The sequence below is a fragment of the Polynucleobacter victoriensis genome, from assembly GCF_900187875.1.
GTDB classification, from domain to species: Bacteria; Pseudomonadota; Gammaproteobacteria; order Burkholderiales; family Burkholderiaceae; genus Polynucleobacter; species Polynucleobacter victoriensis.
In genome coordinates this window covers 282,144-393,653 of sequence record NZ_FYEX01000002.1, presented here as the reverse complement: position 1 = coordinate 393,653, position 111,510 = coordinate 282,144, and the positions used below count along the sequence as shown (strand labels likewise).

109 protein-coding genes, 3 tRNA genes and 1 pseudogene (1 of these 113 cut by a window edge) are annotated in these 111,510 nt (G+C 43.8%); 77 read left to right on the top strand and 36 right to left on the bottom strand.

What is annotated here, in order from left to right:
• Positions 1 to 68: 68 nt before the first annotated feature.
• On the bottom strand, positions 69 to 464 hold the full coding sequence (locus tag CFR83_RS08325; RefSeq protein ID WP_088813593.1) for an SsrA-binding protein: 396 nt from the start codon (positions 462 to 464) through the stop codon (positions 69 to 71).
• A 301-nt stretch (positions 465 to 765) separates the two neighbouring features.
• Here CFR83_RS08325 and CFR83_RS08320 point away from each other — a divergent pair, with 301 nt between their 5' ends.
• The 4 genes from CFR83_RS08320 to CFR83_RS08305 are packed head-to-tail and all read left to right on the top strand — an operon-like array spanning position 766 to position 3,635.
• Positions 766 to 1,518, top strand: a complete 753-nt coding sequence (locus CFR83_RS08320) for a transporter substrate-binding domain-containing protein (RefSeq protein ID WP_088813592.1) — start codon at positions 766 to 768, stop codon at positions 1,516 to 1,518.
• Between the two features lie 35 nt (positions 1,519 to 1,553).
• A complete protein-coding gene (locus CFR83_RS08315) occupies positions 1,554 to 2,207 on the top strand; it encodes an amino acid ABC transporter permease (RefSeq protein WP_088813591.1) in 654 nt (217 codons plus the stop codon).
• Between the two features lie 34 nt (positions 2,208 to 2,241).
• Positions 2,242 to 2,970, top strand: a complete 729-nt coding sequence (locus tag CFR83_RS08310; RefSeq protein ID WP_088813590.1) for an amino acid ABC transporter ATP-binding protein — start codon at positions 2,242 to 2,244, stop codon at positions 2,968 to 2,970.
• Positions 2,970 to 3,635, top strand: coding sequence for an amino acid ABC transporter permease (locus CFR83_RS08305; protein ID WP_088813589.1), 666 nt, complete (start codon positions 2,970 to 2,972; stop codon positions 3,633 to 3,635). Before CFR83_RS08310 ends, CFR83_RS08305 begins: the two co-directional genes overlap by 1 nt.
• Before the next feature lie 61 nt (positions 3,636 to 3,696).
• Here the strand turns inward: CFR83_RS08305 and CFR83_RS08300 are convergent, their stop codons facing one another.
• Positions 3,697 to 5,121 (bottom strand): high affinity choline transporter 1, encoded by a 1,425-nt coding sequence (locus CFR83_RS08300; RefSeq protein ID WP_088813588.1) that lies wholly within the window; start codon positions 5,119 to 5,121, stop codon positions 3,697 to 3,699.
• 143 nt (positions 5,122 to 5,264) lie between these two features.
• On the opposite strand from CFR83_RS08300, the gene CFR83_RS08295 reads away from it, so the two are divergent.
• Positions 5,265 to 5,855 (top strand): phasin family protein, encoded by a 591-nt coding sequence (locus CFR83_RS08295; protein ID WP_088813587.1) that lies wholly within the window; start codon positions 5,265 to 5,267, stop codon positions 5,853 to 5,855.
• Positions 5,856 to 5,935: 80 nt separating this feature from the next.
• Positions 5,936 to 6,244: a hypothetical protein gene (locus CFR83_RS08290; protein ID WP_088813586.1), complete on the top strand. Its 309-nt coding sequence runs from the start codon at positions 5,936 to 5,938 to the stop codon at positions 6,242 to 6,244.
• A gap of 33 nt (positions 6,245 to 6,277) precedes the next feature.
• Here CFR83_RS08290 and CFR83_RS08285 read toward each other — a convergent pair whose 3' ends face one another.
• The 3 genes from CFR83_RS08285 to CFR83_RS08275 are packed head-to-tail and all read right to left on the bottom strand — an operon-like array spanning position 6,278 to position 7,700.
• The gene (locus CFR83_RS08285) at positions 6,278 to 6,820 is read right to left on the bottom strand and encodes a lipocalin family protein (RefSeq protein WP_088813585.1); all 543 of its coding nucleotides are present in this window, start codon (positions 6,818 to 6,820) and stop codon (positions 6,278 to 6,280) included.
• A 1-nt stretch (position 6,821) separates the two neighbouring features.
• Positions 6,822 to 7,487: a site-2 protease family protein gene (locus tag CFR83_RS08280; RefSeq protein ID WP_088813584.1), complete on the bottom strand. Its 666-nt coding sequence runs from the start codon at positions 7,485 to 7,487 to the stop codon at positions 6,822 to 6,824.
• Positions 7,488 to 7,496: 9 nt separating this feature from the next.
• Positions 7,497 to 7,700: a heavy-metal-associated domain-containing protein gene (locus CFR83_RS08275; RefSeq protein ID WP_088813583.1), complete on the bottom strand. Its 204-nt coding sequence runs from the start codon at positions 7,698 to 7,700 to the stop codon at positions 7,497 to 7,499.
• An 81-nt stretch (positions 7,701 to 7,781) separates the two neighbouring features.
• On the opposite strand from CFR83_RS08275, the gene CFR83_RS08270 reads away from it, so the two are divergent.
• Complete coding sequence (locus tag CFR83_RS08270) at positions 7,782 to 10,016, top strand: heavy metal translocating P-type ATPase (protein WP_088813582.1); 2,235 nt, start codon at positions 7,782 to 7,784, stop codon at positions 10,014 to 10,016.
• A 56-nt stretch (positions 10,017 to 10,072) separates the two neighbouring features.
• On the opposite strand, the gene CFR83_RS08265 is transcribed toward CFR83_RS08270, so the two are convergent.
• Positions 10,073 to 10,726, bottom strand: a complete 654-nt coding sequence (locus tag CFR83_RS08265; RefSeq protein ID WP_088813581.1) for a glutathione S-transferase family protein — start codon at positions 10,724 to 10,726, stop codon at positions 10,073 to 10,075.
• Between the two features lie 53 nt (positions 10,727 to 10,779).
• Here CFR83_RS08265 and CFR83_RS08260 point away from each other — a divergent pair, with 53 nt between their 5' ends.
• Positions 10,780 to 11,634 carry an NAD(P)H-hydrate dehydratase gene (locus tag CFR83_RS08260; protein WP_088813580.1) on the top strand — a complete coding sequence of 285 codons (855 nt, stop codon included), beginning with the start codon at positions 10,780 to 10,782 and terminating at the stop codon, positions 11,632 to 11,634.
• A gap of 58 nt (positions 11,635 to 11,692) precedes the next feature.
• Positions 11,693 to 11,827, top strand: coding sequence for a hypothetical protein (locus CFR83_RS08470; protein ID WP_279304994.1), 135 nt, complete (start codon positions 11,693 to 11,695; stop codon positions 11,825 to 11,827).
• Between the two features lie 84 nt (positions 11,828 to 11,911).
• Here CFR83_RS08470 and CFR83_RS08255 read toward each other — a convergent pair whose 3' ends face one another.
• Positions 11,912 to 12,415 (bottom strand): chorismate--pyruvate lyase family protein, encoded by a 504-nt coding sequence (locus CFR83_RS08255; protein ID WP_088813579.1) that lies wholly within the window; start codon positions 12,413 to 12,415, stop codon positions 11,912 to 11,914.
• Positions 12,416 to 13,804, bottom strand: a complete 1,389-nt coding sequence (locus tag CFR83_RS08250; protein WP_423808383.1) for a DEAD/DEAH box helicase — start codon at positions 13,802 to 13,804, stop codon at positions 12,416 to 12,418.
• Positions 13,805 to 14,048: 244 nt separating this feature from the next.
• Between CFR83_RS08250 and ppa the strand changes: the two genes are divergently transcribed.
• Genes ppa through glnK form a run of 3 tightly spaced genes read left to right on the top strand, consistent with a single transcriptional unit; the run spans position 14,049 to position 16,637 of the window.
• Entirely contained in the window at positions 14,049 to 14,582 is a 534-nt protein-coding gene (ppa, locus tag CFR83_RS08245; protein ID WP_088813578.1) for an inorganic diphosphatase, read from the top strand.
• Between the two features lie 44 nt (positions 14,583 to 14,626).
• On the top strand, positions 14,627 to 16,243 hold the full coding sequence (locus tag CFR83_RS08240; protein ID WP_088813612.1) for an NAD+ synthase: 1,617 nt from the start codon (positions 14,627 to 14,629) through the stop codon (positions 16,241 to 16,243).
• A gap of 55 nt (positions 16,244 to 16,298) precedes the next feature.
• Positions 16,299 to 16,637: a P-II family nitrogen regulator gene (gene glnK / locus CFR83_RS08235; protein WP_088813577.1), complete on the top strand. Its 339-nt coding sequence runs from the start codon at positions 16,299 to 16,301 to the stop codon at positions 16,635 to 16,637.
• 67 nt (positions 16,638 to 16,704) lie between these two features.
• On the opposite strand, the gene trxB is transcribed toward glnK, so the two are convergent.
• Entirely contained in the window at positions 16,705 to 17,658 is a 954-nt protein-coding gene (gene trxB, locus CFR83_RS08230; RefSeq protein ID WP_088813576.1) for a thioredoxin-disulfide reductase, read from the bottom strand.
• A 51-nt stretch (positions 17,659 to 17,709) separates the two neighbouring features.
• Here trxB and CFR83_RS08225 point away from each other — a divergent pair, with 51 nt between their 5' ends.
• The 5 genes from CFR83_RS08225 (at position 17,710) to ygiD (ending at position 23,396) form a co-directional block, all read left to right on the top strand.
• Complete coding sequence (locus tag CFR83_RS08225; RefSeq protein WP_088813575.1) at positions 17,710 to 20,019, top strand: DNA translocase FtsK; 2,310 nt, start codon at positions 17,710 to 17,712, stop codon at positions 20,017 to 20,019.
• A 1-nt stretch (position 20,020) separates the two neighbouring features.
• A complete protein-coding gene (lolA, locus tag CFR83_RS08220; protein WP_088813574.1) occupies positions 20,021 to 20,701 on the top strand; it encodes an outer membrane lipoprotein periplasmic chaperone LolA in 681 nt (226 codons plus the stop codon).
• A 28-nt stretch (positions 20,702 to 20,729) separates the two neighbouring features.
• Positions 20,730 to 22,040 (top strand): serine--tRNA ligase, encoded by a 1,311-nt coding sequence (gene serS / locus CFR83_RS08215; protein ID WP_088813573.1) that lies wholly within the window; start codon positions 20,730 to 20,732, stop codon positions 22,038 to 22,040.
• 194 nt (positions 22,041 to 22,234) lie between these two features.
• The gene (locus tag CFR83_RS08210; protein WP_088813572.1) at positions 22,235 to 22,516 is read left to right on the top strand and encodes an HU family DNA-binding protein; all 282 of its coding nucleotides are present in this window, start codon (positions 22,235 to 22,237) and stop codon (positions 22,514 to 22,516) included.
• A gap of 94 nt (positions 22,517 to 22,610) precedes the next feature.
• A complete protein-coding gene (ygiD, locus tag CFR83_RS08205; protein ID WP_088813571.1) occupies positions 22,611 to 23,396 on the top strand; it encodes a 4,5-DOPA-extradiol-dioxygenase in 786 nt (261 codons plus the stop codon).
• A 24-nt stretch (positions 23,397 to 23,420) separates the two neighbouring features.
• Here ygiD and CFR83_RS08200 read toward each other — a convergent pair whose 3' ends face one another.
• Positions 23,421 to 24,242 (bottom strand): class I SAM-dependent methyltransferase, encoded by an 822-nt coding sequence (locus CFR83_RS08200; protein ID WP_088813611.1) that lies wholly within the window; start codon positions 24,240 to 24,242, stop codon positions 23,421 to 23,423.
• Between the two features lie 134 nt (positions 24,243 to 24,376).
• Here CFR83_RS08200 and CFR83_RS08195 point away from each other — a divergent pair, with 134 nt between their 5' ends.
• Both CFR83_RS08195 and nadB read left to right on the top strand, forming a co-directional pair.
• Positions 24,377 to 25,984: a peptide chain release factor 3 gene (locus tag CFR83_RS08195; protein ID WP_088813570.1), complete on the top strand. Its 1,608-nt coding sequence runs from the start codon at positions 24,377 to 24,379 to the stop codon at positions 25,982 to 25,984.
• 22 nt (positions 25,985 to 26,006) lie between these two features.
• Entirely contained in the window at positions 26,007 to 27,620 is a 1,614-nt protein-coding gene (nadB, locus tag CFR83_RS08190) for an L-aspartate oxidase (RefSeq protein WP_088813569.1), read from the top strand.
• A gap of 18 nt (positions 27,621 to 27,638) precedes the next feature.
• Here nadB and nadC read toward each other — a convergent pair whose 3' ends face one another.
• Both nadC and nadA read right to left on the bottom strand, forming a co-directional pair.
• Positions 27,639 to 28,496, bottom strand: a complete 858-nt coding sequence (gene nadC / locus CFR83_RS08185; protein ID WP_088813568.1) for a carboxylating nicotinate-nucleotide diphosphorylase — start codon at positions 28,494 to 28,496, stop codon at positions 27,639 to 27,641.
• Between the two features lie 31 nt (positions 28,497 to 28,527).
• Positions 28,528 to 29,640, bottom strand: a complete 1,113-nt coding sequence (nadA, locus tag CFR83_RS08180) for a quinolinate synthase NadA (RefSeq protein ID WP_088813567.1) — start codon at positions 29,638 to 29,640, stop codon at positions 28,528 to 28,530.
• Positions 29,641 to 29,754: 114 nt separating this feature from the next.
• Between nadA and CFR83_RS08175 the strand changes: the two genes are divergently transcribed.
• Positions 29,755 to 30,183: a bactofilin family protein gene (locus CFR83_RS08175; protein WP_088813566.1), complete on the top strand. Its 429-nt coding sequence runs from the start codon at positions 29,755 to 29,757 to the stop codon at positions 30,181 to 30,183.
• A gap of 88 nt (positions 30,184 to 30,271) precedes the next feature.
• Here CFR83_RS08175 and CFR83_RS08170 read toward each other — a convergent pair whose 3' ends face one another.
• Both CFR83_RS08170 and CFR83_RS08165 read right to left on the bottom strand, forming a co-directional pair.
• A complete protein-coding gene (locus CFR83_RS08170; protein WP_165765068.1) occupies positions 30,272 to 30,700 on the bottom strand; it encodes a bactofilin family protein in 429 nt (142 codons plus the stop codon).
• A gap of 20 nt (positions 30,701 to 30,720) precedes the next feature.
• Positions 30,721 to 31,068: a bactofilin family protein gene (locus CFR83_RS08165; RefSeq protein ID WP_088813564.1), complete on the bottom strand. Its 348-nt coding sequence runs from the start codon at positions 31,066 to 31,068 to the stop codon at positions 30,721 to 30,723.
• Positions 31,069 to 31,164: 96 nt separating this feature from the next.
• On the opposite strand from CFR83_RS08165, the gene panD reads away from it, so the two are divergent.
• Positions 31,165 to 31,533, top strand: coding sequence for an aspartate 1-decarboxylase (gene panD / locus CFR83_RS08160; RefSeq protein ID WP_088813563.1), 369 nt, complete (start codon positions 31,165 to 31,167; stop codon positions 31,531 to 31,533).
• 102 nt (positions 31,534 to 31,635) lie between these two features.
• Here the strand turns inward: panD and CFR83_RS08155 are convergent, their stop codons facing one another.
• Together CFR83_RS08155 and pgi are read right to left on the bottom strand one after the other, a co-directional pair.
• Positions 31,636 to 33,039: a phosphomannomutase/phosphoglucomutase gene (locus CFR83_RS08155; RefSeq protein ID WP_088813562.1), complete on the bottom strand. Its 1,404-nt coding sequence runs from the start codon at positions 33,037 to 33,039 to the stop codon at positions 31,636 to 31,638.
• Positions 33,040 to 33,052: 13 nt separating this feature from the next.
• A complete protein-coding gene (gene pgi / locus CFR83_RS08150; RefSeq protein ID WP_088813561.1) occupies positions 33,053 to 34,510 on the bottom strand; it encodes a glucose-6-phosphate isomerase in 1,458 nt (485 codons plus the stop codon).
• Between the two features lie 85 nt (positions 34,511 to 34,595).
• Here pgi and CFR83_RS08145 point away from each other — a divergent pair.
• Positions 34,596 to 34,685 (top strand) — tRNA-Ser (locus CFR83_RS08145).
• A 39-nt stretch (positions 34,686 to 34,724) separates the two neighbouring features.
• On the opposite strand, the gene hemW is transcribed toward CFR83_RS08145, so the two are convergent.
• Genes hemW through rph form a run of 3 tightly spaced genes read right to left on the bottom strand, consistent with a single transcriptional unit; the run spans position 34,725 to position 37,236 of the window.
• Complete coding sequence (gene hemW / locus CFR83_RS08140) at positions 34,725 to 35,888, bottom strand: radical SAM family heme chaperone HemW (protein WP_088813560.1); 1,164 nt, start codon at positions 35,886 to 35,888, stop codon at positions 34,725 to 34,727.
• The gene (gene rdgB, locus CFR83_RS08135) at positions 35,882 to 36,505 is read right to left on the bottom strand and encodes an RdgB/HAM1 family non-canonical purine NTP pyrophosphatase (protein ID WP_088813559.1); all 624 of its coding nucleotides are present in this window, start codon (positions 36,503 to 36,505) and stop codon (positions 35,882 to 35,884) included. The genes hemW and rdgB overlap by 7 nt, the downstream gene beginning before the upstream one ends.
• 2 nt (positions 36,506 to 36,507) lie before the next feature.
• Positions 36,508 to 37,236, bottom strand: a complete 729-nt coding sequence (gene rph, locus CFR83_RS08130) for a ribonuclease PH (RefSeq protein ID WP_088813558.1) — start codon at positions 37,234 to 37,236, stop codon at positions 36,508 to 36,510.
• Positions 37,237 to 37,258: 22 nt separating this feature from the next.
• Between rph and CFR83_RS08125 the strand changes: the two genes are divergently transcribed.
• The 4 genes from CFR83_RS08125 (at position 37,259) to CFR83_RS08110 (ending at position 41,415) form a co-directional block, all read left to right on the top strand.
• The gene (locus CFR83_RS08125; protein WP_088813557.1) at positions 37,259 to 38,179 is read left to right on the top strand and encodes a YicC/YloC family endoribonuclease; all 921 of its coding nucleotides are present in this window, start codon (positions 37,259 to 37,261) and stop codon (positions 38,177 to 38,179) included.
• Between the two features lie 41 nt (positions 38,180 to 38,220).
• Entirely contained in the window at positions 38,221 to 38,853 is a 633-nt protein-coding gene (gmk, locus tag CFR83_RS08120) for a guanylate kinase (protein WP_088813556.1), read from the top strand.
• 67 nt (positions 38,854 to 38,920) lie between these two features.
• The gene (gene rpoZ, locus CFR83_RS08115; protein ID WP_088813555.1) at positions 38,921 to 39,124 is read left to right on the top strand and encodes a DNA-directed RNA polymerase subunit omega; all 204 of its coding nucleotides are present in this window, start codon (positions 38,921 to 38,923) and stop codon (positions 39,122 to 39,124) included.
• The gene (locus tag CFR83_RS08110) at positions 39,121 to 41,415 is read left to right on the top strand and encodes a RelA/SpoT family protein (protein ID WP_088813554.1); all 2,295 of its coding nucleotides are present in this window, start codon (positions 39,121 to 39,123) and stop codon (positions 41,413 to 41,415) included. The genes rpoZ and CFR83_RS08110 overlap by 4 nt, the downstream gene beginning before the upstream one ends.
• Here CFR83_RS08110 and greB read toward each other — a convergent pair.
• Positions 41,393 to 41,869: pseudogene (greB, locus tag CFR83_RS08105) on the bottom strand (transcription elongation factor GreB); the annotation flags it as partial. The gene CFR83_RS08110 and the pseudogene greB overlap by 23 nt on opposite strands.
• Before the next feature lie 29 nt (positions 41,870 to 41,898).
• Between greB and CFR83_RS08100 the strand changes: the two are divergent.
• The 4 genes from CFR83_RS08100 to CFR83_RS08085 all read left to right on the top strand — a co-directional run bounded on the left by CFR83_RS08100 (position 41,899) and on the right by CFR83_RS08085 (position 46,118).
• Positions 41,899 to 41,975: transfer RNA gene (locus CFR83_RS08100), tRNA-Arg, on the top strand.
• A 149-nt stretch (positions 41,976 to 42,124) separates the two neighbouring features.
• The gene (locus CFR83_RS08095) at positions 42,125 to 43,072 is read left to right on the top strand and encodes a tripartite tricarboxylate transporter substrate binding protein BugE (protein ID WP_243383431.1); all 948 of its coding nucleotides are present in this window, start codon (positions 42,125 to 42,127) and stop codon (positions 43,070 to 43,072) included.
• Between the two features lie 115 nt (positions 43,073 to 43,187).
• Positions 43,188 to 45,686, top strand: coding sequence for an ABC transporter permease (locus tag CFR83_RS08090; protein WP_088813610.1), 2,499 nt, complete (start codon positions 43,188 to 43,190; stop codon positions 45,684 to 45,686).
• A gap of 42 nt (positions 45,687 to 45,728) precedes the next feature.
• Positions 45,729 to 46,118: a group II truncated hemoglobin gene (locus tag CFR83_RS08085; RefSeq protein ID WP_088813551.1), complete on the top strand. Its 390-nt coding sequence runs from the start codon at positions 45,729 to 45,731 to the stop codon at positions 46,116 to 46,118.
• Here the strand turns inward: CFR83_RS08085 and CFR83_RS08080 are convergent.
• Genes CFR83_RS08080 through CFR83_RS08065 form a run of 4 tightly spaced genes read right to left on the bottom strand, consistent with a single transcriptional unit; the run spans position 46,074 to position 48,216 of the window.
• Positions 46,074 to 46,661, bottom strand: a complete 588-nt coding sequence (locus CFR83_RS08080; RefSeq protein ID WP_243383419.1) for an RDD family protein — start codon at positions 46,659 to 46,661, stop codon at positions 46,074 to 46,076. The two genes, CFR83_RS08085 and CFR83_RS08080, sit on opposite strands and share 45 nt — an antisense overlap.
• A gap of 5 nt (positions 46,662 to 46,666) precedes the next feature.
• The gene (locus CFR83_RS08075) at positions 46,667 to 47,131 is read right to left on the bottom strand and encodes a DUF3106 domain-containing protein (RefSeq protein WP_088813550.1); all 465 of its coding nucleotides are present in this window, start codon (positions 47,129 to 47,131) and stop codon (positions 46,667 to 46,669) included.
• 33 nt (positions 47,132 to 47,164) lie between these two features.
• The gene (locus CFR83_RS08070; RefSeq protein WP_088813549.1) at positions 47,165 to 47,638 is read right to left on the bottom strand and encodes a DUF3619 family protein; all 474 of its coding nucleotides are present in this window, start codon (positions 47,636 to 47,638) and stop codon (positions 47,165 to 47,167) included.
• Positions 47,635 to 48,216, bottom strand: coding sequence for an RNA polymerase sigma factor (locus tag CFR83_RS08065; protein WP_088813548.1), 582 nt, complete (start codon positions 48,214 to 48,216; stop codon positions 47,635 to 47,637). Before CFR83_RS08065 ends, CFR83_RS08070 begins: the two co-directional genes overlap by 4 nt.
• 197 nt (positions 48,217 to 48,413) lie before the next feature.
• On the opposite strand from CFR83_RS08065, the gene CFR83_RS08060 reads away from it, so the two are divergent.
• The 28 genes from CFR83_RS08060 to CFR83_RS07925 all read left to right on the top strand — a co-directional run bounded on the left by CFR83_RS08060 (position 48,414) and on the right by CFR83_RS07925 (position 75,632).
• Positions 48,414 to 50,186: an acetolactate synthase 3 catalytic subunit gene (locus tag CFR83_RS08060; RefSeq protein WP_088813547.1), complete on the top strand. Its 1,773-nt coding sequence runs from the start codon at positions 48,414 to 48,416 to the stop codon at positions 50,184 to 50,186.
• Positions 50,186 to 50,677, top strand: a complete 492-nt coding sequence (gene ilvN, locus CFR83_RS08055) for an acetolactate synthase small subunit (RefSeq protein WP_088813546.1) — start codon at positions 50,186 to 50,188, stop codon at positions 50,675 to 50,677. Before CFR83_RS08060 ends, ilvN begins: the two co-directional genes overlap by 1 nt.
• A gap of 41 nt (positions 50,678 to 50,718) precedes the next feature.
• On the top strand, positions 50,719 to 51,735 hold the full coding sequence (gene ilvC, locus CFR83_RS08050; RefSeq protein WP_088813545.1) for a ketol-acid reductoisomerase: 1,017 nt from the start codon (positions 50,719 to 50,721) through the stop codon (positions 51,733 to 51,735).
• A 36-nt stretch (positions 51,736 to 51,771) separates the two neighbouring features.
• Positions 51,772 to 52,425: a phosphatidylserine decarboxylase gene (locus CFR83_RS08045; RefSeq protein ID WP_088813544.1), complete on the top strand. Its 654-nt coding sequence runs from the start codon at positions 51,772 to 51,774 to the stop codon at positions 52,423 to 52,425.
• A gap of 10 nt (positions 52,426 to 52,435) precedes the next feature.
• Positions 52,436 to 53,290 (top strand): CDP-diacylglycerol--serine O-phosphatidyltransferase, encoded by an 855-nt coding sequence (pssA, locus tag CFR83_RS08040; RefSeq protein ID WP_088813543.1) that lies wholly within the window; start codon positions 52,436 to 52,438, stop codon positions 53,288 to 53,290.
• Between the two features lie 180 nt (positions 53,291 to 53,470).
• Positions 53,471 to 55,015: a 2-isopropylmalate synthase gene (locus CFR83_RS08035; protein WP_088813542.1), complete on the top strand. Its 1,545-nt coding sequence runs from the start codon at positions 53,471 to 53,473 to the stop codon at positions 55,013 to 55,015.
• Between the two features lie 160 nt (positions 55,016 to 55,175).
• Positions 55,176 to 55,445, top strand: a complete 270-nt coding sequence (gene rpsO, locus CFR83_RS08030) for a 30S ribosomal protein S15 (protein WP_088813541.1) — start codon at positions 55,176 to 55,178, stop codon at positions 55,443 to 55,445.
• Positions 55,446 to 55,666: 221 nt separating this feature from the next.
• A complete protein-coding gene (pnp, locus tag CFR83_RS08025) occupies positions 55,667 to 57,841 on the top strand; it encodes a polyribonucleotide nucleotidyltransferase (protein WP_088813540.1) in 2,175 nt (724 codons plus the stop codon).
• A 20-nt stretch (positions 57,842 to 57,861) separates the two neighbouring features.
• Entirely contained in the window at positions 57,862 to 58,875 is a 1,014-nt protein-coding gene (locus CFR83_RS08020; RefSeq protein ID WP_088813539.1) for an NAD(P)H-quinone oxidoreductase, read from the top strand.
• Between the two features lie 11 nt (positions 58,876 to 58,886).
• Entirely contained in the window at positions 58,887 to 59,642 is a 756-nt protein-coding gene (gene tpiA, locus CFR83_RS08015) for a triose-phosphate isomerase (protein ID WP_088813538.1), read from the top strand.
• A gap of 20 nt (positions 59,643 to 59,662) precedes the next feature.
• Entirely contained in the window at positions 59,663 to 60,028 is a 366-nt protein-coding gene (gene secG, locus CFR83_RS08010) for a preprotein translocase subunit SecG (protein ID WP_088813537.1), read from the top strand.
• Positions 60,029 to 60,096: 68 nt separating this feature from the next.
• Positions 60,097 to 60,182: transfer RNA gene (locus tag CFR83_RS08005), tRNA-Leu, on the top strand.
• 87 nt (positions 60,183 to 60,269) lie between these two features.
• A complete protein-coding gene (locus CFR83_RS08000; RefSeq protein ID WP_088813536.1) occupies positions 60,270 to 60,629 on the top strand; it encodes an NADH-quinone oxidoreductase subunit A in 360 nt (119 codons plus the stop codon).
• A 9-nt stretch (positions 60,630 to 60,638) separates the two neighbouring features.
• Positions 60,639 to 61,121 carry a NuoB/complex I 20 kDa subunit family protein gene (locus CFR83_RS07995; protein ID WP_088813535.1) on the top strand — a complete coding sequence of 161 codons (483 nt, stop codon included), beginning with the start codon at positions 60,639 to 60,641 and terminating at the stop codon, positions 61,119 to 61,121.
• A gap of 1 nt (position 61,122) precedes the next feature.
• On the top strand, positions 61,123 to 61,716 hold the full coding sequence (locus tag CFR83_RS07990) for an NADH-quinone oxidoreductase subunit C (protein ID WP_088813534.1): 594 nt from the start codon (positions 61,123 to 61,125) through the stop codon (positions 61,714 to 61,716).
• A gap of 2 nt (positions 61,717 to 61,718) precedes the next feature.
• Positions 61,719 to 62,972 (top strand): NADH-quinone oxidoreductase subunit D, encoded by a 1,254-nt coding sequence (locus CFR83_RS07985; protein WP_088813533.1) that lies wholly within the window; start codon positions 61,719 to 61,721, stop codon positions 62,970 to 62,972.
• Between the two features lie 16 nt (positions 62,973 to 62,988).
• Positions 62,989 to 63,486, top strand: coding sequence for an NADH-quinone oxidoreductase subunit NuoE (gene nuoE, locus CFR83_RS07980; protein ID WP_088813532.1), 498 nt, complete (start codon positions 62,989 to 62,991; stop codon positions 63,484 to 63,486).
• Positions 63,483 to 64,778 carry an NADH-quinone oxidoreductase subunit NuoF gene (gene nuoF / locus CFR83_RS07975; protein ID WP_088813531.1) on the top strand — a complete coding sequence of 432 codons (1,296 nt, stop codon included), beginning with the start codon at positions 63,483 to 63,485 and terminating at the stop codon, positions 64,776 to 64,778. Before nuoE ends, nuoF begins: the two co-directional genes overlap by 4 nt.
• Before the next feature lie 29 nt (positions 64,779 to 64,807).
• A complete protein-coding gene (gene nuoG, locus CFR83_RS07970; RefSeq protein WP_088813530.1) occupies positions 64,808 to 67,114 on the top strand; it encodes an NADH-quinone oxidoreductase subunit NuoG in 2,307 nt (768 codons plus the stop codon).
• Positions 67,111 to 68,187 (top strand): NADH-quinone oxidoreductase subunit NuoH, encoded by a 1,077-nt coding sequence (gene nuoH, locus CFR83_RS07965; protein WP_088813529.1) that lies wholly within the window; start codon positions 67,111 to 67,113, stop codon positions 68,185 to 68,187. Before nuoG ends, nuoH begins: the two co-directional genes overlap by 4 nt.
• Positions 68,188 to 68,202: 15 nt before the next feature.
• Positions 68,203 to 68,694 (top strand): NADH-quinone oxidoreductase subunit NuoI, encoded by a 492-nt coding sequence (gene nuoI / locus CFR83_RS07960; RefSeq protein ID WP_088813528.1) that lies wholly within the window; start codon positions 68,203 to 68,205, stop codon positions 68,692 to 68,694.
• Positions 68,691 to 69,314, top strand: a complete 624-nt coding sequence (locus tag CFR83_RS07955) for an NADH-quinone oxidoreductase subunit J (protein WP_088813527.1) — start codon at positions 68,691 to 68,693, stop codon at positions 69,312 to 69,314. Before nuoI ends, CFR83_RS07955 begins: the two co-directional genes overlap by 4 nt.
• Positions 69,315 to 69,341: 27 nt before the next feature.
• Positions 69,342 to 69,650, top strand: a complete 309-nt coding sequence (gene nuoK / locus CFR83_RS07950) for an NADH-quinone oxidoreductase subunit NuoK (protein ID WP_088813526.1) — start codon at positions 69,342 to 69,344, stop codon at positions 69,648 to 69,650.
• Between the two features lie 11 nt (positions 69,651 to 69,661).
• On the top strand, positions 69,662 to 71,716 hold the full coding sequence (gene nuoL, locus CFR83_RS07945) for an NADH-quinone oxidoreductase subunit L (RefSeq protein ID WP_088813525.1): 2,055 nt from the start codon (positions 69,662 to 69,664) through the stop codon (positions 71,714 to 71,716).
• Between the two features lie 23 nt (positions 71,717 to 71,739).
• The gene (locus CFR83_RS07940) at positions 71,740 to 73,206 is read left to right on the top strand and encodes an NADH-quinone oxidoreductase subunit M (RefSeq protein ID WP_088813524.1); all 1,467 of its coding nucleotides are present in this window, start codon (positions 71,740 to 71,742) and stop codon (positions 73,204 to 73,206) included.
• Positions 73,207 to 73,230: 24 nt separating this feature from the next.
• Positions 73,231 to 74,712: an NADH-quinone oxidoreductase subunit NuoN gene (gene nuoN, locus CFR83_RS07935; protein WP_088813523.1), complete on the top strand. Its 1,482-nt coding sequence runs from the start codon at positions 73,231 to 73,233 to the stop codon at positions 74,710 to 74,712.
• Positions 74,713 to 74,714: 2 nt separating this feature from the next.
• Positions 74,715 to 75,035: a DUF2818 family protein gene (locus tag CFR83_RS07930; RefSeq protein WP_088813522.1), complete on the top strand. Its 321-nt coding sequence runs from the start codon at positions 74,715 to 74,717 to the stop codon at positions 75,033 to 75,035.
• Between the two features lie 12 nt (positions 75,036 to 75,047).
• The gene (locus CFR83_RS07925; RefSeq protein ID WP_088813521.1) at positions 75,048 to 75,632 is read left to right on the top strand and encodes an NUDIX domain-containing protein; all 585 of its coding nucleotides are present in this window, start codon (positions 75,048 to 75,050) and stop codon (positions 75,630 to 75,632) included.
• Between the two features lie 45 nt (positions 75,633 to 75,677).
• Here CFR83_RS07925 and CFR83_RS07920 read toward each other — a convergent pair whose 3' ends face one another.
• Genes CFR83_RS07920 through CFR83_RS07905 form a run of 4 tightly spaced genes read right to left on the bottom strand, consistent with a single transcriptional unit; the run spans position 75,678 to position 81,741 of the window.
• The gene (locus tag CFR83_RS07920; protein ID WP_088813520.1) at positions 75,678 to 75,998 is read right to left on the bottom strand and encodes a P-II family nitrogen regulator; all 321 of its coding nucleotides are present in this window, start codon (positions 75,996 to 75,998) and stop codon (positions 75,678 to 75,680) included.
• Positions 75,995 to 79,090 carry an efflux RND transporter permease subunit gene (locus tag CFR83_RS07915; protein ID WP_088813519.1) on the bottom strand — a complete coding sequence of 1,032 codons (3,096 nt, stop codon included), beginning with the start codon at positions 79,088 to 79,090 and terminating at the stop codon, positions 75,995 to 75,997. The genes CFR83_RS07920 and CFR83_RS07915 overlap by 4 nt, the downstream gene beginning before the upstream one ends.
• Position 79,091: 1 nt before the next feature.
• Positions 79,092 to 80,444 carry an efflux RND transporter periplasmic adaptor subunit gene (locus CFR83_RS07910; RefSeq protein WP_088813518.1) on the bottom strand — a complete coding sequence of 451 codons (1,353 nt, stop codon included), beginning with the start codon at positions 80,442 to 80,444 and terminating at the stop codon, positions 79,092 to 79,094.
• Position 80,445: 1 nt separating this feature from the next.
• Positions 80,446 to 81,741 (bottom strand): TolC family protein, encoded by a 1,296-nt coding sequence (locus CFR83_RS07905; protein WP_088813517.1) that lies wholly within the window; start codon positions 81,739 to 81,741, stop codon positions 80,446 to 80,448.
• Positions 81,742 to 81,900: 159 nt separating this feature from the next.
• Between CFR83_RS07905 and CFR83_RS07900 the strand changes: the two genes are divergently transcribed.
• Positions 81,901 to 82,389 carry a DUF1178 family protein gene (locus CFR83_RS07900; RefSeq protein WP_088813516.1) on the top strand — a complete coding sequence of 163 codons (489 nt, stop codon included), beginning with the start codon at positions 81,901 to 81,903 and terminating at the stop codon, positions 82,387 to 82,389.
• A gap of 27 nt (positions 82,390 to 82,416) precedes the next feature.
• Here the strand turns inward: CFR83_RS07900 and CFR83_RS07895 are convergent, their stop codons facing one another.
• A complete protein-coding gene (locus CFR83_RS07895; protein ID WP_088813515.1) occupies positions 82,417 to 82,632 on the bottom strand; it encodes a hypothetical protein in 216 nt (71 codons plus the stop codon).
• 130 nt (positions 82,633 to 82,762) lie between these two features.
• Here CFR83_RS07895 and CFR83_RS07890 point away from each other — a divergent pair, with 130 nt between their 5' ends.
• The 6 genes from CFR83_RS07890 (at position 82,763) to CFR83_RS07865 (ending at position 89,019) form a co-directional block, all read left to right on the top strand.
• Positions 82,763 to 84,256 carry a CoA-acylating methylmalonate-semialdehyde dehydrogenase gene (locus CFR83_RS07890; RefSeq protein ID WP_088813514.1) on the top strand — a complete coding sequence of 498 codons (1,494 nt, stop codon included), beginning with the start codon at positions 82,763 to 82,765 and terminating at the stop codon, positions 84,254 to 84,256.
• Positions 84,257 to 84,346: 90 nt separating this feature from the next.
• Positions 84,347 to 85,771, top strand: a complete 1,425-nt coding sequence (gene hemN / locus CFR83_RS07885) for an oxygen-independent coproporphyrinogen III oxidase (protein ID WP_088813513.1) — start codon at positions 84,347 to 84,349, stop codon at positions 85,769 to 85,771.
• Positions 85,772 to 85,831: 60 nt separating this feature from the next.
• Positions 85,832 to 87,445, top strand: coding sequence for a phosphoethanolamine transferase (locus CFR83_RS07880; protein ID WP_088813512.1), 1,614 nt, complete (start codon positions 85,832 to 85,834; stop codon positions 87,443 to 87,445).
• Positions 87,446 to 87,447: 2 nt separating this feature from the next.
• Entirely contained in the window at positions 87,448 to 88,140 is a 693-nt protein-coding gene (locus tag CFR83_RS07875) for a phosphatase PAP2 family protein (RefSeq protein WP_088813511.1), read from the top strand.
• A gap of 1 nt (position 88,141) precedes the next feature.
• Positions 88,142 to 88,504 carry a diacylglycerol kinase gene (locus CFR83_RS07870; protein WP_088813510.1) on the top strand — a complete coding sequence of 121 codons (363 nt, stop codon included), beginning with the start codon at positions 88,142 to 88,144 and terminating at the stop codon, positions 88,502 to 88,504.
• A gap of 92 nt (positions 88,505 to 88,596) precedes the next feature.
• Positions 88,597 to 89,019 (top strand): DUF4395 family protein, encoded by a 423-nt coding sequence (locus CFR83_RS07865; protein ID WP_088813509.1) that lies wholly within the window; start codon positions 88,597 to 88,599, stop codon positions 89,017 to 89,019.
• Positions 89,020 to 89,079: 60 nt separating this feature from the next.
• Here the strand turns inward: CFR83_RS07865 and dnaQ are convergent, their stop codons facing one another.
• The 5 genes from dnaQ to CFR83_RS07840 all read right to left on the bottom strand — a co-directional run bounded on the left by dnaQ (position 89,080) and on the right by CFR83_RS07840 (position 95,504).
• Positions 89,080 to 89,772 carry a DNA polymerase III subunit epsilon gene (gene dnaQ, locus CFR83_RS07860; protein WP_088813508.1) on the bottom strand — a complete coding sequence of 231 codons (693 nt, stop codon included), beginning with the start codon at positions 89,770 to 89,772 and terminating at the stop codon, positions 89,080 to 89,082.
• A 22-nt stretch (positions 89,773 to 89,794) separates the two neighbouring features.
• A complete protein-coding gene (locus CFR83_RS07855) occupies positions 89,795 to 92,896 on the bottom strand; it encodes an efflux RND transporter permease subunit (protein WP_088813507.1) in 3,102 nt (1,033 codons plus the stop codon).
• Positions 92,893 to 94,125 (bottom strand): efflux RND transporter periplasmic adaptor subunit, encoded by a 1,233-nt coding sequence (locus CFR83_RS07850; RefSeq protein WP_088813506.1) that lies wholly within the window; start codon positions 94,123 to 94,125, stop codon positions 92,893 to 92,895. The genes CFR83_RS07855 and CFR83_RS07850 overlap by 4 nt, the downstream gene beginning before the upstream one ends.
• A gap of 94 nt (positions 94,126 to 94,219) precedes the next feature.
• Entirely contained in the window at positions 94,220 to 94,684 is a 465-nt protein-coding gene (gene rnhA, locus CFR83_RS07845) for a ribonuclease HI (RefSeq protein ID WP_088813505.1), read from the bottom strand.
• Positions 94,677 to 95,504, bottom strand: coding sequence for a class I SAM-dependent methyltransferase (locus tag CFR83_RS07840; RefSeq protein ID WP_088813504.1), 828 nt, complete (start codon positions 95,502 to 95,504; stop codon positions 94,677 to 94,679). Before CFR83_RS07840 ends, rnhA begins: the two co-directional genes overlap by 8 nt.
• 16 nt (positions 95,505 to 95,520) lie before the next feature.
• Here CFR83_RS07840 and gloB point away from each other — a divergent pair, with 16 nt between their 5' ends.
• The 7 genes from gloB (at position 95,521) to CFR83_RS07805 (ending at position 105,436) form a co-directional block, all read left to right on the top strand.
• Entirely contained in the window at positions 95,521 to 96,333 is an 813-nt protein-coding gene (gene gloB / locus CFR83_RS07835) for a hydroxyacylglutathione hydrolase (protein ID WP_088813503.1), read from the top strand.
• Positions 96,333 to 97,700 carry a transglycosylase SLT domain-containing protein gene (locus CFR83_RS07830; RefSeq protein ID WP_088813502.1) on the top strand — a complete coding sequence of 456 codons (1,368 nt, stop codon included), beginning with the start codon at positions 96,333 to 96,335 and terminating at the stop codon, positions 97,698 to 97,700. The genes gloB and CFR83_RS07830 overlap by 1 nt, the downstream gene beginning before the upstream one ends.
• Before the next feature lie 129 nt (positions 97,701 to 97,829).
• The gene (locus CFR83_RS07825) at positions 97,830 to 99,704 is read left to right on the top strand and encodes a propionate--CoA ligase (RefSeq protein WP_088813501.1); all 1,875 of its coding nucleotides are present in this window, start codon (positions 97,830 to 97,832) and stop codon (positions 99,702 to 99,704) included.
• 226 nt (positions 99,705 to 99,930) lie between these two features.
• Entirely contained in the window at positions 99,931 to 101,121 is a 1,191-nt protein-coding gene (gene carA / locus CFR83_RS07820; protein WP_088813500.1) for a glutamine-hydrolyzing carbamoyl-phosphate synthase small subunit, read from the top strand.
• 9 nt (positions 101,122 to 101,130) lie between these two features.
• On the top strand, positions 101,131 to 104,379 hold the full coding sequence (carB, locus tag CFR83_RS07815; RefSeq protein WP_088813499.1) for a carbamoyl-phosphate synthase large subunit: 3,249 nt from the start codon (positions 101,131 to 101,133) through the stop codon (positions 104,377 to 104,379).
• Between the two features lie 44 nt (positions 104,380 to 104,423).
• The gene (gene greA / locus CFR83_RS07810) at positions 104,424 to 104,900 is read left to right on the top strand and encodes a transcription elongation factor GreA (RefSeq protein WP_088813498.1); all 477 of its coding nucleotides are present in this window, start codon (positions 104,424 to 104,426) and stop codon (positions 104,898 to 104,900) included.
• A 32-nt stretch (positions 104,901 to 104,932) separates the two neighbouring features.
• Positions 104,933 to 105,436 (top strand): DUF4149 domain-containing protein, encoded by a 504-nt coding sequence (locus CFR83_RS07805; RefSeq protein WP_088813497.1) that lies wholly within the window; start codon positions 104,933 to 104,935, stop codon positions 105,434 to 105,436.
• Positions 105,437 to 105,480: 44 nt separating this feature from the next.
• Here the strand turns inward: CFR83_RS07805 and CFR83_RS07800 are convergent, their stop codons facing one another.
• Positions 105,481 to 105,957: a YhbY family RNA-binding protein gene (locus CFR83_RS07800; protein WP_088813496.1), complete on the bottom strand. Its 477-nt coding sequence runs from the start codon at positions 105,955 to 105,957 to the stop codon at positions 105,481 to 105,483.
• Between the two features lie 117 nt (positions 105,958 to 106,074).
• On the opposite strand from CFR83_RS07800, the gene CFR83_RS07795 reads away from it, so the two are divergent.
• The 4 genes from CFR83_RS07795 to glmM all read left to right on the top strand — a co-directional run bounded on the left by CFR83_RS07795 (position 106,075) and on the right by glmM (position 110,960).
• A complete protein-coding gene (locus CFR83_RS07795; protein ID WP_088813495.1) occupies positions 106,075 to 106,746 on the top strand; it encodes an RlmE family RNA methyltransferase in 672 nt (223 codons plus the stop codon).
• Between the two features lie 120 nt (positions 106,747 to 106,866).
• Positions 106,867 to 108,750, top strand: a complete 1,884-nt coding sequence (gene ftsH, locus CFR83_RS07790) for an ATP-dependent zinc metalloprotease FtsH (RefSeq protein WP_088813494.1) — start codon at positions 106,867 to 106,869, stop codon at positions 108,748 to 108,750.
• On the top strand, positions 108,750 to 109,610 hold the full coding sequence (folP, locus tag CFR83_RS07785; protein ID WP_207758578.1) for a dihydropteroate synthase: 861 nt from the start codon (positions 108,750 to 108,752) through the stop codon (positions 109,608 to 109,610). The genes ftsH and folP overlap by 1 nt, the downstream gene beginning before the upstream one ends.
• A gap of 9 nt (positions 109,611 to 109,619) precedes the next feature.
• Positions 109,620 to 110,960 carry a phosphoglucosamine mutase gene (glmM, locus tag CFR83_RS07780; protein ID WP_088813493.1) on the top strand — a complete coding sequence of 447 codons (1,341 nt, stop codon included), beginning with the start codon at positions 109,620 to 109,622 and terminating at the stop codon, positions 110,958 to 110,960.
• A gap of 32 nt (positions 110,961 to 110,992) precedes the next feature.
• Here glmM and CFR83_RS07775 read toward each other — a convergent pair whose 3' ends face one another.
• Positions 110,993 to 111,193: a hypothetical protein gene (locus CFR83_RS07775; RefSeq protein ID WP_088813492.1), complete on the bottom strand. Its 201-nt coding sequence runs from the start codon at positions 111,191 to 111,193 to the stop codon at positions 110,993 to 110,995.
• Positions 111,194 to 111,337: 144 nt separating this feature from the next.
• Between CFR83_RS07775 and CFR83_RS07770 the strand changes: the two genes are divergently transcribed.
• Positions 111,338 to 111,510: the 5' portion of an ArsR/SmtB family transcription factor gene (locus CFR83_RS07770; protein ID WP_088813491.1), read on the top strand. It continues 148 nt past the right edge of the window; the window shows 173 of its 321 coding nt (coding positions 1-173); the start codon lies at positions 111,338 to 111,340; its stop codon lies off the right edge, out of view.

Sequence of the window (111,510 nt, the reverse complement as noted above, 5' to 3'; positions counted from 1 at the left end):
TAGCGTTGTGGATACTTGGACTTTATTGGCTAAGTAACAAAACAACAGCAATAAAAAAGCGGACTACGTTAGTCCGCTATCTTGGAGCCCGAACGTATAATTCGGGCTTTTTCTATTTGCCAGTCTCTGTCTTTCGAGGCTTCGCGTTTATCGTGTTGCTTCTTACCGCGACCTAGCCCCATCTTTTCTTTAAATCGAATTTCATCGTACATTTCACTGGCAGACCGCTTAGCATATTCAAGATTGTTATGCCTTGTGGAATAGCAGTGCCACTTTCGGTCAAATAGCTTGAAGCGCACTTGCCAAACAGAGCTATCAGGTCTTTTATATAAAACCACTTCACCATCTCTTAAGTAAATAAGATCTGATGTTGATTCTTTGGTTTGTATATTTGGGATCGGAACAAAGATGGGCTTACTAACTTGTGAATAATTGAGATAATTGGATTGGTGTATGATTTTCATATAGTTAAAAAGCTTAATTTCACAACAAATGAAAATTTAGCCATATAAAAACACTACACATAACACTACACACCGATATTTGAAGCTTGTAGAGACCCTGTTTATGGAGTTCAAGTCCGGTTTTCTGTTCTCATAATCCTTTGGTCCGCGGTTCAAGTCCGCGAGGGCCCACCAGTAGTTATAAACCCCCATCAGTAATGTTGGGGGTTTTGTTTTTTAAGTATTTATTGAGCTTTAATACCTTATACTTATTTCACATCCTTCTTGGGGTTCATTGGCTTAAATAAATCGGAGCACATACATGAAACGCTTTCTTTGGGTATTAATTTCAGCTGTTCTTGCACTTGGTGTTGTTGCCTGTTCAAAAGGTGATGATTCAAAACAAATCAAAGTAGCAGTTTCTCCTGCATCTCCCCCCATGTTGTTTGATGACAAAGGGCAAATCGTTGGAGTTGATATGGATTTATTCCAAGGCTACTGTCAAGCGCGTGGTTGCACGATTAAAGTAACCCCTTATGATTGGGCGGGTATGTTGGGTGCTGTTTCTAGTGGCCAAGCGGATGTGGCATTTTCTGGAATCTCAATTACTGATAAGCGCAAAGAAGTGATGGACTTTTCACAGCCATACTATGACAACGCATGGCATTTAGTGAGCTTAAAAAATAAAAATATCAAAATTACTGATCTTAAGCAGTTGAAAAAATACTCCGTTGGTTACCCACGTGGCATGGCTTACGATGATCTCATTAAAAATGAGTTAGAACCAAAGGGTTACTACACCTTGAGTAAGGTAAAGCTTTATCCATCTTATGCTGAGGTGATTACGGATCTTCAAAATGGCAATCTAGATTTGGCATTCATTGAAGAGCCAGTATTTTTAAATTACCAAAACAAATTGAATCTACCTGTACAAAGTAGTTATGTATTTACTGGCTTTGATCAGTTAGGTTTTGCTTTTGCTAAGGGTTCAAAACTACGTGATGATTTTGACAAATATCTAAAAGAAATTGGCCCTGAAAAAGTAAAAGCTACTTTAGATAAGTGGATGAAGTAAACGTTCATCCATGACACTTTAAGAAAGATCATCTCGTGACTTTCTATGACATCCTTGCGCAGCTTGCGCAAGGAGTCTCATACACAGTGTTAGTGACACTGGTTTGTTCTGTAACAGGCTTGGTCGTTGGGTTGGCTTTGGCTAGTCTGAGGCGTCTTGATTTCCCAGGGGTTAACTCATTTATTGATGGATACGCCTATGTCTTTCGTGGCGTACCGGTTTTAGTATTGCTATTCATTGTTTATTTTGGTTTGCCAGGTATTGGTTTTAAAGGCCCGCCACTATTAGCTATGGCCTTAAGTCTTGGCTTGGTAGCTTCCGCATATTTATCTGAAGTGTTTCGTGGGGCGTTTAATTCAGTTGACCCTGCTGAAATTTTGGCGGCTAAAGCCATGGGCATGACCAGGTGGCAGGTCTTACTTTATATTGAGTTACCTCAAATGCTCAGATTCTCAGTGCCAGGCATGGTTAATGAGTTCACAACAGTCTTAAAGTTTTCACCGTTTGCTTACACCGTGGGTATTCCAGAAATTACCAAGCAAGCTATGACTTTAACTGCCACGACTTTGCGTGGTATTGAGATCTATTTGGCAGTTGGGGTTTTGTATTTTGTTATTTACAGAATTTGTTTGATTGGTGTTCAAGTATTGAGTAAGCGGTATCAAATTCCTGGGATGGGCTCTGTATGAGTCAATCAAATTACTATTTAAGTGAGATATTAGAGTGGCGTTAATTCAGGTAAGAGATCTGGTTAAAGAGTTTGAGGGGCAAAAAGTTTTGTCAAACATCAATCTTGATCTCCATGAGGGTGAAGTTAAAGTATTGATGGGTGCCTCTGGCTCAGGCAAATCAACTCTATTGCGTTGCTTGAATCGCTTGGTAGAGCCAACATCGGGCTCGATTTTATTTCGTGGCAAAGAGGTCTTGGGACCTAACGTGGATGTTAGGGAGTTACGTCAACAGATCGGTTTCGTTTTTCAGCAATTTGCCTTGTATAGCCATTTATCTGTTTTAGATAATGTGACCCTAGGTCTTCGTAAATTAAAAGGTATGAGTGAAGCTAGCGCTAAAGAAAAGGCTCTGCATGAGCTATCTCATTTTGATATGGCGCCTCATCAAGATAAATATCCTGCACAATTATCGGGTGGTCAGAAGCAACGTGTGGCTATTTCGCGTGCTTTAGCTATGGATCCTGCAGTCTTGGTCATGGATGAGCCAACTTCAGCATTGGATCCTGTGATGTCTAGAGACGTTGCAGATTTGATCAATCGATTGCATGGTGAGGGCATCACCATGATTTGTGTAACTCACGATCTAAATTTGGCTAGCAATATTGCCGAAAAAGTTATGTTCTTGGATAAAGGCGTTATTAGAGCGGATGACCGTATTGATGTTCTGAGTCAACATGCTGATCCAGTTATCCAGAAATTCTTTGGCGAGGGCCAAGTGTAATGGGTTCATGGCCATCCTTTTGGCGTGATTTATCTGAGCAGATGCCTCTCATATTGGCGGGCCTGTTAAACACCATTGAATTGGCTGGACTAATCAGTATTTCTGGATTGTTATTGGGCATTGTGGTTTTTTATTTAACGCTTAGTAGCAACCGTTTCATTCGTTATGTCATCAATGCGTACATATCTTTCTTTATTGGTATGCCGCTGATTGTGTTACTTTTCTTGATGTATTACGGCTTGCCGCAATGGGGGGTACGTTTATCGCCCTATACAGTGGCATTTATTGGATTTACATTTAATGTGGCAGCGTACAACGCAGCTTATTTAAAAACTGCCTACAACGGCTTAGATAAAACTCAAATTGAGGCGGCTACTGCTCAGGGTTTTAATTCTTGGCAAATTTTCATTTTTATTACCTTGCCGCAAGTCATTCGTTTGTCGATTCCGGCGCTGACTAATCAAGTGATTGGTAATTTAAAAGATAGTTCTGTGGCGTTTTTGATTCAGTACACAGAATTCTTTGCGCGTGTTCAAGAGTTGGCGGCCACCAATTTCCAATTCTTTAAAGCGTATATGTTGGCAGCCTTAGTTTATTTGGCTCTGGTTTCAATTATTGTTTTAGTAGCTAGAGCTGTTGAGAGGCGTTACGTTATACCAGCCTAGAGTCAACCGATGATTTAATCAAAAAGAGCTAATCAAAAAGAGCTAATCAAAAAATAGCCAATCAAATTTTCTGATTGGCTGATTTCAACATAGATGCTGGCACACAACCGCCAACAATCATGCCTGTTAAGCTGGCGCACAGACCTGCTAACTGAGGTGGCATGGCCGCTTCAGGCCACAAAATTTCACAAGTGATCCAAGTAATCAAGCCACCAAGAACAGCTAATAGGCCGCCTAAGGTATTCGCTCTAGACCAGTAAACACCAAACGCTAATGGTACAAATGCAGCCACCAAAGTCACTTTGTAGGCGTTTTCTACCATCTTAAAAATCGATAGCTCAGAATTTAGTGCAAAGAGTGTCACGATACATGTGAAGCACAACACAGTGATGCGCATGATTTTTAATAAATGCTTGTCGCTTAAATGTTTGAACAAGCCTTTCACAATATTTTCAGCAAACGTGACGGATGGGGCTAACAAAGTTGCGCTGGCACAACTCTTAATCGCTGACAGTAAAGCGCCAAAGAACATAATCTGCGCAAAGAGTGGGGCGTGATTCAGGATCAAGTTCGGCAAAATTAATTGCGAGTCGCTGTGCAAGTAATTTTCAATTAATTGGGGGTTAATCAGCATCGCTGAATAAGCCAAGAAGATCGGTATAAACGCAAAGATAAAGTAAAGCACGCCACCCAATATCGAGGCTCTTACCGCAATTGTGACGTTTTTAGAGGATGTGATTCTTTGGAATACATCTTGTTGTGGAATGGATCCCAACATCATGGTCACCAAAGCAGCAATAAACCCCAAAATGGCTGGTAAGTTAAAGTCGGGCAAAATGCCTAGTTTGCCGGCTGCTGCGGCATGGTTAATCACCACATCAACACCGCCCGTCAGAGTGCTCACCTCAAAACCGATATACAGCATGCCAATCACGATGATGATCATCTGAATAAAGTCGGTAATAGCTACTGACCACATGCCACCAAATAATGTGTAAATTAAAACGCTGGCTGCACCAATTAACATACCCATTTGTTGGGTCATGCCATCGTTGGATACCACGTTAAAAACCAAACCAAGTGCTTTGATTTGCGCAGCTACCCAACCCAAATACGAAGTTACGATACATAAAGTAATAATGATCTCTACTGTGCGACCGTACTTTTCTCTAAAAAAGTCACCAATTGTTAAATACTTCTTGTTGTAGAGATGTTTGGCAAAAAACACACCAACCAATATCAGGCACATGGATGAGCCAAAAGGGTCGGAAATAATCCCGCCCATACCTTCTTTTAAGAAGGTGGCGGGTACGCCCAATACAGTTTCTGAGCCAAACCAGGTTGCAAATACCGTGGCTGTCACAATGTACATCGGCAAGCTATGACCCGCTGCGGCAAAGTCAGCGGTATTTTTGACCCGCATGGCTGCCCAAAGGCCAATGCCAATAGAGATCACCCAGTAAACAATCACAAACCAGAGAAGCATCTCAACCTCGTTGATAGGAATGGGCGAATTATAGGGCTAGGCATCAAATATGACAAAAATGCTAAAACCTGATTTATATCTGTTGGCAAGCCATTTTTTTAGGTATAGGATAGTTAAATCTACAACCTGTTGGGAGAGAGAAAATGGCAAATCAAAAAGAGTTCATGGAATGGCAAAAAGATCGTGCAAAAGAGCTTTTTGCACTGTCGCATAAACTGCTAGAGACTGCTAAGCAATTTAGCGAGCATCAAGCTACAGAGATTAAAGCTAGCATGGAGCATGCTAAGTCTTATGCCAAGCAAGCTGCTACTAATGATGTCAATAAACTCAAAGCCCTGCAGGAGCAATTTGCTGAGGAAGCTAGTGCCCGCATGGTTGCCTATCAAAAGAAAGTAAAAGCTCTTTTGAAAGCCATGGAGAACGAAGCAGCTGATGAAGCAGAAAAGCATCTGAATAAAGCACGTAATGCCATGGAAACTTGGTTAAAAGAAGCAAGCAAAAATTTGCCAGCTGGTGCTGATAAGTTCACGGACGTGGTGAGAGATATTGCTGCTGCAGGCGACAAGGTCATGAAAGAAGGTCGCAAAATGGCTAAGCAAGCTGCTGAAGCTGCTGAGCAAGGCATCGAAAATTTAGAAAAAATGGTGAAACAGCCTGGCGCTAAAAAAGCTGCGCCGGTAGCAAAAAAAGCGCCCGCCAAAAAGGCTGCTAGAAAAACATCGCGTCGCCGTTAATTGGTGTAAAAAGGATATGTCACAGACATATCCTTTTTTTATGCCCTATTAACCAATACCAATCAGTCATTAATCCATCCATGAACATTAAATATCTAGGAATATTGATTTCAACAGTTTTGGTGATTGGATGTTCTACGCCTTCAGAAAAAGTGGTCATACAGCAGGGCGACACACATTGGACGCTGGAGTTCACGCTTCTAAAAAATAACAAGCCATCAGAAATTAAGACCTACCAGTTTGAGTCTCGCATGGATTGCTTTAATACCATGTACAAGATGCAAGAGGATGCCAAAAAAGTCAAAAATCAAACGGGCGCAGGTCTTTGCTATAAATTATTTGCCGACGGACAAGAGCGCACTAGTAAAGACACATTGGCGCGCCAATAGCATTCAAGCTTATATTCAAACTAAATTTGAATTTCACAATTGGTTGCTTGGTTTAACCAAATCTTTTCTTAAGTAACCTAACTTTTCCGCTTTGACTAGCAAAGACTCTTCTAGCTCAGGAGATAACTTTTTATCTCTAGCTAATATCCAAAAGTACTTGCCAGCAGGCTCACCAATTAGCACCCAAGAATAATCACTGGCTAAATCTAAAATCCAATAGTCGCCATAAAAAGGCCTAAAAAATGAAACCCTGAGTTTTGAGTTATTGGATCCTTCAACAATTTTGGCGATTCCCTTGGCTTCCTCTTTTTTGGATGCTTTGTGGCAGGTATTTAAAACACTCACGCCACCATCGTCACGCAAACCATATTCAGCGGTGACAGTCACACAGTCATCATCTTCAAACCAATTGGGTAAGCGGTAGATTTCATACCACTTGCCTAAGTATTTATTTAAATCAACAGAGCTAACTGTTTGTAGGGGCGTGCTTGTTTGCCTGTAAACAGGTTGATTGAGACAACCGCTGATTAAAAGACTGCTTGTGGAAACAAGCAAAATTGTTAGAAGACGATTCATCTTAAAAAATTATCCGAAAAGGTATTAACACCGTATCTAAAAACCAATACGTTAGAGACATCATTGGGTCCATCCACAAACTATTGATGGTGTGAGTAAGGACTAATGCTAAGACGATATAAAAGCCCCATGGCTCGATTCTAGAAACCATCGCAGCTTGCTTCCAGGGTAGTAAACCCACCAAAATTCGACCGCCATCGAGTGGTGGCAATGGGAACAGATTAAAAATAAACATCACCACGTTGGCTAAAACACCCGCTTGGCACATGCCTAATAAAAATCGTTCACTGGTTCCCAATTTAATGAGTAATAAATAGGCAATCGCCCAAATTACAGCTTGAAACAAATTCGATCCTGGGCCTGCTAGAGCCACCCAGACCATATCTTTTTTGGGGTGTCTTAAATTGCCAAATCTAACAGGCACTGGTTTGGCGTAGCCAAATAGAAAACTGCCGGACGTTGCAAAGTACAAGAGTAGGGGTACAACAATCGTACCCATGGGGTCAATGTGCTTGATTGGATTAAGTGTGACTCTGCCAAGCGCATAAGCAGTATTGTCGCCAAATTGCTTGGCTGCATAACCATGCGCAGCCTCATGCAAGGTGATAGCAAATATAACGGGTATAGCGTAAATCGCTATGGTTTGAATGATTTGTGAGATATCCATGGCTGTCTACTAGACAATCGATAAAACGTCGTAGCCAGCATCTACAACGGCGGCGCTGATCTTTTCACGGTCTACTTCGGTAGACACTTTCACAGTTTTACTAGGTATATCAGTTTCTACCGTAGCCTTGGCGTCAATCGCCATAATCGCTTTGGTAATGGTCTGTGTGCAGTGACCACAGTTCATGCCATTAACAGTTAGAGTGATAGTCATTTATTACCTTTTATGAAGGATTTATATCTTGATTCGTAGGACAATTAAGATGATAGTGAATCTGCTTTAATTATCAATCGTATGAGCCAATTAGTCACTCTAAAAATCGACGGCATGACCTGCGCCTCTTGTGTGGCAAGAGTTGAAAAATCTCTATTAAAAGTAGATGGTGTGGATGTGGCTAGTGTTAATTTGGCAACAGAAAAAGCTCAAATTAGAACCCAGCAATCATCAGACGAGTTGGTGCCTCATTTAATTGCGGCAATTGAAAAAGCAGGATTTGAAGCAAGTCCTGTTAATCATCAGAACGTTCAACAAAAACAAAAAAGTATTTTTGATCTGCATGGCCCTTACGCAGTGGCTTTAGCGATTGGCTTGTCGTTTCCGTTGATGCTTCCCATGTTATTAATGCCGTTGGGCATTCATTGGGTGTTGCCAGCCTGGCTGCAGTTCTTACTAACCACACCCGTGCAATTTATTTTGGGTTCTCGTTTTTATGTTGCTGGATTTAAAGGTCTGCGCATGGGCTCGGGCAATATGGATTTATTGGTGGCCATTGGAACCAGCGCTGCTTACGGCTTAAGTATTTATCAGTGGTATCTATCCGATTTTGGACATACCCATCACGAACTTTATTTTGAGAGTTCATCGGTGGTGATTTCTTTGGTGATGTTGGGTAAGTGGTTGGAGGCACGTGCCAAGAAAGAGACCACAGAAGCCATTAGTGCTCTACAGGCTTTATGGCCTAATCAAGCCAAGCTATTGGCAACGAGAGACCTTAAAAATTTAGACTACAAAGAGTTGCCTATTGCGCAGATATTGCCTGGTGATTGGATAGTTGTTTTACCTGGTGAGCGCATACCGGTTGATGGGCTTGTATTGGATGGCGCCAGTGAGCTTGATGAATCGATGTTAACAGGTGAGACCCATCTAGTGGATAAGCAAGTTGGCTCCAAAGTAACCGGTGGTTCCATGAATGGATCTGGACGTTTGATTATTCAAGCAACAGATGTGGGCGAAGAAAGCACTTTGGCAAAGATGATTCGCATGGTTGAAGATGCGCAAGCTAAAAAGGCTCCCATTCAGCGACTAGTGGATCAAGTGAGTTCTTGGTTTGTGCCAGCGGTGATTGCAATAGCATTGATTAATTTTGGAACGCAATATTTGGTGTTTCACGAATTTGAAAATGCTTTGCTGTATTCAGTCGCGATCTTAGTGATTGCTTGTCCTTGTGCTTTGGGCTTGGCAACCCCAGCGGCCATCATGGCGGGTACAGGTGTGGCAGCTAAGCATGGCATCTTGATTAAGGATGCTCAAGCATTGGAGTTGGCGCACCAACTAAATGTGATTGCATTTGATAAAACCGGCACCTTAACTGTGGGTAAGCCCAAAGTCATGAGTTTTCATAATCTAACGAATGTGCCAGATGAAGACTTGTATGCGCTTGCACTGGGTTTGCAATTGGGCAGCGAGCATCCTTTGGCTAAAGCAGTTATTGATTTTGCAAAAGAAAAAAATATCAGACCTATCGATTTCACTGGCATTACTGCAAAAGTGGGGCAGGGCATTGAAGGACAGTGTCTCTCTGGCTCTTATCAAAATAAGACGATTGCATTGATCAGTCATCATGCTCTAAAAAATGCACTAGCGGGCAACGAGTTTGAAAAAGCAGACTTGCTTGCCATCAATGAGCTTAATCAAGGTCGCAGTGTTTCTTGTTTGATTGATCAGACTAATCAATCGGTTTTAGCAGTGATTGCATTTGGTGATGAGTTAAAGCCGGGCGTGGCGGAAGTCATGGCACGCCTACGAGCCATGGATATTAAAACAGTCATGATCTCTGGGGACAATCATTTGGTGGCTGATTTGATTGCTAAAAAAATTGGTATTGATCATGTTTACGCACAAGTGATGCCTGGAGAAAAAGCTGATTTGATTAAATCGCTAAAACTACAAACTAAGAATGGTTTGATTGCCATGGTGGGCGATGGAGTAAACGATGCTCCAGCATTGGCAGCCTCTGATGTGGGTATTGCTGTATCTACGGGAACAGATATTGCCATTCATGCTGCAGGAATTACTTTAATGCGGGGTGACCCAGGTTTAATACCTGATGCAATTGAGATCTCTAAAAAGACTTGGCAAAAAATTAAACAAAACCTATTTTGGGCTTTCTTTTACAACTTAATTGGTATTCCACTGGCTGCCATGGGTTATTTGACGCCGATGTTGGCTGGTGCAGCAATGGCTGCATCTAGTGTGAGTGTGATAACTAATGCCTTATTGCTGAAAAAATGGACTAGGCCTACTCATTAATAGTTCATGAATACTTTTCAGTAACTATTAATGAGTAGGTGTCTAAAGATTTGTAATTAACCAGCAAAAGTATTTAAGTTAATACCTTCTTTTTTCATGATGCGCTCTACAACCGGTAGTGCAGCAATACGAGATACATACGCTTGGTAATTAGGATAGTTAGCTGGATTAATGCCAGCCAAACCGCCCCAACGTATGAATGCAATGGCGTAAATATCGGCAGGAGTTAATTGATCGCCACAAATATATGTTTGACCTTGAGATACTAAGCCATCAATTTCTGCTAAGTAGCCTTTGAATGCCTCTAATGCCATGGCCTTAACGCCTGCTTTGCCAGCCTCATCACCAAAGCGTTCTGACCTAAACACTCTTGTAAAGGTTGGGTGAACGGTGTTATTCATCCAAGCCAAGATTGAAACAGCCTGAGCTTTTGCCATGGCGTCTGTAGGAAAAATTTGTGCTTTTGGAAAAGAGTCATGCAAAAAGCCCGTGATGGCCATCACCTGAGTGATTAACTTGCCATCCACAATCAATGCAGGAACTTGACCTCTGGGATTGATGGCTTTGTATTCTGGTTTTAAGTGTTCCCCATTTTTTAGATTAATCACAGTGCCGTCAAAATTTTGACCAGAGCTTTCTTTAACAAGCTCTAATGCAACGTGAGGAACAAACGAGCATGTACCAGGGCAGTAATACAGATGTAAATTCATTCAAGTCTCCTTTTTTGTTGTAACCTTGAGTATAGACTTTTTAGCCAATTTTCATGACTGCTCAAACACTCAATACGTTTCATCTAATTCCCCGTCTAGAAAGGCAGGCCCATGAACACAAAGGGCATGCAGGGAAGGTGTTAATGATTGGCGGTGCGCCAGGTATGGCAGGAGCCATATTGTTGGCTGGTAGGGCTGCTTTGCATGCTGGAGCTGGTTGGGTCATTCTTGATTTTGTGGATGAGCGTGCTATCTCAGTACTCTCAGATCAACCAGAGTTAATGCTCCGAGTTGCGCAAGTAGGAGATGTTGCGCAAATTCATCCTGATGTCATTGCGATTGGGCCAGGCTTGGGTCAAGGAAATTTAGTAAAGCAGCTGTTATCAGAGGCCTTGCAATCAAGTGCTTTGCTAGTGATCGATGCAGATGCTTTGAATCTCATTGCGACTAATCCACACCTACTCAGTCAATTAAAAGCTAGATCATCATTAAGTACTGTATTAACACCTCACCCTGGTGAAGCGGCCAATCTACTTAAAGAAACAACAGAACAAATTCAGAGTAACCGTGAGTTAGCGATTCAAAAACTAGTTGATCTAACAGGTTCAATAGTTGTTCTAAAGGGACAGCACACTCTCCTGCACGCGCCAGAGCAATCAATGCAGGTTTGCCTTAGGGGAAATCCAGGCATGGGGGTTGGTGGCATGGGTGATGTGCTAACAGGTGTTACTTCAGCGATTCTTGCCCAGGGTATTAGACATGGTCTGAACGCCTATGAGGCTGCTTGTCTTGCCGTTGAATTGCATTCAGTTGCCGCCGATAACCTTCTAAATCAAGGGGTTGGTCCAATTGGCCTGACACCCTCGGAGGTACTCCTTGAGGTACGAAATTTGATAAATATCAAATAATGCTCATTTTTCATGGATAATACGGGTCATAGCCTAATTTTTGATGAGGGAGCTTGTAATGAACGAATGGCATAGCGAAAGTAAAGAAGAAATTAACAAGAAAATCATCACTATGATCGTGATGTTGGCAGGCGCTACTTGCTTGGCGATTTTGTTCGCATTAGCTGCTGCACATATTGGTTACGTTTTGTAATTAATAACAAAAGTTTCAATAAAAAAGCTGCCTAGGCAGCTTTTTTATTATCTATAGCAGTCAATCAACTGACCATCTATTAAATCAAGATTTAATTTGAGCTAACAATTCTGGCAAAAAGAATTCACTGATCAGAATTGGGTGACCTCTTAATTGATAGAGACTTCTTCTTCCCCAGCCTAAGCCAGGCACTTCTGTAATTTGGCGCAACAAAATGGGCGCCTTACCTTTTTTAAATAGCACTTCGCCTAAGGGCTTGCTACCTAATTGCAATACGTCACGATTAATACCAGTAGAGCTACTGGTCGGCAAAATGCTGCGAGCAAAAACAACGGGGACGTCATTCACGCACAAATACACTTCGCGGATACGGCAATGATTGATGGGCTTATTAAATAACAAAGCCTCATCATTTAGAAGATTTTGATTGCGATCGCTTAAGACTTCTACGCTAACAGGTGATTGAGTTTTGTTGGCAATCAGTTGAGTTAGAGAGCCTGCATCACTTAACCAGTCTTGCCAGATCTGTGGCACTGCGTGCAGTGCCACGTGATCAAGATTCACCCAAGACTGGCGAAGTTTTTTCATTTACGCAAATGAGCGCTTATGACCTGATGATTTACCGCCACCAAACTTAGGGCCTGAAGAAGGTTTGCCTGAACCACCAAACTTAGGACCACTTGGTTTAGCAAAGTGATTTTGTTTGAAGGTTTTGCCTTCGCCTTGACGGTTAGATGCATTGCTTGCACCTTTACCACCATAAGAGCGACCAGGGCGACCTGAACCAGGACGGTGTGATGGTTTGCGTGATTTTTCTTGTGGCTCAAGACCAGGAATCACTTCAGCTTGTAGGGGCTGTTGCGTGTACTGTTCAATAGCACGGATCTTAGAGCGATCACGGTGTTCAGCCAAAGTAATCGCTACACCACTGCGACCTGCGCGACCTGTACGACCAATGCGGTGAACATAGTCTTCGGCTTTCATAGGTAAGCCAAAGTTAATCACGTGAGTAATCGTTGGCACGTCAATACCGCGAGCAGCCACATCAGTAGCTACCAAAATACGAGTTTGACCTTTGCGCAAAGACTGTAAACGACGGTTACGCACTGCTTGTGGCATAGCGCCATGAAGAGCTGTCGCTTCGTGGCCGTCGGCGCGCAATGAGTCGGCAATTGTTTCACTGTCTACTTGAGTGCTAGCAAACACAACGGCTTGTTCTAGCGTTGGATCTGATAACCAGTGGCTTAATAGCTTGTGCTTGTGTGCAACGCTATCAGCCCAGTGCAATGTTTGAGCAATGTTTTCATGTTTATCTTGAGCACTTGCTAATTCAATGCGACCAGGATTATTCATAAGGCTTGTAGCCAACTGCATGATGCGTGGTGCAAAAGTTGCAGAGAACATCAAAGTTTGATTGCGTTGTGAGCTTAGCTCATGAATCGCTTCGATATCGTCTTGGAAACCAAGATCTAACATACGATCTGCTTCGTCAACAATCAAGCATTTCACTTTGTCTAAGCGAATTGCGCGGCTGTTGCTTAAGTCAAGTAAACGACCAGGTGTAGCAACCACTAGGTTGGCACCCTTGATCTGAGAAATTTGTTTGCCATAAGGCATGCCACCCATGATGGTCGCAATGCGAATACCGCGAGAAAATTTAACTAAATTGATAGCGTCTGCACTAACTTGTTGTGCAAGCTCACGTGTTGGGCATAGCACCAACACTTGTGGTTCTGCACGACCTGGTACAGGTTTGCCATTTGGATTGGCAGCCATCAATTGATTTAATAAAGGTAACAAGAATGCAGCTGTTTTGCCGCTACCTGTTTGGCTGCTTACCATCCAGTCGCCACCAGATAGGGCAGCTGGAATTACTTTTTCTTGTACTGGAGTGGCGTGTGTATAGCCAAGCGCTTCAGTGGCTTGAAGTAGGGGTTGGGCTAAGCCCAGTTCTTTAAAACTAATAGTCATAGTCATGCACATCCCTTGAGAGGGATGTCCTTTCTGTGGTTTGGTCAATTAAGGCATCGACCAACAGACAAACAAAAAGGCATGCAGTTCTTAACTTCAGAACAATGGCTGGGGGCGATGTTTCATACTACAAGACGGATTATGCCATACTTTCACATTATTTGCTGCACTGCATAAATAAGCCGTCAGGGAACTGAGGGTTTGCTTTGCTAAGATTTGCCCCAATTCAAACGTATTGCATGGAGAGAAAATGAGCTTAAACAACGTTCAACCTGGTTCTAAGATCCCTGATCAGTTCAATGTGATCATTGAAATTCCTATGAATTCAGACCCTGTTAAGTATGAAGTAGACAAGGAATCTGGCGCAGTATTCGTGGACCGTTTTATGGGTACAGCAATGCACTACCCATGTAACTATGGTTACATCCCACAAACATTGTCAGAAGACGGAGATCCTGCTGACGTTTTAGTTTTGACTCCATTCCCAATTCCACCAGGCGTTGTGATTACTTGCCGTGCTTTAGGTGTATTACATATGGACGATGAGTCTGGTGGCGATGCGAAGTTATTGGCTGTACCAACAGAAAAAATCTTGCCAATGTATGCAAATATTCAAAAAATGGAAGATTTGAACCCATTGGTTACTCAACAAATTCAGCACTTCTTTGAGCACTACAAAGACCTAGAAAAAGGTAAGTGGGTGAAGGTTAAGGGTTGGGACGGTATTGATGCTGCCAAGAAAGAAATTTTGGACAGCGTAGAGCGTTACAACAAGACTAAGTAATTAGTCTGCTGACTCCAAACGGAGGCAATGGGATAATGATTCCTATGCCTCCGTTTTTTATTGCCTTATCTCAATCTAATCCGGTTCTTGGTGATTTACCCAAGAATGCTGATCTCGTTGCCAAAGCTGCCCAGCAGGCTAGTGCCAAGGGCGCCAAACTCTTGCTAACGCCTGAGTTATCGCTGACTGGGTACCCTCCTGAAGATCTACTCTTAAGGGATGCATTTATTCAGGCGGTAGACCAGCAATTAGCACTTTTGACAAAAACTTTAGCGGCATACCCTGATTTAAGGGTGATTGTTGGGCATCCTAAGCGTACGGATGCTGGCTTGCAAAACGTGGCAAGTGTTTTGTATCGCGGAGAAATCGTTGCCTCTTATGCCAAACAAAAACTACCTAACCATGAAGTATTTGATGAGGTTAGATACTTTGTTCCGGGTACTGAGCCTTGCATTTTTGAAATTGATGGCACTAAAGTTGGTTTGATTATTTGCGAAGACGCTTGGCATGCATCAGCTGCTGCTCAAGCCAAGCATCATGGCGCAGAATTATTGGTCATTCCTAATGCCTCTCCATACCATTTGGAAAAGCAGTATCTGCGTGAAGATGTTGCAAAAGCCAGAGTCCTTGAAACAGGCTTACCGCTGATTTACTCGAATGCCGTAGGTGGACAAGATGAGTTGGTGTTTGATGGCGCTTCCTTTGCATTGAGCAAAAATGGCGAACTCGCGCTAGCGATGCCACACTTTAAAGAAGACTTAGCTTTTATTGAATATAAAAACTCTGATCTTGTTAAAACTGACATAACTGCACCAAGTTCTATTGAAGCCCAGGTCTATGATGCTTTGGTTCTGGGTGTCAAAGATTATTTGGGTAAGAATGGTTTTCCAGGAGCCATTATTGGTTTGTCTGGCGGTGTTGATTCTGCGCTGGTGCTAGCGATTGCAGTGGATGCTTTGGGTGCCGATAAGGTTCGCGCAGTGATGATGCCATCACGCTATACCGCCGACATTTCATGGATTGATGCCAAGCAAATGGCTGATAACTTGGGTGTTCAGTATGACGAAATCACTATTGCACCGATGGTTGATGCGTTTGATGGTGCCCTGGCATCTGAATTCAAAGGTTTGCCTGTGGATGCGACTGAAGAGAATATTCAGGCGCGTGTGCGAGGCACCTTGTTAATGGCGATGTCAAACAAGTCGGGGCGTATTGTTTTAACTACCGGTAATAAGAGTGAGATGGCAGTAGGTTATTGCACTCTGTATGGTGACATGGCAGGTGGTTTTGCGGTGATCAAAGATATTGCTAAGACTTTGGTCTATCGCTTGTGTCACTACAGAAATTCAATAGCGCCAGTCATACCTGAGCGTATTTTGACCAGAGCTCCTTCAGCAGAATTAAGACCTGACCAGAAAGACCAAGACAGTTTGCCGGAATACGATGTGTTGGATGCTATTTTGGGTCTTTATATGGAGCAAGACGAATCCATTGAGTCGATCATTGCAAAAGGCTACCTTGCTGATGATGTTGAAAAGGTTACGCGTTTAATTAAGATCAATGAGTACAAGCGTCGCCAAGCACCTATTGGGGTCAGAATCACTCAAAGAGCTTTTGGTAGAGATTGGCGTTATCCAATCACCAATAAGTTCAGAGCTTAATTTTTTAGATGGATTGACTAATTTTAGGTATCATCAAATTTATTAGGAGATGAATATGAAACAAATTACAGCGATCATTAAGCCATTTAAGCTAGACGAGGTTCGTGAAGGTTTGGCTGAGTTAGGCGTTACAGGTTTAACAGTGACTGAAGTAAAAGGCTTTGGCCGTCAAAAAGGTCACACTGAGCTCTATCGTGGCGCAGAGTATGTTGTTGATTTTTTACCTAAGATCAAGGTTGAAGTAGTGGTTGCTGATGACCGCGTTGACGCAGTGATTGATGCGATTGTGAAAGCTGCCCATACAGGCAAGATTGGCGATGGCAAGATTTTTGTCACAGCTGTTGAGCAAGTAATTCGTATTAGAACTGGTGAGACTAACGAATCAGCTATCTAATTAGCTGCCTTCTAAAACAATAAAGCCCAGACTAGTCTGGGCTTTATTTTTATCCAGCGTAACTGACTTACAGGGTCTCTAAGTAACGCTGCGCATCAAGTGCGGCCATACAGCCTGTGCCAGCACTTGTGATTGCTTGGCGATAGATGTGATCTTGCACATCACCTGCGGCAAATACACCTGGGATATTGGTGGCAGTAGCATTACCCACCAAACCAGTTTTGGTTTTGAGGTAGCCATTTTCCATATCAAGTTGACCCACAAATAAATCCGTATTTGGTTTGTGGCCAATCGCTACGAAGACGCCTTTGAGCGCAATATCTTTTTTCTCACCACTGGCATTGGCAATGCGCACACCAGTCACGCCAGTGTTGTCACCCAATACTTCATCTAAGTGGCTATTCCATTCAATTGCTACCTTGCCTTCGGCTACTTTGGCCATCAAGCGGTCAATCAAAATCGGTTCTGCGCGGAATTTGTCACGGCGATGAATCACCGTTACTTTGTTAGCAATACCAGCTAGGTAGAGTGCTTCTTCAACAGCAGTATTGCCGCCGCCAATCACGCACACATCTTGGTTTCTGTAAAAGAAGCCATCGCAAGTGGCGCACGCAGAAACGCCTTTACCCATAAAGGCTTCTTCACTTGGTAATCCCAAATACTGGGCAGAGGCGCCTGTAGCAATAATTAGTGAGTCGCAGGTATACGTGCCCGCATCACCTTCTAAGCGAATAGGCTTCTCAGTCAAAGCCGCCGTATGAATATGGTCAAAGACAATCTCTGTTTTAAAGCGTTCTGCATGCTCTAAAAAGCGTTGCATTAATTCTGGACCTTGCACGCCATTTGGGTCTGCTGGCCAGTTTTCTACCTCTGTGGTGGTCATCAATTGACCGCCCTGAGCGATACCAGTAATAAGAACGGGGTCTAAATTAGCCCGAGCTGCATAAACAGCTGCGGTGTAGCCTGCAGGACCAGATCCCAAAATGAGTACTTTTGCGTGTTTAGAGTTTTTTGTAGTCATTTTTCAATTATAAGACTTTGAACGTTTCTTGTTGATTACAATCAGGAGAACATGGCTAGAATTGCAACCCCTCAAAATCGCCCTCCAGTTGTAGGAGGTCCTGATACCCGTTTGACTAGGCTTATGCGTGAAGTCAAGTGGATTGCCTTCATGGCTCTGACATTGGCTTTATTTGCGGTGTTAGCTAGTTACAGCAAAAGTGACCCAGCATGGTCTCATGCCAATCAGGTGGCAAATATTTCAAATATAGGTGGTCGTTTAGGTGCCTGGCTAGCCGATATTCTCTTTTACGTATTTGGTGCATCAGCTTACTGGTGGGTGATTCTGCTCTTAAAACGTGCCGTTAGAGGTTGGCAAGAACTGACCGCAGCAAAATTACCAGGCAATGAGCTCGAGCCTGAGCCTTTCTTGCCAAGATTTTTAGGTTTTGCCTTGACCATGGTTTCAAGCATGGCTTTGGAATCTATCCGTATGCACAGCATGACCATGGATTTACCAAGACCTCCTGGTGGTGTTTTGGGTGAGTTGCTTGGCGACCCATTGCAGATGGCAATCGGTTTCACGGGTGCCACTTTGGTGTTGTTAGTGGTTTTGGCAATTGGTATGTCTTTATTCTTAAGATTCTCTTGGTTAACACTCGCAGAACAAGTGGGTCGATTCTTAGAATTAAGTTTTATGCGCATCCGCGAGCGCCGCGAATCTGAGGAAGATCGTCGTATTGGTGAGCAAGCTGCAGAAGAGCGCGAAGAAATCGTAGAAGAAGAACGCGTCAAGATTGAAGAGTTGCCTCCAGTGCCGATTATTAGAGCGCCTTTAACAGTTGTGAAGAGTGAGCGTGTTGAGCGTGAGAAGCAACAACCTTTGTTTGCTGACATGTCAGATTCTGAGTTGCCACCTCTATCGCTCTTAGACCCAGTGCCGCCAGTTAAGGAAACAATCTCTGCTGACACGCTTGAGTTCACTTCTCGATTGATCGAGAGAAAGTTAAAAGAATTCAATATTGAGGTGAAGGTTATCTCAGCACATCCTGGCCCTGTTATCACTCGTTATGAGATTGAGCCAGCAATGGGTGTGAAAGGTAGTCAGATTGTTAATTTACAAAAAGACCTCTCGCGTGCTTTAGGTGTTATGAGTGTGCGCGTGGTGGAGACCATCCCAGGTAAAACTTGTATGGGTCTTGAGTTGCCTAACCCTAATCGCCAGGCTGTTCATTTAACTGAGATTCTCAGTTCAAGAATTTATAACGACAACACATCGTTGTTAACCATGTCTTTGGGTAAAGACATTGCTGGTGCACCGGTTGTTGCTGATTTGGCAAAAATGCCACACTGCTTGGTGGCTGGTACAACTGGTTCTGGTAAATCAGTGGGTATTAACTCAATGATTCTGTCTTTGCTTTATAAGGCAAAGGCAGATGAAGTTCGTTTGATCATGGTTGATCCAAAGATGTTGGAAATGTCGGTGTATGAAGGCATCCCACATTTATTGTGCCCAGTAGTAACGGACATGAAACAAGCTTATAACGCTCTTAATTGGGCTGTGATTGAGATGGATCGCCGTTACAAGTTAATGAGTAAATTTGGCGTTCGTAACTTAGCAGGATTTAATAAAAAAATTGCTGATGCTGAAGCCAAAGGTGAGTATTTATATAACCCATTTAGCTTGACGCCAGATGATCCTGAGCCATTGCATAAAGCACCAGTCATCGTGATCATCATTGATGAGTTGGCTGATTTGATGATGGTCGTTGGTAAGAAAATTGAAGAGTTGATTGCGCGTATCGCGCAAAAAGCTCGTGCTGCCGGTATTCATTTGGTCTTGGCAACGCAACGTCCTAGCGTGGATGTCATCACCGGATTGATTAAAGCAAACGTGCCAACACGTATTTCTTTCCAAGTAAGTAGCAGAATTGATAGCCGTACGATTCTTGATCAGCAAGGTGCTGAGAGCCTGCTTGGTATGGGTGATATGTTGTACATGGCGCCAGGTACTGGTCTACCTATTCGTGTACATGGTGCTTTTGTTACTGACGATGAAGTGCATCGCGTGGTCACTTGGTTAAAAGAAAAGCATGGCGAACCAAATTACATCGAATCAATCTTAGAGCCTCAATCTGAGAGTGATAGTGGTTTTGGTGGTGAGGCTTCGGCCAGTGGTGAAGCGGATCCTCTCTATGATCAAGCGGTTGCCATTATTTTAGAAAACAAACGCGCTTCAATTTCTTTGGTGCAAAGACACTTGAGAATTGGTTACAACCGTGCCGCTAGATTATTAGAAGACATGGAGCGTGCTGGCTTAGTTTCAAAGATGGGTAGTAACGGCAATCGTGACATCTTGGTACGTGGCTCTAGCGATAACTAAGATGTCATTTCTGAAGCTAATTAAGCAAAGCATTTTGCTGGTAGTTGTGTTTGGCACAACTTTTACCCAATCAGCAATGGCTGATGAAGGCATTACACAATTTAGAGAATTTATTGCTAATGTAAAAAATGCTGAAGGCGAATTCTCCCAGCAACAAATTAGACCGCCAAGATCTGGTGAGGCCCAACCTAAAGTTCTCAAAAAAAGCCAAGGCCGTTTTGTTTTTGAACGGCCTGGCAAATTCGTTTGGCAAACCATCAAGCCTTTTGAGCAAAAAGTGATTGCTGATGGGCAACGACTTTTGTTGTGGGATAAAGACCTCAATCAGTTAACAATTCGACCTGCTGGTAAAAGTTTAAGTGCCAGTCCGGCTGCCATCTTATTTGGTCAGGTTGCTATTGATGAGCGCTTTGAATTGATTCCGGGTGGTGAGAAGGGCGGCATGTATTGGCTGGAGTTAAAGCCTAGAGCAGATGGAGCAGAGAGAACTACTGCAGACATCCCATACAGTCGTATTGGTGTTGGTATGGTTAATGGTTTGCCAGCTGGCTTAGAGCTACACGACAATTTTGGTACGATCACTTTGATTAACCTGAGTAAAATTCGTATTAATGGCAATTTGGGGGCGGAAGTATTTAAATTTAATCCGCCGCCAGGTGCAGACGTTTTAAACGTCCAATAAGACAAACAAAAATAGTATTGAGAATCACATGATTGATATTCAGCTTTTACGCAAAGACATTGATGCCGTGGCAAGTCGTTTGGCAGATCGAAAATTTATCTTAGATAAAGGCCAATTTACATCCTTAGAGTCTGAGCGTAAACAAGTTCAAAGTCGTACGGAAGAGTTGCAAGCTAAGCGCAATCAGTTAGCTAAAGCTGTTGGTATGAAAAAAGGCAAAGGCGAAGACGCTAGTGCTGAAATTGCTGAATCAGGCGTGGTTAATCAAGAGCTACAAAGTTTGACTGAAAAATTAACTGTGCTTCAAGCGCAATTAAATGATTTCTTGATGAGTATTCCGAATATTCCTCATGAGTCTGTGCCAACTGGTAAAGATGAATCAGGTAATCAAGAGGTATTGCGTTGGGGGCAGCCACGTCAATTTGATTTTGAAGTGAAAGACCATGTTGATTTAGCTACTCCGCTAGGCTTAGATTTTGATAATGCTGCCAAAATCACCGGCTCTAGATTTGCTGTGATGCATGGTCATATGGCGCGCTTACATAGAGCCTTGATTCAATTTATGTTGGATAACCATATCGCGTCTGGTTACAGCGAAGTGTATGTTCCTTTTATTGTTAATGCTGATTCGATGAGAGGTACGGGTCAGTTACCAAAGTTTGAGGCTGACTTATTCAAAGTACCCCGTAAAGTAGGTGGCGACGATCAGGATGAGTCTGTTGAGGCTAGCTACGAAAACTTTTATCTAATTCCAACGGCAGAAGTTCCAGTCACCAACTTAATGCGTGACACCATTACTGCTGCAGATCAGTTGCCGAAAAAATTTGTGGCCCATACACCGTGCTTTAGATCTGAGGCAGGTAGTTATGGACGTGATACTCGCGGCATGATTCGTCAGCATCAATTTGAAAAAGTTGAGTTGGTTCAAATCACCAAACCTGAAGATTCTATGAATGCTTTGGAAGCGTTGACTGCGAATGCTGAATCTATCTTGCAACAATTGGAACTGCCTTACAGAAAAGTGTTGCTGTGCACCGGTGATATGGGCTTTGGTAGTGTTAAAACTTATGACTTAGAAGTTTGGTTGCCAGCGCAAAACACATACAGAGAGATTAGTTCTTGTTCGAATATGGGTGACTTCCAGGCTAGGCGCATGCAGGCTCGCTTTAAGACAGGGCAAGCAAAACCCGAATTGGTGCATACGCTCAATGGTTCAGGCTTAGCCGTGGGTAGAACCGCTGTGGCTATTTTAGAAAATAATCAACAGTCAGACGGTAGCATTAAAGTGCCTAAGGCATTACAGCCATACATGGGCGGTCTTCAAATCATGTCAATTTAATGAATTGTTGACTCTTTTTAGAACACTTTGCCTCGAACCAAGATGGGGCATAGGTTAAACCCTAAATATTCATATAAATACTGGCTCACAGGTAGATTCTGTGCTTTAATACAAGCAATACAAAGGTTCTTAGTTTTTTAAAAAATTAAAAATCCTTTGTATATATTCCCAGTTTCAATGTTGAAAGGTTAATAATGAATAAAGCTGAATTAGTAGAAAAAATTGCAAAAGATGCAGACATTTCTAAAGCATCTGCAGAACGTGTTTTAAACACATCAATCGAGACAATCATTAAAGCAGTTACTAAAGGTGACAAAGTTCAATTGATCGGTTTTGGTACATTTGGTTCAGGCAAGCGTGCTGCACGTACAGGCCGTAACCCAAAAACTGGCGAAGCAATCAAGATTGCAGCTGCTAAAACAGTTAAGTTCACAGCTGGTAAAGCATTTAAAGACGCTGTTAACAAGCGCAAGTAATTCCTCATTCGTGAGAATAAAAAAGGCTGCTTAGGCAGCCTTTTTTATTGCCTAGACTTTCTACAGATTAGGCAATTTCATGGACAATCATCCCATGAAATCAAATTCTAAAAAAATGCCTGTAGTTTTTTTAGGGCATGGCAATCCGATGTACGCCATTGAATCCAATATTTATTCTCAAGCATGGGAACAATTGGGCAAATCCTTGCCTAAGCCCAAGGCCATCTTAGCCATCTCGGCGCATTGGTTGACTGAGGGAACTTCAGTGACCGCTATGGAATATCCTGAAACTATTCATGACTTTGGTGGTTTTCCACAAAAACTTTTTGACGTGCAATACCCGGCGCCAGGAAGTATAGGATTGGCAAAGCGAGTGAAGGAGCTTGTGACCAGTCGAAACGTTGAGTTAGATCACCAGGATTGGGGCTTGGATCATGGTACATGGGCGGTACTAAAAAGTGTGTATCCCAACGCAGATGTTCCAGTTGTGCAGCTAAGCTTAGATATGAGATTAAGCTCAAAAGAGCATTATGAGCTCGCAAAAGAATTAAAGGGTTTGCGAGAAGAAGGGATCCTAATTGCCGCTAGTGGCAATGTGGTTCATAACTTGAGATTGGTTGATTTTTCGGGTAACCAGCTGTATCCATGGGCAACTCGCTTTAATGATTTTTTTAAGACTGAGTTACTTGCTGGGCGTCATGATGCTCTCATTAATCCAGAGCTATTTGGGGAAGATGCTTTGATCTCTAACCCTACCTGGGAGCATTACTGGCCTGCTATGTACGCTTTGGGCCTGCAAGACAGTGAAGATGCTATTGAGATCATCACCGATGGGATTGATATTGGTTCTATTAGCATGCTCTCATTTAAATTCGGTTAAGTTAACTAAGCTACTCTAAGCGAGCTAAGCAAACCGTTCTTCTAGGCTACTTAAACCAATCTCTTCCAAAAGCTTAGTTTTTCTGTCCCGGGCTTTTTTGCCTGGCAAATTCTTTTGCGTGGCAATGATTAATTCGTTCTTCATAGAATGTTCCCATCCTACTAATTCTGTGACCGTAACATCGTAGCCGTGAGACTCTAATTGTAGGCAGCGCAATACGTTGGTGATGTGACTACCAAACTCTCGTGTATGTATGGGGTGGCGCCAAATTTCAGAGAGCTCATTTTTAAGTGATTGAGCTTTTATTTTTCTGAGGGTGGCAGCAACTTCTGCTTGGCAGCAAGGCACTAAAACAACATGCTGAGCTTTCTTGGTTAATGCAAAGCGAATGGCATCATCCGTGGCGGTATTGCACGCATGTAAAGCTGTCACGACATCGATTTCATCTGGTAATAAATCAGACTGCAGGGAGTCTTCTGCGCTTAAGTGCAGAAAAGACATATTTTTAAAATCTAAACGTGCTGCCAACTCTTGAGATTTCTTAACCAGCTCTTCACGAACTTCAATACCGTAAATAGTGGATGGCTGACTTTGCAACTTGCAAAACAAGTCATTCAGAATGAATCCCAAATAAGACTTGCCAGCGCCATGGTCGACAATCGATAAGTGATCTTTTTTTGCGAGAACTTCTTTGAGTAAAGGTTCAATGAACTGAACTAAGTGGTAAACCTGCTTGAGTTTGCGCCTGGTATCTTGATTGAGTTTGCCGTCTCGGGTGAGGATGTGTAATTCCTTGAGTAGCTCAATTGATTGAGTAGGCCTAATCTCGTGTTTTTGGTCAGTTATATCTTTTTTTGTCACTTTTTTGCTCTACCGTATGAAAAGGGCTCAATAACCCTCCAATATTCTAAATACACACTCAATTAATGCCTGTTTGGCTCGTCTAAACTAAACTATAGGGCTATTTGATTGAAAAGCCTATGAATTACAGCAATGATATTGTCCGCGAAGTCGCAAGACGTAGGACTTTTGGCATTATTTCTCACCCTGATGCCGGTAAAACAACCTTAACCGAGAAACTATTGATGTTCTCGGGAGCCATCCAATTGGCGGGCACCGTGAAAGCTCGTAAAAGCGGTAGACACGCCACCTCTGACTGGATGGAAATTGAAAAGCAGCGTGGTATTTCTGTTGCGAGTTCCGTCATGCAGTTTGAGTACCGTGATCACGTAGTGAACTTATTGGATACCCCAGGTCACCAAGACTTTTCTGAAGATACGTATCGTGTGTTGACTGCAGTTGACTCTGCGCTCATGGTGATTGATGCGGCCAAGGGTGTGGAAGAGCAAACAATCAAGTTGCTCAATGTTTGTCGCATGCGTAACACCCCAATTATTACTTTTGTTAATAAGATGGACCGTGAAACAAGAGACCCGATGGAGCTCTTGGATGAGTTGGAGTCGGTATTAAAAATTGAGTGTGCACCGGTGACTTGGCCCATTGGTATGGGCAAGAATTTCCGTGGTGTTTATCACTTGATCAATGATGAAATTTTATTGTTTGCAGCGGGTAATGACCGTGCTGATCAAGAGTTTCAGGTCATGAAGGGGATTGATAATCCTGAGCTTCATAAAATGTTCCCTGATGAGATGGCGCAATTAAAAATGGAAGTAGAGTTGGTGCAAGGTGCATCGCATCCATTTGATTTAGAGCGTTTCTTAGGTGGTTTGCAAACCCCTGTATTTTTTGGTTCAGCGATTAACAACTTTGGTGTTCGTGAGATTCTGAATGCGCTATTAGATTGGGCGCCAGGGCCAAGAGAGCGTGATGCCACAGTTAGATCAGTGGATCCTCGCGAAGAGAAATTCAGCGGCTTTGTATTTAAGATTCAGGCCAACATGGATCCGGCTCACCGAGATCGGATTGCGTTTTTGCGAGTGTGCTCAGGTAAGTTTGAGCGCGGCATGAAGATCAATCATCTGCGAATTAATCGGGATGTGAAGGTATCGAACGTAGTGACATTTATGGCATCTAGTCGTGAGCAGGTTGAAGAGGCTTACGCAGGTGACATTATTGGTTTGCCGAACCACGGCAACATGCAAATTGGTGACAGCTTCTCTGAAGGTGAGGCATTGCAGTTCACTGGCATCCCTTATTTCGCGCCTGACTTTTTTAGGGTGGCACGTATTCGTAACCCGATGAAAATTAAACAACTGCAAAAAGGTTTGCAACAGTTGGGTGAGGAGGGTGCTGTGCAGGTATTTAAGCCCGTTAATAGCAGTGACTTAATTTTAGGTGCTGTGGGAGCTTTGCAGTTTGAGGTGGTTGCCAGCCGTTTGATGAATGAGTACGGCGTAGATGCTGTTTTCGAAACAGCCAGCATTAACTGTGCTCGTTGGGTTACTTGCGATGACAAGAAGATCATGACTGATTTTCAAAATTCATCGGCTGGTCACCAGTTAGCCATTGATGCTGCCGAAAACTTGGCATATTTAGCAACTTCTGCGGTTAATTTAAGAGTGACCCAAGAGCGTTGGCCTCAAATTGTTTTCCATGAGACCAGAGAACACGCTAGCAAACTTAGTTAAGTATTCAAGTTAATATCTACTTATGTCAAAAACTAGCACCTCTGATTCTTTGCCCGTCGTCATTATTGGCGCTGGTTTGGCTGGTTTAACAGTCGCACTTGAATTGGCAAAGAATCGTCAGGTCATCATCATGGCTAAGAGGGGCTTGTCGGAGTCAGCAACGGCTTGGGCACAAGGCGGCATAGTAGGTGTGATTGATCAGCAAGACAGTGTTGATGCTCACGTGAGAGACACCGTTGAGGCTGGTGCTGGTTTAGTCGTTGAATCAACCGCTAGATATATCGCTGAGAGAAGCGCGGATGCAATTGATTGGTTGGTTGACCAAGGCGTTCCATTTACGACCGATCCTGCGGGCCCCAAGGGTCTTCATTTGACGCGAGAAGGCGGTCATAGTCATCGACGTATTGCTCACGCCGCAGATGCTACTGGTAAGGCAATCCATGAGGTTTTATTAGATCAAGCCAAGGCTCATCCGAATATTCAGTTGCTAGAGCGCTGGATGGCTTTGGATTTGATTACCAACCATCATTTAAAAAATAAAAAAAATAAGCATCCCAATCGTTGTTATGGTGTTTATGCCCTAGATATTGCTACTGGCAAGATTGAGACTATTCCTGCATCTGCGGTGGTATTAGCTACTGGTGGTGTGGGTAAGGTCTATCGCTATACCAGCAATCCTGAGACAGCTACTGGTGATGGTATTGCCATGGCATGGCGCGCAGGCTGTCGTGTGGGTAATATGGAATTCGTGCAATTCCATCCAACTTGCTTGTATCACCCGCAAGACAGAACCTTCCTAATTACAGAAGCATTGCGCGGTGAAGGTGCGCAATTAAAGTTGCCAGATGGCACACGCTTTATGACAGCTCATGATGAGCGTGCAGAATTAGCTCCACGAGACATCGTTGCCCGTGCCATTGACTTTGAAATGAAAAAGCATGGTCTTGATTATGTGTTGCTAGATGCAACTCATTTAGGTGAGACCTTCTTAAAAGAACATTTCCCAACCATCTATGCTCGTTGTGCTGCTTTAGGTATTGATATTTCTAAACAAGCTATTCCTGTTGTGCCAGCAGCGCATTACACCTGTGGTGGTGTTGTAACAGATTTAGAGGGTAAGACAGATTTACCAGGCCTGTATGCAGTGGGTGAGGCAACCTATACAGGTTTGCACGGAGCCAATCGCTTGGCTAGCAATTCTTTGTTGGAATGCGTGGTGATTGGTAAGTCAGCGGCAGCACAAATTAACCAGCACCCATTTAAAGATATGCCAGAAGTTCCTGCTTGGGACGAGAGTCGTGTGGAAGATGCGGATGAGAGTGTGGTGATTTCTCATAACTGGGACGAGCTACGTTTATTGATGTGGAACTATGTGGGCATTGTAAGAACCAATCGTCGTTTAGAGAGAGCGCTGCATCGCATTGAACTGCTTCAAAGTGAAGTGCAAGAGTATTACGCTAACTTTAGAGTGACAAGAGACTTATTAGAGCTTCGCAATCTGCTAAGTTGTGCTGAACTTATTGTGCGCTCTGCATTGATGCGTAAAGAAAGTCGTGGACTGCATTACAGTCGTGACTATCCACAAAGCTGGACAGTTTCATACCCTACGATTTTGACGCCGCTAAATCGCCATTGATTGCCAAGCGGCAATCAATCATTGCACGCGTAAAGAAAAATCTACAGCAATAACATCTTTGGTTAATTTACCAATCGAGATGCGATCTACGCCAGTGGCTGCGATGTGTTTCAGTTGATCTAAGCTCACACCACCAGAAGCTTCAAGCAATGCCGCGCCTTTAGTGACGGCAACAGCCTCACGCATCTGATCAAGACTGAAGTTATCAATCAAAATACTTTTTGCGCCAGCTGATAGAGCTTCTTGAAGTTCACTCATGTTTTCAACTTCAATTTGAATATCTACGCCTGAGTTCAGTGCAATGGCTGCTTTCATGGCTGCAGAAACGCCGCCTGCTGCAGCAATGTGATTTTCTTTGATCAAAATACCATGCCATAAAGCCAAGCGTTGATTCTTACCCCCGCCAACTGTCACTGCATATTTTTGAGCTTGGCGCAGTCCAGGAATAGTTTTGCGGGTATCCAATACTGCGCACCCTTTAGGATTGGGGCTAGCTCCTTCAATGGCCTTGACATGCTCTCTTGTAATCGTGGCAGTCCAAGAGAGTGTTTGTAAAAAGTTAATCGCAGGACGTTCTGCAGACAATAGCGCTCTTGGTTTGGCAACGATGTCACAAACAGTGGTGTTTGCTTGCATCAAATCACCTTCGTCATAAGACCATTTAACTTGAGCAGAGCTATCTAATTTTTTTAGGCATCCCTCAAACCATGCTTGACCACACAAAACAGCTTCTTGTCTCACAATCAGCTTGGCTGAAACGGTGCCATCATCAGGCACGAGCATGGCAGTCCAATCACCTTTGCCAATATCTTCCAAAAGAGCATCGTTGATATTGCGTTGACGCGCTTGTTCGAGTGATTCGTTATAGTCAAACATAAATAATTTCTAAATTTGGAATATTTTTTTATTAAGCAGCACCGATATTTTTAACAAAGCCATGTTGCGCTTTTGCTAACAAATCAGGGTGGTCAGCTGTGAACTTGAGCATTCTCTCAATGCAACGGCTGGCATCTTGGCTAATAGAAGAGTCAATCAAAATTTCTCCAGATTGATGAGTCAAACAATGAAGTATGCCCTTGAGACCATTCATTGCCATCCACGGGCAGTGTGCGCAACTCTTGCAGGTGGCACTGTTGCCGGCAGTCGGCGCTTCTATCAAAGTTTTGCCAGGTGCCAATTGGCGCATTCTGTGCAAAATTCCTTTGTCTGTTGCAACGATATATTCTTGAGCAGTTCCTTCAACTACAGCTTTGATCATGGCTGAAGTCGAGCCCACTACATCAGCTAACTCAACAACATGTTCTGGTGATTCTGGGTGAACCAAAATTAAAGCCTCAGGATGCTTCTTTTTTAAAGTTTCTAGTTCAATCGCCTTGAACTCGTCGTGCACGATGCAGTGACCTTCCCATAGCAACATGTCAGCACCAGTTTGATCTTGTATATATCTACCAAGATGGCGATCAGGTGCCCATAATATTTTCTTGCCCTGTTGATGAAGATGATGGGCTATGGCTAAAGCGCATGAGCTTGTAACCATCCAATCAGCTCTGGCTTTAACAGCGGCACTGGTGTTGGCGTAAACCACCACTTCACGATCGGGATGTGCATCACAGAATTTTTCAAAGTCGTCAGATGGGCAACCCAAATCCAGTGAGCAGGTTGCATCTAGATCAGGCATGAGAACTGTTTTTTCTGGGCTGAGTATTTTGGCGCTTTCGCCCATGAACTTCACGCCAGCCACGATAAGTTTTTGCGCTGGGTGATTTTTACCAAAACGAGCCATTTCCAAAGAATCGGCCACCATGCCGCCAGTTTCCCAGGCTAGATCTTGGATATCTCCATCAACATAATAGTGAGCTACTAAAACAGCATTTTGTTTTTGTAGCTCAGACTTAATTGCTTGAATTGTTTGAGATTTTTCTTCTTTGCTCAAGGATTCTGGCACTTTTGCCCATGCTTGAGCGATACAAGTAGCGCCGGAGGCGTCTTGTTTGGGGTAATCAAATAATTCTTTGTTCATGTATGAATATTAAGGCAATTTTCTTAATTAACCTGAAAGCTAATTGTTATTTAGGTAGAAAAGTCTAGAGTTAATCAAAAGGATTTAAAATGTGGGCATCTATGGAGATTCAATATGTTTGGCAAGCGTAAGACATCATTGCTTTTACCTACCAATGAACGGTTCGATACATTGATTGGTAAATCATCAGAAATCTACGGTCGTATGGTCGTAGGTGATAGCTTGCGCGTTGACGGTAAGGTGGTTGGCAATATTGAATGTGAAGATAATTCAAAAGTTACTGTAGCCATCGGTGAGAGTGGTGAGGTAGTTGGCGATATTTTTGCTTACCGCGTTATGGTTGCTGGAAAAGTGGAAGGTAATATTTATGCCACTGAGCGCGTTGAATTTCATCAAACAGCACAAGTGCGAGGGGATGTTACATACGGCTCAATCGGTATCGAGCATGGTGCCAAGGTGGTTGGTTTAGTGATTCAGGGTATTGATAAGAAAACTGCCAATCAAGCATCAGATTTAATTCGTGCAGTCCAAGATCGACGTTAATTTAGCAAATAGATATAAATAGTATTTCATTCAATAATTAAAAAAGGCTCACAGATTAAATCGTGAGCCTTTTTATTTAAAGGGCTAATTACTTGCGCTTTAAATCACCCTTCACTGTACCGCCACGCTGAATGGTGATACTTGTGTAAGTTACTGCGCCATCAACTGTGGCTCTGCCACCAATCACGATATCGCGACAAGTTACTGTGCCAGCCAAACGGCCCTTAACGTTGATGTTGTCAGCACTGACTGTGCCATCAACATAACCATTGGCACCAATTAACAATGTTTGCACAGATAAGTTGCCCTTAAATGTGCCATCTACTGTAATTGAACCGCCAGATTTCATATCGCCAGTAAATTCAAAGCCTTCACTGATGATGGATGGTTTTAGTGAACTTGGAGTTGTTTGAGTAGGTAGTGCATCTAAACCCAAGCTTTCTTCAGTCGCTTCGTTTGATTCGACTTGTTCTGCTTCTAACTCTGGAGTTTCGTTATCTGTTTTTTTACCGAACATATTCATTCCCTAGCAATAACTTAAGATGCGCTATAGCCGCTGTCAGATTTAAGAAGGTTACCTTGTAGGTCGCCACCTTTTTCAATTTCGATTTCTGCGTATTGAACAGTGCCAATCACCTTGCCTGTTGAGCGAATAAATAGTGATTTTTTGGCTGATAGGTTGTCATGGATTTCGCCACGCACATCAACTACTTCAGCAGTCACTTTGCCTTTAAGTACGCCAGTACTGCCTACTAGAATTTCGCGAGCTGTTAATTCGCCTTCAATAGTGCCAGAAATAGAGGCAATGTCTGGTACAACAAAAGTACCTGTTAATTTGACGCCTTCGCCTACTGTTAGGCAACCGTTTTGATTGTTATCAGCCATAAAAACCCTTAAAAATTAGAATTAATTGTCATACGTACCAAATTTTACAGCGAATGACAGTCTATCAAGGTAGAATCCGCACCCGGAGGGAAATTTATGCAAAGAGTGATGTTGCGCGCCAAGTTGCACCGTGTAACGGTAACAGAGGCCGATTTGGAGTATGAGGGTTCATGTGGAATCGACGAGGATCTATTGGATGCCGCCGATATGCGTGAGTTCGAGCGTATTGAGCTGTACAACATCAATAATGGCGAACGCTTTTCCACCTACATCATCAAAGCTGCTAGAGGTTCTGGCGCGATTTCATTAAATGGTGCTGCAGCACGTAAGGCGCACGTGGGTGATTTATTGATTATTTGTACTTATGGCTCAATGACTGAGACTGATGCGAAGACATTCATCCCTAAAGTGATTTTGGTAGATGAAAAGAACAAAATTAAAGAAATCAAAAAAATTACGATTTAACTCAAATTAATCATTAGTGATGAGTGGTCGATAAAAAAGGCAGCCTTGGCTGCCTTTTGTTTTATATCCCACAGGATGGTTCTACAAACTTTCAAAGAGCCATTAAAACGGCATCTTGGCATCGGGTTTAACTGCCAAGAAAACCTTTTTAAACTCGGCTTGGATTCTCTCGATAGCTGCTTGAGTGTCGGCCTCAAAACGCATCACCACAATGGGTGTTGTATTGGATGGTCTGGCTAGACCAAAGCCATCTGCATATTCAACGCGTACACCATCAATGGTGTTCACTGATACTGCCGTTTCAAAAGTAGCTTGAGTACCTTTAGCTACTTCCGCTTTAATTTTGTCTAACAATGTAAATGCTTCACCTTCGGCGCAAGGCATTTGCAATTCGGGTGTGCAGATAGCATTTGGTAATTGATTCAGTGTGGCATTAGGGTCTTGCTCGGCACTTAAGATTTCTAGAAGGCGAGCACCTGTATATAGACCATCATCAAAACCATACCAACGATCTTTAAAGAAAATATGACCACTCATTTCACCAGCCAAAGGTGCCCCAGTTTCTTTGAGCTTTGCTTTAACCAATGAATGACCAGTTTTCCACATTAAGGGCACGCCACCTTGTTGCTTAACGTAGGTCGCTAAGTTGCGTGTGCATTTAACGTCGTAAATAATTTGTGCGCCAGGATTGCGAGATAAAACATCTTTGGCAAAGAGCATCATTTGACGGTCTGGAAAAATAACCTCACCAGTTTTAGTGACAACACCTAAGCGATCAGCATCTCCATCAAAAGCCAAACCTAATTCATTATCAGTAGTTTGTAGATTCTTGATGAGATCTTGCAGATTTTCTAAATGAGCCGGGTCTGGGTGATGGTTGGGGAATGTGCCATCTACTTCGCAGAATAGCTCTTCTACTTCACAACCTAATTCTCTAAATAGTCTGCCAGCAAATGCACCGCCCACGCCATTACCGCAGTCAACAGCAATTTTGATTTTTCGTTTGAGTTTTACATCGCCCACAATGCGCTGTAGGTATTCGGGAAAAATATTGTGTTCGGAGCGAGTGCCTTGTTCACTTGCAAAGTTCTTCTCAACAATGCGTTCGCGTAAGGCTTGGATTTGATCGCCGTAGATAGCTGAGCCACCTAAAACCATTTTGAAGCCGTTGTAATCAGGAGGGTTATGGCTACCAGTGATCATGATTCCTGATTTGGCTTGCTGACCCTCAATCGTGATGTTTGTGCCGAAGTACACCATCGGTGTTGCAACCACACCCAAATCAATCACATTGACACCAACTGACAAAAGACCTTCAGTCAGACCTGCCATCAGAGATGGGCCAGATAAACGACCATCACGCCCCACAACGCAGATGGTTTCACCCATCTCACGCATGGCGCTACCAAATGATTGACCTATTAATTTGGCGATGCTGGGGTCTAATGTTTTATCAATAACACCACGAATGTCATACGCTTTAAAAATCGAGGGAGATAGTTGCATGGGGTTGTAAAAGTTAATTGTTGAGCCACTTGATCCGAGCGGCAGTAATGTCATCAATGCCATCAAGCGATGGGTTTTCACCTCTGAGGGCGGCTTGGATTGGTTTGGCTAATTTTTTGCCTAATTCAACGCCTGGTTGGTCAAAGCTATTTAAATTCCAAATAGCCCCCAAGCAAATGGCGCGATGTTCATACAGTGCTAATAGGGCGCCTAGGTGATAGGCATCCAACTTAGGTAGCCAAATTAGGTTACTTGGACGGCCGCCTGGGCATGAGTCGTAGGCATTTTGCACCTCTGAACCATTAGCAAGTGCTTGTGCTTGTGCCAAGCAATTGGCGACTAGTGATTGGTGATGTTCTTTTGCCTCGGGTAGGTCGCTCATTGGCTCTTTAACAGCAATGAAGTCGACTGGAATGATTTGCGTACCTTGATGCAACATCTGGAAGTAGCTGTGTTGAGAGTTACTACCAGCGCTACCAAAAACAACAGGAGAAGTTGGGTCGCATGACTTTCCATCCATCGTCACGCTCTTACCATGACTCTCCATCTCTAATTGTTGCAACCATTCTGGCAAAAATCTTAGGGCGTGTGCATACGGCACAATAGCTTTTGCTGTAATGCCATGACGCTTTTGATTGTGTATCAATGTCAGCGCCAAAATTAATGGCATATTTTCTTCGGCGGGGGCATTCAAGAAATGCTGATCCATTGCATGTGCGCCGGCTAAGAATTGTTTGAATGTATTAAAGCCAAACTTGATTGCAATCGGAAATCCTACGGCAGACCATACTGAAAAGCGACCACCCACCCAATCCCAAAATGGATAAATATTTTCTGGGGCAATCCCAAACGCTTCTGCAGCTTCTGGATTGGCTGTGATGCCAATCAAGCACTTTTTAAGTTGTGAAGGACTAACTTGATAAAGTTTTAGCCAATTAATTACCGTTTGAGCGTTTCTGATTGTCTCAAGCGTTGTGAATGTTTTAGAAGTGATTAAAACGCGCGTGCTGCGTGGTTGGGCTTTTGCCAGTGCGGTCGCTAGTTCGGCGCTATCAACGTTAGCAACAAAATGTAAGCGAATGGCTTTGCCATCTTGTGGGTTAATTTGATAAAGAGCGTCACATACCAGGCGTGGACCCCAATCTGAGCCACCAATGCCTAGACAAATTACATCGGTAATGCCAATCAGTTGGTTGCAGAAGCCTTCGATACGTTGCCATACGCCTTTGACCAAAGGCATAACATCTTCCCCATTCACCATCATCGGGGTGGCTGATAAGTTACGTAGAGCTGGGTGAAGTGCTGCGCGCCCTTCAGATTGGTTAATAGCGTTACCTGAGAAGATCGCATCGCGTCTTTCAAAGACGCCACGCTCTTTGGCCATATCAATTAATTGATGCCAATCTGCATCGTTGATTGTTTGATATGCCGTATCTAGAGTCAGGTCTACAGCGCTAATTAATTTAGACATTTATGAATTTTAACAACTTCAAATGACGAAAAAGTGAAAAAAATCGACAGTCGGTTTCAGATACCTCTATAATCACGGCTGTTTTGGAAGCTTGGCAGAGTGGTTGAATGCAGCAGTCTTGAAAACTGCCGAGGATGCGAGTCCTCCGTGAGTTCGAATCTCACAGCTTCCGCCAATACCAAAAACCTCCCTGCAGCAATGCTTGGGAGGTTTTTTATTTCAGGAACAGCATCTGTAAATCGTTCAGATACTGAAGCCCCAATGGTGACGGTTTGATGGTTCTGGGGTCTTCATCTAGCAGTCCTTTGGCTAGAGCTTTTTCGAGCATGCCATTGATTTGTGCCAAATCTAAGCCAGTTCTTTCCTGAAATTGGGGGGTTGGTACACCATCAACCAGCCTTAATACATTGAGCATGTATTCAAAAGGTAGATCCTCTTTGCTCAATAATCGTTCTTCAATTAATGCATGACCATCGGCAAACATCTTTTGCATGTAGGTCTCAGGGTGGCGTTCATTGGTTTGTCTAGCAATTTGATTGTGAGCGGAAATCTTGCCGTGGGCTCCTGCTCCAATACCGATGTAATCGCCAAATTGCCAATAATTCAAATTATGTTGGCAACGTTGCCCATTCTTGGCATAGGCCGAAACCTCATAGCGTTCAAAGCCGCTGGCTTTTAACTTGTCCATTAATACATCGAGCATCTCAAAAGCACTATCGTCATCAGGTAGTACCGGTGGGTACTTGGCAAACAATGTATTGGGCTCGAGCGTCAGGTGGTAGAGCGAGAGATGAGCAGTATTAAAGGACAGTGCGATATCAAGGTCTGCGATAGCTTCGGACACTGTTTGGTTTGGTAATGCATACATCAAATCAATATTGACTTGATCAAATAAATCCATGGCTGAGCTAATCGCCTTTTTTGCTTGGGCAGCATCATGGATGCGACCTAAAGCTTTGAGCTTTTCATCATTGAAGCTTTGGATACCCAAAGAAATACGATTAACACCACTATTGGCAAAGCTTTTAAATTTCTCGATTTCAAAAGTGCCAGGGTTTGCTTCCATGGTGATTTCAGCATCAGCGTTCACTGGCAACAAAGCTCGTATATCTGAGAGGAGTTGATCTAAGCCGGCAGGGGACAAAAGACTAGGTGTGCCGCCACCAATAAAAATCGTGTGTATTCTGCGACCCCAAACTTTAGGCAACACACTTTGCAAGTCTAGTTTTAATGCTTCGAGATATCTCTTTTCGTCAAACCATTGCCCATAAGTATCCCCATCCTTGATTTGATGAGAATTAAAGTCACAGTAGGGGCATTTCTTAATGCACCAAGGTATGTGAACGTATAACGATAAGGGCGGTAAAGAGCTCAGCATGAGGGTGGGCTGATTCTTTGTTGTAACTCTAGTAACAGTTTCTTAAGTGCTGTGCCGCGATGGCTCACACTATTTTTTTCTTCGGCGCTGAGCTCGGCAGCTGTCTTGCCTAACTCAGGAACAAAGAAGAGTGGGTCGTAACCAAATCCTGATTGGCCTTTGGGGCTCTCAATAATTTGCCCATGCCATTTACCAACTGCAATTAATGGCTCTGGATCATCAGCTGACTCTAGATAGACCAGGGTGCAGGTGAAGTGTGCGCTGCGTTGACTGACGCCCGTTAATTTTTTAATCAGTAAAGCATTGTTATCGTCGTCTGAAGGATCTTTCTTCTGATCACTCAGTGCAAAACGGGCTGATAAAACGCCAGGTAAGCCACCAAGAGCATCTACACAAATGCCAGAATCGTCAGCAAGTGCTGGCAAGCCACTTAATTTGCTTGCATGTCTTGCTTTGGTGATTGCATTCTCAACAAAGCTTGGGAAGGGCTCCTCGCAGGAAGGGATGCCTAGCAAGCCTTGAGATATAACTTCAATACCTAATGGGGATAGCAAGGCGTTGAACTCCTTCACTTTCCCCGCATTATTGGAGGCTAAAACTATTTTCTTGCTTGGCATGCTTATTTCGTTAAAGCGGCTTTTTGTAATTGCACTAATTCTTTGATGCCGCTTTCGGCCAAGCTTAGCAACTGGTCTAATTCGGCTCTAGAAAAAGCAGCGCCCTCGGCAGTGCCTTGAACCTCGATAATGCCACCTTCGCCTGTCATCACAACATTCATGTCGGTATCGCACGCAGAGTCTTCTGCGTAATCTAAATCTAATACTGGTACACCTTGATAAATACCCACAGAAATGGCGGCCACGTGATCTTTGATAGGGTCTTTAGATAAAACCTTTTTGTCTAATAGCTGGTTGACTGCATCTCTGGCAGCCACAAATGCGCCAGTAATCGCTGCCGTGCGTGTGCCACCATCCGCTTGTAAAACATCGCAGTCCAAATGAATCGTGCGCTCACCCAACAGTTTTAAATCAAAAACGCTTCTCATTGAGCGGCCGATTAGACGCTGAATTTCTTGAGTTCTACCACTTTGCTTGCCCTTGGCTGCTTCACGGTCACCACGGGTGTGAGTTGCTCTTGGCAACATACCGTATTCAGCAGTCACCCAGCCCTCGCCACTACCTTTTTGGTGTGGGGGTACTTTTTCAAGAATAGACGCTGTGCAAAGCACATGGGTATCACCAAACTTCACCAAAACCGAACCCTCGGCGTGTTTGGTAAACCCTCTGATGATAGAAACAGGACGTAAATTTTCTGGCTTACGTTGGCTAGGTCTTGTGGATATTGTCATGATAGGACTTTACAATGTGTGAATGATAGAAAGTATGACCGGTTTTGGTAGTGCCTCCAGACAATTAGATCTGGGTGGCGGAGTCTATGCAACTGTAGCGGTTGAATGCCGTTCAGTAAATAGTCGTTTCCTAGATTTGAACATACGTTCGCCTGAGGAGTGCCGTTCAGCTGAAATGTCCCTGCGCGAACTAGTGACTAAACAGTTGGGACGTGGCAAGGTTGAGTTTCGAATCAATGTGCACCGTGAAGTGCAAACCACCACTCAAGCTAGCGACTTACTGAACCAAGACAGCTTAAAAAGTCTAAAAGCTCTTGAATCAGCAGTTTTAAAAGAAATGCCTAATGCGGGGAATATGCGCATGGGTGAGATCTTGCGTTGGCCAGGTGTGATCAACGAAAAGAATGTTGATGATGACTTGTGGCGCAAGTTGACTCTTGAAGCTGCTACAGAGGCTGTAACAGCTTTAAAAGAGAGCCGTCAGGGCGAGGGTCAGGCTCTATTCAAAATCTTAATGGAGCGAGTTGTTGGCATCAGGGCGATAGTTAATCAGTTAGAGCCATTGATTCCCCAAATCATTTCGGCACATCAAGCAAGGCTCACAGAACGTTTAACCGAGATCTTGACTGGGGTAGATGCTCAAGGCCAAGCAACGACCAAGGCGGATATTTCTGACAGAATTAAACAAGAAGTTGTTCTGTACGGTGTGCGCATTGATGTGGCAGAAGAGCTATCGCGCTTAAAGACGCATTTAGATGCTGTGGAGTCTGCGTTAAATAAGGGTGGCCCTGTTGGTAAGCGTTTGGACTTTTTGATGCAAGAATTAAATCGTGAAGCAAATACATTAGGTTCTAAATCTGTTTCTCAAGAAAGCAGTAATGCATCAATCGAAATTAAATTATTAATTGAGCAGATGCGAGAACAAGTTCAGAATCTTGAATAGATTTCAATTTAAGTAGTTTAGGTGGTTTAGGGGAGTAGTTCATGGCATATACCGGAAGCATGTTGATGGTGGTGGCACCTTCAGGGGCAGGTAAATCCTCTTTGGTGAATGCTCTCTTAGAAAAAGACCCTGATATTGGTTTATCGGTATCTTTTACAACACGCGCACCACGTCCTGGTGAGGTCAATGGTCGTGAGTACAACTTCTTAACTGAACAAGAATTTTTAAAGCGTAAAGACGCAGGTGATTTTTTAGAGTGGGCCAATGTCCATGGCAATTATTACGGCACCTCTAAGTCTTGGATTGAGTCTCAAATGAAAAATGGCAAAGATGTCATTTTGGAAATTGACTGGCAAGGAGCTAGACAAGTACAACAACTCATTCCGCAGGCCATTTGGATTTTTATCTTGCCGCCATCGATACAGACATTAGAGGATCGTTTGCGCAAGAGAGCTCAAGATGATGAGGCAACGATTCAAAAGCGCGTAGCCGCAGCAAAAGATGAGTTAGCTCATGTGGCAGAGGCCAATTATTTGGTCGTGAATGATAATTTTGAGCAGGCTTTGAGCGACTTAAATCAAGTTGTTTTAGCTAGTCGTTTGCGTACTGGACCTCAGTTGGCTAGACAACATCAACTAGCAAAAGAGCTCGGTGCAATTGGTGGCGCAAACTGAACTTTCTGCCACTTTTTCACAAGTGCGTTATCCTTTAGGTATTCCTAGTACTTTTTGAGTTAAACACATGGCACGTATTACTGTTGAAGATTGCTTAAAAACAATTCCTAATCGATTTGAATTGGTGTTGGCGGCTACTTATCGCGCACGTCAGTTAGCGCAGGGTCATGCCCCACGAGTGAACGCTAAAGACAAGCCAACCGTGATTGCTTTGCGCGAAGTGGCAGCTGGCGTTACAGATCGAGATATGTTGGTTAAAGTACCTCTATAAGAGGTGATCAGGTGGCGCCTAACTCAGATGCACAAGGCATCCTAGCCGCCATCCTGGAGCAGTCTAGCCGGCACTTATTCGGGCCCACGTCCCAGCCGGCAAATCCCCCTAAAGCCCAAGTCATATCGATTGCGGGTCTTACTGAAAAGATTGCCCATTTAAAGCCCGAAGAAATTGCTTTAATTAAAAAAGCGTTTCAGTACGCTGACTCAGCTCATTTGGGTCAGTATCGTCAAAGTGGCGAACCTTACATTACCCATCCGCTGGCAGTTGCGGAGTTATGTGCGAGTTGGCGCCTTGATGCGCCTTCAATCATGGCAGCGCTTTTGCATGATGTGATTGAAGATACTGGCAGTACTCATCAAGAGTTGGTCGAGGTGTTTGGCGGCAAAGTAGCTGATTTGGTGGAAGGTTTAACCAAACTCGACAAGTTAGAGTTCCAAAGTCATGCTGAGGCGCAGGCTGAAAGCTTTAGAAAAATGTTCATGGCTATGGCCAGAGACGTTCGTGTGATCTTGGTGAAGTTAGCCGATCGTTTACACAATATGCGCACATTAGATGCTATGGCTGCAGCCAAGCGTAAGCGCGTAGCACTTGAGACCAATGAGATATATGCACCCATTGCCCATCGTTTGGGCCTTAACTTGGTTTACAGAGAGCTTCAAGATTTAAGTTTTAAGCATTCTTCTCCGTTCAGATATGCCACTCTTGATAAAGCTATCAAGAAAGCTAGGGGCAACAGAAAAGAAATGGTCGCAAAGATATTAGATGCGGCACGCATGTCAATCAGTAAGGCTGCGTTAGAAGCTGATTTACGCGGTAGAGAAAAAACGCTTTACAGCATCTATATGAAGATGCGTCAAAAGCATTTAAGTTTTTCTCAGGTCTTAGATGTCTATGGTTTTCGAGTAACGGTGAAAACCATTGATGAGTGTTATCGCACTTTAGGTATTTTGCATGCTTTGTATAAGCCGATGCCAGGTAAGTTCAAAGACTACATAGCTATTCCGAAGTTAAATGGTTATCAATCTTTGCATACAACATTGGTCGGCCCGTTTGGTATGCCAGTGGAGTTTCAGATTCGTACTCAAGATATGCATAAAGTGGCAGAAGAGGGTGTGGCTGCTCACTGGGCATATAAAGATGGTGAGAGTGACTTAACAGAAATGCAAGTCAGAGCCCACCAGTGGCTGCAATCTTTGGTTGATATTCAAGATAACAGTGGCGACTCTCAAGAATTCTTAGAGCACGTCAAGATTGACTTGTTCCCAGATGCTGTTTATGTCTTTACACCCAAGGGTCAGATTAGGGCTTTGCCTCGGGGCGCGACTGCGCTTGATTTTGCCTACGCCGTACATAGCGATCTAGGTAACGAGTGCATGGCTGCAAAAGTAAATGGTGTGCAGTTGCCGTTGAGAACAGAATTAAAAAATGGTGACATTGTAGAAATTAGTTCTTCGCCAAATTCTCAACCTAATCCTGTCTGGCTTACCTTTGTTAAGACTGGTAAAGCAAGAGCAGCGATTCGTCATTACTTGAAGACCAGAAGGTATTCAGAGGCGATTCAGTTGGGTGAACGTTTGTTGTCTCAAGCGTTGCGTCAGCAAGGTGGCGATCCTGCCTTGGTTACTGATGAAGTTTGGGAAAAGTTGTTGCATTGGACGGGCGCCAAGGGGCGTGAAGAATTATCTGCTGACATTGCTATGGGGCATCGTGTGCCAGCAGTGATTGCTAAGCGGATTGAATTTATTTTGCAAGACACCAAAGGGCATGCGGAGCAGATGCGTTTGGACTCTGAGGATTGGGAGCCACCGGTTGAAGATTTACCAATTCAACGTCAATCCATCATGATTGATGGCGCTGGTGGCGAATCTGTCACCTTCCCATCTTGTTGTTACGCAATTCCAGGTGATGCGATCTTGGGTTACCTGGGTAAGGGCGAAGGTTTACAAATACATCGACATGACTGTAAACAAGCGCAGCGCTTACATCACCGCGATCCAGATCACTGGGTAGATGTGATTTGGGCTGAAGAAACTAAGAGAAGTTTTGATGTGGCTATCCGTGTGGATGTGAAGAACGGTAAAGGGGTTCTAGCTAAGATTGCTGGTACATTGACCTCGGCTGATGCCAATATTGCTCACGTAGCGATGGATGATCGTTTCACCGAATCAGCTGTATCGATTCGATTTGTTCTGCAAGTAGAAGGGCGCTACCACTTATCTAAAGTAATGCGCCGCTTAAGACAAAATCAAGACGTTTTAAGAATTACTCGAGTTTTTGGTAAGTAACACTGAGTATTTCTAATTCTTTGGGACCTGTTGGGGTCTGCAACTTCACGGTGTCACCTTCTCTGGCTTTAATCAAAGCCTTGGCAATTGGCGAAATCCAGCTGACATAGTTTTTTTCCATATCCACTTCATCAACGCCGACGATGGCAATGGTGGTTTCTTCGCCGTCTTCAGTTGCATAGCAAACTGTGGCGCCAAAGAAAATTTGATCTGTTGCCTCGCGGCTCTCAGGATCTACAACCAAAGCATCTTCTAGGCGTTTAGTGAGGAAATAAATGCGACGATCAATTTCTCTAAGACGCTTTTTACCGTATTGATAATCACCATTTTCGGAGCGGTCACCGTTAGAAGCTGCCCAAGATACAACTTTCACTACCTCCGGTCTCTCTACATCCAAAAGGTGTAGAAGTTCATCCTTCATTCGTTGGTGTCCTGCAGGAGTTATGTAGTTTTTAATTTCCATGGCATAATATCGGTCTTAATGCGGCTGTAGCTCAGTTGGATAGAGTACTTGGCTACGAACCAAGGGGTCGTGGGTTCAATTCCTGCCAGCCGCACCAAATAGAAGGGCCTAGTTTATAACTAGGCCCTTTTTCATTCAAGCGAAATTCGTGTAAGTCTTTGATAAGGCTTTAATAAAGCTTGTGTGTTCAAATGGAATGACAAGATTAAATATGGAGTTTTTATGAAACCTGTTCGCTTATTGGGCATGATCCTAGCTGGTGCATTACTAAGCTTTGGTCAAGTACGTGCAGAAGGTTTTCCTAGTAAGCCCATAAGATTGGTGGTGCCCTTTGCGCCGGGTGGTAGTACTGACATTATTGCTCGCGCGATTGCTGAGCCTTTGACAAAAATTTTAGGTCAATCAGTGATTGTTGAGAATAAGGCAGGTGGCGGTGGATCCATTGGCGCCTTAGAGGTGGTAAGAGGCTCTAAAGATGGTCACGTGATTGGCATGGCAACAGTTTCAACTACTGCATCGAATCCTGCTATTAATAAAAAAATTGGCTACGATCCAATCAAAGATTTTCAAGCGATTACTAATATTGCAGCAACACCGAATGTGATTGCTGTAACTGCTAATTTTCCTGCTAAAGATTACAAATCTTTTATAGATTTGATTAAAAGAAATCCGGGTAAGTATTCTTATTCCAGTTCTGGTACGGGTGGTATTGGCCACTTGCAAACTGAATTATTTAAAAGTTTGACTGGTGCATTCCTTGTGCACATTCCTTATCGAGGTGCCGGTCCAGCCTTGGTCGATACAGTTGCTGGGCAGGTGCCAATGATTTTTGATAACTTGCCTTCAGCTTTGCCATTTATCAAAGATGGTCGTTTAGTGCCTATTGTGGTTGCATCGTCTAAGCGTTTGGCAGTTTTGCCCAATGTGCCAACTTTTGCAGAAGTAGGTTTGGCTCCTGTTAATCGCATGGCTTACTATGGTTTGCTAGGCCCTGCAGGTATGTCAAAAGAAGCCATCGATAAAATTCATGCTGGGGTTCAAAAAGTCTTGCAAGACCCTGCTGTTAGAAAGCGTATTGAAGATACGGGTTCTTTGATCGTTGGTAATACACCCGATCAATTTGCGGCAGAAATCAAGGCAGAGTATGAGATTTACAAGGATGTTGTAGCTAAGCAAAACCTAAATCTCAACTAAAGACGACAGGCGTTTATGACGTCTGCAAACTCGATGCTAATCAGATACACTGATTGATAGCAATTCATCAAAGGCCATCACTGAATTGATGGCCTTTATGTTTTATTCGTTAAAAATGATTTCTATTCCTCGTTCATTTCGATCTATTGAGTTTGCGTGGCTTCTGGGGGCGCTGATTATTTCAGTGGCTTCTATGAGCAGCGTGGCTTATCTTGCTGATCGCATGCAACGCGCCTTTGAAAGAGATGCTAAGCAATTAATTGCCGCTGATGTCATGGTTCAGGCTGATCAACCTATACCTGAACAGTTTCAGAAAGATGCTCAATCAAGAGGCTTAAAAACAGCGCAGACTGTTGTCTTTCCGACCATGTCTAGTTTTAAATCTCAAACGAAGTTGGTGGCTTTGAAGGCTGTCAGCGATGGCTACCCTTTAAGGGGTGTGATCAAAACAAGTGACACCCTTGCTGATCTGAAAGGGGTTGCAGCTCAATCCATTCCAAATCCCGGTGCGGTATGGGTGGATTCAGCTTTGATGCCAAGCTTAAATATAAAAATTGGTGAAGAGCTTACTTTAGGACGGGCAAAATTTAAGCTTGAAGCCATCATTACTCAAGAGTTAGATAAGGGTGCAGGGTTTTTAAATTTTGCGCCGAGGGTGATGATTCGCGAAGACGAATTATCAAAAACACAGTTGATTGGATTCGGTAGTCGTGTGACGTATCGATTGTTGGTCTCTGGTCATGAGCGCGACGTAGCTAACTTTATTGCGTGGGCTGATCAAGAAATTCAAAGCAAGCAATTAAGAGGTATTAAGTCTGAGGGGGTAGATAACAGTCAGCCTCTCATGCGAGCAACTTTAGATCGCGCAGAGAAATTCCTATCTTTAGTTGCGATGCTAACAGCCATGGTTGCTGCTGTAGCGATTGCTCTAGCTGCTAAACGTTATACCTCTAGACAGGCTCAAGCTACAGCCATATGGAAGTGCTTGGGCGCAAGTAGGCGTCAAGTTTTGTGGGAGCATGGCAGAGCTAGCATATTGATTGGTCTGATTGGTGGTGTCAGCGGCGCATTTTTGGGTTGGTTGGGTCATCAGGCTTTACTTTATTTTTTAGGCGACCTATTAGTATCTGATTTGCCGCCAGCATCTATATGGCCGCTGATTTGGTCTGTGATGGTTTCAATTATCTTGTTGATAGGATTTGTTTGGCCACCAATTTTGTCGCTCAGTCAAATATCTCCATTACGAGTGATTAGAAAAGAAGTGATAGTTAATGCGCCATCAGCTTGGTTGCTCATGCTATTAGGTTTGGCTACCTTTTTTGGTTTGTTGTTGTCAGTAGCAAAAGATTTAAAGCTGGCAACTTTAACTTTGGGTGGTTTTGGAATAGCAGCGATTCTGTTTGTGGGCGTTGCTTGGCTCATCGTCAAGTTAGCCGCTAACTTGGCTGAACACACCTTACTGGGTCGTGATGTTGTGCAAAGGTTCGCCTGGCAATCTTTGTCGCGCCGTTCTATGTTGACTGGTTTACAAGTCGCATCCTTGGCGATTGCCATCATGGCACTCTTATTATTGGCAGTAGTGCGACAGGATTTACTCGATGCATGGAAGAGTGGCTCGCCACCTGATGCGCCTAATAGATTTTTAATCAATATTCAGCCCGATCAGAAAGCGGCATTAGAAAAAGATCTATTGAGTTCTGGGGTTGATAAGGTAACTTTGTACCCGATGATTCGTGGGCGCTTAACGCACATCAATAAGCAACTGGTATTGCCACAAAACTATCAGGATAGCCGTGCGCAACGCTTGGTTGATCGAGAATTTAATTTGTCATATGCATCAGAATTGCCAGAAAAAAATAAAGTAGTGGCTGGAACTTGGCATGGCAATACCGCTCAAGCAGAGTTATCCATTGAATCAGGTATAGCTAAGACCTTGCAACTGAAGTTGGGTGATCAATTAAGTTTTGATATTGCTGGTCTGCCCATTCAGGCCAAAATTACTTCGGTGAGACAGCTAGATTGGGGTAGCATGCGAGTCAACTTCTTTGCGATTCTGCCTCCAAGCTTGATGTCTGAGATGCCACAAACTTGGATTACTGCCTATCGACAAGCGCCTCCTCAAAATAATCAATTGCCGATTGATATTGCGTTAGTAGCCAAGTATCCGAACATCACGGTGGTGGATGTTGAATCTGCATTAAATCAAGTGCAGGATGTTTTAGACAGGCTGTCTGCAGCAATTGAGTTGTTATTTGTGTTCACGATTGCTGCAGGTGTATTGGTGTTGATTGCAGCTTTGGGCGCCACACAAGATGAACGTTTAAAAGACGCTGCATTGTTAAAAACATTGGGGGCAGGTCGGGGACAAATTCAAAAATCATTTTTTACAGAGTTAATGGTGATTGGCTTTATTTCAGGATCTCTGGCTGGAGGTGGGGCTATCGCAGTTGGTTGGGGTTTAGCTCAATTCGTTTTTGAAATCAGTTTTCCAATTCCTTGGGTAGTTTTCTTGTATGGGGCAATTTTTGGAGTGGTGATTTGTTGTATTGGTGGCTTATGGTTGCAAAGAAAAATATCCAATACATCTTCTATTGAAGTGTTAAGACAAATTTAGAAATTTATATTCAGATGATTAATTGAGTTAAATTACATAACTATGTCAGCACAACAAACTACCTATGAACTGATCGGCGGCGCTGAAAAATTACGCGAGTTAGTCGATCGTTTCTATGACTTGATGGACCTTGAAGAGAGTTATCAAGGTATTCGAGTGATGCATCCTGCCGATTTGAGTACATCTAGAGAAAAGCTCTATATGTTTTTAAGTGGTTGGATGGGTGGCCCAGATTTATTTGTTCAGCAATATGGTCATCCGCGCTTAAAAGCTAGACATCTGCCATTTCCAATCGGTTTATCAGAAAGAGATCAGTGGTTGCAGTGTATGCGCCAAGCGCTTAAAGAGACTGGTGTTAATGGACTTTTGTTTGAGCGCTTAATGCAATCATTCTTTACCACTGCTGATTGGATGCGGAATCAAGCTGGGTAATTGCACCAAGCGAGTCTTTGCCCAACGATCAGGTAGTGCTTGGCGATTTTTTCTGTCTAAAAGAGCCGTCAATGGCCAGAAAAATAAAGTCATAAAAAAGAAAATAATCGATACATGTGTTCCCATGCTTCTGGATTGGTCTAATCTAATCGCCAAGAACAACATAATCGCAGCAGGTATTAACCATAGTGAGCCTATGGCATAACGCATTAATGCTTGTGATTGCTGCAAGATTTTTCCATCCTCGCTAACTAACTGTATGCGCCATGTTTGCATTGCTAAGGTTTGCCCTGTTCTGGTCCAGTACCAAGAAAAGTAAAAAGCCAGCACTAGGTAAATGTGTGCCATCAGTAGTGATGACGGAGCGGTGACCTCTAGTAAAACGCCAATTAATAGGTGAGGGACTAAGAACGTCAAGGCTAAAACACCAAACAGTACGAGTAGCTCATAAAGATTGAGCGCTATGCGACGTTTAATCGTGGGGGCTGGTAAGGACTTTAAGTACTCAGCCGGTAGAGGGATGAATTGTTCGGTGTTTTTCACAAGCGCTATTTTAGCGTTGGTGATGTGACCGTGGTGGGTTTGCTGGTAGACGCTTTTTTATCTGCTAACTTTTTCTTATCTTCGTCAGATAGCTGTTGATAGCTTTCCCAAGCAGCCGCCTTTTTCTCTGGAGAAATTTTGAGTGTGCGTAGATAGTTATCTCTGGCTATTTGGCGCTCAGCTGTCGATAGCTTTGCCCATTCAGTCATTCTTGATTGAAGGGTTGATCTTTCGGCATCAGACATCTGTGGGTAACGATTGGCCACTTCTAACCATTTTTTTTGTCGCGCTTTTGTCAGTGATGCCCAGTCATCTTCGAGTGGAGCTAGCACCAAACGTTGTTGATCATTAAGTTGTTGCCATGTTTGAGCATGAGCAGATAGTTGGCAACCAAATATCAAAGCTAACATCACCATCACGCGACCAATCACGCGATAGCTTGAATAGATATATTGATTTTGGTATTTCATGTTTTTGAATGATCCAAAGAAGATAAATCTTAATTAGATTTTTTCTTCCTCATCTTCTTCAACAACCAAGTCTTTGCCATTGGTGATCAAGAAGCGCACATAACCATTGTCTTTGTATGCCTCTGGCGGCACCACATCTACCAAAATAGCGCTATCGACTTTTGCTATGTCACGAATACGCTCATCTTGTTGCCAGTTAGAGATCAAGAAGATGCCTAAAACAAGCGCGAAGATGGGGGCGGCACCTAAAGTGCCCCAGGCTTTATTGCGCCAATCTGAACCAATGCTGTGTAGATTGCCAAATCCTGGCATGGCAAATTCTTTCTGCCAGACTGGTTTTTTCTGGGTTGCATGTGCTGCTAAGGCAGATTTTCTGGCTGCAGCTAAGCGTTCTGAAACGTGAGTTGGTAGCTTTCCTGAACTTTCATCCAGTAAATCGCGAGCGAGCATCGCCACGCGCAACTCCGCATTGGTCGTCGATGGGTTGTTTCTAGTATCGATGCTCACAGTTTAAATCCTTGTTTTTTAAGGGCTTTCGCCAAAGTTGCAGCTGCCCGAGAGCAGTGTGTTTTTACGCTACCCTCTGAGCAAGCCATCAATTTGGCTGTTTCAGAAATACCTAAGTCATCCCAATAACGCATGAGGAAGGCTTCTCGTTGACGTGATGGTAGTTTTGAGATTTCAGTTTCCATGATTTCTATCAATTGTTTGCGTTCCATAATGGTGGAACCGTCTTCAAATCCAAGATTTTCTTCTTTAGATTCAATGAATTCGAGTGGATCAGAGTAGTCTGACTCGTCGCCACCGTCTTTGTTACCCCCCTTTAGCGCTGAAAACAGGCTTACCCAGGTATTTTGGGTTTTTTGGCGCCTAAACCAGTCAAGAGTGGTGTTTTGGAGGATTCTGGTGAAGATCAGTGGAATCTCGCTGATGTCTTGTTGGCCGTATTTTTCAGCCAATTTCATCATGCTTTCTTGAACAATATCCAAGGCTGCCTCCTCGTCCCGTGTAGCAAATACGGTGCGTTTGAAGGATTTTGCCTCTACTTCCTTCAGGAAGTCGGACAGTTCTTTTTCTGATGCCATGCCCTCTATTAGACAACGGTTAATAAACCTACCCCTAATAGGGCGTTATGAGATAAAATCATTGGTTCGACTTACCGGACCTTTCATGAGATGGTTTTTTCCCGGATTAAGCGACCGCCACTCGAACCCGAGCCACAAGCACGGAGCCAGAGTAGCCCAAACAATTTTTTGCCGAAAATTGCAAAGGACTAAAGAAAATGAATGCAAACAACAGCGCGGAACTTTTGAACCCTGCTAACAAAAATCAAAGCCAAGACGGCCCAGAAATGATTGGTGCTGAGATCTTGGTCCATGCTCTTCATGCTGAAGGTGTGGAATATGTCTGGGGTTACCCAGGCGGTTCTGTTTTATTTATCTACGACGAGATTTTCAAACAAGATAAGTTTGAACATATCTTGGTGCGCCATGAGCAAGCAGCTGTCCATGCTGCCGATGGTTATGCTCGTGCCACAGGTAAAGTAGGTGTTGCTCTAGTGACCTCAGGTCCTGGTGTAACCAATGCCGTAACAGGTATTGCTACTGCCTATATGGATTCGATCCCAATGGTGATCATTACCGGTAACGTGCCAACGGCCGCTATTGGTGAAGATGCATTCCAAGAATGCGACACAGTTGGTATCACTCGTCCTATCGTTAAACATAATTTCTTGGTTAAAGATCCAGCTGATTTGGCTTTGACTTTGAAAAAAGCTTTCCATATTGCTAGAACTGGCCGTCCTGGTCCAGTTGTGGTGGATATTCCTAAAGACGTGTCTTTCCAAAAGGCGCGCTTTAATTATCCAAGTGAATTAACAATGCGTTCTTATAACCCTGTGAACAAAGGTCATAGTGGTCAGATTCGCAAAGCGATTTCGTTGTTGTTAGAAGCTGAGCGCCCATACATCTATACAGGTGGTGGTGTGATTCTTTCTGACGCAGCTCCTGAGTTAAAAGAGTTTGCTGATTTACTTGGTTACCCAGTAACAAATACCTTGATGGGCTTGGGCGGTTTCCCAGGTACAGACCCGCGTTTCTTGGGTATGTTGGGTATGCATGGCACATACGAAGCAAACATGACAATGCAGCATTGCGATGTTTTGATTGCTATCGGTGCTCGCTTTGATGACCGTGTGATTGGTAACCCAGGCCACTTCTCTAGCGTGCCTAGAAAAATCATTCACATCGATATCGATCCATCAGTGATTTCTAAGCGCGTGAAGGTCGATGTACCTATCGTTGGCGATCTCAAAGATGTATTGATTGAGATGTCGGCAATGATTAAGGCTGCCGGCCCATTGAAGAACAAAGCTAAGTTAGATGCTTGGTGGTCACAAATTAATGAGTGGCGCAAGAAAGATTGCTTAAGTTTTGATCGCGATTCAGAAATTGTTAAGCCACAGTACGTTGTTGAAAAAATTTGGGAATTAACAAAGGGTGATGCGTTCATTTGTTCTGACGTTGGTCAGCATCAAATGTGGGCAGCTCAATTCTATAAATTTGATAAGCCACGTCGTTGGATTAACTCCGGTGGTCTTGGCACCATGGGTGTTGGTTTGCCATATGCAATGGGTATCAAAAAAGCATTCCCTGATGATGAGGTTGTAACTATCACGGGTGAAGGCTCTATCCAAATGTGTATTCAAGAGCTATCAACCTGCAAACAATACGACACACCAGTGAAGGTGGTTGCACTGAACAATCGTTACTTAGGTATGGTTCGTCAGTGGCAAGAGTTGACTTATAACAAGCGCTATTCAAGTTCATACATGGATTCATTACCTGACTTTGTGAAGTTGGCTGAAGCCTATGGACACGTAGGTATGCGTATTGAGAAAAAGTCAGACGTTGAGCCTGCATTGCGTGAAGCCTTCAAGATGAAAGATCGAACAGTGTTCATGGATTTCCAAACTGACCCTACAGAAAACGTATGGCCAATGGTTCAAGCTGGCAAGGGCATCACAGAAATGCTCTTAGGAAGTGAGGACTTGTAATGCGCCATATTATTTCTATCCTTTTAGAGAACGAGCCAGGTGCTTTGTCTCGTGTGGTGGGTTTGTTTTCAGCCCGTGGTTACAACATTGAAACTTTGACAGTGGCACCTACAGAAGACCCATCTTTGTCACGTATGACAATTGTGTCGGTTGGTTCTGAAGATGTGATTGAGCAAATTACCAAGCATTTGAATCGCCTTGTTGAAGTGGTGAAGGTGATTGATTTAACAGACGGTCCTCACATTGAGCGCGAGCTCATGTTGATCAAGGTTCGTGCTGTTGGTAAAGAACGCGAAGAGATGAAACGTATTACTGACATCTTCCGCGGGCGTATCATCGATGTCACGGATAAGGCATACACCATTGAATTGACAGGCGACAGCAGTAAATTAGATGCATTCATTGAAGCCACAGATCGCGGCGCCATTTTGGAAACAGTCCGAACTGGTTGCTCAGGTGTTGGTCGCGGTGAGCGTATCTTGAAGGTATAAATTTTTAACAAACAACAAACTGATATTACATAGGAAATAGCATGAAAGTTTTTTACGATAAAGACGCAGATTTATCTTTGATCAAAGGTAAACAAGTAACAATTATTGGTTACGGTTCACAAGGCCACGCTCATGCACAGAACTTAAATGATTCTGGCGTGAAGGTAACAGTTGGTTTACGTAAAGGTGGCGCATCTTGGAACAAAGCTGCTAATGCTGGTTTGCAAGTTAAAGAAGTTGCTGAGGCTGTTAAAGGCGCTGACGTTGTGATGATGTTGTTGCCTGACGAGCAAATCGCTGAGGTGTACAACAAAGAAGTTGCTCCAAACATTAAAGCTGGTGCTGCTTTGGCATTTGCTCACGGTTTTAACGTTCACTATGGTCAAGTAATTCCTCGTGCTGACGTTGACGTGATCATGATTGCTCCAAAAGCTCCTGGTCATACAGTACGTGGTACATACGCACAAGGCGGCGGTGTTCCTCACTTGATCGCTGTTCACCAAGACAAGACTGGTTCTGCTCGTGATGTTGCTTTGTCATATGCAACAGCTAACGGTGGTGGCCGTGCTGGCATTATCGAAACAAACTTCCGTGAAGAAACTGAGACTGACTTGTTCGGTGAGCAAGCTGTTTTGTGTGGCGGTACAGTTGAATTGATCAAAGCTGGTTTTGAAACTTTGGTTGAAGCTGGTTACGCTCCAGAGATGGCTTACTTTGAGTGCTTGCATGAGTTGAAGTTGATTGTTGACTTGATCTACGAAGGTGGTATTGCCAACATGAACTACTCAATTTCTAACAATGCTGAGTACGGTGAGTATGTAACTGGTCCACGCGTTGTGACTGAAGATACTAAAAATGCAATGCGTCAATGTTTGAAAGATATTCAAACTGGCGAATATGCTAAGAGCTTCATCTTGGAAAACAAGGCAGGTGCTCCTACTTTGATTTCACGTCGTCGTTTGACTGCTGAGCATCAAATCGAAGAGGTGGGTGGTAAGTTGCGCGCGATGATGCCTTGGATCGCTAAAAACAAGTTAGTTGATCAGAGCAAGAACTAAGACAAACTAGTCAAAAGATCCAGAAAGAGAGACAAGATGGCCGTTCATTATCCGCACCCAATCATTGCAAAAGAAGGTTGGCCACATGTGGCCATCGCAGGTTTTGTTTTGTTTGTGGTCCATTCAAGTTTTGGCGGCACATGGTCTTGGCCTTTCTGGATTATTTTTGCTTTTGTTTTGCAATTCTTTAGAGATCCGGGACGTTTAGTTCCGCTCGTTAAAGATGCGGTGTTATCTCCAGCAGATGGTCGAGTGATCATTGTTGAAAAATCATTCGATCCTTATGCTAATCGTGAAGCGCTAAAAATTAGTGTTTTCATGAACGTATTCAATGTTCATTCAAACCGTTCTTCAGTGAATGGTACTGTGAAAAAAATTGAATATTTCCCAGGGAAGTTTGTGAATGCTGATTTAGATAAAGCTTCGACTGAAAATGAGCGTAATGCAGTAGTGATTGACGCTAATGGTCAGACTGTGACCTTGGTTCAAGTTGCTGGCTTAATTGCACGCAGAATTCTTTGTTATGCCCACCTAGGCGACAAGCTTAAAAAAGGTGAGCGTTATGGCTTTATTCGTTTTGGTTCTAGAGTTGATGTGTACTTGCCATTAACTGCAGAGCCAATGGTGAGTGTGGGCGATAAAGTATCTGCTACAAGCACGGTACTAGCCAAATTGCCCGGATTGGACTAAAAAGTAGTCTATGACTACATTTAGACGCAGAAAATTACGCCCTTCTAAGGGCTTGCCTAGCAACGTTACCCCATTACGTCAGGGGGATTGGGCTGGGTCTAATTCTGAGCATCCCACAAGACCGCGTAATCGCGGCATCTATTTATTGCCAAATGCATTTACAACCGCTAACTTGTTTTGCGGTTTCTTTGCTGTTGTGCAAGCCATGAACCAACGTTTCGAGATCGCAGCCATTGCTATTTTCTTTGCTTTGGTGATGGATGGCATGGATGGTCGTGTAGCTCGTATGACAAATACCCAAAGTGCTTTTGGTGAGCAGTATGACTCGCTGACAGATATGGTTTCCTTTGGCGTGGCACCTGCTTTGATTGCCTATGAATGGGTTTTAAAGGATTTAGGTAAGTGGGGTTGGTTGGCTGCTTTTGCTTATTGCGCAGGTGCTGCTTTACGTCTAGCCCGCTTTAATACCAACATTGGTGTGGTTGATAAAAGATTCTTCCAAGGTTTACCAAGTCCTGCCGCTGCTTCTTTGATTGCAGGTTTTGTGTGGTTGGCGGTAGATAACAAACTCCCTATTAAAGAGCTCGCTTTGCCATGGGTCATGTTTGTTTTAACCATTTACGCTGGTATCACCATGGTATCCAACGCAATGTTCTACAGTGGTAAAGCCTTGGATGTACGTTATAGAGCGCCATTTGGGGTCATGATTTTGGTGATCATTGGCTTTATTTTGGTTTCTAGTGACCCACCTGTGGCGCTATTTGGATTGTTTGTGGCTTATGCGATATCTGGCTATGTTTTCTGGGTTTGGCAAAAGATTGGCTTGCGCAAGAAAAAAGCTTCGGATATCCTTTCTAACAATTAATTCATTTTTTGTGTATATTGGAGCTTATGAATTACAGCTTGTCACTGCTATTACTACTAGAACTAGGTCAAAACCTGGGGTCGGTGCACGCTTAAACACTTAGAGTAAAAGCAAACAAACACGAACCCCAGTCAAGCTGGGGTTTTTTATTGATATTTTTTGTGAGTTGGAGAGTTGGCGATGACAGATAAATTAATCATTTTTGATACCACGTTAAGAGATGGTGAGCAGTCACCTGGTGCATCTATGACGCGAGATGAAAAGGTTCGCATTGCTCGTCAACTAGAGCGTCTTAAAGTGGATGTGATTGAGGCTGGCTTTGCTGCTAGTTCTGATGGGGACTTTGCTGCAATCTCTGCGATTGCTCAAGTGATTAAAGATTCGACGGTTTGTTCATTGGCGCGCGCTAATGAAAAAGATATTGGTCGCGCTGCCGAAGCTTTGAAAGCCGCTAACTCCAAGCGTATTCATACATTCATTGCAACCTCACCATTACATATGGAAAAGAAGTTGCGCATGACGCCTGATCAGGTGTTTGAACAAGCTAAAGCGGCAGTTCGCTTTGCCCGCAATCACACCAATGACATTGAGTTTTCACCAGAAGACGGTTATCGCTCTGAAGTTGATTTCTTGTGTCGTGTGATTGAGGCGGTGATTGCTGAAGGCGCAACCACGATCAATGTGCCAGACACAGTAGGTTATGCAGTGCCTGAACTTTATGGCAATTTCATCAAAACATTGCGTGAGCGCATTCCTAATTCAGACAAGGCAGTTTGGTCTGTGCACTGTCATAACGACTTAGGGATGGGTGTGGCTAATTCATTGGCTGGCGTAAAAATTGGTGGTGCTCGTCAAATTGAGTGCACCATCAATGGTTTGGGTGAGCGCGCAGGTAATACTTCTTTGGAAGAGGTAGTGATGGCGATTAAAACTCGCAAAGACTACTTTGACTTGGCTGTTGGCATTGATACGACTCAAATTGTGCCGGCTTCCAAGATGGTTTCCCAAATTACTGGCTTTGTGGTTCAACCCAATAAAGCAGTTGTGGGCGCCAATGCCTTTGCTCATGCCTCAGGTATTCACCAAGATGGCGTATTAAAAGCTCGTGATACATACGAAATTATGCGGGCTGAAGATGTGGGTTGGGCAGCTAACAAGATTGTTTTGGGTAAGTTATCCGGCCGCAATGCGTTTAAACAACGTTTGCAAGAATTAGGCATCGAGTTAGAGACCGAGACCGAATTAAACGATGCTTTTTCTAGATTTAAAGCTTTGGCTGACCAAAAAGCAGAGATTTTCGACGAAGATATCACGGCTATCGTTGGTAATAATGCTGAAGAAGCTAGTGACTACTATCGTTTTGTCTCTTTATCTCAAAGGTCTGAGACAGGAGAGCGTCCATTTTCTAAGGTCATTTTCAAGTCTGGTAAAGAAGAGTTTGTTTCTGAGGCTGAAGGCAACGGGCCAGTGGATGCAACCCTCAATGCCATTGAATCGAAGGTAAAAAGTGGCGCTGAGCAGCTTTTGTACTCGGTGAATGCCATCACAACTGGCACGGAATCTCAGGGAGAGGTGACCGTTCGCTTGGCAAAAGGCGGTCGGATAGTGAACGGGGTGGGTACGGACCCAGATATTGTGGCGGCATCTGCTAAAGCCTACTTGGCAGCTTTGAATAAGCTCCATGACCCGTCTCAGCATAAATTGAACGCCCAAATGACGGTTTAGGCTATAATCTTGGCTCTTTCTGGGGTTATTCTCAGAAAGGGTCTAGAAATAGACAGAAAAGCAGACTGGAAACAGTTTTTACAATTCGCACGACATATTGGGTAAGTCCCTGATTTTTAATCAGTTCAAGCTCAAATGTTCGCAAGTATGGAGTATAAAAATGGCTATTCTTACAGCTGATAAAGCCGCTATCGTTAAAGATAACGCACGTGCAGCAAATGACACAGGCAGTCCTGAAGTTCAAGTTGCTTTGTTAACTGCTCGCATCAATGATTTAACACCTCACTTCAAAGCTAACGCTAAAGATCATCACAGCCGTCGTGGTTTGTTGAAGATGGTTAGCCGTCGTCGTCGTTTGCTCGACTATTTGAAGGGTAAAGATTTTGATCGTTATCGCGCTTTGATTGAAAAGCTCGGTCTACGTAAGTAATACCGAAAATGCCTGCCTCAGGAATACTCTGGCAGGCATTATCGTTTAGAGCGGTCGGTGGCTGCTCGTTAGTTAAGGAACCGTGTCATTCCAAGGACAGGTTAATTCTCCCTCCTAGCCTTTCCTTGGAATGGCATCCTTACTCCGCAAAGCCCCCAATGCTCCAGTGCTGCCATAGCGCTGCTATTTCTATGGCAAATGTTGATTGGAGATATACATAAATGACGATGTTTAATAAAGTAGTTAAGAGCTTCCAGTGGGGCTCACACACAGTGCGCATGGAAACAGGCGAGATCGCTCGTCAAGCAGGTGGTGCAGTTTTAGTTGATGTGGATGACACGGTAGTTTTAGCAACAGTGGTTGGTGCTAAGAACGCAAAACCTGGTCAAGACTTCTTCCCATTAACAGTAGATTACTTAGAGAAGACTTATGCTGCCGGTAAGATTCCTGGTGGTTTCTTCCGTCGTGAAGGTCGTCCATCAGAAGGCGAAACATTGATTTCTCGTTTGATCGACCGTCCAATTCGCCCATTGTTCCCAGAAGGTTTTTATAACGAAGTGCAAGTTGTTGTACACGTTGTATCTATTAACCCAGATGTACCTGCTGATATCCCAGCTTTGATTGGTGCTTCTGCAGCTTTGGCTGTTTCAGGTATTCCATTTAATGGTCCAGTTGGTGCAGCACGCGTTGGCTACAAAGATGGTCAATACCTCTTGAACCCAACACGCACTGAGCAAGCTACTAGCGAACTTGATTTGATTGTTGCTGGTACTCAATCTGCTGTATTGATGGTTGAATCAGAAGCGCATCAATTGTCTGAAGAAATCATGTTGGGCGCAGTTGTTTATGGTCACGAGCAAATGCAAACAGCGATCAATGCAATCAACGACCTAGTCCGTGAAGGCGGTAAGCCTGAGTGGGATTGGGCGCCAGCACCTAAGAATGAGCCTTTGATTGCAAAAGTAACAGCATTGGCTGAAGCTGGTTTGCGTGAGGCGTATCAAATCCGTCAAAAGCAAGCTCGTTCAACAAAGTTGAAAGAAGTAACAAAAGATGTTTTGGCTAAATTAGCTGAAGAAGGCGAATTTGATGAAGTTGAAGTTGGCAACATCATGTTTGAAATCGAAGCCAAGATTGTTCGTGGTCAAGTATTGAATGGTGAGCCACGTATTGACGGTCGTGATACACGCACAGTTCGTCCAATCGAAATTCGTACAGGCGTATTGCCACGCACACACGGTTCTGCATTGTTCACACGTGGTGAAACACAAGGTTTAGTAGTAGCAACTTTGGGTACTGCACGCGATGAGCAAATCATTGATGCCTTAGAGGGTGAGCAACGTGATCGTTTCATGTTCCACTACAACATGCCTCCATTTGCAACTGGTGAAACTGGTCGTGTAGGTAGTCCTAAGCGTCGTGAGATTGGTCACGGTCGTTTAGCTAAGCGTGCATTGATTCCTGTATTGCCATCTCCAGAAGAGTTTGCATACAGCTTGCGCGTTGTTTCAGAAATTACAGAATCAAACGGTTCATCATCAATGGCTTCTGTTTGTGGTGGCTGTTTGGCTATGATGGATGCGGGCGTTCCTGTTAAAGCTCATGTGGCTGGTGTTGCGATGGGCTTGATTTTGGATGGCAATCGCTTTGCAGTGTTAACAGACATCTTGGGTGATGAAGATCACTTAGGTGATATGGACTTTAAGGTGGCTGGTACATCAAACGGTATTACTGCATTGCAGATGGATATCAAAGTACAAGGTATCACTAAAGAAATCATGCAAGTGGCATTGGCACAAGCTAAAGAAGGTCGTTTACATATCTTGAGCAAAATGCAAGAAGCTATGAGCGGTGTTCGTACAGAATTGTCTGCACACGCACCACGTATGGTGACAATCAAGATTCACCCGGACAAGATTCGTGAAGTAATCGGTAAGGGTGGCGCAACGATTCAGGCTCTTACAAAAGAAACTGGTACTAGCATCGATATCACTGATGATGGCGTAGTAACAATCGCTTCAACAAGTGCTGAAGGCATGGAAGAAGCTAAGCGTCGTATCGAAGGTATTACTGCTGAAGCTGAAGTAGGCAAGATCTACGAAGGCCCAGTGGTTAAATTGCTTGAGTTTGGTGCATTGGTAAACATTCTTCCTGGTAAAGATGGTTTGTTGCATATTTCAGAAATCGCTAATGAGCGTGTGAAAGATGTCAAAGACTACCTTCAAGAAGGTCAAGTTGTGCGCGTGAAGTTGTTGGCTGCTGATGAGCGTGGTCGTCTACGTTTGTCATTGAAGGCTGCTTGTGCTGACGAAGGAACAAGTATTGCTCCTTTGAATGGTGCTGCACCTGCGGCTGATGCTGCTCCTGCAGAACAAGCTGAACAACAGCAACAATAATTGGGCTAAGTAATAACGGCATGCGTGCTGTTGAAATTAGCCAGTATGGTGCCCCTGAAGTTTTAAAGGCGGTGGTGAGGCCTGATTTGGCCTTACCGCAACCTGGTTCTGGTGAAGTTCTCATCAGAGTTCGAGCTGCAGGGGTTAACCGACCTGACGTATTGCAACGTCAAGGTTTTTATCCTGTTCCTCCGGGCGGTTCTGATTTGCCTGGTTTGGAGCTCGCAGGAGAAATCATTGGTGGCGATCTTGCCCACCCTGATAATTTTTTTAGTTTAGAAGTCGGCAGTCGTGTTTGTGCGTTAGTAGTTGGTGGCGCATACGCAGAGTACTGTATTGCTCCTTTGGCGCAATGCTTGCCAGTGCCTAGAGGTCTTTCAGATGTTGAGGCGGCAGGTTTGCCGGAAACGTTCTTTACTGTGTGGAGCAATGTATTTGATCGTGGGCGTTTGGGTTTAGATGGTCGCGGTAAAGAAACCTTATTAGTTCATGGTGGTAGCAGTGGCATTGGCGTCACAGCGATTCAGTTAGTGACTGCTATGGGGCATGATGTGATTGTTACTGTAGGCAGTCAAGAAAAAGCCAATGCGTGTAAAGAGTTGGGCGCGGTTTTGGCTATTAACTACAAAACAACTGACTTTGTTGAAGAGGTGAAATCTTTTACATCTGGCAAAGGTGTGAACGTCATCCTTGATATGGTTGGCGGAACATACATTGGTCGCGATATTCACTGTTTGGCAGATGATGGTCGAATTGTCATCATTGCCCATCAAGGCGGTAAAATTTCAGAAATAGATGTTGGACATGTTTTGCGTCGTCGTTTAACGATTACTGGTTCAACACTTAGAGCTAGGTCGGTGGAGTTTAAGGGCGCTATTGCTAGGTCTTTGAGAGCTTATGTATGGCCCTTGATTGAGGCAAAAAAAATCAAGCCAGTCATCCATGAGGTTTTTGAGTTAGAGGCTGCCGCTCGTGCCCATGAATTAATGGAATCGAGTCAGCATATTGGCAAGATTGTTTTAACTGTTAACTAAAAGAGATTGCAATGAGACCATTGACCATCATTGGTAATTGGAAAATGAACGGCAGCTTGAGTGCCAATCAGCAATTGATTCAAGCCATGTTGGGCTTGGGTTTGACTGATTTGGCCAAGAGTGCGCGTTTAGCTCTTTGCGTTCCTTATCCCTATTTAATCCAAGTTGCAGATTTACTGGCTAACTCCGGGATTGCCTTGGGTGCGCAAGATGTATCAGATCATCCCAATGGAGCTTACACCGGTGATGTGAGTGCCAATATGTTGCAAGAGTTGGGTTGTCAGTATGTGATTGTTGGGCACTCTGAGCGTCGTCAATATCACCATGAGGGTGATGGCTTGGTAGCTAGAAAAGCCAAAGCCGCTTTGCAAGCCAATATGACCCCAATTATCTGCGTAGGCGAAACCGAAGAAGAACATGACGATGGAAAAGCATTGGTTGTGGTTAGACGTCAGTTGCAGGCTGTCTTGGATTTATTGCAAGGTCAGGTAGCTTCTTGTGTTTTGGCTTATGAGCCTGTCTGGGCAATTGGTACAGGCAAAGTGCCTACTCCTGCGCAAGCCCAAGATGTACATAGAGAGTTACGTTTGCAATTGGCAAAATTTGATGCCGAAGCAGCATCAAAAGTAGCAATTTTGTATGGCGGGAGCTTAAAGCCTGATAATGCTAAAGATTTGTTGGCGATGCCAGATATTGATGGTGGTTTAGTGGGTGGCGCATCGTTGAATGCACAAGATTTTTTGGCTTTATGCCAAGCAAGTAATTAAATTAGTTTTTGGAGAATCAGATGGAATGGCTTAAAACATTGTTAGTTGTGTTGCAAATTATTGCTGCTATTGGCGTAATTGCTTTGGTATTGGTTCAGCAGGGTAAGGGCGCTGATATGGGCGCAGCCTTCGGCGGTGGTTCATCGGGTGGTTTATTTGGTGCGGCCGGTTCAGCCAACTTCCTTTCACGTTTAACAGCTGGCTTTGCCACAGTGTTTTTTGTGACAACTTTGGCCATTACTTTGATTGGTTCAACAAAATCTCAAAATGCGGGCGTTTTGTCAGGTACTAGCGCTCCAGCTCCAGCGGCTGCTCCAGAAGTTCCAGCAGCTGCCCCAGCCAGCACAGCGCCAGCTACAGGATCTGGCCAAAGCGTTCCTAAATAATCAGGAAAACCTCAAAAAACCCTAAAAAAGACGCGCCATTAGGCTAAAATCTTAGGGTTTTACCGTAGGCCGTCGTGGTGGAATTGGTAGACACGCTATCTTGAGGGGGTAGTGGCGTAAAGCTGTGCGAGTTCGAGTCTCGCCGACGGCACCAAATGGGGGTCTGCAGCCTGTCAGAAAGCTGCAAGACCAGTTAGAGAAAATTTGAAGTTGTTGTTTAGAGTCACGAATTGGAACGCTCTTGAACTTAGAAAACTATTTCCCCGTTTTGCTATTTATCCTTGTAGGTATTGGCGTAGGCTTGGTTCCTATGACTTTGGGCAAAATTCTTGGCCCCAATAAGCCAGATACTGAAAAAATTTCTCCATATGAGTGCGGTTTTGATGCGTTTGAAGACGCCCGCATGAAATTCGATGTGCGCTATTACCTTGTAGCGATTCTTTTTATTCTTTTTGACTTAGAAACTGCTTTCCTCTTTCCGTGGGGTGTAGCGCTATCTGAGATTGGTTGGGCTGGATACATCTCCATGTTCATTTTCTTGTTGGAATTCGTGATTGGCTTTGCCTACATCTGGAAGAAAGGCGCCCTTAATTGGGAGTAAGGACTGGACATGGCTCTTGAAGGTATCTTAAAAGAAGGTTTTGTAACAACGTCAGCTGACAAGCTGATCAACTGGACTCGCACAGGATCATTGTGGCCAATGACATTTGGTCTTGCCTGTTGCGCTGTTGAGATGATGCATGCAGGCGCATCACGTTATGACTTAGACCGTTTCGGTGTGGTGTTTAGACCATCACCACGTCAATCAGATTTGATGATTGTTGCTGGCACATTGTGTAACAAAATGGCTCCAGCTTTACGTAAAGTGTATGACCAAATGCCTGAGCCACGTTGGGTGATCTCAATGGGTTCTTGCGCTAATGGCGGTGGTTACTACCACTATTCATATTCAGTGGTGCGTGGCTGTGACCGCATCGTGCCTGTGGATGTTTATGTGCCAGGTTGCCCTCCAACTGCTGAAGCTTTGATGTACGGCATCATTCAGTTGCAAGCCAAGATCAAACGTACCAGCACGATAGCGAGAAAGGCTTGATATGTCAGACATGCTAACTGTGCTTAAAGAGCGTTTAGAAAAAGTTCTTGGTAAAAAAGTATCTCGTTTGCACGAGGCTCTTGGCGAATTAACTTTAGTAGTTCGTTCAGAAGATTACTTGGAAGTTGCAACAACATTGCGTGATGAGCCTACTTTAGGCTTTGATCAGTTGATTGACTTGTGTGGTGTTGACTATAGCGACTATGACAATGCAACTTGGGAAGGCCCACGTTTTGCAGCAGTCAGCCATTTGTTGTCTGTAAAACACAACTGGCGTTTACGTTTGCGCGTATTTGCCCCAGACGATAGTTTTCCGCTTGTGGCTTCAGTAACGCCTATTTGGAGTTCTGCTAACTGGTTTGAGCGCGAAGCGTTTGACTTGTACGGCATTCTATTTGAAGGTCATGACGACTTGCGTCGTATCTTGACTGACTACGGTTTCATTGGTCACCCATTCCGTAAAGATTTCCCTGTGTCAGGTAACGTTGAAATGCGTTACGACCCAGAGCAAAAACGCGTTATTTACCAACCCGTCACGATTGATCCTCGCGAAGTAACTCCAAGAGTGATTCGTGAAGAAAGCTACGGGTCTTAATCATGGCAGACATTAAAAATTACACACTTAACTTTGGTCCGCAGCACCCTGCGGCTCACGGTGTTCTACGTTTGGTGTTGGAGTTAGACGGTGAAGTGATTCAACGCTCTGATCCACATATTGGTTTATTGCATCGTGCTACAGAAAAATTAGCTGAGACACGTACATGGGTACAAAACGTTCCATACATGGATCGTTTGGACTACGTATCGATGATGGCTAATGAGCACGCTTATGTGATGGCTATTGAGAAACTATTGCAAATTGAAGTGCCAGAGCGTGCGCAATACATCCGCGTGATGTTTGATGAGATCACACGTTTATTGAATCACTTGCTCTGGATTGGCTGTCACGGTTTAGACGTTGGTGCGATGGCGGTGTTCTTGTACGCTTTCCGTGAGCGTGAAGATCTATTCGATATGTATGAAGCAGTTTCTGGTGCGCGTATGCACGCTGCTTACTATCGTCCGGGTGGTGTTTACCGTGATTTACCAGATTCAATGCCACAGTATTTGGCTAATAAGATTCGTGGTGAAAAAGCCGTTAAGAAATTAAATGAAAACCGTCAAGGTTCTTTGTTGGATTTCATTGAAGACTTTACAAACAGATTCCCAACATATGTTGATGAGTATGAAACATTGCTCACAGACAACCGTATTTGGAAACAACGCTTGGTAGGTATTGGTGTTGTATCTCCAGAGCGTGCATTGCAAATGGGCTTCACGGGTGCGATGTTGCGTGGTTCAGGTATCGAGTGGGACTTGCGTAAGAAGCAGCCGTATGAGGTTTACAGCAAGCTAGATTTTGATATTCCTGTTGGTGTGAACGGTGACTCATATGATCGTTACTTGGTGCGTGTAGAAGAGATGCGCCAATCAAACAGAATCATTAAGCAGTGTGTGAACTGGTTGCGTGCTAACCCAGGTCCTGTGATGAGTGACAACCACAAAGTAACAAGCCCTAAACGTGTGGATATGAAGTCCAACATGGAAGAGTTGATTCACCACTTCAAGTTATTCACTGAAGGTATTCACGTACCAGCTGGCGAAGCTTATGCAGCGGTTGAGCATCCAAAAGGTGAGTTTGGTATTTATGCAATTTCTGACGGTGCTAACAAGCCATATCGCTTGAAGATTCGTGCGCCAGGTTTTGTGCATTTATCAGCTTTAGATGAGATGGCAAAAGGTCATATGTTGGCTGATGCTGTAACGATTATTGGTACGCAGGACATTGTGTTCGGCGAGATTGACCGCTAAAAGGATAAGAGAACGTATGTTGTCTGCACAAGCCCGCGCTGAGATAGATCGCAACATTGCTAAATATCCAGCTGACCAAAAACAATCTGCAGTGATGGCTGCATTGGTTGTTGCTCAAGACCAATATGGTTGGGTAACACCAGAAGCTATTGAAGAGCTTGCAGTCATTTTGGAGATGCCTCCAATTGCTGTTCAAGAAGTAGCAACTTTTTACAACATGTATGACACCAAGCCAGTTGGTAAATTCAAATTAGCAGTTTGCACAAACTTGCCATGCGAATTATCTGGCGGTGCTCGTGCTGGTGAGTATCTAAAGAAAAAATTGGGTATTGGTTACAACGAAACAACTCCTTGTGGCACTTTCACATTAAAAGAAGGTGAGTGCATGGGTGCTTGTGGTGATGCACCAGTAGCTATTGTGAATAACAAAACAATGTGTAGCTTTATGAGTAATGAAAAGCTAGATGCTTTGATTGAAGAATTAAAAGCTAAAGCCCAGGGAGGTGCAGCATGACCTGTTTGCACGATCGTCACATTCAGCCGTTGATCTTGGCTGGTTTAAATGGTGATAACTGGCACTTAAAAGATTACGTTGCGCGTGGTGGCTATGCTCAATTGCGCAAAATTTTGACAGAAGGTATTACGCCTGAAGCTGTGATTGCAGAAGTGAAAGCTTCTGGGTTACGTGGTCGTGGCGGTGCTGGTTTCCCAACGGGTTTGAAGTGGAGTTTCATGCCACGTCAGTTCCCAGGCAATAAATATCTAGTTTGTAATACCGACGAAGGTGAGCCAGGAACATTTAAAGACCGCGACATCATTCGTTATAACCCACACGCATTGATTGAAGGTATGGCGATTGCTGCTTACGCCATGGGTATTTCAGTTGGTTATAACTACATTCACGGAGAAATCTGGGAAGGTTACGCGCGCTTTGAGGAAGCTTTAGAAGAGGCTCGTGCAGCAGGTTTCTTGGGTGACAAGATTTGTGGTTCAGAGTTTTCATTCCAATTGCATGCTCACCATGGTTGGGGTGCATACATTTGCGGTGAAGAAACTGCGCTCTTGGAATCATTAGAGGGTAAAAAAGGTCAGCCACGCTTCAAGCCACCTTTCCCTGCTAGTTTTGGTTTGTATGGCAAGCCAACAACAATTAATAACACTGAGACTTTCTCAGCTGTGCCATTCATCTTTGCAGTAGGTGGTGAGGCTTATGCCAAATTAGGTAAACCTAATAATGGCGGCACAAAGATCTTCTCAATTTCAGGTGACGTAGAGCGCCCTGGTAACTATGAGATTCCATTGGGCACATCATTTGCAACTCTTTTAGAGTTGGCTGGTGGTATGCGCGGTGGCAAAAAAATTAAAGCTGTTATTCCTGGTGGTTCATCTGCGCCGGTTGTTCCTGGTGCCATGATGATGGAAACAGACATGGACTACGACAGCATTGCAAAAGCAGGTTCTATGTTGGGTTCTGGAGCTGTGATTGTGATGGATGAGACGCGTTGTATGGTCAAGTCTTTACTGCGTTTGTCTTACTTCTATCACGAAGAGTCTTGTGGTCAATGTACGCCATGCCGTGAAGGCACGGGTTGGTTGTGGCGCATTGTTAACCGCATTGAACATGGTGAAGGTCGTCCAGAAGATCTAGATCTTTTGAATGATGTTGCTGCAAATATTCAAGGTAGAACAATTTGTGCATTAGGTGATGCTGCGGCAATGCCAGTGCGTGGCATGTTGAAGCATTACATGGATGAGTTTGCGTATCACGTTGAGCACAAGCGTTGCATTGTGCCGGCTTACGTTTAAGCGTCTAAAAGAGATCGACAGGAAAAAAGATGGTTGAAATCGAAATTGATGGCAAAGCAGTAGAAGTCCAACAGGGTTCTATGGTGATGGATGCGGCCAAGAAATTGGGCACGCACATTCCTCACTTTTGCTATCACAAGAAATTATCAATAGCTGCTAACTGCCGCATGTGTTTGGTTGAAGTGGAGAAGGCTCCTAAGCCTTTACCAGCTTGTGCAACACCAGTAACACCAGGCATGAAGGTTCACACTCATTCTGAGAAAGCCGTTCAAGCTCAGAAATCTGTCATGGAATTTTTGTTGATCAACCATCCATTGGATTGCCCAATTTGCGACCAAGGTGGTGAGTGTCAGTTACAGGATTTGGCAGTAGGTTACGGTAAAACTACTTCACGTTACTCTGAAGAAAAGCGTGTGGTGTTTCATAAAAATGTTGGCCCATTGATTTCAATGGAAGAGATGAGCCGTTGTATTCATTGCACCCGCTGTGTTCGTTTTGGACAAGAGATTGCTGGTGTCATGGAGTTGGGTATGCTCAACCGTGGCGAGCATTCTGAAATCACATCATTTGTTGGTAAATCTGTTGATTCTGAATTGTCAGGCAACATGATTGATTTGTGCCCTGTGGGTGCTTTGACAAGTAAGCCATTCCGTTATTCAGCACGTACATGGGAGTTGGGTCGTAAGCGCTCAGTGAGCCCACATGATTCTTTGGGTTCAAACGTGGTGTTGCAGACAAAAGCAAATCAAGTCTTGCGCACAGTGCCGTTAGAAAACGAAGCTATCAATGAATGCTGGATCAGCGACAAAGATCGTTTTGCTTATGAAGGTTTAAACGGTGCTGATCGTTTGAAAAAACCTATGGTTAAGCAAGACAATCGTTGGATTGAGACAGATTGGGAAGCGGCTTTAGATTATGCTAGCCGTTCTTTGAATTCAATTAAAGCCGACCATGGCTCTGATGCGATTGCTGCTTTGGCTCATCCAATGGCTAGTGTTGAAGAGTTGCACTTATTGAAGAAGGTGTTGAGTGGCTTAGGTTCACAAAATATTGAGACACGTTTGCGTCAACAAGACGTGAGCGGTGCGGCTAAAGCCCCATGGCTTGGTATGAAGATTGCTGAAGTTGGTCAGTTACAACGCGCATTCTTTATTGGCAGCTTCTTACGTAAAGATCAACCTCTATTGGCAGCACGTGTTCGCGCAGCAACGAAGCGTGGTTTAAAAGTAACTCGTTTGGGTGCTAGCTCTGAAGATTGGCTCATGCCAGTTGCTGCTAGTGCACAAGTTGCGCCATCCAATTGGCCAGCTGAGTTGGCTGGTGTAGCAGCTGCAGTTGCTCAAGCAAAAGGAATTAATGCACCAAGCAATGCGAACGTCAGTGCTAGTGCAAAAGCGATTGCTGATAGCTTGCTAAGTGGTGAGCGTAAAGCAGTCTTCTTGGGTGCAGCTGCGATGGCTCACCCACAGTTTGCGCAACTTCATGCTTATGCACAATTTATTGCAGCAAATACAGACGCTACTTTAGGTTTCTTACCTGAAGGTGGTAACTCAGTAGGTGCTCATGTGGTTCAAGCCATTTCTTCTGCTGGTGTAGAAGGAATCTTGGCAAAAGATCTCAAAGCAGTTGTATTGTTGGGTTTAGAGCCAAGTGCAGATTTGGCAAATCCACAAGCAGCGAAAGCTACTTTGGCTAAGGCTGGCACTGTGATTGCAATGACAGCATTTGATAGCCCAGAGTTACGTGAAGTGGCTGATGTGTTGTTGCCGGTTACTCCATACTCAGAAACATCTGGTAGCTACATTAATGCTGAAGGCACGTTGCAATCTGTGCAAGCGGCTGTTCGCCCATTAGGTGATGCTCGTCCTGCATGGAAAGTATTACGAGTGCTTGGTAACTTATTAAACCTAGATAACTTCTATTTCAATTCTTCAGAAGAAGTGTTGGGCGAAGCAGTGCCAACTGATTTTGCTGCGAAGTTGAGTAATACAACTACGGTAGCACCTGCGGTGACTAGCTTGTTTACTCCAGCAGTTGAGCGTTTAGCTGATGTGGCGATTCATTCAAGTGATGCGATTGTGCGTCGTGCACCCGCCTTGCAGTTAACGCAAGATGCTAAGCGAGCTATCAAGTTGGGTGTGCCATCAAGTTTATTTATGCAGTTGGGCTTAAAAGAAGGTGATGCTGTTAAGGTCAGTCAATCTGGTTTGAGTGTCACGATGCCAGCTACTGAAGAAAAAGCATTGGCTGATGGCGTTGTTCGTTTATCTGCTGCAACATCAGTGAGCGCGCAATTGGGCTCAATGTTTGGTCTATTAACAGTGGAGCGTGTATGACTGAATTAATTCAAACTATCAACACGCACGGCTTGGCGCTTTTTGGTGAGTTGCTTTGGCCGATTGTTTGGACCTTATTAAAGATTGTCATCATCGTATTGCCGATGTTTGGTTGTGTGGCTTACCTCACTCTTTGGGAGCGTAAGCTAATTGGTTGGATGCATATCCGTTTGGGGCCAAACCGTGTTGGTCCATTGGGTTTATTGCAACCGATTGCTGATGCTCTCAAGTTATTGCTTAAAGAAGTCATCATTCCAAGCAAGGCCAATAAAGTTCTTTATATCGTTGCTCCAGTGATGGTGATTGCACCTGCTTTTGCTGCATGGGCAGTGGTACCTTTCCAAGCGGAACTAGTGCTTGCCAATGTGAATGCTGGTTTGTTGTATGTCATGGCAATCACATCGATTGGTGTGTACGGCATTATCTTGGCTGGTTGGGCATCTAACTCTAAATATGCTTTCTTAGGTGCTATGCGCGCTTCAGCGCAAATGGTTTCTTATGAGATTGCGATGGGTTTTGCTCTAGCATCGATTTTGATTATTTCTGGCACTTTGAATATCACTGATATTGTGAAGTCGCAGCAAACTGGTTACTTTGCTAGCTTGGGCTTGAACTTTTTGTCTTGGAACTGGCTACCTTTATTGCCAATGTTCTTGATCTACTTTATCTCTGGCGTGGCTGAATTAAACCGTCACCCATTTGACGTGGTTGAGGGTGAGTCTGAGATTGTGGCTGGTCACATGATTGAGTACTCAGGAATGGCATTTGCGATGTTCTTCTTGGCTGAATACGCCAACATGATTTTGATTGCTGCTTTAACTTCAATCATGTTCTTTGGTGGTTGGTCTCCAATCATTGATGCACCAGTTTTACGCGACATCCCAGGTTTCTTCTGGTTAGTTGGTAAAACATTCTTCTTCTTGTCATGCTTTATCTGGTTGCGCGCTTCTTTCCCGCGTTACCGTTATGACCAAATCATGCGTTTGGGTTGGAAGGTATTTATCCCTATCTCGATCTTCTGGATCTTGTTGGTAGGTGCTTGGGTATTGTCACCCTGGAATATTTGGAAATAAGGCGGGGATTTGACTATGTTCCAACGTATCCGTGAATTTTTAAACAGCCTCTTATTGAAAGAACTCTTTCAAGGCTTGGCGCTGACTGGTAAGTATTTGTTTAAACCAAAAATTACTGTTCAGTATCCAGAAGAAAAAACTCCAATGTCACCACGTTTCCGTGGTTTGCATGCATTGCGTCGCTATCCAAATGGCGAAGAGCGTTGCATCGCCTGTAAATTGTGTGAAGCAGTTTGCCCTGCGATGGCGATCTCAATTGAGTCTGATCAGCGTGAAGATGGTTCTCGCCGCACAACTCGTTATGACATTGATTTAACTAAGTGCATTTTCTGCGGTTTCTGCGAAGAAGCTTGTCCAGTAGATGCGATTGTTGAGACTCATATTCATGAGTACCACGGTGAAAAGCGTGGCGACTTGTATTTCACAAAAGACATGTTGTTAGCGGTTGGTGATCGTTACGAAAATGAAATCGCAGCCAATAAATCAGCGGATGCTAAATACAAATGATGCTAGAACCTAAAACACTTCTTTTTTACATCTTCTCGGCAATTCTAGTGATTGCTGCTTTGCGTGTGATTACAGCGCGCAATCCAGTTCATGCTGCCTTGTTCTTGGTGTTGTCATTCTTTACAGCCGCAGGCATTTGGATGCTATTGCATGCAGAATTCTTGGCCATCTTGTTGGTCTTGGTTTATGTGGGTGCTGTGATGGTGCTCTTCTTGTTCGTGGTGATGATGCTAGACCTCGACCTAGATCACATGCGTAAGGGCTTTAAACAATTCATGCCAGTGGCTTCGTTGGTGGGTGCAGTGATTGTTGCTGAAATGTCGATTGTGTTGATTCGTGGCTTTATCGGTACAGCGCAACCAGTTCAAGCTTTAAGTCCAGAAGTTGCTGCAAACAACACCAAAGCTTTGGGTACTTTGTTGTACACAGAGTATCTATTTAGCTTTGAAGTGGCAGGCGTGATTTTATTGGTGGCAATCATCGCTTCAGTAGCTTTGACATTGCGTCGCCGTAAAGACACTAAAACACAAGATATTGCTGAGCAAATTCGTACGCGTAAAGAAGATCGCGTACGCATGGTCTCAACAATGAATGCTGATACAACAGCAACTAAAGACTAATAGGGAATAGGGAAAAAGGATCAATATATGACTATTACCTTGGCTCATTACTTAGTGCTAGGCGCCATCCTATTTGCCACAGGCATTGTGGGTATTTTCTTGAATCGTAAGAACTTGATCGTTCTTTTGATGTCAATTGAATTAATGCTTTTAGCGGTTAACTTGAACTTTGTGGCTTTCTCCCATTACTTGGGCGACATGGCTGGTCAAGTTTTTGTGTTTTTCATTTTGACTGTGGCTGCCGCAGAAGCAGCGATTGGTTTGGCTATTTTGGTCACCATGTTCCGCAAGCTTGACACGATTCATGCTGAAGACCTTGGACAACTGAAGGGCTAACAGAGATACATATGACTACTCCAACTCTAAATCCTCTTCTACTTCTAGCAATTCCGTTAGCACCATTGGTTGGTGCTGCTATTGCTGGTTTATTTGGCACCAAGTTTTTTGGTAACTTGATTGGTAGAGCTGCAGCTCACACAGCAACTATTTTGGGTGTTGCAATTGCTTGCGTGCTCTCATTCATGGTTCTAAATGATGTATTAGCGGGTGCACGCTTTAACGAGACGATCTATACATGGATGCAATTGGGTGAGTTAAGCCTAGAAGTAGGCTTCTTGGTTGATCCATTGACTGCCATGATGATGGTGGTTGTGACATTTGTGTCATTGATGGTTCACATTTACACCATCGGTTACATGGCTGAAGACGAAGGTTATTCACGTTTCTTTGCATACATCTCTTTATTCACCTTCTCTATGTTGATGTTGGTGATGAGCAACAACTTCTTGCAACTATTCTTTGGTTGGGAAGCGGTTGGCTTGGTGTCTTACTTATTGATTGGCTTCTGGTACACACGTCCAACAGCCATCTTCGCCAACATGAAGGCTTTCTTAGTAAACCGTGTAGGTGACTTTGGTTTCATCTTGGGTATTGGCTTGTTGTTGGCTTATAGCGGCAGCATGAGCTACGACGGTGTATTTGCACAAAAAGATGTATTGGTGCAGCAAGTATTGCCTGGCACTGACTGGAATCTATTAACAGTTGCTTGTATTTGTTTATTCATCGGTGCGATGGGTAAATCAGCTCAATTCCCATTGCATGTTTGGTTGCCAGACTCTATGGAAGGTCCAACACCGATTTCTGCGTTGATTCACGCGGCAACGATGGTGACAGCAGGTATCTTTATGGTGAGCCGTATGTCACCATTGTTTGAGTTAACTGATACAGCCTTGTCATTCGTATTGATCATTGGCTCAATTACAGCCTTGTTCATGGGCTTCTTGGGTATTGTCCAAAACGACATCAAACGCGTGGTTGCCTACTCAACGCTTTCTCAATTAGGTTACATGACTGTTGCCTTGGGTGTGTCAGCGTATCCAATCGCTGTATTCCACTTGATGACGCACGCTTTCTTTAAAGCCTTGTTATTCTTGGGCGCTGGTAGCGTGATCATGGGTATGCATCATGATCAAGACATGCGTAACATGGGTGGTTTGTGGAAGTACATGCCAATCACTTGGCTCACATCATTGCTTGGCTCATTGGCTTTGATTGGTACGCCATTCTTCTCAGGTTTCTACTCAAAAGACTCCATCATTGAAGCAGTAGCAGAGAGCCACATCTACGGTTCAGGCTTTGCCCACTTTGCAGTGATGGCTGGTGTATTTATTACAGCGTTCTACTCATTCCGTATGTACTTCTTGGTATTTCACGGTAAAGAACGTTTTGGTCAAGCTCACGATGATCACGGTCACGATGCTCATGATGACCATCATGATGATCATCACCATGGTTTGGCACCAGGTCAAAAACCACATGAGTCACCATGGGTTGTTACCTTGCCGTTAGTTTTATTGGCAATTCCATCAGTGATTGTTGGTTACTTCACAATTGGCCCAATGTTATTTGGTGACTTCTTCGGCAACGCCATTTTTGTTGATGTTGTTAAACATCACTCAATGAAAGAACTTGCAGAAGCGTTCCATGGCCCAGTGGCAATGGCAGCGCACTCATTACATAGCCCAGTACTTTATTTAGCGCTTGGTGGTGTTGTGACTGCAGCCGTGTTCTATCTTTGGTTGCCTCAGATTCCAGCATTCTTTGCCAGAGTGCTTGCTCCAGTAAAAGCAATTTTGGATAACAAGTACTACTTGGATGATTTCAACCAAGCTGTATTTGCTAAAGGTGCTCGCGTATTGGGTACTAGCTTGTGGAAGGGTGCAGATCAAGGTTTGATTGATGGTTTAGTTGTTAACGGTAGCACCAGAGTGGTGGCTTGGTTCTCAGCAACTGTTCGTCAAGTGCAGTCTGGATACATTTACCACTATGCCTTTGCAATGATTCTTGGCTTGATTGGTTTGATCGGCTGGATTTTGTATACCCATTTAGGCTCCATTAAATAAAACAACAGATAGAGCGCCACGACATGATTCTTTCTTACTCAATTTGGTTGCCGATTATTTTCGGTCTAATTATTTTGTTCACAGGTTCGGACAATAGCAAAGGCTATGTTCGCGTGATGGCACTGATTGGTTCTTTGATCAGCTTGTCAGCCACCATTCCATTGATTACCGGATTTGACACCAGCACAGCGGCAATGCAATTTGTTGAGCAGGTAGCTTGGGTGCCACGTTATGACATCAACTATTACCTAGGTGTAGATGGCATCTCAATGTGGTTTGTGGTTCTAACAGCGTTTATCACAGTCATTGTGGTGATGGCTGCTTGGGAAGTAATCACCGAGAACGTAGCTCAGTACATGGCTGCATTCTTGATCCTATCTGGTTTAATGATTGGCGTATTTGCTGCATTAGACGGTTTGTTGTTCTACGTCTTCTTTGAAGCTACGCTCATTCCGATGTACATCATTATTGGTGTATGGGGTGGCCCAAATCGCGTGTACGCAGCGTTTAAATTCTTCTTGTACACATTATTGGGTTCATTGCTAACTTTGATTGCGATCTTGTATTTGTACAACGTGACAGATACATTCAGCATTTTGGCTTGGCACAAAGCTAAATTAGATATCGTTGAACAAGTATTAATCTTTGGCGCATTCTTCATGGCATTTGCCGTGAAAGTGCCAATGTGGCCAGTACATACTTGGTTGCCAGATGCTCACGTAGAAGCTCCTACCGGTGGCTCTGTGGTGTTGGCGGCGATCATGTTGAAGTTAGGTGCTTATGGCTTCTTAAGATTCTCATTACCAATCGCTCCAGATGCTAGCCAATACTTAGCGCCTGCAGTTATCGCGCTATCACTGGTGGCTGTGATCTACATTGGCTTGGTGGCACTTGTTCAGGCTGATATGAAGAAATTGGTGGCTTACTCATCAATTGCTCACATGGGCTTTGTGACCTTAGGTTTCTTCATCTTCAATCCAATGGGTGTTGAAGGTGCGATTGTGCAAATGATTTCTCACGGTTTCATTTCTGGTGCTATGTTCTTGAGCATCGGCGTTTTGTATGACCGTATGCATTCACGTCAAATCGCTGATTACGGTGGCGTAGTGAACACCATGCCTAAATTTGCAGCGTTTGCAGTGTTATTTGCGATGGCTAACTGCGGTTTGCCAGCTACATCAGGTTTCGTAGGCGAGTTCATGGTGATTTTGGCTGCGGTTGATTACGACTTTGTGATTGGCATCTTGGCAGCCACAGCCCTTATTTTGGGTGCTGCTTATTCATTGTGGATGACTAAGCGCGTGTTCTTTGGCGAAGTGGCGAATCAACATGTTGCAGAACTAACAGACATTAATAAGCGTGAATTTTTAATTATGAGCATCTTGGCCATTTTCACGATTGGCATGGGTGTATATCCAAAACCATTTACAGATGTGATGCACGTTTCTGTTATCGAGCTTTTAAAGCACGTAGCAGTTAGCAAGCTTTGATCCTGAAAGAGGAAAGAGAAATATATGCAATCGATTGACCTCATTGCCATGTTGCCAGAGTTGGTGCTCGTAACAGTAGCTTGCCTATTGTTATTGACCGCTTTTATGAATGAGCCACAGGCAACAGACGAAGATATTTTCCACGCTCCTCGTGGCGCATCATTGGCCTACAAGATCACCTTGGCTTTGTTGATTGGTTTGAGTGCTGCCTTTGGTTTGCAAGCAGTTGATCAGCCTGTACATGCATTTAACAACCTATTTATGGTGGATGCGTTATCAAGCATCCTTAAGTCAGTAGCTTGTTTAGCTGTATTCATTAGCTTGATCTATTCAAAGCAGTACTTGATTGACCGCGGTCTATTCCGCGTTGATTTCATTGTATTGACGCTCTTAGCGTTGACTGGTCAGTGCGTGATGATTTCTGGTTCTAACTTGATGACTTTGTATTTAGGTCTTGAGTTATTGGCTTTGCCTACTTATGCATTGGTTGCTATGAAACGTGACTCTGAAGTGGGCACGGAAGCAGCGATGAAGTATTTCATCTTGGGCGCTTTGGCGTCAGGTTTCTTGCTCTACGGTATGTCAATGCTTTACGGTGCAACAGGTAGCTTAGATCTTGATGAGATCCTAAAGGCTGTGAGTGATGAGCGTATTAATCGTTTAGTGCTTGCGTTTGCCGTGGTATTCATTGTTTCTGGTTTGGCGTTCAAGTTGGGTGCGGCACCATTTCATATGTGGGTGCCAGACGTGTACCAAGGTGCACCAACTGCTATTACTCTAATGATTGCAGGCGCTCCAAAAGTGGCTGCATTTGGTTTGCTATTCCGCTTATTGGTCGGCGGTTTATTGCCATTGACTCAGGATTGGCAGCCAATGATCATGATTTTGGCGGTTTTATCATTGGTGGTTGGTAACTTAACAGCCATCATGCAAACGAACTTGAAGCGTATGTTGGCTTACTCAACAATTTCGCACATGGGTTTCATGATGCTTGGTATGTTGTCGATTTTTGACCAGCATGCTTATAGCGCTGCATTGTTCTACGCCGTGACTTATGTATTAACAACATTAGGCTCATTCGGTTTATTGATGATCTTGTCACGTCAAGGTTATGAGTGTGAGACATTGGATGATCTAAAGGGTCTTAATCGTCGCAACCCATGGATGGCTTTCATGGGCTTGATCTTGATGTTCTCATTGGCAGGTATTCCTCCAACAGTAGGTTTTGCTGCTAAGTTATCAATCCTTGAAACATTGGTAGATGCTGGTCATCTTTACATCGCCATCATCGCTGTCATGACTTCATTGATTGGTGCTTTCTATTACTTGCGTGTTGTGAAGTGCATGTACTTTGATGAGCCAACACAAACTGCTGCTATTGAGGGTGGTGCAATTGCTAAAACTACTTTCACATTAAATGGTTTATTTGTGTTGGTGTGTGGCATTTACCCTGCAACATTAATGGCACTTTGTTTAACTGCCATGTCTAAAACATTACTCAGTTAACCATGTCTCCAACAGGCTTAAGCCTAGAATCTTGGTTATTCATATTGGTCGCGCTGGTCGCGGCCAATTTGGCTTTTGTATCGTCTAAATTCTTGTTTGTTAAACCGCTTGAGCAAAAACACGTTGGTTGGTGTTTATTAGAAATGCTCATTTGGTATGCAGTGATTGGCTTGCTTGGTTATAGCTTAGAAAGCTTCATGGGTAATGTGTTCCCTAAACGTTGGGAGTTCTTTGCGGTCACTGTTTGCCTTTTCCTTGTAGCTGCTTTTCCCGGCTTTACATGGCGATTTTTGGTTAAGCATCGCAATGATGCGCATCAGTAATGATTTCTACTCGTGACTAAATCAGAAAAAAATCTATCAGATTTGCCAGTCACAGATGATCACTTGCGTGAGCATCCGATTTCTTCTGAAGATGCCTATCAAGGTAAATTCTTAAAATTAAAAAAAGACATCGTTAAGTTGCCTGATGGTAATGAAACGTTTCGTGAGTATTTGATTCATCCAGGTGCTATAGCAATAGTGCCGATATTGGATGATGGCAGGATCATCTTAGAAAGGCAGTTTAGATACCCAGTAGATGCTGCCATGCTAGAAATCCCCGCGGGTAAATTAGAGGTGGGCGAGGACCCATTGTTGTGTGCCCAAAGAGAGTTATTGGAAGAAACAGGTTATACCGCCACAACATGGGAGTTTTTGGGGCGTATACACCCAGTGATTTCATATTCCACAGAATTCATCGACATCTATTTAGCCAAGGGCTTGACTGCTGGTGAAAGGTCTTTGGATGAAGGTGAGTTCCTCGATGTCTTTGCTGCAACCTTAGATGAAATGCATCAATGGATTGCAGAAGGCAAGATCACTGATGTTAAAACCATTATCTCGGTGTATCACCTAGAGAAAAAACTAAACAAGAAATAAAGCAATAAATAAACAAATAAATAAAGCAGTAATCAATTCACTGCTTTATTTGGATTTAGCAATAAAGCTTGCCTTATCGATAGTGGTCATCCAAACGATGCCATCCCCAATTTGACCTGTTTGGCATACGTAAATAATCACATCCATCAATTGATCTGCCACCTCATCAGGGCACACGATTTCAATTCTTGTCTTTTGCGTGTAGTCAGTTAGCTCATCTTTGATGCTACTTTTATTGACCTTGTTGGGGGCGCTGCAGCCTTCGGCCTTAGAGATCGTCATCCCAGGAAAGCCTGGGGTTTCCATAAGCTTATTACGCAATAAGGGTAACTTATTGGGTCGGATGATTGCTTTAATTTCTTTCATGCTTCAATTTCCTTTTCTTCAAACCAGCCATAAAGAACTGGCAAGACCAGTAATGTGAGTGATGTGGATGTGATCAGGCCGAAAATGACAACAACAGCCAAGGGTCTAGTGACTTCTGAGCCTGGGCCACTTGAAATTAACATCGGTACAAGGGCTAACATGGCCACGCAAGCGGTCATCATCACCGGTCTAAAGCGGTGAGTGCAACCCTCAATCAGAGCCTCTTTTAAGCCCATGCCGTCTTCTCGCAGTTGCTTGATGAATGACACCAGCACCACACCATTAAGTACCGCTATGCCCCATAGATTGATAAATCCTACCGCAGCAGGAACTGATAAATATTCACCAGAAATTAGCAGACCAAATACTCCACCAATAGAAGCAAATGGTAAAACCAGAATAATCAAGCCAGCCAATCTGATTGATTTAAATAGCATGAACAGCAAGAAGAAAATCGCCAAAATAGTCAGTGGAATAATGATCATGAGGCGTGACATAGCGCGTTGCATGTTTTCAAACTGACCACCCCAGTCTAGGGTGTAACCATTTGGTAATGAAACCTCTTTGGCAATTTTGTCTTGTGCTTCTTTAACAAAACCACCCAAATCTCGACCATTGACGTTCACGCCAATTACCAAGCGGCGCTTGCCAGATTCTCTGGAGATTTGTGAGGGGCCATCAATAATGCTAATTTTGGCTAGGTCTCTCATCAGAACCAAAGCGCCGTTGGGTGATCGCAATGTGATGTTTTCAATAGCGCTCACGTTTTCACGATAAGGGGCTGGGTAGCGCAACACCAAGGGGAATCTTCTTTCTCCTTCAAATACCATGCTGGCTTCTTTGCCACCAATGGCTGTTTCAATAACATCATTGACGTCTGAAACGTTAATACCGTGCCTTGCAATCGCATCACGGTCAATTTTGATATTTAGATAGTTTTGGCCAGATACTTGTTCAATACGTAAGTCAGTGCCACCTGATGTATTGGCAAGTATTAAGCCAATTTGCGCCCCGAGTTTCTTTAATTGCTCGAGGTCATCGCCAAAAATCTTAACGGCAACTTGTGATCTGACGCCGGAGACCATTTCATCCACGCGTGCAGCAATTGGTTGAGAGATGGCTAGCTCAATACCAGGTAGGGTTTTGAGTTTTTCACGAATTTGATTGGCAATTTCCTCTTGCGATAGCTTCCGATCCCCTTGTGGTTTGAGTGAAACAATCGGGTCGGATTCATTCGGTTGCCCAGGGTCAGCAGGAGATTCGCCGCGACCAAGTCGTGATACGGCTTTTTCAACCCCTTGGATGGTCATGATTCTTTTTAAAGCTTCAAATTCAAGCTTGATTGACTCATCTAATGAAATATTTGGAGCTCTCACAATCACGGGTGTGATGGAGCCTTCTTGCATCACCGGTATAAATGATTTGCCTAACAATACAAAGCCAACCAAGCTAACAGCCAAACCAATGAGTGCACGTTTAACCACTAGTTTGGGGTTTTGCAAACACCAGTCTAACCATTGCATGTATGGTTTTTTGAGTTTGGCAACTAGCTTGGTGTCATGTTCTGCTCCACCCTGAAGGATATATGAGCACATCACTGGTGAGAGTGTGAATGACAAAATTAAAGAAATAGTGAGCGCAATCGCAATGGTGAGTGCCAGGGGCGCAAACATTTTGCCCTCCATGCCCTCTAAGCCTAGGAGTGGCATGAATACCAAAATAATGATGCCTACGCCAAACAGTACTGGGGTGCCAACTTCAGTGGCAGCTTCGAGCACAATACGATTCTTTGATTCGCCTTGTTTGAGGCGCTCTCCTAGTTTGGCGAAGGTGTTTTCAACCACTACCACCGAGCCATCGACCATGATGCCAATCGCAATGGCTAGACCACCTAAAGACATCAAATTGGCAGAAATGCCATAGTGGTTCATGGTTAAAAAGGTGATGAGCGGTGTGAGTACTAGTGTAGCCACCACAATCAATGATGATCGAACGTCGCCTAAAAATACAAATAGCACAATCACTACAAGGATGATGCCCTCAATCAATACCTTGGCAACGTTAAACATTGCGGCATTGACTAAGTCAGTTCTGTCATAAAACGGCACGATTTGCATGCCGTCTGGTAAGAGCTTGCGCTCATTGATTTCTTTGACTTTGGCTTTAACGCGATTAACAACCTCTCTCGCGTTGGCGCCACGGTTCATTTGCACAATGCCAGCGACTGCTTCTGTGGTGCCATTCTTAATAATGGCGCCTTGTCGTATTTCTGTGCCGATAGTGACTTCAGCAACGTTTTTTACATAGACAGGTGTGCCGCGAACCTCTTTAAGAATGATTTGACCAATGTCATCTGGTTTTTCAATTAAACCAATACCGCGGATGAGGTATCGTTCTGCATAAACTGGTAGTTGTCCACCACCTGAGTTGGCATTGTTTCTAGCTAAGGCGCTGTACACATCTTCTAGATTGATTTGATAGTGTCTTAAGCGATCTGGGTTAACTAGCACATGGTATTGTTTGGCGTAGCCACCTTGGGTATTAATTTCTGCGACGCCAGGAATGGATCTAAGCATGGGGCGCACAACCCAATCTTGTATTAGGCGACGCTCCACTAACTCGTCAACAGGAATCTCTCGATTCGCATCACTTGGGTGTTCGATGGTGTATTGATAGATTTCACCTAAACCAGTTGATGGGGGTGCCATCACAGGAGAGATGCCTAATGGCATTTTAGGCATGACCTCTAACAAGCGCTCCATCACCAATTGTCTAGCGAAATAGATATCAGTTTTTTCGGTAAATACCAAAGTAACAATAGATATGCCATTTCTGTTAAGAGAGCGCATTTCTACTAAGCCAGGTAGACCCGTCATACCAATTTCAATAGGCACTGTGACAAATCGTTCTACTTCTTCGGGTGATTTGCCAGGAGCTTCGGTTGCTACTTGAACCTGAACGTTGGTGACATCCGGGAAGGCATCAACAGATAACTTTTTTACTGCCATCAATCCCACAAACAACATCACTGTTGCAATGACTGCAACTAGGATGCGCTGCTGTAGTGCGGCACGAACAATTTTTTCAATCATATTAACCGCCGCTCAATTGTCTTTTGCGTTCGGTATTGAGGTGATAGGCACCCTTGATCACAATTACTTGGCCTGGTTCAATCCCAGAGTAAATGGGGCGCTGTCCTTTACCTTCAGGACCTGCTTTGACGTGAACCATCTTGAATGTTTCATTATTAACTTTTACAAACACGTGATCTGTGTTGTCGTCACGCACAATCGCCTCGGATGGAACTGTCAAAATATCGACAGGTTCGCTTTCAACTAACATGGTGGCTAGCATGCCAGGCTTTAACTGACGATTGGTGTTGTCAATTTCAGCACGCACCACCACAGTTCTTGTTTCAGGATTAACAATTGAGCTCACATAAGAAATCTCAGACTCAATTTTTTTATTGTTGAGTGCACTGACTTGGATTTCAGATTTTTGCCCTTTCTTAATCAGTGGGGCATTGGTTTCTGGTACTTGTGCAATAGCCCACAAGATATCTAAATTGGCAATCGTGTACAGGGCATCAGATGGTTGTACAACTTGCCCTTTATTAATTTTTCTTTCAACAACTTCGCCCGGTATGGTTGCTGTGACATTGTTGATTGATTCAATTACGCCTGTTTTTGCTAAACGGTTGATGCTTGCTTTATTCATGCCTTGCACAATCAACTGATCTTGTGAGGCTCTTAATTCAGCTTTTGCATTGCTTGCTTCAGATTCTCTTCGTTGCATTTCTGCTAAAGCAATCACATCCTCTTTATATAGGATGCGAGCACGTTCAGCTGCACGCTCAGCCAGATCGCTTGCATTTCTGGCTTTTAAATAAGCTAATTGCGATTGTGTGAGCTCCGTGGATGTGATCTGTGCCAGTATGTCACCTTGCTTGACGATTTGGCCAGGTATGGCATGCATTTCAGCAACTCGACCTGTGACGTTGGCGCCGATTCTTGCGAGATGAGATTCATGAAAATCAATGCGGCCTGAAACTCGAATAACTTCGATATAAGGCCCAATCACCGCTTCACCTTCTGCAATCATTTTTTGTACTTCAGGGTTAATGATCACAATGCTTGGATCTTGTGCTTTGATGGCTTGTGGAGTTTTTTCAAAAACATCAAATAAATTCAATGTAAATACGAGTAAGAAAGTCCACGGTAAGAATGGGGCAATGTTCCTAACAAACTTAGGTAGCTTGTCGAACAATTCCAAGATGATGGGGGCGGTTGTGCTTAACCAAGCACGAGTATTTTTATTAGCCTGCTCTTGAAAATTTTTAATGGTGTTGATAACCAGTTTTGATTGGTTAATTGCCCAGACATAGCCAGTAGATGTTATCTGCTTGATAGCATCAAGATGTAGCTTAGGAAGGTTGGGTAGTCTCATATTATTGCTCTAGTAGCTTGGATAATGTTTTTGGATTTGATCTAAGGCGTTCGATCTCAATGGAGATAAGAGCCAATTCGTATTTAGCTCTGATTAGATCAGCGCGTGCTGCTCTAAATGTTCTTTGAGCATCTAGATACTCAAGCATGCCACGTTCGCCATGTCTGTATGATGCTTCCGCAATCCTTCTGGCATCAGCTGCCTGAACAATCACCTCATTTTCTAAAGTCTTGACTTGGTAACTGATGGTCTCAAACTGTTGATAAGCCAATTCAATCTGAGTCTCAATATTCTGAGACTCATAGTTCAGCATGTTTTTTGCACGAGACACATTGGCTGCTGCTTCTCTGACTTGACCAATACGCCAATCCCAGATTGGAATAGTGACCACAACACCATAGCTTCGATCTTTAAAATCTGGCTCATTACTTTGCTGTGCTTTTAAAGATAGTTTAGGTAGTCTGGAATTTTGTTCTAGGCTTAATTTTGATTCAGCACTTGCCAACTCTGCCTTAGCTCTGGTCAGTTCAGGATTTTGGTTTCTAATTTCTTCAACTAGTGCAGGTAGGGGGGGAATTTCAATTTCTTTGAAAGGCGCAATAGTAATTTCAAAGTTCTGAGGTAGTTGCGGACCAACAGCTTGTCTTAGTTGCGATTTTGATTGATTAAGTCTTGATTGGCTGGCTTGTGCCACCATCTTCACATTTAAGTAATCAGTTTCAGCTCTAATTAATTCAAACTTGGCTGTTTCACCCACTTGATACCTGAGTTGAATGCGATCACGTATTTGTCGCGTTAACTCCATATCTTCATTTGCAGCCTTGAGTTCTTCTTGGCGGCGCATGTAGTCGTAATAGCGATTTTTAACTTTCGAAATAATTTCAAATTCTTTGGCTATTCTCATTGCGTCACTAGCTTGCAATTGAGCTTCTGCAGCATTCACCCTAGGTATCCTGGTATAGGGCATATCAAGTGGTTGAGTAACAGACCAAGATGAGGTTGATCCAATCCTGCTGTTATCTGAACGTAATTTTTGCTGACCCCTAACGCCCTCAAATTCAGGGTTAGGAATTGCTCTAGCCGCACTTAATTGCCCACTGTAGGCTTTAGCTTGATCTCTGGCAGCCAGTATTTCTGGATTGGAGTTGATTGCAATTTGGATTAAGTCATCCAATGAGTGCGTTTTTTTGGTTTGTGAGTTAGCGGATGGGCCAAAAAAAATCAGCGAACAGAATAAGCTTGTGAGGAAGCATTTCAGCACTTGCTGTTGCTCAATTCTTTGAGTAGTTAAATGCATGTATTTGCTTATCTTTTTTATTTGAAATATTTGTAGTATTTATAGCAGATTTCTCATAGGGATAATCCCTAGTCTTATCGGGGCTTTATGGCACAATTTCATTATTAGTAAAAAAACTACGCTTTTTGCAACACTTATTAAAAACATCAATCGAATTCCATGAAAGTCTATAACCTCGTTTGTCATTTAGATCACCACTTTGAAGGCTGGTTTGCTTCTGAAGCGGATGCTCTAGAACAACAAGAAAACGGTTTACTAACCTGCCCGGTATGTGACAGTCATGAAGTATCGCGCTTGCCATCGGCGCCAAGAATTGCCAAGCACTCAAATAGGGAGCTCGCGCCAGTTGCTGCACCAGAAGAGGGTGTCAGTATGGGTAATTCAATGGTCTTAACTGGCCAAGAGCAAGCTAATTTACAAGCCAAGGTTCAGGCTACTGTGATGAAGGCAATGCGTGAACTAATTAGTAAGACTGAAGATGTTGGTAATGACTTTGCTGAAGAAGCTAGAAAAATTCATTACCGTGAAGCTCCTGAAAGAAGTATTCGTGGCCACGCTACTGCTGATGAAACTGCAGAATTGCGTGAAGAGGGCATAGAAGTAGTGGCTCTACCTATCTTGCCTGCCCTTAAAGACACCCTGCAATAAACCTGTACTTGGACAGGTAAGTCTAATTTAGTTCGCAGGCACAAGCTTTTGCTTGCGACTGTAATCTTGCACCGGCACATCGCTTGGTTTCAGGCGTTTTTCACAAGCTGGCTGACCATCAAAAACCCTCATTACTGAACAATCGTGCCCAGTACTTTCTGAGGCAGCGTGATCAGTCAGACTTTTGCCAGTGGTTGCGGCAGAACCAACGCTGACTGCAGTCACTGGGTAGGCTGCCACCATGGCGCAGCCAGACAATTGGCCTAAAGTCAGTCCAAGCCCGCAAAAAATGAGAAAAAACCTAAAAATACCCAATTAGATAGAATCTTGATAAAGTGGTAACCCTAAGAATATAAAACAAGTAGGAGACAAAATGTCAGAAACAATAGGACACCATATCAATGGTGTGGTCACTCATTTCGGCGGTACTACTGCCCCAGTTTTTGAACCGGCCACGGGTCAAGTCAGACGTCAAGTTGAGTTGGCGAACGCTGAGGGCGTTGCAAAAGCAGTTGCTGCTGCTAAAGCTGCTTTTCCTGCTTGGTCGACCACGCCTGTCACGCGACGCGCGAAGGTGATGTTTAACTTCAAGGCGATTATTGAAGAGCGCATCGATGAGATGGCAGAAGTTATCACCAGAGAGCACGGCAAAACATTTGAAGATGCCAAGGGTGAAATTCAGCGTGGTTTAGAAGTGGTTGATTTCGCCTGTGGTATTCCTCAGTTATTAAAGGGTGAGTACACCGAGCAAATAGGTAAGGGTATGGATGCTTGGACCATGCGCCAAGCAGTTGGGGTTTGTGCAGGTATTACTCCTTTTAATTTCCCAGCGATGGTGCCGATGTGGATGTATCCAGTGGCAATTGCCTGTGGCAACACATTCGTTTTAAAACCTTCTGAGCGTGATCCATCAGCTACCTTATTGGCGGCTAAATGGTTAGAAGAGGCTGGCTTACCCAAAGGTGTTTTCAATGTCGTTCATGGTGATAAGACTGCAGTAGATGCTCTATTGGCACACCCTGATGTGAAGGCTGTGAGTTTTGTTGGCTCGACACCCATTGCCGCATATATCTATGAGACTGCAGCGAAAAACGGTAAGCGTGTACAAGCCTTAGGGGGCGCTAAGAACCACATGGTGGTGATGCCTGATGCAGACTTAGATCAAGCAGTTGATGCCCTGATGGGTGCTGCTTATGGTTCTGCTGGTGAGCGTTGTATGGCTATCTCAGTAGCAGTAGCTGTGGGTAACGTCGCTGACGCCTTGATCGAAAAATTATCTACACGTATTAAATCTCTCAAAATTGATAATGGTATGAAGCCAGGCGCCGAGATGGGCCCACTTGTTACCAAAGTTCATTTAGAGAAGGTCAAGGGTTATGTTGATGCTGGAGTTAAAGAAGGCGCTAAGCTAGTTGTAGATGGTCGTAATCTCAAAGTGCCTGGCTGTGAAGAGGGTTTCTTCTTAGGTGGCTGTTTGTTTGACAACGTTAAACCTAATATGACTATCTACAAAGAAGAAATCTTTGGGCCTGTATTAAGCGTGATGCGTGTGGATGATGTGGCCACAGCGATTCAGTTGATCAATGATCATGAGTTTGGTAATGGCACGGCAATTTTTACAAGAGATGGCAATACAGCCAGAGAGTTTGTGAGTCGCATCCAAGTGGGCATGGTCGGTGTGAACGTACCAATTCCAGTGCCAATGGCCTTCCATTCATTTGGTGGTTGGAAGCGCAGCCTATTTGGAGATCATCATGTGCATGGTCCAGAAGGGGTGCGTTTTTATACCCGCATGAAGGCTGTGACTCAACGTTGGCCAGAAACCATCACTCAAGGACCTAGTTTCACAATGCCAGTGAATGGCTAAAAGCCTAAATTTAGAGCTAGTTATTTGATTTAGCTCAGTTTTTAGTCAATTCTAGCCACTTCAGAAAACACGGGGGTTAAAATAACCCCCGTGAACTTTTCAGCATCTTCTACCTCTGTGGGCCCTAGTGTGGGCGAGCCATTATTTCAGCCTGAGTTGCTCAAGCGTTTTGATATCAATGGACCACGCTACACCTCTTATCCAACTGCGGACAGATTTCATGGTGAATTTAGTCAACAGGATTACATCGAGGCTCTGAAAAGAACTGCCAAAACTGGCAAGCCTATTTCTTTGTATTACCACTTACCGTTTTGCCCCAATATTTGTTACTACTGTGGATGTAACAAAATCATTACCAAAGATCATGGTCGCAGCGCTAAATACATTAAGTATTTGGCCAAAGAAATGAAAATGGTGACGGATGTCATGGGCTGTTCCAATAAAAAAATACCAGTGACCCAGTTGCACTGGGGTGGTGGTACGCCGACATTTTTATCGCACGAAGAAATGCGTGAGTTAATGCATCACACCCGTGAGCATTTTGAATTGCAAGAGGGTGGAGAGTACTCGATTGAAATTGATCCTCGGCGCGTGAGTGAGGCTGATATCTCCCTATTGGCAGAGTTAGGCTTTAATCGCATCAGTTTGGGTGTGCAAGACTTTAATTTAGAAGTGCAACAAGCTGTGCATCGCGTGCAAAGTGTAGAAGAAACAAAAGCAGTGATTGATTGGGCCAGAAAGCATGGCTTTAATTCTGTGAGTGTGGATTTGATCTACGGTCTTCCTAAGCAAACACCAGAAACTTTTAAAGAAACTGTGGATGCTGTGATTGCCATGGATCCAGATCGTTTATCTGTCTATAGCTACGCTCATCTACCAACTATCTTTAAGCCACAACGTCGTATTGCAGAAGATGATTTACCTGTGGCTAAGGATAAGCTCAGCATATTGGCCAATACGATTGATCAGCTCAATCAGGCAGGGTTTGTGTTCATCGGTATGGATCATTTTTCAAAGCCAGATAATGAATTGGCAGTTGCTCAAAGAGAAGGTCGCCTGCATCGTAATTTCCAGGGTTACTCTACACAAGCGGAGTGTGATCTATTAGCGTTTGGTATTTCATCAATTGGTAAGGTTGATAACACATACCCACAAAACCTAAAGACTTTGGATGAGTACTACCATGCTATTGACCATCAGCAATTGCCGACTATGCGTGGTCTAGAGCTTGATAAGGACGACATTTTAAGAAGACAATTAATTGGCGAATTAATGTGTCAGTTTGAATTAGATACTGATGAATTCGCTAAAAATCATCAAATTGATTTTGATACTTATTTTGCAAAAGAGTTGCCAGAACTCAAAGAGCTTGAAGAGGCTGGCTTACTGGAGTGGCAGGGTCGAAAAATTTATGTGCCAACCAAGGGCCGCCTCTTGGTGAGACGTGTTGCAATGGCTTTTGACCGCCACTTGCGGGATGCAAAAACGCATGCCCGTTACTCTAAAGTCGTGTAATCATTCTTTCTTAAATAGAACTTATAATCAAGGCTCTACAAAAGGGGTTTGAGATATCTTATGCGCTATCCGAGTTTTAACATTCGCCTTGAATGGCTCATTCTCATTCTTGCCACTTACTTCTCTTTATTTTTAAATCAGTCTTTATGGGCTGCATTAATTAACACCCAATCTGGTAGTGCATTCGAGGTTTTCACATTTATTGCCGCAGTAGCCGTTGGGGTTACAGCATTTCAATTTGGCATATTGAGTTTATTGATCTACAGACCAATTGCCGTGGCTACGGCAATTATTATTTTATTGACAGGTGTTTCTGCAGACTTTTTTGCCAAAAAATATGGAGTATTTTTTGATACCTCCATGGTCCGAAATATTCTCAGCACTAATCATGCAGAAGCCAGAGAGTTATTTACCCCATCTTTGGCTTTGCACTTTTTGATTTATGGTGTGCCAGGCATCTTATTGTTGTCATGTTTTAAGGTAAAGCAACAAACCTTGTTAAAGGGTTTGACTCTTAAATTTGGCATGATCTTATTGGCTATTGTGATTGCTTTAGCAAGCTTCATGACGGTGTTTAAGAATTTCTCAGCGACCATGAGAAACAACAAGGAAATCCGTCACTTGGTATTGCCAATGAGTTATTTGATTTCAACGCCTCGCGTGGTATTTGATACAGGTGTTGAGGCTCAGAAAGAATTATTGCCATTAGGTGAAGATGCCGTTAAGAATACAAAAGCCGGTGTTAAGCCAACTTTATTGGTGTTAGTGGTTGGTGAAACGGTGAGGGCAGCCAATTGGGGGCTCTCAGGTTACGAAAGACAAACCACCCCCAATCTTGCCAAGCAGGATGTGATTAACTTCCCTTATGTGGTGAGTTGCGGCACTAATACTGAGGTTTCTGTGCCTTGTATGTTTTCTGCTTTGGGTAGAAAACAATACGATGAAAAGAAAATCCGTTCTACAGAGTCTTTATTACATTTAATTTCTCGCGCAGGGGTGCCGGTTACTTGGATTGATAATCAGTCAGGGTGCAAAGGTGTTTGCAAAGGCTTGGAAAGCATTGATGCTAAAACCCTAGGAACGCCTGATATTTGTCCTGCTACTGGATGCTATGACGAGACCCTATTAAGAGGTCTTGAGGCGACTATTAAGAAGGTAAGCGGTGATCAAGTGGTGGTGTTACATCAACTCGGTAACCACGGCCCAGCTTATTACGCGCGCTACCCACAAGCATTTGAAAAATTTAAGCCTGTGTGCGCCAGCTCTGATTTGGGCCGTTGCACGCAGCAAGAGATTTTTAATGCCTATGACAATGCGATTCTTTATACCGATCATATTTTGTCTAAAGCAATTGATTTATTAAAAGCCAAAGAAACCAGAAATGTGGTCTTCATTTATGTTTCTGATCATGGCGAATCTTTAGGTGAGGGCGGTTTTTATTTACATGGCTTGCCCTACTCGATTGCACCTAAAGAGCAAACACGTCCTCCTATGACTTGGTGGGTTTCTGAGCAGTACATGAAGCAAAACCAGTTTTCTAAAGAGTGCTTGATGCAACGTGCCAAAGAGCCTGCGCACCATGACAATCTATTTCATACTGTTTTAGGTTTTATGAACATCAGCACGAGTGTGTACGACCCCGCTTGGGATCTCACGGCAAAGTGTAAAAAATAATCATGACTTGGTTTAATCGTCAGTTATTGATTTTGTTGATTTCAGGGTTGTTATTGCTTGGGGTCTTTGAGTTCACATCATTAGATATCTGGCTAGTGCAATATTTCTTCAGTCCTGAATTAGGCAAATTCCCATTTAAAGACCAAGATTTTTTTACTAAAGTTTTGCATCACGGTCTTAAAACTGCAATGTACGTCACAGGTGTTGCATCTATCGTGGTATCACTTTGGTTTTTGAAAAAATCAAAAGATACTTTTACTTTAAGGCATGCCTTAGTTGGGATCTTAGGGGTTATTTTGATTCCGGCGGTTGTGGCCCTTTTAAAGCATCTCACCAACAAACATTGCCCATGGAGCCTTGACATGTTTGGTGGGGCTATTCCATATACGGGGCTATTTGAGATACTAGATTCTCAGTATCCACGTGGACAGTGTTTTCCAGCAGGTCATGCGGCGGGTGGTTTTATGTGGTTTACCTGGGCTATTGCTTTATGGGGTATTCAGCCTAAATTGGCAAAGTTCTTCTTTTATGTCGCAATTTTCTTTGGCTTGCTGATGGGTGTTGCGCGCATGGCTCAAGGAGCTCATTTCTTTTCACATGTTTTGTGGACAGCTTGGTTTGCCTGGGCAATTGGTATCATCCTAGCTTATTGCTTGAAAGCTCTGCCAGATGCAGAGCGTTATAAAGGATCTTGATATGTTGAAACCTCTGCTTGGTTTATTACAGCGTCGCTTGCTTGGAGCATTTAAATACTCCGTTGATGGGCTGTTGGCTGCATGGAAGTCTGAGGAGGCTATCAAGGTTGAGTTAACCATATTCCCGATTTTGGTCGTCTGCGCACTTTATTTTGGACCAGGCAAAATTGAAAAAATTCTATTGATCGGTAGTGCCACTTTGGTGATCATCATTGAGCTTCTTAACACGGGTTTAGAGAAAACCATTGACCGTATTTCTAGTGAGCGCCATGAACTCTCAAAAATCGTCAAAGATATCGGTAGTGCAGCAGTACTTCTTGGCTTGGTTCAGTTAATTGGTGTTTGGTTAGCTATTTTTCTCTGATCTTATTCAAGATCAAATTCAGATCAATTCCATAGAGAATTTTTGGAAAAATCAGCTCATAATTAAAAAAATAACTACTGAGTGAGGTTTGAGTGTTACGTTTTGATATACCCCCAGTGAATGCCAATGTTGCAAGACTAGAGGCTTTTATTACCTTTTCTTTCTGTGTAATTGCATTGTTAGGCTTTCCATATTTATTGCCGGTGTTGGCTCTAATGGGTTTTATCAGAGGGTTCTTTGGTCATTACAAGTGCCCATCTCATCGCCTTTTCACAAAAATTATGACTGCCATGAATATCGCTGGCAAAAAAGAAAATGCTGGCGCAAAAATGTTTGCCAATAAGCTTTTATTTATTGCTGCAACAGTTGCCAGTGTTTTGTTTTTTATGGGTATTGATTTATGGAAGGTGCCCACAAGCATATTAGTTGTCTTTTCAACGCTTGAGTGGGCGTTTTCATTTTGCGTGGCTTGTTGGTCTTATGGCTACTGGTATAAATTATTCCCACCACAATAACGATTCACCAGAAAATAAAAAATGCCGCAATTGCGGCATTTTTAATATTCACTGTAGGATTTATGTATTCCAAACAGGCGGTTTTTTGGCAGCCTTGGCAACACCTTCTAGGTAAGCCTCATGAGCCTCTTGCTCTTCAATGCTAGCTAGTTGAATCACTAAATTGGTCGGTAAAGGTTTGCGTTTGGCGTGAGCGCCATCAGCTTCTAAACCGTTTAAGTCAATCATTAAATCTTCTTGACCACGGGTCATAGCTAAATAAACTTCGGCTAATAACTCGGCATCTAGTAAAGCGCCGTGTAGGGTGCGATGTTCATTGCTGATCTGAAATCTCTCACATAGAGCGTCTAGAGAATTTCTTTTGCCTGGGAACATGTCTCGGGCATTTTTAAGGGTATCAATTACCTTGGCAACATAGTCATTCATCTTGCCTAGCTTAAGAAGACCAAATTCTGCATCTAAAAAGCCAACGTCAAAGGGGGCGTTATGAATAATGATTTCAGCATCTTTCAAAAAGGTGATGATTTCATCAGCCACATCTGCAAACACAGGTTTGTCTGATAAAAACTCAACTGTTAAGCCATGAACCGCCACAGCACCAGGGTCAATGTCTCTTTGAGGGTTGATGTAGTGATGTAGCTTGTTGCCAGTCAGGCGACGATCAATCATTTCCAAGCAACCAATCTCAATGATGCGATCACCTGTGAGTGGGTTTAAACCAGTTGTTTCAGTATCAAGAATAATTTGGCGCATGAATACTTTCTAAAAATCTCAATCAGTCTTTTAGCATCTCAGCGGGGATGTCCATAGGACCTGTGCCGCTGTATTTATCAAGATATAAATAAATCACAGGCGTAATCAATAAGGTCACCACTTGAGATACCAGTAAGCCACCAACTACTGCCACGCCCAAAGGTTGTCTGAGTTCTGCGCCAGCACCTAGGCCTAGTGCAATCGGTAGTGCGCCCATCAAAGCAGCCATGGTTGTCATCATGATTGGCCTAAAACGCATTAAGCATGCAGTTCGTATCGCTTCGCGAGGAGATTGATTGTGTTGGCGTTGCACATCTAAGGCAAAGTCAATCATCAAAATCGCATTCTTCTTGACAATACCAATCAGTAACAAAATACCAATAATGGCAATGATTGTTAGCTCTAAGTTAAAGATTCGTAAAAATACCAATGCCCCAATCGCAGCCGATGGTAAGCCAGCCAAAATGGTGATGGGGTGGATATAGCTCTCATACAAGATGCCTAGCAACACATAGATGACTAATACGGCTGCTAAGAGCAAAATAATTTGACTGGATTGTCCGCTTTGGAAGACCGCCGCATCACCACCATAGCTAGTAATAATTGTTGGTGGTAGTTGAATATCTTTCACAAACTGCTCTAGTTTTTTGGTGGCATCACCCAAAGCTGCATCAGGAGCTAAGTTAAACGAAATCGTTACCGCTGGAACTTGTCCTTGGTGGTTCACTGATGTTGGACCAATTGCGCGAGTAACTGTAGCAATGCTCGATAGTGGTACCAATCGATCGCTATTTCTGCCGCGCACATATATGCCGTTTAAATCACTTTCGTAGCGCTTGTATTCTGCGCCTGCTTCTAAAATGACTTGATACGTATTAACGCTTGTATAGATTGTTGAAACTTGTCGCTCACCATATGCTGAATACAAGGCATTTCTGATGTTAGCAATGGTGACTCCTGCGCTGGCGGCTTTATCTCTATCAATGTCGATTTTGGCTTGCAGGCCTTTGAGTTGTGAGTCGGTCGTGACATCGCGGAAGATGGCATCAGAGCGCATCTTCTCGACAACCTTGTTGGACCATTCGTTCACACCTTCGAAACCAACACTTTGCAAGATATACTGATAGCGACTCTTGGTGACTTTGCCACCTAGTTGCAAGTTCTGAATAGGGCGCATGTACACGGCAAGACCTGGAATCACAGCCAAATCTTTACGCAGACTTTCTAGAACATTTTTCATGTTCTTTCTATCGCTGCGTGGTTTTAAGTTGATAAACATCCGGCCTGTATTGCTACCAGTGCTTGCTCCACCGCCCAGAATTGATACCAAGCTATCAATATTAGGATTAGCTCTAACAATTGCTGCAGCTTGATCTTGTAATTCAAGCATGCCGGCAAATGAGATGTCTTCTGCTGCTTCTGTGGTGATAAATAGCTGCCCAGTATCTTCTTCTGGGAAAAACCCTTTAGGGCTCCACACAAACAAGGCAATGGTCAGAACAAATGTTGCAAGAGCACCTTGCAGTACTTTCTTTTGATTGGCTAAAGCCCAATCCAAGGCTTTTTCATAATGAGAGGTGACTAAATTAAAGTACTCATCAAATTTGATGATGATTGGGTAGTCATGAACTTTATCTTTGGCGTTGTGTGTCTTTAAAAACTTGCTACACAACATGGGCACTAGTGTGAGTGACATCACAGCGGACACCAAAATAGATAATGACACCACAACAGCAAACTCTCTAAACAATAAGCCAATCGGTCCTGGCATAAAGAAGATTGGAATAAATACAGCGACCAAAGAGATTGAAATCGAAACAATTGTGAAACTTACTTCTCGACTACCTTTGAGGGCTGCCTGGAGTGGTGCCATACCGTTTTCAATATGGCGCATGATGTTTTCTAAAACCACAATCGCATCATCAACCACCAAACCAACTGCAATGGTGATACCCAGTAAAGAAACGTTATCTAAGCTGTAACCCAGCCAATACATGATTGAGAAAGCGCCAATCAATGAGATGGGCAAACTGAGTGCTGGGATGATAGTTGCTGCAAGATGTTTTAAGAATAAGAAAATCACCATCACTACCAAAGCAATCGTGAGTAGTAGGGTGAAGTTCACATCATGGATTGATTCACGAATAGATGCAGAGCGATCGATCAATAAATTGATTTCTACAGACGATGGCATTTGTTGCTGAAATTGAGGAACCATCTTTCTGATGGCATCCACCACACTCACTGAGTTTGCGGTAGGTTGTCTTAGGATCGCAATCGCAATAGACCGTTCACCGTTATAAGCTGCTAAGGTTTTAACCGACTCGTAACTTTCTTGAACATTAGCAACATCTTTTAAACGAATCGGTAAACCACTCTTTTGCGAAATAACTAAGTTGCCATAGTCGCTTGCACGCACAATTTGTGGGTTGGCATAAATGGTTAATTGTTGTCTTGGGCCATCTAATACACCCACTGGTGTATTAGAGTTGGCGGCATTGATAGCATTAGCTACATCATCAATGGTTAGATTCTTGGTTGCTAATAGTGATGGATTAACTTGTACACGAACGGCGTAACGCTTTTCACCGTATACGATCACTTGGGCCACGCCATCGATGGTCGATAGCGTTGGAGAAATTAAATTCTCTGCATAGTCGCTAAGCTCTGACAAATCCATGGATGGAGACGTCATGGTCATGATTAATACTGGAGCGTCAGCGGGATTCACCTTCCTATAAGAAGGTGGCGTTGTCATTTCAATGGGTAAACGCTTTTGCGCACGCAATAGCGCAGCTTGAACGTCTACAGCAGCTTTGTCGATATCTCGGTCATTATTGAACTCTAGTGTGATGCGCGTAGAGCTCAAAGAGTTGGTCGAGCTAATAACTGTGATGCCATCAATGGTTGAGAATTCTTTCTCAAGTGGCAGCGCCACTGATGACGCCATATTTTCAGGGCTGGCACCAGGTAAATTGGCTGTGATTTGTATGACTGGGGTATTAAAGCTGGGTAGGGCGGCAACTGGAATTTTGAAGTACGCAACTGTGCCAGCTAGGACTACTGCCATAGATAGCAAAGCCGTCATCACGGGACGGCGTATACATAGTTCTGAAATATTCATTGTTCTTTTGCTTTTTCAGCGTTTTTTGTTTCTTTGATCTTGCCACCAGGGCGAAGGTTTTGTTTGCCCTCGACCACAATTTTGTCGTTTTCGTTAATGCCACTAACAACCGTTTGACCTTGATACTGGTAGATCACTTTGATTGGTTTGAGGTCCACCGTGTCGCCAGGCTGAACCACATACATAAAGTTGCCATTGATGTTGGTAACGACTGCTTGAGTTGGAACAACTAGAGCATCTTTGAGAGTTTTTGCTTTTAGTTTGACTCTGACAAATTGCCCCGGAATCATTGCACCATCTTTATTGCTCACTTGAGCTTTCACGCGTACCGCACCAATTGATGGATCTACTTGGTTATCTACAACATAAACTTTGCCTTCGACTGGGGCATTGGTGCCACCTAGATCAACGGTAACGCTTAACTCATCGGCTTCATCACGCTGACCCAAAATCAAAGGAATTTCTTTTTCTGAGACAGTGAACTGAACATTGATTGGATCAAGTTGAGTGATGGTCACCATCGCCGCGGTAGTGCTTGTGGCTGTGGCGCTACTTGTTGTTGATATGTTTGTTCCAGCTTGCACCAATGTGCCAGGGAATACATTGATCACGCCTGCGCGACCAGCAATCGGTGAGCGGATGTGATCAAAGCTAAGAGCAACTTGCGCGGCGCGAGCGCTGGCTTCAGCTGATTGCATATTGGCTTTAGATGTATCTGCGGCAGCTTGTGAGATGAATTTCTTTTCAATCAGTTCTAGCGAGCGCTTGTATTGGCGAGTGGCATCGTCTGCCAAAGCTTTTGCCTTTTCGTAATTGGCTTTATTAGCGCGGTCGTCTAAGGTGAACAGTAAATCGCCTGCTTTAACTGTTTGGCCTTCTTTAATATGAATCTTGCTCACTACATTAGTGGTTTGTGGGCGGATATCAACAATATTTGCAGCAACAATATTTCCTGTTGCTTCGATGATGATTGGAATGCTCGACTTTTGTACAACCGCTGTTGTAACTAACTGAGTAGGCGCTGCACTTTTACTTTTTGGAAAAAAATAATTGATGGCGTAGTTGGCGCCATAAATAAGAGCGATTGCCACTGCAATATGTTTTTTATGACTCAATGCCCAAGCTAATATTTTTGGAAGATTAATCTTTTTGATGGTGGACTTGATCAACGCAAATCCTTTGCATGCCAACCCCATCGTTTTTTGTTTCAATGTATCGATTAATTGCATATTGGTGGGCGGGGCTATGACAGCCCAATCTCCTTATTAATTATGCGTTTATTCTCGCACATTCGAGGTGCTTTAGCTCAGATTGAAGAGGGCTCTAGGATTTTTTCAAATGCTCTTCAACGCCCTTATTAGCAAGGGCATCCGCTAGTTCATTGCCAGGGTGGCCAGCATGACCTTTGACCCAGTGCCAATCAATTTCGTGTTTGCCTAAAAGATGATCAATTTCTTGCCATAAATCGACATTTTTAACGGGATCTTTCCCAGCAGTTTTCCAGCCCCTGGCTTTCCAACCTCCCATCCACTCTGTAACACCTTGCATGACATATTTGGAGTCTGTGTAGAGACTGATATGGCAGGGCAGCTTTAGAGCTTTGAGAGCTTGTATGACGGCGGTCATTTCCATACGGTTATTGGTAGTAAGGGTCTCGCCGCCGTACAAATGTTTTTCTTTGTCACCTGATTTCAATACCACCCCCCAGCCACCTGGGCCAGGATTGCCCTTGCAGGCGCCATCTGTATAGATGGTTACTTTGCCTTTGGTTGGGGCTGCTTCAGTCATTGATTTCTTTCAGCGGAGGTTTGAAGGAGGTTTGTTGTTGGTGACCACCCAAGTTAGCCACAGGGTTCAATTGTGCCTGTGTTGCTGGCGAGGTTTTCTCAATTCGACCCACCAAGGTGAGGGTAGAGGTGCGTTTGATGGCTGAGACAATAAATACTGAGCCTAAAACTGGCCACCAGCGATCGCCCGCTTTTTCTAAAAAGCCCATCTTTTGCATGCCTGATGCACTTCTGAGTGGTAAGCGGTAGCAGCCAAAACGACCGCGATCAACCGCAAAGTCGAGTAATTTAAGCCAGTCTTTGATTCTTAATAAATCAATGAACTTACCCTCACGTGGCAAATAGGGTTGACCAATCAGGTGACTGCAATATTGTCTTAATCCCCAAAGGCTTGCTGGGTTAAAGCCAGAGATCACAACGCGTCCCTCGGGCATCAAAATGCGGTTGACTTCTCTTAAAACGGCGTGAGGATTGTCTGCAAATTCAAGGACATGAGGCAAAACTACCAAATCGATACTTTGGCTTGCAAAGGGTAATTCTTCGGGTATGCCGTTGATGGTGTGCCAAGAATCTGGTGTGTGGTCGCCGGGTTTATCGTGCGGCGCTCTCAAAATCATCTGTAGCGGCATCCTGTTTTCTTTGAGCGCTGGCAGTTGAGGTAAGCCTATTTGTAGTGCATGGTAGCCAAATATATCGCTCACAATGTGGTCAAATTGAGTCTGTTCCCATTCCAAGACATATTGTCCTGGGGGCGAGCTTAGCCATGCATCCCAAGATGTCCAGGGTGCTTTAACTGTTGAAGTAGGCTTAGCTTGACTCATAAATGATTTGATTGTGATGCCTGCTAAAAATATATTACAAGTTCAACCGATTGCGGCATATGACGATAACTATATTTGGTTAGTGTCAGATGGTCATTGTGCCGTAGTTGTTGATCCAGGTGATGCGCAACCTGTGATTGCTTATTTAAAAGAGCATCAATTGAGATTGCAAGCTATTTTAATCACGCATCACCATGCTGATCATGTGGGTGGAATCACTGATTTATTGACATGGGCTAGCACCAGTCAACAACATGCACCTGTTGTGTATGGCCCAGCTTTAGAAGACATTCCTAATGTTAGTGACCCTTTGATGCAGGGTGACACCTTACACATTGCGCCATTCGTCCCTGAGTTCTGGGTGATGGGGGTGCCAGGACATACCGCAGGGCACATTGCTTACTTTTTAAATAATGGCTCTACTCAACATTTGTTTTGTGGTGACACATTATTTGCCTCTGGTTGTGGTCGTCTATTTGAGGGTACGGCTACACAAATGTTTGACTCCTTAACTAAGTTAAAAAATCTGCCTGAAACCACACTGGTGCATTGTGCTCACGAGTACACCTTATCTAATATAAAATTTGCTTTGGCTGTTGAACCAGATAACCAAGATTTGTTGGATTGGCAGTCAAGAGCGCAAGCTTTAAGAAAAGTTGGTAAGCCAACGGTGCCAACCACTATTGCACACGAGAAGCGTGTGAACCCTTTTTTAAGATGTGAGTATTCATCGGTGATTCGTTCTGTATCAACTCAAGTAACGCTAAGTGACCAAGGCCCGGTGAGTGTTTTTGCCGCCCTACGCGCTTGGAAGGATGTCTTTAAGTGATGTGGACGCGCGCACTGAAAATTACTTTGCCACTACTCGTGGCATTAGTTTTTACTGGGTGTGCAACAACATCTCAGGAGTGGAGCAGTGATGTTCCAAATGTTAATAAATCCACCAAAGCTAAGCGGGCGCCAAAAGTTAATATTGATAAAGAATCCGTTGATTCTTTGAGTGCGCCATACAGTGATTTATGGGATCGAATTCGTGATGGTTTTGAATTAGAAGTTGCAGACGATCCGTTGGTAATTAAACATGTGCGCTGGTATGCCGATCGACCTGATTATGTTGATCGCATGATGTCTCGTTCTTCCCGTTATCTCTTTTATATTGTTGAAGAGGTAGAGCGTCGCAAGATGCCTATGGAATTAGCACTTTTGCCATTTATCGAAAGTGCTTTTAATCCCGGCGCATATTCCAGAGCAAAGGCCTCTGGTATGTGGCAGTTCATGCCTGCTACTGGTAAAGATTTTAAGCTGACGCAAAACGTATTCAGAGATGAGCGTCGTGATGTGATTCAGTCGACTGATGCGGCATTGGACTATCTGCAACGCCTCTACAAAATGTTTGGTGATTGGCAGTTGGTCTTGGCAGCATACAACTGGGGTGAGGGCAATGTTAGTAAGGCCATTAAGCGTAATCAAGCGCAGAATTTGCCAACAGATTATGCAAACTTAAAGATGCCAGATGAGACGCGTAACTATGTTCCGAAGTTATTGGCAGTCAAAAAAATCGTGCTTGATTCAAAAGCTTATGGTTTAACGCTCCCTAAACTTCAAAACCATCCTTACTTTGTAGTGGTGACTACCTCTAAAGATGTGGACGTGAGCTTGGCAGCGCAGTTCGCTCGAATGACAGTTGAAGAGTTTCGCGCCATGAACCCATCGTTTAATAAGCCTGTGATACTCGGTGCTAGTGAGCCGCAGATTTTGCTTCCTTATGGCCGTGCTCAATCCTTTCAAGAGAATATGAATGCCTATAAGGGCCGTTTATCTTCTTGGACGGCAATACGTTTGGGGGCAAGGGAAACTGTTGATCAATTGGCAACACGCTTGAATGTGGAAGCCCATCAAATTCGTGAAATCAATGACATTCCTAAGGGGATGAGGATCAAGGCTGGCTCTACAGTGATCGTGCCTAAAGTGGGTAAGAGTAAAGATGTGCCAGAACACTTAGCCAACAATACAACCCAGTTGCTCCTGGAGAAAGAGGTGGCAGCGAAGAAAAAGGGCGCCAAGAAAAAAGGTGCGGGAGATAAAGGTGGGGCTAAAAAAACCGCTTCAAACAGTGGCGCCAATAAAAAAGCTACCAGCAAGCCAAAAAATAAGGCCGAGTCAAAGGTCGCCTCTAACAGTAAAAAATCTAATTAAGTTCAAGAATTTAGGCGAATTTAGACGGCCTACCTAGGGTGAATCCCTGATGTGTCAGACCCAAGTCAGCCTTGGGTCGCAAATTTATCGGTTTACGAATTCGTCATCTGTTGATTTAGGGAGAGTTGTATGTCTGCTTACAAGGCATTTCATGAGCGTTCAGTGAAAGATCCACAAGGTTTTTGGGCGGAACAAGCGCAGTTAATCGAATGGCAAAAGCCGTTTGATCAAGTATTGGATTACAGCAATCCACCATTTGCTAAGTGGTTCGTTGGTGGCAAAACAAATTTATGTCACAACGCAGTGGATCGTCATCTAAAAGATCGTGCAGACCAGCAAGCTTTAATTGCTGTTTCAACAGAGACAGATCAAGAGAAAACATACACATTCAAAGAACTTCATACTGAAGTTAACAGAATGGCAGCCATCCTTAAGGCCAATGGTGTGGTTAAGGGTGATCGAGTATTAATTTATATGCCAATGATCGCAGAAGCATGTTTTGCGATGTTGGCTTGTGTGCGTCTGGGCGCCATTCACTCAGTGGTGTTTGGTGGTTTTGCTTCACACAGCTTAGCTTCACGTATTGATGATGCTAAGCCTAAGATGGTGATCTTGGCTGATGCAGGCGCACGTGGTGGCAAGCCTGTACCGTACAAGCCATTACTAGACGAAGCGATTACTTTGTCTGCACACAAACCTGAAAAAGTTTTGTTGATTGACCGCAAACTAGTTGAGTACAACAAGGTAGCTGGTCGTGATCTTGATTATGCGACTGAGCGCGCCAAGGTAATGGATGCGCAAGTGCCATGTGAGTGGTTAGATGCAACTGATCCTTCATACATCTTGTACACATCAGGTACAACAGGTAAGCCAAAAGGCGTACAACGTGACACAGGTGGTTACGCAGTGGCATTGGCTGCATCAATGCGTCACATCTATGGTGGCAAACCTGGTGAAGCGATGTTCACAACATCTGACATTGGTTGGGTGGTAGGTCACAGCTACATTATTTATGGCCCATTGCTAAACGGTATGGCAACCATCATGTATGAAGGTACGCCATTGCGTCCTGATGCTGGTATTTGGTGGCAATTGGTTGAGAAGTACAAAGTATCTGTAATGTTCTCTGCACCAACAGCAGCACGTGTATTGAAAAAACAAGATCCTGCTTTCTTAACAAAGTACGACCTATCAACATTGCGCTCAGTGTTCTTGGCGGGTGAGCCATTGGATGAGCCAACAGCTACTTGGTTACATGGCGCGATCAACAAACCAATCGTGGATAACTACTGGCAAACAGAAACTGGTTGGCCAATGCTTGCATTGCAACGCGGTATCGAAGTGATGCCTCATAAGTTCGGTTCTCCTGGTGTGCCTGTTTATGGTTACAACATGAAATTGTTGGATGACTCAACAGGTGCTGAGTTGGGTGCTGATCAAAAAGGTGTGGTGGCTATTGAAGGCCCATTGCCTCCAGGATGCATGCAAACAGTTTGGGGTGATGACGAGCGTTTCGTTAAAACTTATTGGCAAACAGTGCCAGGCAAAATGGTTTACTCAACATTTGACTGGGGTATTAAAGACAAGGATGGCTACTTCTTCATCTTGGGTCGTACCGATGACGTGATCAACGTAGCTGGTCACCGCTTAGGTACCCGCGAGATTGAGGAAAGCATCTCTAGCCATCCAAACGTGGCTGAAGTTGCTGTGGTGGGTATTGAGGACAAGTTGAAGGGTCAGGTAGCGATTGGTTTTGCCATTGCTAAAGACGCTAACAACACGGCTACTCTTGAGGCTGAGATTCTAAAAACAGTAGATTCTCAATTGGGTGCTGTGGCTAGACCTGCTCGTGTTTATATCGTGGCAGCTTTACCTAAGACTCGTTCTGGCAAGATCGTGCGTCGTGCTTTACAAGCGGTTGCAGAAGGTCGTGACCCTGGTGATTTGAGCACTTTGGACGATCAAAGCGTATTGGCACAAATTAAAACTTTGTTTGGTGCCTAATCTAAGCCGGCTATACATCTAGCTAAAACTCAGTAAGTACTTGAATAAAGGGGGAATTTTCCCCCTTTATTCATTTCTAATTTAGGGTTATTACCGAGCTAAAGCCCCCGGTAAGGTATAATTCATTGGTTAAATTATTAGATACTTGCCCTAGCGCTTAAAGACACATATACCTCCCGAAAATTCTCAGACCGGAGGTGTCTTTTCCGGATGAGGGATGTGTCGGATGGCAGCAGGGCTTTGGAGAATACCTTTGCTGCCACTAATTCCTTCTTTACCCCCAGCAGTTTTGGCACTAGCCGATGGAACCATTTTTTCTGGTTACAGCATCGGCGCAGTTGGTCAATCAGCCGGTGAGGTTGTTTTCAATACCGCTTTAACTGGATATCAAGAGATCCTAACTGATCCAAGTTACACCCGCCAATTGGTGACTTTGACTTACCCGCACATTGGTAACGTGGGTGTGAATGATCAAGATTGCGAATCAACAAAAATATATGCAGCCGGTTTAATCATCAAAGACTTATCTTTGATTGCTTCAAATTTCCGCTCTGAAAAAACTCTCACAGACTATCTAACTGGTGAAAACGTTGTTGGTATCGCTGGTATTGATACGCGTAAGTTGACACGTATTTTGCGTGACAAAGGTGCTCAACCTGGCGCGATTGTGGCTGGTAAGGTGGGTGACACAGTAGAAGCTTTGACTGAAAAAGCGCTTGCAGCAGCTAAAGGTTTCTCAGGCATGGCAGGCTTAGATTTAGCTCAAGTTGTGACAACTCCAACTGCTTATGAATGGACTGAAGGCGAGTGGGGTTTGAATGCAGTTAATGGCAAACCTGGTTTTAAGAAACTAGAAAAACCTCTCAAACACGTGGTGGCCTATGACTTTGGTGTGAAGCGCAATATTTTGCGCATGCTCACAGAGCGTGGTTGCAAAATCACTGTGGTGCCTGCAAAGACTCCTGCTGCTGATGTATTAGCGATGAAGCCAGATGGCGTGTTCTTATCAAATGGCCCTGGAGATCCGGAGCCTTGCGATTATGCGATTGCCGCAGCCAAAACTTTTATTGATAAAGGCATTCCAACATTTGGTATCTGTTTAGGTCATCAGATCATGGGTTTGGCGTCAGGTGCCAAAACTCTCAAAATGAAATTTGGTCATCATGGCGCTAATCATCCAGTGAAAGACTTGGATGATGGTCGCGTTGTGATCACTTCACAAAACCACGGCTTTGCTGTGGATGCAGCAACATTGCCAGCGAATGTAAGACCAACGCATGTGTCTTTATTTGATGGTTCATTACAAGGTTTGGCTTGGACAGATAAGCCAGCTTTTTGTTTCCAAGGTCACCCAGAAGCTTCGCCAGGACCGCATGACATTGCCTACCTGTTTGATCGCTTTATTAAATTGATGTGAGATTGACGAATGCCTAAGCGTACCGACATAAAAAGTATTTTAATTATTGGCGCAGGTCCAATCGTCATTGGACAAGCTTGCGAATTCGACTACTCTGGCGCACAAGCTTGTAAAGCTTTGCGTTCAGAAGGTTACAAAGTTATTTTGGTTAACAGCAATCCTGCGACCATCATGACTGACCCAGAAATGGCAGATGTGACATACATCGAGCCAATTACATGGGAAGTTGTAGAGCGCATCATTGCTAAAGAAAAACCAGATGCCATTTTGCCAACCATGGGCGGTCAAACTGCTTTGAACTGTGCTTTGGATTTACATAGAAATGGTGTTTTAAAGAAATACGGTTGCGAACTAATTGGCGCTTCTCCTGAGGCAATTGATAAAGCAGAAGATCGTCAAAAGTTCAAAGAGGCGATGACCAAAATTGGTTTGGGTTCTGCTAAGTCTGGCATTGCGCATTCTTTGGAAGAGGCTCATGCAGTTCAGCAACAAATTGCCACTGAAACTGGTGGTGCAGGTTATCCAGTGATCATTCGTCCATCATTCACGATGGGTGGATCGGGTGGTGGTATTGCTTATAACCGTGAAGAATTCGAAGAAATTTGCAAACGTGGTCTAGACCTTTCGCCTACTCGTGAGCTCTTAATCGAAGAGTCTTTGTTGGGTTGGAAAGAGTATGAGATGGAAGTGGTGCGTGACCGTAAGGACAACTGCATCATTGTTTGTTCGATTGAAAACTTAGATCCAATGGGTGTTCATACCGGTGACTCAATCACTGTGGCCCCAGCTCAAACATTGACGGATCGTGAGTATCAAATTCTACGTAACGCCTCTTTAGCAGTTTTGCGTGAGATTGGTGTTGATACGGGTGGTTCGAACGTTCAGTTCTCAATCAATCCAGTAGATGGTCGCATGATCGTGATTGAGATGAACCCACGTGTATCTCGCTCATCTGCCTTGGCATCTAAAGCAACTGGTTTCCCAATTGCAAAAATCGCTGCGAAATTGGCAGTTGGTTTCACCTTAGATGAATTACAGAACGACATTACTGGTGGTAAAACACCTGCGTCGTTTGAGCCATCTATTGACTACGTTGTTACTAAGATTCCTCGCTTTGCTTTTGAAAAGTTCCCAGCAGCTGATAAGCGTTTAACAACGCAAATGAAGTCTGTGGGTGAGGTGATGGCGATTGGTAGAACATTCCAAGAATCATTCCAAAAAGCCTTGCGTGGCTTGGAGGTTGGTGTTGATGGTCTTGATGAAAAATCAACAGACCTTGATGAGATCACCCAAGAGATTCGTGAGCCTGGCCCAGATCGCATTTGGTATTTGGGAGATGCTTTCCGTTTAGGCATGACAGAACAAGAGGCATTTGCTCATACAGCCATTGATCCTTGGTTCTTGGCACAAATTTCCGAATTAATTCAGATTGAGAAAAAATTACAAGAGCGCCAATTAAAAGACTTAAGCGCACAAGAGTTGCGTTTTGTGAAACAAAAAGGTTTCTCAGACCGTCGCTTAGCGAAATTGTTAAAGACTGATGCAAAAGCTGTGCGTGAAGCACGCCATGCATTAAAAGTAAGACCTGTTTATAAGCGTGTGGACACATGTGCTGCTGAGTTCTCAACCAACACTGCTTACATGTACTCTTGCTATGAAGCAGAACATGGTGAGTGTGAGTCTTGGCCTACTGGCAAAGAAAAAATCATGGTGTTGGGTGGTGGTCCAAACCGTATTGGTCAGGGTATTGAGTTTGACTATTGCTGTGTGCATGCTGCCTTGGCGATGCGTGATGATGGTTATGAAACCATCATGGTTAACTGCAACCCAGAAACAGTTTCTACTGACTATGACACTTCTGATCGCTTGTACTTTGAGCCATTAACTTTAGAAGATGTATTGGAAATCGTTGCGATTGAAAAACCAAAAGGCGTGATTGTTCAATACGGTGGTCAAACTCCATTGAAATTGGCTTTAGATTTGGAGGCTAATGGCGTACCTATCATTGGTACAAGCCCAGACATGATTGACGCTGCAGAAGACCGTGAGCGTTTCCAAAAGTTATTGCAAGATTTGGGTTTACGTCAGCCACCAAACAGAACTGCTCGTACAGAGCCAGAAGCTTTGAAGTTGGCTGATGAGATTGGTTATCCATTGGTGGTTCGCCCATCTTATGTGTTGGGTGGTCGTGCCATGGAAATCGTTCATGATGGTCGTGACCTAGAGCGTTACATGCGTGAGGCTGTAAAAGTTTCTAATGACTCTCCAGTATTGCTAGATCGTTTCTTGAACGATGCGATTGAGTGTGATGTGGACTGTATTTCTGATGGTAAGCGTGTATTCATTGGTGGTGTGATGGAGCACATTGAACAAGCCGGTGTTCACTCAGGTGACTCAGCATGTTCATTACCGCCTTATTCATTATCAAAAGAAACAGTGGATGAGATGCGTCGTCAAACAGCCGCCATGGCTAAAGGTTTGAATGTGGTTGGTTTGATGAACGTACAGTTTGCGATTCAGCAAGTCGATGGCAAAGACATTGTTTACGTATTAGAAGTTAACCCACGTGCTTCTAGAACTGTTCCATATGTATCAAAAGCAACAGGTTTGCAATTGGCAAAAATTGCAGCGCGTTGTATGGCTGGCCAAACTTTGGATCAGCAAGGTATTGGTGAAGAAGTAATTCCTCCGTATTTCTCAGTTAAAGAAGCGGTATTCCCATTCAACAAGTTCCCTGGTGTTGACCCAATTCTTGGACCTGAGATGCGTTCAACGGGTGAGGTGATGGGTGTTGGTCGAACATTCGGTGAAGCACTCTTCAAATCTCAATTGGCTGCAAGCACCACATTGCCAAAATCAGGCACGGTACTTTTAACTGTAAAAGACAGTGACAAGGCTAAAGCTGTTGAAGTGGCAGAAATGCTCAACAGCATGGGTTATTCAATTGTTGCCACTCAAGGTACTGCAGCTGCTATTGAAGCAGCAGGTGTGCCTGTGAAACGTGTGAACAAAGTTAAGGACGGTCGTCCGCACATTGTTGACATGATCAAGAATGGTGAGATTGCTTTGGTATTTACAACGGTAGATGAGACAAGAACAGCGATTGCTGATTCAAGATCGATTCGTACCACTGCTCAGGCTAACCGTGTCACGTATTACACAACGATCAGCGGTGCTAAAGCAGCGGTTGCAGGTATTAAGGCAATTGATCAATTAGAGGTTTATGACTTGCAAGGCTTGCACGCATCGATTGACTAAGCAAGATTGCAAAAAGAAATTAATTTAGAAGGTTAGAAGTGACTATGAGTACGATTCCTATTACTAAGCGTGGTGCAGAGCTATTAAAAGAAGAGTTGCATCGCTTAAAGCACGTTGAGCGTCCGTCTGTGATCAATGCAATCTCTGAGGCTCGCGCACAGGGCGATTTGTCTGAAAACGCAGAATACGATGCTGCTAAAGAAAAGCAGGCTTTCATTGAAGGTCGTATTCAAGAGTTAGAAGGTAAGTTATCTGCTGCGCAGATTATTGATCCATCCACATTGGATGTGGAAGGTCGTATTGTGTTTGGCGCCACTGTTGAATTAGAAGATTTAGAAGATGGCAAGAAAGCTATTTATCAAATCGTGGGCGATGACGAAGCTGATTTAGAAAATGGAAAAATTTCTATCAGTTCACCAATAGCTAGAGCGCTCATTGGTAAAGAAGAGGGTGATGTAGCAACATTCTCATCACCGGGTGGCAGTCGCGAAGTGGAAATTTTGAGCGTTAATTACGTTTAACCACCAATAATGACGATTTAAGTCAACGCAACATGCACATCACTGCCCAAAGATTATTTGTATTCATACTGACTCTTTGGGTGGGTAGCATCATCACGGTGGGCTATATCGTTGCCCCCACATTATTTGCAACACTCACAGATACGCAAGTGGCCGGAATGGTGGCTGGAAGCTTGTTTCGTATTGAAGGCACCATTAGCATGGTTGTGAGTGTCGCTTTAATCGTTTTTGCTAATTTGCTAGTTAAGCGTGGACTAAATAGATACCGTCAAGTGCGTTGGTATTTGTTGGCGATGTTGATTTGTGCTGCGGTGGTGGCGTTTGTTTTGCAGCCGATGATGAATGCTCTAAGAGAAGAGGCCTTGAGTCATGGCTTTCCAGTGATGCTCTCACCACTGGCTAAATCATTTGGTCAATTGCATGGCATTTCTAGTACTTTGTACTTTCTGCAATCGCTGATTGGTTTGATCTTATTGTGGCGCTTGAGTAAGCCCATAGATTTAACCACTACTGAGGTAGTGGCTAAATCCAATTAAATAAGCAGAATTAAAACAACAGAATTAAATAAACAGAAATGAGATTAGCCTAGCTGGCGCTTCTTTGCGCTAACTTGGCGTGGCTTAGCGCGTTTGACTTGACCGCCGGCAGCAACACGTTGATTACCTAAAACAGTTGTTGCAACTGGTTTTGGTCGGCGTTGTGGATTGCGTGTGAACTTCTTCACCATCACGACTTTAGGGCCACCATTTTTACTGCGGCGCTTGTCTTCTGTTTCTTTTTCTACCTTTGGTCGGAAAAGAACCAATAATTTGCCGATGTGTTGAATAGGGGCTGCGCCCAATTCTTCGCATAATTGGTTATAGATGGCCACACGTGCTTCGCGGTCGTCACCAAACACACGTACTTTGATTAGGCCGTGAGACTTAAGACCGTTATTCACTTCTTTAACGACTGCTGGCGTTAAGCCATCAGCACCAATTAAAACAATTGGTTTTAACGCGTGAGCGTCTGAGCGGAGTGCCGAGCGTTCGGCAGAGGATAATTCGAGTATTGGCATAGATATTTCTTCGGAAGACCTCCATGATAAGCCATTAAATTGGTAAGTATTAGGGGCTTTGGCAAAAAGAGCGGAAAATAGCGCTTTAAATAGTAAAAATGCTGGAAGTAGGTAGTAGTGGCAAAGAATAAATTCAATAAAGATTGGTTGAACGACCACCTCAATGATCCTTACGTCAAAATGGCGCAAAGGGAGGGGTATCGTGCTCGCGCAGCCTACAAACTAAAAGAAATTGATGAGCAAGATCGTTTAATTGGACCAGGCATGGTGGTGGTCGATTTGGGTAGTACGCCAGGTAGTTGGTCGCAGTACACCCGTAATCGTTTGGTTGAGTTTGGCAAGAAGAATCCAGATACGCCAGATGGCAAGCCATTTGGCACCATTGTGGCGATTGATATTTTGCCCATGGAAGAGATTGCAGATGTAACGTATTTGCAGGGAGACTTTAGGGAAGAAGAAGTTTTAAGGCGTTTTGAAGCTTTATTGCCAGGCAATCCCGAGGATGGCCCTAGAGTGGATTTGGTTCTCTCTGATATGGCTCCTAATCTATCCGGGGTCTCAACTGCTGATGCAGCCAGAATGGGTCATTTGGCAGATTTGGCACTTGAATTTGCCCAGGCTCACTTAAAGCCTAACGGCGCTTTATTGATTAAATGCTTTCATGGCAGTGGCTACAGCCAAATCGTGGAGTCATTTAAAAGGGTGTTCAAGGTGGTTTCTCCCAGAAAACCGAAGGCATCTCGAGACAAGTCTGCTGAGACTTTCTTGTTAGGAAAACATCTTAAGTGAGCAAAAACTCCCTAAAACCACAATAAATACTAGGAAATAGCACTTTTTTAAGTTCGGCACTTGAAAAAGGGAGGGAGTAGAATCATATGTGTATAGATATAAGTGCCTTAAGGAGGCTTTGTGAACAATAATTGGATGCAGAAAGTTGGTGTGTGGCTTGTTGTGGGCCTCGTGCTGTTCACTGTTTTCAAACAATTTGATAAGCCTCGTAATCAGGATAACGTGACTTACTCTCAATTCATGGAAGACGCCAAAAATGGCAAAGTGAAGAGAGTTGACGTTCAGGGTCGCAACATTCAAGTGACACCTGCTGATGGCCAGAAATATTCAGTCATTAGCCCAGGCGATATTTGGATGGTCGGTGACTTGATGAAATTTGGCGTACAAGTAACTGGTAAAGCAGAAGAAGAGCAAAGTCTTTTAGTGTCTGCTTTGTACTACTTAGGCCCAACATTATTGATCATTGGTTTTTGGTTCTTGATGATGCGCCAGATGCAAGGTGGTGGCAAAGGAGGCGCTTTCTCTTTTGGTAAATCACGTGCACGCTTAATTGATGAAAATACCAATGCGATTACTTTTGCTGATGTGGCTGGTTGTGATGAGGCCAAAGAAGAAGTATTTGAGTTGGTTGATTTCTTAAAAGATCCAACTAAGTTCCAAAAATTGGGTGGTCACATTCCAAGAGGTGTGCTCTTAGTAGGCCCTCCTGGTACAGGTAAAACATTATTGGCTAAAGCGATTGCTGGTGAAGCCAAAGTGCCATTTTTCTCAATTTCTGGTTCAGACTTCGTAGAGATGTTTGTGGGTGTTGGTGCTGCACGTGTGCGTGACATGTTTGAGAACGCGAAGAAGCAAGCTCCATGCATCATCTTTATTGACGAGATTGATGCGGTTGGTCGTCATCGTGGCGCAGGTATGGGTGGTGGTAACGATGAGCGCGAGCAAACCTTGAACCAAATGTTGGTTGAGATGGATGGCTTTGAGCCAAACAGTGGCGTGATCGTGATTGCTGCTACGAACCGTTCTGATGTTTTGGATAAAGCGTTGTTACGCCCAGGTCGTTTCGATCGCCAGGTGCATGTTGGTTTGCCTGATATTCGTGGTCGCGAACAAATTCTTAAAGTGCACATGCGTAAGGTACCTATCAACAGTGACGTTGATGCGGCTGTTTTGGCGCGTGGTACACCAGGTTTCTCAGGCGCTGATCTTGCCAACTTGGTCAATGAGTCTGCATTGTTTGCTGCGCGTCGCAACAAGCGCACGGTAGACATGCAAGATTTTGAAGATGCTAAAGACAAGATCTACATGGGTCCTGAGCGTAAGTCTGCAGTGATGCGTGAAGAAGAGCGTCGTAATACGGCCTATCACGAGTCAGGCCATGCAGTGGTAGCAAAAATGTTACCTAAGGCAGATCCTGTTCATAAGGTCAGCATCATGCCGCGTGGTTGGGCATTGGGTGTGACATGGCAGTTGCCTGAGCATGATCGTGTGAACATGTACAAAGACAAGATGCTTGAAGAGATCTCTATCTTGTTTGGTGGTCGCTTGGCTGAAGAGATTTTCTTGAACTCAAGCAGCACCGGTGCATCAAATGACTTTGAGCGTGCTACAAAAATGGCCCGTGACATGGTGACTCGTTACGGTATGAGTGAAGTATTGGGTACGATGGTTTATGTTGATCCTGATCAGCAAAGCATGTTTGGTCCAGTGAGCTCAAAATCTGTTTCTGAAGCCACACAACAAAAAGTGGATATTGAGATTCGAGCGATTCTTGATAAACAATATGCTGTGGCTAAGAAGATTCTTGAAGAGAATCGTGACAAGGTTGAGGTAATGGTGAAAGCCTTGCTTGAATGGGAGACCATTGATGCAGACCAGGTGAACGACATCATGGCTGGTAAAGAGCCTCGCCCACCAAAGTATCCTCCTAGTGCACCGAAGAGTGGTGGTGGCACAGGCGGTACACCAGTGGTTGCTGAAGGGGGCGCCCCAGCGGCGGCTTAATGAGTAAGCAGAACATAACGCCCGTGGCATGGCGCTGCGGGCGTTTTCTTTTTGATTGGAGCCAAAGGCGCGCTCCGATTGTCATGGGCATATTGAACGTGACGCCCGATTCATTTTCTGATGGTGGTCAATTTGCGCATCGTGATGCTGCGTTAAGGCATGCTGATGAAATGATCGCGCAAGGCGCAGAGATGATTGATGTAGGTGGTGAGTCTAGTCGCCCTGGTTCTGAGCCTTTGGCACTACAAGAAGAACTTGATCGAGTGATGCCAATTCTGGAAGTTCTAAAAGATGCACCGGTGGCTATCTCGGTTGATACCTATAAAGCTAAAGTTATGAGGGCAGCTGTTGATTTAGGCATTGATTGCGTGAATGACATTTGGGCTTTTAGACAACCTCATGCGATTGAAGCAGTGGCTAATAGTCAGTGTGGTGTGATGCTCATGCACATGCAAAAAGATCCAGCAACCATGCAATTTGACCCGCATTACGAAGACGTGGTGGCTGAGGTGAATGGCTTTTTGATGGAGCGTTGTGTTGCATTAGAAGATGAGGGGATTGCTAGAGAGCGTTTAGCAATCGATCCTGGTTTTGGATTTGGAAAAACTGTAGAGCACAACATGACCATGTTGGCTCATTTCCATAAGTTTTGTATGCACGACATGCCAGTGGTTGCTGGTCTGTCTAGAAAGTCTAGTTTGGGTGCCATCACGGGGAAAGACACTCAGCATCGTCAGACTGCCAGCGTGGCAGCAGCCTTGATGGCCTTGGAGCGTGGCGCCAAGATTTTGCGTGTTCATGATGTCAGCGAGACCATTGATGCAGTCAAAATCTGGGTTGCCACCCAAGATTGCTTATAAAATACAGATATGACACGTCAATATTTCGGTACCGATGGAATTCGTGGGGAAGTCGGCAAGTTTCCGATTGTTCCTGATTTTGTAATGCGCTTAGGTTACGCAGCAGGTCAGGTGTTAGCAAAGAATGCACCAACGCATGGCAAACCGACAGTATTGATTGGTAAAGACACTCGTGTATCGGGCTATTTATTAGAAGCTGCCTTAGAGGCTGGTTTCTCAGCAGCTGGTGTTGATGTGATGTTATGTGGCCCGATGCCAACACCCGCAATTGCTTATCTCACCAGAGCACTCAGATTGTCTGCTGGTGTAGTGATTTCTGCTTCACACAATCCCTATCACGACAACGGCATTAAGTTTTTCTCAGCCAATGGCGATAAATTAGATGATGCTATCGAACTACAAATCGAAGCAGCTTTGAATGAGCCAATGAATTGTGTTGATTCTGCGCACTTAGGTAAAGCCAAGCGCTTGGATGATGCAGCGGGTCGTTATATTGAGTTTTGTAAAAGTACCTTTCCTAATCATTTAAACCTTCATGGTTTGAAGTTAGTGCTTGATTGTGCCCATGGTGCTGCGTATCACATCGCGCCACATGTGTTTCATGAGTTGGGTGCTGAAGTTATCTCTATTGGCGTGCAGCCAAATGGTAAAAATATCAATGATGGTGTGGGCGCCACAGCACCTCAAGCTTTGATTGAAAAAGTCAAAGAAGAAAAAGCTGATTTAGGTATTGCTTTGGATGGTGATGCTGATCGTTTGCAATTGGTGGATGCCAGTGGCAGAGTTTTTAACGGTGATGAGCTGCTTTACTTAATCGCTAAATCTAGAAAAGATGCCGGCGAAAAAGTCGATGGTGTGGTTGGCACCCTTATGACCAACATGGCTGTAGAGAAAGCGATCGAAGCAGAAGGCATTCTCTTTACAAGAGCTAAAGTCGGTGACCGTTATGTGCTTGAACAGTTAAAAGAGAAGAACTGGCTTTTAGGTGGCGAGGGTTCTGGTCATTTAATTTGCTTGGATAAGCACACCACGGGTGATGGCATTGTTGCGGCTCTTCAGGTCTTAACAGCTATGAAGCAGGGCAATCAAACATTGGCTCAGCTTTTGCAAAAAGTAACGCTTTTCCCACAAACGTTAATCAATGTGCGTTACAAGCAAGGTTATCAGTGGCAATCTGATGCCAACATGAAAGAGGCTATTGCCAATGCAGAGCAACACTTGGCGGGTAGCGGTAGGGTATTGATCAGAGCTTCTGGAACCGAGCCCTTATTAAGGGTGATGGTTGAAGCTTCTGATGCGCAGATGGCCAAAGACCATGCGCAAAAAATTGCGAGTGTGATACCCACTTAATTGAGTGGGTATCAACAATCACTCTTTGCTAATTACTTCTTTTTCTTATCTTTCTTTTTATTTTTCTTAGACTCTTTTTTTAGTTTCTTATTATCGCCATTGGCATAAACGCACCACTTTTTGATTTCTTCCAATAATTCGTCGAGATCTTCGTATGACAATTCTTTGAAATTAATCAGTCCAATCGAACCAGTTTCTTGTAATTGTTTAACTGCATCTTCATATGTATACATAGTCACTCCCTTGTTCTAAGTAGAGTTTGCTGATTCGATGTGACGCTTTCAAGACAAATAAGTCAATTCATCGAAATTTCATATAAATGCCTTAGTTGGGTGCCTTGTCACAAGAGTGACATATATTTCCATTATTATGGAAATATGAAAAACATAGACGCCGTTCAATCTTTTTTAGCCCTGGGTCAAGAATCAAGGCTCAATGTCTTTCGCCTGATAGTTCAAAAAGGCGGTCAAGGTATCACGCCTTCGGAAATTAAAGAGACGCTTGGCATTCCTGCGGCCACCTTGTCGTTTCATCTAAAAGAGTTATACCA

Coding starts and splice junctions, on each gene's coding strand:
- CFR83_RS08325 (WP_088813593.1), bottom strand. CDS start 464: ATGAAAATCATACACCAATCCAATTATCTCAATTATTCACAAGTTAGT.
- CFR83_RS08320 (WP_088813592.1), top strand. CDS start 766: ATGAAACGCTTTCTTTGGGTATTAATTTCAGCTGTTCTTGCACTTGGT.
- CFR83_RS08305 (WP_088813589.1), top strand. CDS start 2,970: ATGGGTTCATGGCCATCCTTTTGGCGTGATTTATCTGAGCAGATGCCT.
- CFR83_RS08300 (WP_088813588.1), bottom strand. CDS start 5,121: ATGCTTCTCTGGTTTGTGATTGTTTACTGGGTGATCTCTATTGGCATT.
- CFR83_RS08295 (WP_088813587.1), top strand. CDS start 5,265: ATGGCAAATCAAAAAGAGTTCATGGAATGGCAAAAAGATCGTGCAAAA.
- CFR83_RS08290 (WP_088813586.1), top strand. CDS start 5,936: ATGAACATTAAATATCTAGGAATATTGATTTCAACAGTTTTGGTGATT.
- CFR83_RS08285 (WP_088813585.1), bottom strand. CDS start 6,820: ATGAATCGTCTTCTAACAATTTTGCTTGTTTCCACAAGCAGTCTTTTA.
- CFR83_RS08280 (WP_088813584.1), bottom strand. CDS start 7,487: ATGGATATCTCACAAATCATTCAAACCATAGCGATTTACGCTATACCC.
- CFR83_RS08275 (WP_088813583.1), bottom strand. CDS start 7,700: ATGACTATCACTCTAACTGTTAATGGCATGAACTGTGGTCACTGCACA.
- CFR83_RS08270 (WP_088813582.1), top strand. CDS start 7,782: ATGAGCCAATTAGTCACTCTAAAAATCGACGGCATGACCTGCGCCTCT.
- CFR83_RS08265 (WP_088813581.1), bottom strand. CDS start 10,726: ATGAATTTACATCTGTATTACTGCCCTGGTACATGCTCGTTTGTTCCT.
- CFR83_RS08260 (WP_088813580.1), top strand. CDS start 10,780: ATGACTGCTCAAACACTCAATACGTTTCATCTAATTCCCCGTCTAGAA.
- CFR83_RS08470 (WP_279304994.1), top strand. CDS start 11,693: ATGAACGAATGGCATAGCGAAAGTAAAGAAGAAATTAACAAGAAAATC.
- CFR83_RS08255 (WP_088813579.1), bottom strand. CDS start 12,415: ATGAAAAAACTTCGCCAGTCTTGGGTGAATCTTGATCACGTGGCACTG.
- CFR83_RS08250 (WP_423808383.1), bottom strand. CDS start 13,804: ATGACTATGACTATTAGTTTTAAAGAACTGGGCTTAGCCCAACCCCTA.
- ppa (WP_088813578.1), top strand. CDS start 14,049: ATGAGCTTAAACAACGTTCAACCTGGTTCTAAGATCCCTGATCAGTTC.
- CFR83_RS08240 (WP_088813612.1), top strand. CDS start 14,627: ATGCCTCCGTTTTTTATTGCCTTATCTCAATCTAATCCGGTTCTTGGT.
- glnK (WP_088813577.1), top strand. CDS start 16,299: ATGAAACAAATTACAGCGATCATTAAGCCATTTAAGCTAGACGAGGTT.
- trxB (WP_088813576.1), bottom strand. CDS start 17,658: ATGACTACAAAAAACTCTAAACACGCAAAAGTACTCATTTTGGGATCT.
- CFR83_RS08225 (WP_088813575.1), top strand. CDS start 17,710: ATGGCTAGAATTGCAACCCCTCAAAATCGCCCTCCAGTTGTAGGAGGT.
- lolA (WP_088813574.1), top strand. CDS start 20,021: ATGTCATTTCTGAAGCTAATTAAGCAAAGCATTTTGCTGGTAGTTGTG.
- serS (WP_088813573.1), top strand. CDS start 20,730: ATGATTGATATTCAGCTTTTACGCAAAGACATTGATGCCGTGGCAAGT.
- CFR83_RS08210 (WP_088813572.1), top strand. CDS start 22,235: ATGAATAAAGCTGAATTAGTAGAAAAAATTGCAAAAGATGCAGACATT.
- ygiD (WP_088813571.1), top strand. CDS start 22,611: ATGAAATCAAATTCTAAAAAAATGCCTGTAGTTTTTTTAGGGCATGGC.
- CFR83_RS08195 (WP_088813570.1), top strand. CDS start 24,377: ATGAATTACAGCAATGATATTGTCCGCGAAGTCGCAAGACGTAGGACT.
- nadB (WP_088813569.1), top strand. CDS start 26,007: ATGTCAAAAACTAGCACCTCTGATTCTTTGCCCGTCGTCATTATTGGC.
- nadC (WP_088813568.1), bottom strand. CDS start 28,496: ATGTTTGACTATAACGAATCACTCGAACAAGCGCGTCAACGCAATATC.
- nadA (WP_088813567.1), bottom strand. CDS start 29,640: ATGAACAAAGAATTATTTGATTACCCCAAACAAGACGCCTCCGGCGCT.
- CFR83_RS08175 (WP_088813566.1), top strand. CDS start 29,755: ATGTTTGGCAAGCGTAAGACATCATTGCTTTTACCTACCAATGAACGG.
- CFR83_RS08170 (WP_165765068.1), bottom strand. CDS start 30,700: ATGTTCGGTAAAAAAACAGATAACGAAACTCCAGAGTTAGAAGCAGAA.
- CFR83_RS08165 (WP_088813564.1), bottom strand. CDS start 31,068: ATGGCTGATAACAATCAAAACGGTTGCCTAACAGTAGGCGAAGGCGTC.
- panD (WP_088813563.1), top strand. CDS start 31,165: ATGCAAAGAGTGATGTTGCGCGCCAAGTTGCACCGTGTAACGGTAACA.
- CFR83_RS08155 (WP_088813562.1), bottom strand. CDS start 33,039: ATGCAACTATCTCCCTCGATTTTTAAAGCGTATGACATTCGTGGTGTT.
- pgi (WP_088813561.1), bottom strand. CDS start 34,510: ATGTCTAAATTAATTAGCGCTGTAGACCTGACTCTAGATACGGCATAT.
- hemW (WP_088813560.1), bottom strand. CDS start 35,888: ATGCTGAGCTCTTTACCGCCCTTATCGTTATACGTTCACATACCTTGG.
- rdgB (WP_088813559.1), bottom strand. CDS start 36,505: ATGCCAAGCAAGAAAATAGTTTTAGCCTCCAATAATGCGGGGAAAGTG.
- rph (WP_088813558.1), bottom strand. CDS start 37,236: ATGACAATATCCACAAGACCTAGCCAACGTAAGCCAGAAAATTTACGT.
- CFR83_RS08125 (WP_088813557.1), top strand. CDS start 37,259: ATGATAGAAAGTATGACCGGTTTTGGTAGTGCCTCCAGACAATTAGAT.
- gmk (WP_088813556.1), top strand. CDS start 38,221: ATGGCATATACCGGAAGCATGTTGATGGTGGTGGCACCTTCAGGGGCA.
- rpoZ (WP_088813555.1), top strand. CDS start 38,921: ATGGCACGTATTACTGTTGAAGATTGCTTAAAAACAATTCCTAATCGA.
- CFR83_RS08095 (WP_243383431.1), top strand. CDS start 42,125: ATGATCCTAGCTGGTGCATTACTAAGCTTTGGTCAAGTACGTGCAGAA.
- CFR83_RS08090 (WP_088813610.1), top strand. CDS start 43,188: ATGATTTCTATTCCTCGTTCATTTCGATCTATTGAGTTTGCGTGGCTT.
- CFR83_RS08085 (WP_088813551.1), top strand. CDS start 45,729: ATGTCAGCACAACAAACTACCTATGAACTGATCGGCGGCGCTGAAAAA.
- CFR83_RS08075 (WP_088813550.1), bottom strand. CDS start 47,131: ATGAAATACCAAAATCAATATATCTATTCAAGCTATCGCGTGATTGGT.
- CFR83_RS08065 (WP_088813548.1), bottom strand. CDS start 48,216: ATGGCATCAGAAAAAGAACTGTCCGACTTCCTGAAGGAAGTAGAGGCA.
- CFR83_RS08060 (WP_088813547.1), top strand. CDS start 48,414: ATGAATGCAAACAACAGCGCGGAACTTTTGAACCCTGCTAACAAAAAT.
- ilvN (WP_088813546.1), top strand. CDS start 50,186: ATGCGCCATATTATTTCTATCCTTTTAGAGAACGAGCCAGGTGCTTTG.
- ilvC (WP_088813545.1), top strand. CDS start 50,719: ATGAAAGTTTTTTACGATAAAGACGCAGATTTATCTTTGATCAAAGGT.
- CFR83_RS08045 (WP_088813544.1), top strand. CDS start 51,772: ATGGCCGTTCATTATCCGCACCCAATCATTGCAAAAGAAGGTTGGCCA.
- pssA (WP_088813543.1), top strand. CDS start 52,436: ATGACTACATTTAGACGCAGAAAATTACGCCCTTCTAAGGGCTTGCCT.
- CFR83_RS08035 (WP_088813542.1), top strand. CDS start 53,471: ATGACAGATAAATTAATCATTTTTGATACCACGTTAAGAGATGGTGAG.
- rpsO (WP_088813541.1), top strand. CDS start 55,176: ATGGCTATTCTTACAGCTGATAAAGCCGCTATCGTTAAAGATAACGCA.
- pnp (WP_088813540.1), top strand. CDS start 55,667: ATGACGATGTTTAATAAAGTAGTTAAGAGCTTCCAGTGGGGCTCACAC.
- CFR83_RS08020 (WP_088813539.1), top strand. CDS start 57,862: ATGCGTGCTGTTGAAATTAGCCAGTATGGTGCCCCTGAAGTTTTAAAG.
- tpiA (WP_088813538.1), top strand. CDS start 58,887: ATGAGACCATTGACCATCATTGGTAATTGGAAAATGAACGGCAGCTTG.
- secG (WP_088813537.1), top strand. CDS start 59,663: ATGGAATGGCTTAAAACATTGTTAGTTGTGTTGCAAATTATTGCTGCT.
- CFR83_RS07995 (WP_088813535.1), top strand. CDS start 60,639: ATGGCTCTTGAAGGTATCTTAAAAGAAGGTTTTGTAACAACGTCAGCT.
- CFR83_RS07990 (WP_088813534.1), top strand. CDS start 61,123: ATGTCAGACATGCTAACTGTGCTTAAAGAGCGTTTAGAAAAAGTTCTT.
- CFR83_RS07985 (WP_088813533.1), top strand. CDS start 61,719: ATGGCAGACATTAAAAATTACACACTTAACTTTGGTCCGCAGCACCCT.
- nuoE (WP_088813532.1), top strand. CDS start 62,989: ATGTTGTCTGCACAAGCCCGCGCTGAGATAGATCGCAACATTGCTAAA.
- nuoF (WP_088813531.1), top strand. CDS start 63,483: ATGACCTGTTTGCACGATCGTCACATTCAGCCGTTGATCTTGGCTGGT.
- nuoG (WP_088813530.1), top strand. CDS start 64,808: ATGGTTGAAATCGAAATTGATGGCAAAGCAGTAGAAGTCCAACAGGGT.
- nuoH (WP_088813529.1), top strand. CDS start 67,111: ATGACTGAATTAATTCAAACTATCAACACGCACGGCTTGGCGCTTTTT.
- nuoI (WP_088813528.1), top strand. CDS start 68,203: ATGTTCCAACGTATCCGTGAATTTTTAAACAGCCTCTTATTGAAAGAA.
- CFR83_RS07955 (WP_088813527.1), top strand. CDS start 68,691: ATGATGCTAGAACCTAAAACACTTCTTTTTTACATCTTCTCGGCAATT.
- nuoK (WP_088813526.1), top strand. CDS start 69,342: ATGACTATTACCTTGGCTCATTACTTAGTGCTAGGCGCCATCCTATTT.
- nuoL (WP_088813525.1), top strand. CDS start 69,662: ATGACTACTCCAACTCTAAATCCTCTTCTACTTCTAGCAATTCCGTTA.
- CFR83_RS07940 (WP_088813524.1), top strand. CDS start 71,740: ATGATTCTTTCTTACTCAATTTGGTTGCCGATTATTTTCGGTCTAATT.
- nuoN (WP_088813523.1), top strand. CDS start 73,231: ATGCAATCGATTGACCTCATTGCCATGTTGCCAGAGTTGGTGCTCGTA.
- CFR83_RS07930 (WP_088813522.1), top strand. CDS start 74,715: ATGTCTCCAACAGGCTTAAGCCTAGAATCTTGGTTATTCATATTGGTC.
- CFR83_RS07920 (WP_088813520.1), bottom strand. CDS start 75,998: ATGAAAGAAATTAAAGCAATCATCCGACCCAATAAGTTACCCTTATTG.
- CFR83_RS07915 (WP_088813519.1), bottom strand. CDS start 79,090: ATGATTGAAAAAATTGTTCGTGCCGCACTACAGCAGCGCATCCTAGTT.
- CFR83_RS07910 (WP_088813518.1), bottom strand. CDS start 80,444: ATGAGACTACCCAACCTTCCTAAGCTACATCTTGATGCTATCAAGCAG.
- CFR83_RS07905 (WP_088813517.1), bottom strand. CDS start 81,741: ATGCATTTAACTACTCAAAGAATTGAGCAACAGCAAGTGCTGAAATGC.
- CFR83_RS07900 (WP_088813516.1), top strand. CDS start 81,901: ATGAAAGTCTATAACCTCGTTTGTCATTTAGATCACCACTTTGAAGGC.
- CFR83_RS07895 (WP_088813515.1), bottom strand. CDS start 82,632: ATGGTGGCAGCCTACCCAGTGACTGCAGTCAGCGTTGGTTCTGCCGCA.
- CFR83_RS07890 (WP_088813514.1), top strand. CDS start 82,763: ATGTCAGAAACAATAGGACACCATATCAATGGTGTGGTCACTCATTTC.
- CFR83_RS07880 (WP_088813512.1), top strand. CDS start 85,832: ATGCGCTATCCGAGTTTTAACATTCGCCTTGAATGGCTCATTCTCATT.
- CFR83_RS07875 (WP_088813511.1), top strand. CDS start 87,448: ATGACTTGGTTTAATCGTCAGTTATTGATTTTGTTGATTTCAGGGTTG.
- CFR83_RS07870 (WP_088813510.1), top strand. CDS start 88,142: ATGTTGAAACCTCTGCTTGGTTTATTACAGCGTCGCTTGCTTGGAGCA.
- dnaQ (WP_088813508.1), bottom strand. CDS start 89,772: ATGCGCCAAATTATTCTTGATACTGAAACAACTGGTTTAAACCCACTC.
- CFR83_RS07855 (WP_088813507.1), bottom strand. CDS start 92,896: ATGAATATTTCAGAACTATGTATACGCCGTCCCGTGATGACGGCTTTG.
- CFR83_RS07850 (WP_088813506.1), bottom strand. CDS start 94,125: ATGCAATTAATCGATACATTGAAACAAAAAACGATGGGGTTGGCATGC.
- rnhA (WP_088813505.1), bottom strand. CDS start 94,684: ATGACTGAAGCAGCCCCAACCAAAGGCAAAGTAACCATCTATACAGAT.
- CFR83_RS07840 (WP_088813504.1), bottom strand. CDS start 95,504: ATGAGTCAAGCTAAGCCTACTTCAACAGTTAAAGCACCCTGGACATCT.
- gloB (WP_088813503.1), top strand. CDS start 95,521: ATGCCTGCTAAAAATATATTACAAGTTCAACCGATTGCGGCATATGAC.
- CFR83_RS07830 (WP_088813502.1), top strand. CDS start 96,333: ATGTGGACGCGCGCACTGAAAATTACTTTGCCACTACTCGTGGCATTA.
- CFR83_RS07825 (WP_088813501.1), top strand. CDS start 97,830: ATGTCTGCTTACAAGGCATTTCATGAGCGTTCAGTGAAAGATCCACAA.
- carA (WP_088813500.1), top strand. CDS start 99,931: ATGGCAGCAGGGCTTTGGAGAATACCTTTGCTGCCACTAATTCCTTCT.
- carB (WP_088813499.1), top strand. CDS start 101,131: ATGCCTAAGCGTACCGACATAAAAAGTATTTTAATTATTGGCGCAGGT.
- greA (WP_088813498.1), top strand. CDS start 104,424: ATGAGTACGATTCCTATTACTAAGCGTGGTGCAGAGCTATTAAAAGAA.
- CFR83_RS07805 (WP_088813497.1), top strand. CDS start 104,933: ATGCACATCACTGCCCAAAGATTATTTGTATTCATACTGACTCTTTGG.
- CFR83_RS07800 (WP_088813496.1), bottom strand. CDS start 105,957: ATGCCAATACTCGAATTATCCTCTGCCGAACGCTCGGCACTCCGCTCA.
- folP (WP_207758578.1), top strand. CDS start 108,750: ATGAGTAAGCAGAACATAACGCCCGTGGCATGGCGCTGCGGGCGTTTT.
- glmM (WP_088813493.1), top strand. CDS start 109,620: ATGACACGTCAATATTTCGGTACCGATGGAATTCGTGGGGAAGTCGGC.
- CFR83_RS07775 (WP_088813492.1), bottom strand. CDS start 111,193: ATGTATACATATGAAGATGCAGTTAAACAATTACAAGAAACTGGTTCG.